Raw genomic sequence first — 115,343 nt, forward strand, 5'->3', positions numbered from 1 at the left:
ACATTTCCGGCACCGTCCATGGTCACAGCACCGTCGACTGAAGGCGCGACTGCAGTCCGGCGATGAGGATTTCCAAACCAAAATCAAAAGCAGCTTCGCCGCGCTCGGCAGACGGTCCGGCGTGAGCCAGGGCGCTGGTGAGGGTGGGATATCCTTGCGCCGGCGGAGCCCAGACGACGTCGGGCGCCGCCAGGTCCAAGGCGAATCCCAAGGCGAAACTGTCAATGGTGGAGATTGCCGACACCACATCCCTGCCCTGGAAGCCCGCTGCGCGGAGCGCGACCGCCAGGTTCTCGTAAAGGGCAAGGACCTGGTCATCCTGAACTGTTTGCAGGACCAGCAGAGGCGCCAGCCGGGGGTGCCGGGCAAATGCGTCCCTGTAGCTGCGGACAATTGCCCGGAGCGCGGCTTCCCAATCCTGCTGGTCTTCAAGGACGTACGGAGATTCCGCGATGATCCGGCCACGCATGAGCTCAAGGATTTCCTCGCGCCCGCTGACGTGGTTGTAGATGGAAGACTGGCTGACCCCGATCCGCTTGGCCAGTTTGGGCAGGCTGAAGTCCCCGGCCTCATCCACCAGCTCAAGGGCGGCGGTGACGAGTGCGTCGATGGATATCAGGGGGACCAGCGGGCGTGCCATACGGATGTCTCCATTCGGGGTTGTTGTTACGACTCTAGCCAGAACTTTGCGTCGAAGTATTGTGCCGCCAGTCACAACCCCCTACGATAAACGAAAGCCTTTCGCTTTACGATCCACACCCCACCACATACTTCCCTCCCCCATCACCACAGAGGACCCCCATGTCTGACCTCGAAACCCGACCTCCAGCAGCGGATGCTGGAAATGGGCTCAAACGGAATGCCATTGGCACCGGCGGCATAGCCTTCCTGGTAATTTCCGCCGCAGCCCCTTTGACCGTCATGGCCGGCGTGGCTCCTGTAGCCATAGGCATCGGGGGCATCGGCGCCCCCGTGGGCTACGTCATTGCCGGTGCCGTCCTGCTGGTCTTCGCAATCTCCTTCATGGCCATGACCAAACACGTCAAGGCGGCAGGCGGTTTCTACACCTACATCACCCTGGCCATGGGCAAAACGGCGGGACTGGCCTCAGCCATCCTGGCGATCGTGTCCTACAACTGCCTCCAAATCGGTGTCTATGGACTCTTTGCTGTCCAGACCCAGGCGATGCTCCGCACCCTGTTCGGCCTGGACGTTCCATGGCCTGCTGTCGCCCTGGCGGCCATTGCCGCTGTGTGGTTCCTCGGTTACCGCGGGATCGACGTGGGCGCGAAGGTCCTTGGGGTCCTGCTGATCGCAGAGACAGCGATCCTGGCCATCATGGGCGCCGGAATTCTGGTGCACGGCGGAGCCGAAGGCATCAGTTTGGCGTCCTTCTCCCCCGAGCATGCCTTCACGCCGGGCGTCCTGGCGATCCTGGCCATCTGCTTTGCGGCGTTCATGGGTTTTGAATCAACCGTGCTGTACCGGCGCGAAGCCCGCAATCCGGACAAGTCAGTCCCCCGCGCCACCTACATCGCCGTAGGTTTCATGTCCGTGTTCTACGCCTTCATCGTCTGGACGGTCATCCAGGCCTATGGCGACGGGAACGTGATGGCTGCTGCCGGCGAACTCGCCGACGGGATGTTCTTCGCCACCATCAACCAGTACGTGGGGCCCTGGGCCGAGGTTGTCATGTACGTCCTCATCGTCACCAGTGTCTACGCATCCCAGTTGGCGTTCCACAACGCCATCAACCGCTACGTCTACATGCTCGCCAAGGACGGCGTCCTCCCCGCGTTCCTCGGCAAAACCCACCCCAAATACAAGTCGCCGCATCGTGCGGGGCAGATTCAAACCGTCTTGGCCGCCGTAGCCATCATCATCTGCGCCATCGCCGGTGCCGATCCGTACAAGCAGCTGCTGATCTGGGTCAACACGCCAGGAATCTTTGGAATTGTTGCCCTGCAGGGATTGGTCTCCGTGGCAGCGTTCCTTTATCTGCGCCGCAACCCGGCCGCGGTCACCAACCGCTGGCTCATCCCCCTCAGCGTGGCCTCGGCCATCCTGCTGTTCGGGGTGGTGGCGTTGATCGCGATCAACATCGAACTGCTCACTTTCGCCGATGCCCTCACCAACACCATCCTGCTCCTGGTGGCGCCCATCGTTTTCCTGGCAGGCCTGCTGATTGCCCGCAGCCTGCGTACCACCCGCCCTGACGTCTTCGCCCGGATTGGAAGCTTCGAAACCCATGACTCCTGACCTCATCATTCTGTCCGACACCATTCACACCATGGACCCCCGCACTCCCGGTCCTGTTCAAGCCGTAGCCGTCAGCGGCGGGGTGATTGCCGCCGTCGGGAGCCGCGAGGACGCCCAAACGTGGCGCCAGCCCGGCACGCGCGTGGTGGACCTCGGCAGCGCCACCCTGACACCGGGGCTGGTGGACTGCCATATTCATCCCGTGTTCGGCCTGGACCTCACCATCGGCGTCGATCTGTCCGGCGCCACCTCGCTGGAGGACGTCCGCTCTCTGCTGCGGGCTGAAGCCACGCACGACGACGGCTGGTTGCGTGGCTGGGGGCTGAATCCCAACGCCTTCGGTACAGTGCCGTTGCACCGCAGCGTGCTGGACGACGTCAGCAACGGCAAGCCGGCCCTGATCCGATTGTTCGACGGGCATTCAGCGTTGGCCAACAGCCGGGCCCTGGAAGTGGCCGGTATCCATGGCCGGCACGAATTCGAGCAAACCGCTGAGGTGGTGTGTGATGCCAGCGGCGTTCCCACCGGCTTCCTGGTGGAAGCTGCGGCCATGGAATTGGTGCAGCGCCACGTCCCGCAGGAGTCTTTTGCAGAACGCAAAACGCGGCTAGCAGAACTCCTCCGGGACTTCGCCCGCTCGGGGCTGACCGGCGGCCACGTGATGGACCACAGCGACGAATCCACGGCGCTGCTTCAGGCATTGGAGGCCGACGGCGACCTCCCGCTGAGGCTACGGACAGCCCCATGGTGCATGCCCGGCAGCGGCGAAGCAGAGTGGAAGGAACTGGCCCGCAGCATTGGCAAAGGTGGCCGCCGATGGTCCATTGAAGCCATCAAGCTCTTCGTTGACGGGACCGTTGACAACGGTACCGCGTGGCTGTTCGAACCTGACGTTCACGGCCAATCAACGGCTCCGTTCTGGCCACGACCCGAAGAGTATTCCGCCGCCGTCCGTTACTTCGCTTCCCGTGGAATCCCGACCGCGACGCACGCCATTGGCGATGCAGGAGTGGAACACGTGTTGGACGCTGTCGAGTCATTCCGCGATGCTGTGCCTGCGGACATCCTGCGGCGGACCGTCCACAGGATAGAGCACATTGAAACTGTTCCGGACCAACTCGTCGCCCGGTTGAAGGCGGCTGACGTGGTGGCCAGCATGCAGCCAACCCACTGCACCCACTACTCCCTCGCAGACCACAGCGACAACTGGTCCACGCGTCTTGGGGACGAGCGTGCAGACCGCGCCTGGCGGTGCCGGGACCTGCGGGAGGCCGGGGTGACTCTTGGCATCGGATCCGACTGGCCCATTGCCCCCTACGAACCCCTGCCGATTATGGCCGATGCCCGGTTGCGCCGGCGCTCCGGCCACCCGGACCAGGAACCCATCGCCCCAGCCCAGGCACTCACCGCACTCCAGGCGCTGGAAGGGTATACCTCGCACGCAGCGAAAGCTGCCGGGCTGTGGGAAGTTTCGGGCTCCATCACCGTTGGTAAGCGGGCAGACTTCACGGTATTCGAACTGGATCCCTTGACCACCACCCCGGACGAGTTCGCCGCCAGCGAGGTGCTGGGGACCTTCGTGGACGGCGAGGTCCAGTTCATGCTGGAGCGGCTGGCGTAGCTGGGCTGGCCTACATCCGGTTCTTGGTCTTGGCAGTGGCGGGCGCAGTCCATGGGTCCTCGGGCCAGGGATGCCTGGGGTAGCGCCCACGCATCTCTGCCCGGACCTGCGCGTAAGGGCCGGACCAGAACGAGGTGAGATCGTCCGTGACAGCCAGCGGCCTTCCGGCAGGAGAGAGCAGGTGGAACAACACTGGCACCCTGCCGTCCACCAGGCGCGGTGTACGGTCCCAGCCAAAGCATTCCTGGAGCTTGACCGCCACCACCGGCCTGCCGCCGTCGTTATCCTTGCTCCCTTCGGAAACCTCCGGATAGTCAATCCGTACCCGCGAACCGCTGGGTACCTCCAAGCGCTCAGGAACCAGACTCTCCATACGCGAAGCTTCCGGCCAGGGAAACAGTCGCCGCAGAGGCTCTGTGAGGTTGATCGAACTTACTGGAGTTCCGCTGGCGATGGCTTCGAGTTCAGGGGCAAGCCACTCATCCAGCCGGGCCAGCAGGCTTGAGTCGCGGACATCGGGCCACGGCCCGCCAAGCTCGCGATGCAGCAGGGCCAGACGTCTGCGGAGAGTATCCGCGGAGGTCGACCAGCCAATCAGGGAGAAGCCGGCCTTGTGCAGCGCTTCTGCCACAGCTACCCGTCCTGACTCGGCCGAAGGCCGGACAGGTGTGGAGGACAAGACGATGGCGCCGAGTCGTCGCTCCAGCCTGCCTGTCACCCGCCCTTGGCCAAACTTTGCCTTCGTCTCTTCGATGAGGAGCCCGGGTGCGGCTGCTTCTGCCAGCTCCGCGGACAACGGTGCAGCCGCGCGGATGACGGCACCTGTTCCGGCGGCGTCGCGACCCTGGGCACGGGACACTTCGGACACTGCAAGCCAGTCGTGCCCGGACAGTGGACTTCCGGCGGGGAGTCCGGCGCGTGTTCCTGAGGACAGCAGATAGGTGGTTGACCCTTCGCCCGGAACGCGTTTGGCTATCCGGTCCGGGAAGGCCAACGCCACCACAAACCCCGGCGCTTCCCTCGCCGTTACCTCCGTGGCGGAGGCCCTACGCACGACGACGGCCGCCTCCTGCCGCGCGATGGACTCCATCCTTTTGACGTCCTCTGCGAAGCGCCTGCTGTTCGGATCTGATCCTGAGCGGAGCGCGACGAGCAGCCTGGTGATGTCAGCCCCGGGTGCGCGCTGGTCGCCGGCCACCAAGGCAACCGTTTCGGCAGCTGCGCGCGCGCCCACCACCGCTGAACCATCGAGCAAAGCGCGGGCCAGACGGGGATCGGCCGGGACCCGGGCCAGTGTCTTCCCCAAAGCGGTGACACCTCCGGCCCCGGTGACCGCACCCAACTCCCGGAGCACCTCCATCGCATCCGCCATGGCGCCTGGCGGCGGCGCGTCCGGCAGCAACAGGCCTTGGCCGCCGGGCGCACCCCAGCAGGCAAGAATCAGTGCCGGTCCCGTCAGGTCTGCAACGGCAATTTCGGGGGTTTGGTGTGCCGGAGCTGCGGCGAAAGCCTGTTGGTCATAGCAGCGAATCACCGTACCGGGCCCTTGCCGTGCAGCGCGGCCGGCCCGCTGGTCCGCCGATGCCCTGGAGCAGGACACCGTGACCAGGCCGGACATAGCCCGGCCGGCGTCCCGGCGCGGCTCCCGGGACAGACCGGAGTCGATGACCAACCGAACGCCCGGAACCGTAAGGGACGATTCCGCCAATGATGTGGAGACGATGATCCGGGGAGGGCCGCCGGGCTCACGCCCTGAGACCGCCCGATCCTGTGCATCCGGTCCTGTCTGGCCGTGCAATTCCAGCACCTCAATCCCTGGGGACAGCTGTACGCGAAGACGGGTGGCGACGTCGGACACTTCCCTCGCTCCCGGAAGGAACACCAAGGCGTCCACCTCCGGGTTGGTTGCCAGGCCAGCCAGATACGAGGCCGCGGCGATGCCGGCCACGTGATCCAGGAAGCTGCGGGCCACACCCCGCTGGTCCAGGCGGTGCTCCTTGGCCGGCGTCCATTCGACCTTCAAAGCGTGCAGTGCGGACGGGCAATCAACCACGGGTGCCGGCGCGGCGCCGTCGGGCCCTGCCTGCCCAAGCAGCCCGGCGAAACGGGCAGCGTCGAGGGTTGCCGACATCGCGACCAACGTCAGGTCGCCGCGGAGCTCCCTCACTTCCGCGAGCATGCCGAGCAAGAGGTCCGTTTCCAGGCCACGCTCGTGGACTTCGTCAAGGACTACCGCGTGTACGTTCTCAAGGCCGGGGTCCGAGAGTAGCCGTCGGAGCAGAATTCCGGGGGTGACGAACTCTACGACGGTGTCCCGGCTGACCTTGCTTTCCCCGCGGACCGTGTAGCCAACCTTGCCTCCCAGGCGCGTGCCGTCCAACGACGCCAGGCGGCGGGCGGCGGACCTGGCGGCGACGCGCCGGGGTTGGGTGACCACCACGCGGGGTTGGTCCGGGTACCGTTCAGACACAAGATTGGCCAGCAGTGGCGGTACCAGAGTGGTCTTGCCCGTACCGGGCGGGGCCTGCACCACCGCCGTACCGCCGTCGCCTTGGTTTTTCAGGACGGCGGCCAGGTTCTCGAGGGAACCAGCAAAGACCAGCCCGTTGCCAATGGTTTCCAGTCTGAAAGTCACCAGTCCATTGTCCCTGCCGGGGGGACAAGACAAAGGCCACGCCCCCTTGGACGGGAGCGTGGCCGTATCGGTGGTGCCCTGGCCTAGCTGATGGTGGACGCGTCGATGACGAAGCGGTACCGGACGTCAGAGGCGAGAACGCGCTCATAAGCGTCGTTGATCTTGCTGGCCGGAATAACTTCGATTTCGGCGCCCAGGCCGTGCTCGGCGCAGAAATTCAGCATTTCCTGGGTTTCGCGGATCCCACCAATCGCCGAGCCCGCAAAACGGCGGCGGCCCGTGATGAGCGAGAACACATTGACGGGCAGGGGCTCAGCCGGCGCTCCAACGTTGACCAGCGTGCCGTCGAGTGTCAGCAACTGCAGGTAGGCGCTGATGTCGATGGAGGCACTGACGGTGTTGACGATGAGGTCAAAGGTGCCCGCGAGTTGTTCGAAGGTGGACGGATCGCTGGTGGCGAAGTAGTGGTCGGCCCCGAGCTTGAGGCCGTCTTCCATCTTCTTCAGCGACTGCGAAAGGACGGTCACCTCGGCACCCATGGCGTGGGCTATCTTCACGGCCATGTGGCCCAGTCCGCCGAGACCGACGACAGCAACCTTCTTGCCCGGACCGGCACCCCAGTGGTGCAGCGGAGAGTAGGTGGTGATGCCGGCGCACAGGAGCGGGGCAGCGACGTCGAGGTCCAAACCCTCCGGAATGGTGACCACGAAGTCTTCGTTCACCACAACGTTGCTGGAGTAACCGCCCTGGGTGATGGTCCCATCGCGGTCAACTGAACCGTAGGTACCAACGTTGCCCTTAAGGCAGTACTGTTCTTCTCCCGCCAGGCAGTTCCTGCACTCTTTACAGGAGTTGACCATGCAGCCCACTCCGACGCGGTCGCCCACCTTGTGCTTGGTGACATCAGCGCCAATGGCGGTGACAATGCCGGCGATCTCGTGTCCCGGGGCCAGGGGGTACTGCTGCGGGCCCCAGTCGCCGCGAACCGTGTGGATGTCCGAGTGGCAGATGCCCGCAAACTTGATGTCGATCTGGACATCGTTGGGGCCAACTTCGCGGCGTTCGATGGTGGTCAGGGTCAGCTCGCCCGTGGCCGAGGGGGCAGCGTAAGCGTTAGCGGTAGGCATGTTTCTCCTGCGTTCATAACCGGTTGGGATGTTTCCATCTAACCCTGTTTCACACCGTGGGAGGGAGTCACTGCTGTGAGGGGTACTGGCAGGGACTCCCTTGGCAACCGAAAAGCCCTACGGTTGGAACCATGGACAACCGGACCGAGACGCGCGATTTCCTCTCCACGCGAAGGGCGAAAATCACGCCTGAGCAAGCGGGGTTGGCGGCGTACGGCGGCAACCGCCGTGTGCCGGGCCTCCGACGCGGCGAAGTAGCCATGCTTGCGGGAATGAGTGTGGAGTATTACACCCGCCTTGAGCGGGGAAACCTCTCCGGCGCCTCCGAAAGCGTGTTGGAGTCCCTGGCCAACGCCCTGCAACTCGACGACGCCGAACGGGCCCACTTGTATGACCTTGCCCGCGCTGCAAGCGAAGGTGGCAGGCCTCGGCGGCGCCCGGCACGGAAGCAAACCATCCGCCCTGGCGTACAACTCACCCTGGACGCCATCACCAATTCACCAGCGATCGTGCGCAATGGTCGTTTGGACATCCTTGCGAGCAATGCCTTGGGCCGGGCACTCTACTCCGACATTTACTCAACCCGCGGGACTAATTCTTCGGAGCCTCCCAACCTTGCCCGCTACCTCTTCTTCGACGAACGCAGCCATGCCTTCTACCCGGACTGGGAACGCGCTGCGAATGACACCGTGGCCATTATGCGCACCGAAGCCGGCAAGGATCCGTACGACCGTGGTTTGACCGATCTGGTAGGCGAACTGTCCACTCGGAGCGAGGAATTCCGGGTGAGGTGGGCGGCCCACAACGTCCGCCAGCATTACACGGGGCAGAAGTACTTCAGACACCCAATTGTTGGTGATCTGCACATGCTCTATGAGGCAATGGAGTTCTCGGCCGATTCCGGCCTCACGTTGACTGTCTACAACGGGGAACCCAACACCCCAACAGCGGATGCTTTCCGCTTGCTGGCCAGTTGGGCGGCGACGATGCCGGATCCGGATCACGTGGCCGGTGAAGCACAGCCCATCATTCACAAGCATGAGTCCAGCACGTAGTCTCGCCTGAACGAACCTGATCGTTTCGCGCTGCTCCATTGACGGGGTGTTAGCTGCGCAGGAATACTGGGGGAAGCGCTTTCCAGCCTCTTATCGACGCGGAGACAACGACGTGAATTCCCAGCACGACCTCAGCTATGACTTCTCACCGTGGACATTTTGGGGCGCCGCGCCCGAATCCGACCGTGAAGCCCAGCACGAGTACCAAAAACGTTTGGCTGAGCGGGATGGGGTCAGCGTGGGCGAACGGGCTTTCCTCTCCCCTTTGGCCTGTATCTCACCAGACACGCTCTCGATAGGCGCGGATTCCTTCATTGCCGCGCATGCCTACGTCACGGGCACCATCGACATCGGGGACGACTGCACTGTCAATGCCTTCAGCGTGGTCCGTGGCACCGTCACCATGGGCGACGGGGTACGGATTGGAGCCCACACCTCCATCCTGGGCTTCAACCACTCGATGGACCCGGCGGAACCCGTGTTCAAGCAGCCACTCACCAGCAAAGGCATCACAGTTGGCGACGACGTCTGGATAGGTTCCAACGTAGTTGTCCTTGATGGCGTCACTGTAGGCTCGCACGCCGTCCTGGCGGCCGGCGCTGTGGTCACCAAGGATGTTCCGGACTGGTCCGTTGTTGGCGGCAATCCTGCGCGCCGGATCCGGGACAGGCGGGATGGGTCCGCCGCAGCGGCGGCGGGCCACAAAACCGGGCCCGACGGCGGGTTGCGGGCTGCGCTGGCGACCTTCGCCGATGCAGCCCGCGCCGACGCTCCGGGGATCCTCGCACGGAGTTGGATGCCCGGCGACGGTGGCCGCTACGTAGATCGGCCCGGCGTAAAACCGACAGTCAGGGCGCACTGCGATGCGATTGAAGTGTCAGACCTCCTCCTGGGCTCTGTTCCTCCCCAGCTGTCCTCCGACCAGCACAGGCTGCGGCTGGAAGCCCTTCAAGATCCAGCAACGGGATTGGTGCCGGAGTTGGACGGTCCCGGCGCACTGGCCGGGCTCAGGTTCGGGGTTGGCGCGGCCACCTATCACGTACTCTCTGTTGGCTATGCCCTCGATCTCCTGGGCAGCCGATTCCAGCATCCGATCCACGCCGTGGCCACGATGGGCCCGGCAGGGGTGGTGGACTCGCTAAAGTCCCTCCCTTGGCGAAAGGAACCGTGGGAATCCGGCGCCTGGGTTGACGCCTGGGGTACGGCTGCGTACTGGAACCTTGCACGGGAGCACACCGGCTCCCCCGGTTCCCTGGAGGCGTTGTTCGGATGGCTGCTGACACAGGTGAATCCCGCAGCGGGTACCTGGGGAGCGCCGAACGATGACACCCGCCTCAAGGTAGTCAACGGGTACTACCGGCTCACTCGCGGCACGTTTGCGCAGTTCGGTTTGCCGCTGCCACACGTTGAACGGTTGGTAGACACGGTGTTGGAGCACTCTGCCGATGCGCGCTACTTCGGTCCGGACAGGCAGAACGCTTGCAACGTATTGGACGTAGTGCACCCCCTGTGGCTTGCGTCCAAGCAAACCGTCCACCGCAGGCACGATATGAACGCGTGGGCCTTGACGCAGCTCACGCAGGCACTTGGCCGATGGCGCGCCGGCGAAGGCATGGGCTTCAGCGCAGCACCGGAGAGTGGGTCGCAGCACGTCCCCTCGCTGCAGGGTACGGAGATGTGGTTGGCCATCATCTGGTACCTCGCGGACCTCCTTGGCTGCGCTGAGGCCTTGGGTTACCGCCCGCGCGGCGTGCATCGGCCCGAACCCGCGTTCCAGCTGCCGACGCTATAGCTCGCGGCCCGGGGAGCGCCGCGAAAGACTGCCCCGGCCTGGCGACTACTGGCCCGGCAACTCAGAGATCTTCCGCTCCAGCGCAGTGCGTTCGGCGGCATTGGAGCACAGGCGGAGTGCCTCAAGGAGCGCGCCCTTCGCCTCCCTGACCCGGCCAAGCCTGGTGAGCAACTCGCCGCGCACAGTGGGAAGCAGGTGCGAGCCGTTGAGCACTCCGCTGTCCGCCAAGGAATCCACCATGGCCAGCCCGGCGGAGGGTCCCGAAGCCATGGCCACCGCAACTGCACGGTTGAGTTCAACAACCGGCGAAGGTGTCAATTGGCCGAGCGCTTCGTAGAGGATGACTATTCGCTGCCAATCCGTCTCCGCTGCGGAGCGTGCCATGGCATGGCATTCAGCAATGGATGCCTGCAGTCCATAGGCGCCGAGGCCACGGCCCGCACCAACCGCCGTCTTCAGCGCCGCCCTGCCCCGCCGAACGGCGGACTGGTCCCACCGGCGTCGATCCTGGTCTTCAAGGAGGACAGGGTTACCTGCAGGGTCGAGTCTTGCGGGGAAGCGGGCTGCCGTTAGTTCCATCAGGGCGAGCAGTCCAAAGACTTCGGGTTCCGGTGCCAACCGGGCCAGAACCCTTGCAAGCCGGCGCGCTTCGCTGGCCAACTCCGTCCGCATCCACGAGTCGCCTCCGGACGCAAAGGCGCCTTCCGAGAAGATGAGGTAGACCACCTGAAGTACGGACCCCAATCGCTCCGGGATGTCAGGCAATTCAGGTGCGACAAAAGGAATGTGGGCCGCAGCGAGCGTCTTTTTGGCACGTGTGATGCGGGCTTGAATGGTGGGGACAGGCACCAGGAACGCCCTGGCGATCTCTTCAGTGCCCATGCCGCCCACCACCCGCAGCGTCAGGGCCACCCGCGCCTCCCGGGATAGCACCGGATGGCAGGCTATGAACATCAACGTGAGGACGTCGTCGTCGATCGCTTCCGGGTTGAACAGTGCATCCACGCCTGGTTCCTCCCCGGAGAGCCCGCTGGCCAGCAGCGCGTATTTCTCCTCTTGGGCAGCACGGCGCCGGAACATGTCGATCGCCCGTCGCTGGCCCGCAGTCAGGAGCCATCCCACCGGCTCGGCCGGCAACCCGTTGACAGACCACGCCACCAGAGCCTCAGCGACGGCTTCCTGCGCCAGGTCCTCGGCCAAGGTGAAATCCCCTGTATAGCGGGCCAGGGCGCCGACGATCCGGGCAGACTCACTGCGCCACACGGCGTCGACGGCGGCCCTGGCCGCACTGCTGCTCATGTCAGTTGCAACTCACGTGGTAGCCCGGTCCTCCTACAGTTGGCCTGTCTGCTCCCGCCAAGCGCGTTCCTTCTGGATCCATTCGTTGTCCTGCGGGAACTCGTCGATGCTGGTAACGCGGCGGATTTCGGTCTTGGTCCCGGCAGTCATAGGCGCCCGACGCGCCCACTCCACAGCTTCCTGTTTGGAAGCAACGTCCAGGATGTAAAAGCCTCCGAAAAGCTCCTTCGTTTCCCCGTAGGGGCCGTCGGTGACGACGGGTGTTTCGCCGGTGAAGTCAACCACCACGGTTTCCTTGGGATCCTCCAGGCCTTCGGCGGCCAGCAACACCCCCGCACGAATCAGTTCATCGTTGAATTTCCCCATGGCTTCGAGGATGTCGTTGAAGTCGATGTTTTGGAACTTCGCATAGGAATCATCATCTGCCCGCATGATCAACATGTACTTGGCCATTTCACTCAATCTCCTGTGTCGTGGAAAGCCCCTTTCGACTTTCTCATCCATAGGTCGAACGGGTCGAGGAAAAATCGACAGCCTGCCCGGATCAATTTCCGGTGGGGCTTTGTGCGCGGCGGGGGCGTAGTCTGAAGAGACGGTGGAAAACGATGTGTTAAGTCCGCCGGTCAGTGGCTCGAGGCATCATGGCACCAGAACGTTCGTCCCAGAAATTTGGTCCGGAGCGAGATGCCACCGCCCGGGCGGTCAACTCTTACTCCACGCTCCTGAAGTCCGTGCGCGACGCCGGCCTGCTCAAGCGTCGCCGTGGATTCTATATCTCCATCTTCGTCATCCTGATGATCGCCTGGGCCGGAACGTGGAGCGGGTTCCTCCTGCTCCGCGACACCTGGTTCCAGCTCCTGATCGCGGCCGTCATGGGCGTGGTTCTGACACAGTTCGCTTTCCTTGCCCACGAGGCCGCGCACCGGCAGGTCTTCAAATCCAAGGGAATGAATGAGTGGTCCGCGCGGCTCATCGGCACAGGCTTGGTGGGGATCAGTTACTCCATGTGGGCACAGAAGCACACTCGGCATCACAATTTCCCCAACGTCATTGACAAGGACCCGGACATTCACACCGGCGCCATCGCGTTCCACCCCGAAGCCGCCAGTGGTAGACGGGGTGTCATGGTGCATGTGACGCACAAGCAAGGCTGGTTGTTGTTCCCCCTGCTGTTTTTCCTCGGGGTGAGCCTTCACCTTGATTCCTTGAAGTACCTGCTGCACCAACGGAAAGTGGAACACCGGTGGGTGGAGATCCCCGTCATCATGCTGCGCTTGCTGATTGTGCCGGTCCTGGTGTTCTCGCTGCTGCCGCTGGGGATGGCTTTCGCATTCCTGGGGGTACAGCTGGGTGTCTTCGGCTTCTACATGGGCGCGTCCTTTGCGCCGAACCATAAAGGCATGCCCATCCTGCCGACATCCACCAGAACCGATTTTCTGAACCGCCAGGTCCTCACTGCCAGGAACATCACCGGCGGCCGTTTCATGGACGCCCTGATGGGAGGACTGAACCGCCAGATAGAACACCACCTCTTCCCGGACATGCCGCGGCCCTATCTCCACCGCGCTTCCGGAATCGTCAAGGCCTGCTGCGACGAGCTGGGAATTCCGTATACCCAAACCAGCTTGATGTCCTCCTACGCAATCGTGGTCAAGTACTTGGACGACGTGGGCCTGTTCGCCGGCGAGCCTTTTGAATGCCCCGTCGTGGACCAGTTCAGGCCTCACTGACGCCTGGAAGACGCCCGCAAACCCACGGCACCAAGAGAAATCCCCCGGGACTGATGCCCGGGGGATTTTCTGTCAGACGGCTCTCGGCCTCAACGGATCAGCTCAGCGACCGCCTCCTCCGATGACCCCTGCTTCAACAGCCTTGGTGACAGCGTCAGCCTCGGCCTGGGTGAGCTTGCCGTCGGTGACCGCCTTATCCAGCCTGGTCTTCAACGCAGCCGCACGTTCCGCTTGGCCCGCGGCGCGGATCTCCTCCAGGGCGGTGGTGACCTTGGCTTCATCAACGCCCAACGCGGCAGCCAGGGACTTCGCCAGGGCGGCGTCCTGTGCCGTACGGTCGGGCTTGGTTCCTTCCGTACCCTCGGCCGGTGGCGTGGTGGGCTTGTTGGCGTCACGGAAGGCCTTGAGTGCTTCGGTTACCTTGGCCTCGTCAACGCCAAGTTTGGTGGCCAGCTCAGCGGCAATCTGGCCGCCATCGCGACCATGTCCATGGCCGCCGGGCTTACCCCCGCGGTCGGTCGGTGCGGTGGACGCGTCTGCGGATGACGTGGCACTCGGCGTCGGGGTTGTGGCTGCTGTCGCGATGCTCGTCACGCCCATCCCTGCGCCCAATGCCAGCGCCCCGGCAGTGACGCCCAGCGTAATTCTTTTGGTTTTCGACATGTACCTCTCCTCAATGAGCCGTAGGTAGTACGGCTGGTGTCTGAGGGACGGTGAGTAGTGCCGTCCTCTTAACACCATGAGAGGGGAACCCCAGTTCAGGCTGTTCCCAACCTGTCATTCTTCTGTGAATCCAGGTGACAGGCTGTGCGCACTGTGCTTTCAGCCAAGCTTGTCCAAGGCGTCCAGCAGCCGCTTGACCGATCCGCCGAGGTTCCACTCACCGGCCAACTGCTCCAGCTCCGCCCGTGCCTCGCCAGTGACAGGCCGCAGTTCGGCACCCGCCTTTTCCAGGGTGGGCACCTTCAGGTCGCGCACCACATTGACGACGGCGGGTGCCACCTTCAGGTAGTCCGCCGCGGCCGACAGTTTGGCCCGGATGCCGGCGGACAGGCCGCCGTCGGGCGCTTCCGCTGCTGCCAGCAGCCCCTCCAGCGAGCCGTGGGCGCCAAGCAAGGACGCGGCTGTCTTTTCGCCGATCCCGGCAACACCCGGCAGTCCGTCGGAAGCGTCTCCGCGAAGGGTGGCGAAATCGGCGTATTGCTGGGGCAGCACACGGTATTTGCCCACCACAACAACGTCCGTAAGTATCTCCAGGTTCTTCATCCCGCGGGCGGTGTAAATGACCCGGACCCCGCGGTTGTCATCAACCAACTGGAAAAGGTCACGGTCGCCGGTGACTACGTCCGTGGGGAACTCTGCCTGGCTGGCATAGGTTCCGATGACATCGTCAGCCTCATGCTCGTCCACACCCACCACTGCTATACCCGCGAGACCCAGCACGCGGCGGATCATGGGAATTTGCGCTTCCAGCGGGTCCGGGACCACCTCGACGTCGGGCCCATCGGCAATAATCTCGGCAACCCTGTGGGATTTGTAGCTTGGGATCAGGTCCACACGCCACTGTGGGCGCCAATCATTGTCCCAGCAGGCCACCAGATGTGTCGCCTCATAGTCAGTAGTGAGCCGGGCAATCATGTCCATCAGTCCGCGGACAGCATTGACGGGCGTTCCGTCATCGCGTCGGATCGAATCCGGTACGCCGTAGAAGGCACGGAAGTACAACGAGGCAGTGTCCAAAAGCATCAATCGCGGCATACCTGATCCTGACATGCTGCAGCCCATTCAGGGAGAACCGACGCCGAATCCACCAAGGGAAGCCCAAATGCTTGAACAGTACTGTGAGCCGCATTACGATTGTGTGAGCGATAATAGAACAAGGTGTTCTATTATCGAACAACCTACAGATGCCCACAAAGAAGTGAGGAAAGCCCGTGCAGTTCCACCACCACGGTTACGTATCCGGTGACCCCAGAGTTGAGCCGGCGTCCGGCGTCGGAATCAATCGACCAGCCGGGCTTCCCGATGAAGTTGATGTCCTCATCGTGGGCAGTGGCCCCGCTGGCATGCTGACCGCAGCGCAGCTCTCACAGTTCCCCGACGTCACAACGCGCATCGTGGAGCGCCGCGCCGGCAGGCTGGCCATTGGCCAGGCCGATGGCATCCAGGCCCGGAGCGTGGAAACCTTCCAGGCCTTTGGCTTTGCCGAACGCATCATCGCCGAGGCGTACCGCATTACCGAGATGGCATTCTGGAAGCCGGATCCAGCCGACCACTCGCGCATCGTGCGTGCTGCCCGCGCAGTGGACGACCCCGCCGGCATCAGCGAATTCCCGCACCTGATCGTGAATCAGGCACGCGTCCTGGACTACTTTGCCGAGTTCATGGCCAACTCCCCCGCACGGATGACGCCGGACTACGGCTATGAATTCCACGGCCTTGAGGTCACGGGTGAGGGCGACTACCCGGTGTCCGTCACGCTGGGTTACACCTCCGGCCCCAACGAGGGCCAAGAGCGCATCATCCGGGCCAAGTACGTGGTTGGCGCCGACGGCGCGCGCAGCAAGGTCCGTGAGTCGATTGGCTGCCACCTGGCCGGCGATCAGGCCAATCACGCCTGGGGCGTCATGGACGTCCTCGCCGTGACCGACTTCCCCGATATCCGCACCAAGTGCGCCATCCAATCCGGCGCCGGCGGAAGCATCCTGCTGATCCCCCGCGAAGGCGGCCACCTCTTCCGCATGTACGTGGACCTGGGCGAAGTTGCCGCCGATGATCGCGGGGCCGTCAGGAAGACCACCATTGAGCAGATCATCCAGAAGGCCAACGACATTCTCCACCCCTATACCCTGGACGTCCGCAATGTCGCGTGGCACAGCGTTTATGAGGTAGGCCACCGCCTCACAGACAGGTTCGACGACGTCCTGCCGGAGGAGCGCGGCACACGGACCCCACGGGTCTTCATCACCGGGGATGCCTGCCACACCCACAGCGCCAAAGCTGGCCAGGGGATGAACGTCTCCATGCAGGACGGTTTCAACATCGGCTGGAAACTGGGGCACGTCCTGGAGGGCCGAAGCCCGGAAAGCCTGCTGGACACCTACTCGGCAGAGCGCCAGGTGGTGGCGAAGAACCTGATCGACTTCGACAAGCAGTGGTCAACCCTGATGGCCAAGAAGCCCGAAGAGTTCGAAGACCCTGCGGAGCTGGAAACGTTCTACACCAGCACCGCCGAATTTCCCGCAGGCTTCATGACGCAGTACGCGCCGTCCCTGCTGGTTGCCGAACCCCGGCACCAGGAGCTTGCCACGGGCTTCCCCCTGGGGAAGCGCTTCAAGTCCGCGCCCGTGCTGAGGGTCTGCGACACCAATCCGATGCACCTGGGCCATCACGCCAAGGCCGACGGCCGCTGGCGGATCTACGTGTTCGCCGACGCCGCACGGGCAGGCGCCCCGGGCCCGGTAGCGGACTTTGCCGAGTGGATCGCGAACTCGCCCGATTCGCCGCTGGCCGCCACGCCGTCGCACTCTGACAGGGACGCCTGGTTCGATGTGAAGGTGATCTACCAGCAGGACCATACGGCGATCGACATCAACGCCGTCCCGGGGGCATTCAAGCCGACCGTTGGGCCCTTCGAGCTCACATATCTTGAGAAGGTGTTCGGCACTGATCCAGCGTCGGACATCTTTGAACTGCGCGGACTCAGCCGCGATGGCGTGGTGGTGGTGGTTCGCCCCGACCAATACGTGGCGAACGTCCTGCCGTTGACGGCCACAGCCGAGCTCGGCGCCTTCTTCGGGGCTGTGCACTCGGGAGCGGCTGTGCACTCGGGTGTGGCTGTGCACTCGGACGGAACGGCAGAGTCCACGCCAGCAGCAGACAAGAACGCAGCCGCGGGCCTGGTGAGCAACCAAGCTTAAGGAACCTGGGCAACCAGGACCAAGTAATGGCAGAGGTGCCGGGGACCCTCAAGGTCCCCGGCACTTGGCGTTTAAAGACTTTGGGGAAAGGCAGAGTGCTGTACGGGCTGATGGAAGGTTTACATGCCTGTAACGCAAACCACTAGTCGCAAACCAAATTGCAGAGTATGTTAAATGCAATGCAGTTTGCAGAGTGATGTGCGTTACAAGGAGTAGAGACCGTGACAACCAGGCAAGACGAGGCCGGAGCCGCCCCTGCGGGACGGGAGTCCGTGGATCATGCGTGGCTGGGTGACGCACTGCCGGAGGTGGCGCTGTCCAAGTCGCAGGCCCGGGTAGTGGAGGTCATCGCCCGCAACCCACAGCTTTCGTCGTACGCGGACATTGCAGAGATCGCCCAACGCTCGGACGTCAACAACTCCACGGTGGTCCGCACGGCCCAGCGCCTGGGATACCGTGGCTGGCCGGACCTCCAGCGCGAGCTGCGCTCCCGGTACCTGGTGATGATCTCCACCGAAGACACACTGCTTGAACACGGCGAACACCGCAGCCCCCTCCATGACGCACTGAACCACGACATTGAGAATTTGAGGCTGACCCTCGACTCGAACACTGCCGAAGACGTCGAAGCGGCCATCGCCGCCCTGGCGTCGGCGAAATCCATCACGGCCATCGGCATCGGATCCTTCGCCGGTCCGGCCAGCGTCATGGCACACCTCGGTTCCACCATGGGATACCCCATCTCCCTAGAAAACAGGGGCGGCGTCCACCTCGCCTCGGCAGCCAACAGCCTGGGACCCGGGGACGTGCTGGTAGTGGTCAACATGTGGCGTTCCGTCCAGCAAATCATCATCACAGCCGAAGCGGCCAAACAGGCAGGTGCCACTGTGATCGCCATCAGCGATATGCGGCGGGGACGCCTCGCCGCGGCCGCCGATCACTTGTTGATTGTGGCTTCGGAAGGGATCTCCTTCTTCCAATCCGTGACTGCAGCAAATTCCATGATCTATGGACTTCTGGCGGGTATGGAAGCGGCCCACCCAGAACGTAGCCGCACTGCCATCCGGCGCACCCAGCAACTGTGGAAAGACCTGGATATCTACCTGGACTGACACATGGTTCTGCCGCCGAATCTTCTTTCCCATCCAGACCCCCACTGAGGAGTACTTTATGAGCAACAATCGCCGCGTCGCCGTCATCGGCCTTGGATCCATGGGAGGCGCGATGGCCTCCACCCTGCACAACGCGGGCTGGAATGTCATTGGCTTTGATCCCTCGGAGGCCGCGCGTACTGCAGCTGCGGGGATTGGAGTGTCCACCACGGCCGAACTCCAGGATCTTGCCGGCACGCCCTACGCAGTGCTGTCGCTGCCGTCAGCCACCATTGTGGAGGCCACGGTTCCGGTGCTGCTCTCGGCACCCGGGACCATCGCAATCATTGACACCACCACGTCCGAACCGGGCACCAGTACAGCGATGAGCACTCTGGCGGAATCCAGCGGAGCTGCGTTTGTGGATGCCCCCGTTTCCGGCGGGCGTGAAGGAGCCGCAACCGGCAGCCTGAGTGCCTTTGTGGGTGCAACGGATCCTGCCCTGAAGGCCGCGCAGCCCATCCTTGAAGCACTCACCGGTGGCAAGTACGCCCACATTGGCGGACCTGGAAGCGGAAACGTGGTCAAGCTGCTGAACAACGTCCTTGCCGCAGCCAACCTCGTTGCTGTTGGCGAAGCCCTCGGCGTAGCGAAGGCCTACGGCATTGACCCGGCAGTGGCGGCCCGGAGCATCAGCGACGCATCCGGTGGAAGTAAAGTCTCGGCGGCCATGTACCCCAACTGGGTGTTGTCCGGCACCCACGATTCCGGCTTCTCCCTCGGCCTGATGGCTCGGGACGCCGCACTGGCCATTGAGGTGGCCCGGCAGATCGGCGAGCGACCAGAGCTTCTTGCGGCGGCGGCCGGCCAGTGGCAGGAAGCTCTGGCAGCCCTTGGCCCGGCGGCCGATTTCACCGAGATCGCCAGAACCGTAGCGCCCGCAGTAACTCCCGCCGGCGCCCCCAACACCACCCACGCAGCGTAGCCAGCCGCCCCAGCACTTGAAGGACACTACTTTGAGCATCACCATTGCCCCCGCAGCTACTTCCACGGCCACGGCCCGCGACGTCCTGGACGCTGCCTTCCCGGCAGGACTGGGCGCTTACCTGGACGGCGCGGTTGTCCCGGGATCGGGCCACTCCATCACCCTTACCTCGGCAGCCACTGGCGAAGCCTTCGCTACGTATGCCGATCCGGGCGCCGACGGTGCCAATGCCATCCTGGAGAGTTCCGTCCGTGGCGCTGCAACATGGGGCGCCTTGAACGGATTCGAACGCGCTGCCATCCTCCGCAACATCAGCACGGTGGTGGAAGCCCACAGTGAAGAACTGGCGATCCTTGAATCCGCCACCACCGGAAAGCCCATTCGTGACGCCCGCGTTGAAGCATCCAAAGTGGCCGAAATGTTCGGGTATTACGCCGGATGGGCAGACAAGCTGACCGGTCAGACCATCCCCGTGCCGGGACCGTGGCACACCTACACCGAGCGCGTGCCGTGGGGCGTCGTGGTGGCCATAACGCCGTGGAACGCCCCGCTCTTCACTGCGGGCTGGAACTCCGCCGCACCGCTGGCAGCCGGCAACGCCGTCATCATCAAGCCCAGCGAATTCACTCCCGCCACTACGGTCCGGCTGGCGCAGCTGGCACACCAGGCCGGCCTCCCGGACGGCGTCTTCAACGTGGCCACCGGCTTGGGACAGACCGTTGGTGCCAAGCTCACCTCGGATCGACGGGTTGGGAAGATCAGCTTCATCGGGTCCGTCCCTACCGGTCGCCGAGTGGCCGTGGCTGCTGCTGAATCGGGCATCCCGGCGCTGCTGGAACTTGGCGGCAAGAGCGCCAACATTGTCTTCGCCGACGCCGATTTGGAACGCGCGGCCGACGGCGCCGTATCGGCGATCTTCTCCGGTGCGGGCCAGTCCTGCGTGGCCGGTTCGCGCCTCCTCGTGGAGCGCAGCGTACATGCCCGGTTCGTGGAAATGGTGGCTGAACGTGCTGCCCGCCTCCGGGTCGGAGATCCGTTGGACGCGGCAACAGAGGTGGGCCCGATCATTACGGCCCCTCAATTCGCTACGGTCACCTCGCTGATTGAAGCAGGAATGCACGACGGCGGCCGCCGTCTCACGGGGGCGATGTTGCCCGAGTCGTTGGCCGGCTCCCCTTTGGCCGGCGGCCACTGGGTCATGCCGACGCTCTTGGATGGCGTGACCCCCGCAAACCGCTTGGAGACCACCGAAGTCTTTGGTCCTGTGGTGGGTGCCGACGCCTTTGACACCGAAGCTGAGGCCATCGCCCGGGCCAACAACACCACCTTCGGCTTGGCCGGCGCAGTGTGGACGTCAGATATTTCCCGCGCGCACCACATCGCCCGTGAGGTGAAGGCCGGGACGTTCTGGATCAACTCCTACAAGACCATCCACGTTGCTGTTCCTTTCGGCGGTTTCGGCGATTCCGGGCATGGCCGTTCGTCCGGGCCGGGAGTGCTTGACGAGTACACACAGACGAAGGCTGTCTGGGTGCCCACGCGAGCGGCCGGCTCCCCCTTCCCGTCACTGTCCTACTAACAGGAGGAACCCATGGAAATCGTCACATCAACCTCCTCGGGTGAAGGTCTTCGCCAAGCGCTGGCCGGTGGAGTCGCCACGTGGAAACCTCGCGTGCAGGCGTTGTCGGAGGATCTGCATGCAAACCCGGAAATCTCCTTCGAGGAAGTACGTGCGGCTGAGGCCATTACCTCGCTGTTGTCAGAAGGTGGATTCCATGTCACGCAGGGAACAGCAGATTTGCCCACTGCGTTTACGGCGAGCGCCGGAACAGGTGATCTGGTTGTTGCCTTGTGCGTGGAATATGATGCCCTGCCCTCGGTGGGCCATGCCTGCGGACACAACCTCATCGCGGGCGCTTCCGTGGCGGCGGCCTTGGCGCTCCTTCCCCATGTGGACGAGCTCGGTATTACGTTGAAGGCGATCGGCACCCCGGCGGAGGAGCATGGCGGGGGCAAGGTGCTGATGCTTGAGCGGGGCGCCTTTGACGGCGTCGGGCTGGCTTTGATGGTCCATCCCGTCCAGGACGGCGTGACCTACAACCCGGCGGGGACCACGGCGCAAGCTGTGGGCCGCTATGAGGCGGTGTTTACCGGTAAGGCCGCCCATGCTGCCGCTGCCCCGCATTTGGGTGTCAATGCCGGGGACGCTGCCGTGCTCAGCCAAGTGGCCATTGGTTTGCTCCGTCAGCAAATTCCCGGAGATCACCGGGTGGCCTGCTACGTGGCGGAGGCTGGCCACGTCACCAATATCATTCCGGATCACGCGGTGGTTCCGTTTGAGTGCCGCGCGTTCACGCTCCCGGAATACGAGGCCTTGCTTGAGCGGGTGAGGCGGTGTTTTGAAGGAGCTGCCCTGGCCACCGGAACCACACTGGACATCACCGCTGCGGAGCCGCTCTATGAGCCGTTGGTCCAGGACGGAGAACTTGCCGCCCACTGGACTGAAGCCATGGATGCGTTCGGCAAAGACACGTCTCCGGCAGCGGGCATGGGTGGCGGTTCCACGGATATGGGGAACATCTCCCAGGTGATCCCGTCGCTGCATCCGTGGCTCAGCATCCCGGGTGCAAACGTACCCATCCACTCGCATGGCTTTGCGGCCCTTGCGAACACCCCTGAGGCATACGCCGTGATGTTCGAGGCAGCCACTGCGCTGGCCTGGACAGTGGCGGGTGCTGCAATAAATCCCCAACAGAGAGAACGCTTCGTCAAGGCGGCTTACCGCCGCGAAGCCCTGATTCAGGAAGCATCATCATGAGCACCAGCACCGAAACCGCGCGGACGGATAAGGCCGGCACACGGCTGACACTTCCCATTGCCGCGCTGGCGTTTGCCATTGCCCTTGCGGTCCAGTTCATCGGCCAGGCCAAGATTGATCTTGGCATTGGTGCGATCATCATCTTCCCCATGGTGTGGGGGCTAATTCTGGGCTTGTTGGTCTCAATCCAGAAATTCAAGCCGCTTGGCCTGGATCTGCAGCGGGTGGCGGCTGCCCTTGTTGGCGTCGCCGTTCTGCTCCTGGTGGCCAGGCTCGCCTTCAACATTGGGCCGAGCCTGCCGAGCCTCATCAAAGCCGGCCCGGCTCTTCTCCTGCAGGAAGTGGGCCACCTGCTGGGAACCATTGTGCTGGCGCTACCGCTCGCTGTGCTCCTGCGCATGGGCAAGGCGACGGTGGGCGCAACGTTCTCCCTTGACCGCGAACCGTCGTTCGCCATGGTCTCCGAGAAGTACGGTCCGGATTCCGACCAGTACCGGGGCGTTCTGGCCATGTACGTTTTTGGCACCCTGTTTGGCGCCATCTTCATTACGTTGCTGACTTCCCTGGTTGCCAACTGGAAGATCTTCGATCCACTGGCCCTCGCGATGGGAGCCGGCGTTGGCTCGGGCTCCATGATGGCTGCCTCAGCGGCGAGCATCATTGCTGCCTACCCGGGAGATCAGGAAGCCATTCTGGGCATGGCTGCCGTCTCCAACCTGATCACCACCATCCTGGGCGTCTACGTGGGCATTTACATCGCACTGCCTGTGGCTGACAAGTTCTACAAGGTGCTCACCCGCAACAAGGACTCGCAGAACGTCGCTGCCGGTACGGCTCCCCAGGCCCGCACAGCCGTTGAACTGGAGCAGGAAGAGGTCCAGGCCGAAGAGAACCGCCGCTTCCGTGAAGAGGTGGCAAAGTCCTCTGCGGCTATGAAGCTGCCGCTCTGGCTTTCCTTGTCCGTTCTGACGGTGCTGGGTGTTGGCACGGCGGCGGTGGCTGCAAAGGGCTTGAGCCTGTCCATCCTTGCCGGGTACGGCATCATGTTGGTGCTGGTTCTGGTCAGTCTGTTGCTCGCCAAGATCACCCGGAAGATCTCCGCCATTGTTTTCATCACCACCATCGGTGCGTATGTTTCGAGCCCGTGGTTCTTCGGATCCGGGGTACTGAATGAGGCCGTCAAGACGGTGGACTTCCTTTCCATTGCCACTGTGATGCTGACCCTGGCCGGGCTCTCGCTGGGCAAGGACATCCCGCTGCTGCGGAACATCGGGTGGAAAATCATTCCCGTGGGACTCGTGGCAATCACTGCGTCCTTCCTGCTCTCCACCGTCATCGCGGAGTTCGCTCTGGGCCTCTGGCACTAGCTGGATCCCCGCCAGGTTTCCTGGCGGCTTGTTGCAGGAAGGCCGACTGGCCCGGATGCCCGCTGCCTGTGGGGATCCGGGCCTTTTTGCTCCTGTTCGGCATCCGGGGTTGCTAGATTGGTGGAATGTTCAGGCGAAGCGCTGGGGGCGCAGTCATCGTTTCTGTTGGCTTGGCTGTGGCCGGTTGCGGTGCACCGCAACCGGCAGCCGCTCCGGAGTGCCGGCTCGTCACCGATCTGGCGCCGGAAAGCGGCATTCTCGCGGGGGTAAACCTCGATTGGGAACGCGAGACGCTCGCAGAGTATGCGTCGAGCCTGGGTCGGCGACCCGCCGTCGTCGTCAGTTTTTCGCCATTTCCGATGTCGGATAAGGACAAAATCAACGTCGATGCCGCTTTTGAACAGGTCAAGGGAAATGGCGGTACCCTGCTTCTGACTCTGGAGCCCCACAATGGACTCGCCGATGTAACCAAGGAGCGGGCTGAGGCTCTGGCCGGGCAGCTGGCGGGCTACAACAAGGCGGGCGTCCCCGTCATAGTGAGGTTCGCTCACGAGATGAACGGCTCTTGGTATGAGTGGGGCCAAAAGCCAGCCGAGTACATTGCCGCTTACAGGAGAGTTGCCGACGCCGTCCATCAGCAGGCACCGGGCAGCGACATGATGTGGGCGCCAAACTACGGCGGCGGCTATCCCTTCAGCGGTGGCCAGCACCAGGCTGCCGCAGGGTCGGTGGACGCCGCAGCGCTGGATACCGACGGCGATGGTTCAGTGAGCGCGGCCGATGACCCCTACCAGCCGTACTATCCGGGCGACGACGCAGTGGACTGGGTGGGCATGTCCCTCTACCACTGGGGCAGTAGCTACCCCTGGGGTGCGAATGTGCTGCCCGAAGAGGGGAAGTTCCTGCAGCAGCTCACCGGTACCTACAACGGGGCCGGCGGCAACGACCTCACGGTGCCGGACTTCTACAAGGACTACGGCGAAGCCAGGAACAAACCGGTGGCCATCCCGGAGACAGCCGCACTCAGTATCCCGTCGCGCGAAGGCGCCAGCCCCTTGGCCATCAAGCAGGCATGGTGGCAGCAGTTGTTCGACCCCGCAATCCCCCGTGACTACCCTGAACTGAAAATGATCAATTGGTTCGAGTGGGACAAGCTGGAGGTTGAGGTCAAGGACAACGTCGACTGGACGGTTGCGCAGGACCCCACGGTCCGTGACGCGTATATTGCGGATCTGCCATCGTGGTTTGTCAGTGCCGGGGAACCAAAGGAGTGCACCCCGCAGGCGTCATAGCAACCGCACGGCTGGGCCGTCACTCCCGGAAGCCGCTACCCATGGAATACCCAGCCAAACAGGACGACAATGAACTGTGGTCCATCCTCGCAGCGGCGGGGGCGGCGACACCCTCAACGACGCCGCCCGAAAAATACAACGCGTCTACCTCACCCTGACGCTGGGCAATACCATTGCGGCATCCTTCATCTGGGGCATCAATACGCTCTTCCTGCTGGACGCAGGGCTGAGCAACCTCGAGGCCTTCGCGGCCAACGCCTTCTTTACGGCCGGCATGGTTCTTTTCGAGGTACCCACCGGCGTGATCGCCGATGGCTGGGGCCGGCGGGTGTCGTTCCTGCTCGGCACCGTGACGTTGGCGGCGTCAACCTACCTGTATTTCGTGCTGTGGCAGATCTCCGCGCCCTTCTGGATGTGGGCTGTGGTCTCAGTACTGCTTGGCCTCGGCTTCACCTTCTTCTCCGGTGCAGTGGAGGCATGGCTGGTGGATGCTTTGCGCTACTCCGGATATGAGGGCGGCCTGGAGGTTGTTCTCGGGCGGGGGCAGATGGTGCAGGGCGTCGCGATGCTGTTGGGGTCCGTTGCCGGTGGCGTCATTGCCCAAGCCACCAACCTGGGCGTGCCGTTCCTCCTGCGAGTCGCGGTGCTGGTGGCCATGTTTGCGGTCGCCTTTGGATTAATGCACGACGTCGGCTTCTCACCGGAGCGTTCAACGCACCCCCTGAGGGCCACCCGGGCCGTCCTCACGGCGTCAATCGACAACGGTTTGAAAAACCCGCCCGTCCGGTACGTCATGCTCGCCGCCCCCTTCAGTGCCGGCGTCGGGATCTATGTCTTTTATGCCCTGCAGCCGTACCTGCTGGATCTCTTCGGCGACCCCAAGGCCTACTCCGTGGCAGGCTTGGCTGCGGCGATTGTGGCAGGTTCACAGGTCCTGGGCGGCTGGCTGGCACCCCATGCACGGGAGCTGTTCCACAAACGTACGTCAGTGCTGATTCTAAGTGGCGTGGTGGGAGCCTTGATTCTCCTGGTTCTCGGCTTTACCCGGATCTTTTGGGTGGCCCTGGTGTTGCTGGCCCTCTGGGCTGTGGTGGGCTCAGCGGCTACTCCCATCCGGCAGGCCTACGTCAACGACATGATTCCGTCCAAGCAGCGGGCAACGGTCCTCAGCTTCGATTCCCTCATGGGCTCCAGCGGTGGTGTGGTGGTCCAGCCGCTCCTGGGCCGGAGCGCAGACCTCTACGGGTATCCAACGTCGCTGGCCTTGGCAGGTGTGATCGAACTCATCGCCGTGCCATTCCTGCTGGCCAGCCGGAAGCAGCACCCCACTGCGGACCGGTCCAGCACGTCACCGTCGCCCGCCTAGCCGCGTGACTGCCCGACGACGGCTCACCCACCCGCCTGGGGTGGGGCTGACAAGAGGGCGTCCTGGAGTTCCGGACTCACCCCCGGCGGAACGTCGAGCTCAACCGCCAACGCCAGCAGCGCCCTGCTGAAGTAGTTCCTGGCAGCGGCAGCCAGGGTGATGTCCGCTATCTCCCGGTCACTGAACCCAGCTTCACGCAACTGCCGGGAGTCGTCGTCGTTCATGGAGGCCGCATCGGTACTCAGCTTCACCGCGTAGTCCATCATGGCCACTTCCTCCGGCGGGAGACCGGCGTGATGAAAGTCGCGGGCAATCGCGATGAGTTGTTCCTCATCGATGATGGTGAGTGTCTTCTTCCCATGGGCCAGTCTGCAGTGGGATGACCCGATTGCTTGGGCAGCCGCGAGGGTCACCAACTCGTAGCGGCGCAGGCCCAGCGATGAACTGATGGCCTGTGTCAGGGCTTCCCACACCACATGCGCCTCTGGATTCAGGCTCATTGCCTTGGTGTGGCTGGGAACGTACCCCATGGATTTGACGTCTGCGGCGTAGATTTCAGCGGTCAGGCCGGTAGCTTCGCCTTCGGAGGGCGCTGTGAGGATGGACATGCCGGCTATTTTGGCCCTGCCTTCGACTTTTGTAAATGAGCAGGCCCTAGAAGGAGGGAACCGTGAACCCGAGCCCCAACAGGCCCCTGCCTGACTGCTCAATAATCGGATCGATGCTCAGCGTTGGATGATTCAGCAGAACGTTCACATCCCGCTGGATGCGCTGCAGGGGGTGGGACAACCTGTGGGCACTGCCACCCGATGCCGAAGCGATGAGGCGGACCGCTTCCTCCGATGCTTGACCGCTGAGGGCCAAGGACAAGCGGTAACTGGCTCGTTCGTGGTCGGTAGGCTCCCCACCGGGCCGATCCTGTGCAGACACAAGGATCTGAACGGCTTCCTGCCAGTGCAGGCGTGCCGTGGTGACCACGCCGAATGCTTGGGAGAAACGAGCTTGGGCAAGCACGGAATCTGCCTGACGCGATTCGGTAGTGTTTTTCACCTTCAGGACCATGAGCTGATCCCGGAAGAGCTCGATCGCATACTCAGCGCTCCCCAACGCCGTGGAGGGTGCCACCATGTTCAGCAATGCCGCCATGGGCGTGCGCAGTAAGGGGTCCGGATGGATCAGGCTGCCAGGGTTGCTGGCCGCGCTTAACAACTGCCAGTCCACCACCCGATGCTCCGGGACAAACAGTCCGTCGGCCCGGAGGTCGTTACTGCCGGTCCCCCGCAGCCCGGCCGTATGCCAGGCGTCCAGCAACTCCAGCGCGCCGACCGGCACCAGGGCCTGCAGGCGCACACCGTCGCATTGAACTGCCAGCAGCGCCCATTCCGAATGCATCACCCCGGACGCAAAGCTCCAATGTCCCGAGATGGAGAAGCCGCCCGGAACTCTCGTTGCCTCGCCGACGGGAGCTCCGGTGGCAGCCGCCAGGGGCACAGCACCCTGGCCGAAGACTTCATTTTGCACCCGACGTGGCCAGCGCGCCAGCATCCAGACGTGCTCCATCAGGTGTCCGGTTGTCCATGCAGTGGATGCGCATCCACGGGCCAAGCGCCGAATCACCTCAACGTACGTCTCCACGCCCATGCCGTAGCCACCGTGTGCTTGAGGGGCCAGGACGCGAAAGACCCCTGCCGACGTCAACTCTTCCACCGTGGACTCCGGCAAACGGCGAAGATGCTCCGTCTCCTCAGCGCGTTGGCGTAGGCGCGGGATCAACGTATCCACGAGGTTGATCACGTGATCGTGGCCTGGACCAGCACTGTGAGTCTCTGCAGGAAACTCCACGGTGTGTCCGGTTCGGCCTCCATCATGTTCCCTGCCATACGTGAGGCCATGTAAGGTCATGGCCTCCGCCGTTGCGGTGAACCCCTCCGCACATCGCTGCGGTGTTGACACATTGCTCCGGACGATAGCCTTGGGCGCGGAGCCGGGCTGCTGTGGGATCTCAAGGCAGGCGGTCATCAGGGGGTCCTCGACATTCGACGAAAAAGGCATTGGTTGAAGCTTCAAGTTACGCTACATCGCATTGCTTGAGCCTGCAACTAAATGACACCGAAAGTAGTCACATGGGCCAGACTGAACACACCCCCAAAGAAAGCGCGGACTCGCCATGATCCCCCTGCAGCAGGACCCCCAAGGATTTATCCGCATGAACAGGCATTTCCCGGCAACCGCCGCAGTGGCCGTCAACTTTGCCGACGGTACCCAGGAAGTCTTCACAGGGCGCCGACTCAACGAAATCTACGACGAAGCGCTTGCGGCCTACCGCGCGGGCAACAACCTGGACGCGAAAGGATTCTCCCGTGGCCCGCAGAAGAAGGTCCAGCAGGGCATAGAGTTCGTTCCCGTGTCTCCAGGAATGGCCAGCTGAATCAAGCCCTGCCGGCCGCGTGGGCCACGCAGAAGGGCGTCCATGGCCGGGCTTCAAGCCGCCCTTCCGGGATGGCACGGCCACAGACGGCACAGTAACCGTACCTTCCGTCTGCAATGCGGCCCAGCGCCTCCTCAATCTGCCCCAGGCCTGCTTTGCTTTGGGACAGAAGCGCCGAGGCCTGCGACAACTCAAAGGCGATGGTGCTGCCTTCCGGATCATGCTCATCATCCACATTGGAGTCCACCCGGGCGGCAGCCACCGAGCTGATGTCGCTCCTCAAAGCCGCAAGCAGGGCGAGTTTCCGCTCGCGCTCCGCCTCCAGGAGTTCCCGGAAACGGGCTACGTCAACCATCGGCGCTCGACGCTAAATGCAATTCACAGTTCCACCGTGCCACTTTCACCGACGCTCATCCGGGAGTCGGTGACCTTGGACTTGACCCACTGAATCACTGTTGCCATGGTGCCTCCCGGGCTGGTCCAATACTCCGCAGACTCGGAGTCGACCCGGATCAGGCAAACCTCGGGTGATTCAGGGCCGTCCGGGTACCAGGCCTCTACTACCTGATTCCACATCCCGCGGATCTTGGCACGGTCTGTCACCACGTGGGCAGTTCCGGCAACGGAAACCCATTCCGTGCTTTTGCCGAAGGATACATTGACCCTGGAATCGGCACGCAGCTGCGCCACCTGGGATGTGCCGAGCCCGGTGAAGAACCACAGATCGCCGTCCTCCTGGACTTCCTGGACAGCGAGGGGCCGGCTGACAAGTGCGCCTTCCGCATTAATGGTGGTCAGCATGCCAATCCTGGAATTATTGATGATATCCGTGACTTTCTTGATGCCCTGCTCTTCAGCCATTCCGGGCCCCTTTCGTCCGCAGCGGGGTCGATCCCCGCTCGTCAGCCTATTAGTAAGTCTCCTTATTTACTAGTTTTCCTTCCAACCGTCCCCGTCGCGCACCGAGGATGCAAGGCGTTGCATGGACGGGGAAACCTGCGGCTCATTGGGAATCATGGCGGCTCCCCGCCCGTTTCTTTCAGCAGAAGACCCGCCTCCTGCGGGCACCTGAAACGACAGGAAGTTTGGGGACTGACCATGACGTTGAACGAGACGATAGCCCGCCTCCGCGCCGGACACCTGATGGTCCGCGACGCCGGAGAGTGGGACGCGCTGTCCACGGAACTCGGCGCCGCCTACATCACCAACGACGACGAACTGGTGGAACAGCTGCGTCCACCGTTCCTCCAGTCCTGGAGGACCGTCACAAGGTACGTCCTCCGTGACATGTTCGAGTCTGCGGAAATTGACGTCACCGAACCCGGCCATCCCTGGGGAATCGCAACGCTCACCGGAAACGGAACCACGGCGGAACCGCTTCTCTGCTTTCCAGGCTCAACACACGGCGGCTCAGTTGAGGCTGCCGGGGTCCACGGTATCCGCCTCATGACCTTTGAAGAGACCATGGCCCACTACACCAACTGCCTGGAACACCTCCTTGCCCGTGAGAACGCGCAGGCTGAACTGCCCCGCTAATCCCGGCTCAGGGGTGAATCGATAACGCGGGGAACGTACTCCAGCAACTGGAGACGCCCGTCAAACGTCCGGCTCTGGATCATGTCCAGGGCTACATCCGGGTACCCGTCGTAGATCCGTTCGCGGCCCGTCTTCCCCGTGATCACGGGAAAGACAACCAGACGGTACCTGTCCACGAGGCCTGCCTTGAGCAGCGAACGGCAAAGGCTCAGGCTGCCGAGTGTACTGAACGTGCCCGCCCGGCTCCGCTTCAATTCCCTTACGGCCTCCACGGCGTCCCCTGAAATCAGCTCGGAGTTGGGCCACACCAGGGGTTCGGTGAGTGTGGAGGAGAAAATGATCTTGGGCATGGCCGCCAAGCCCGTCAAACTCGCACCCTCTTCCTCCGAAAACCCGGAGCTGTCTTCCGAGGCTTCCTGGGACATGCCGGCCATCACCCGATAGGTATTGGCGCCCATGAGGGTGGTGAAATCCTGCTTTCCTTCTTCCTCGAGCCAGGCCAGGTACTCCGGCCCCTCCAGTCCCCACCAGCCGGGCCAACCTTCGGCTGAGGCGTAGCCGTCAAGGGAAATGATCAGGTCCACCATCAGGGTTGCGGTCGTCTCACTCATAGCAGTCTCCTCAATTGAGCAATGCGCGTTGACCGTGCGCGGAAATGCTAGCCCCGGAGGGATCGGGCGTTCAAGAGGTCCACGCTAGAGGAGGAGAAGGACGAAGCCGCCCAGGGTACTCACGATCCCGACGCCAGTGAGTATCCAGCCCAGAATCAGAATGGTGTGGTCGTGGCGTGGCGGCTGGAGGGAACATCGCGAGGGGTGGCAAACGTCATAATGGACCAGCACAGCAGACGAAGCGATACTGCCGTCCTTGGCCGCAACGTCCAACAGGACCTTTTGTTCCTCGTTGGCTTGGTCCACCCATTGCAGGCCCAGGAAGCCCCCGGCGGCAAACTGCTCCCCTTGGGCGGTGACCCATTGGCACCGGCGTCTGGCGATAACCCACGCGATGATCAAGAGGGGCACGCCGGGGACGAACCCCACCCACGTCATCATTTCCAGGATGGGGCCAAGGACATCCAGGGAACCGGCCATGAGTTGATCCTAAGCGCAACTGATGAACCGGCTGCATCCGGTCCATTAAGAGTGGTCAGACGGTCCTGTCCGCCCTGGAACGCCACAGCAGGTAGACGAAGTACGGTGCACCCACCAGCGCCGTCATGATGCCCGCGGGGATCTGCGCCGGGGCGATGACCGTTCTGCCGATCACGTCCGCGAACAACACCGTGCAGGCGCCAATAAGCGCTGCAACCGGGAGGACCCGTGCGTGCCGGGCGCCCACCAGTGTCCGGGCCGCATGGGGTGCCACAAGCCCAACGAAGGCAATAACGCCTACCGAAGAGACGGCGCCGGCAGTCAAAAGAACCGCCACGGAAAGGAGGAGCAACCGGGACCCGGACAAACCGATTCCCAGCACGCGGGGAGAGTCGTCATCAACCGCTATCAGGTCCAGATCACGGCGCATGCCCGCGAGAACGGGCAGGGCAAGCACCAGGGCCAGCAGCGGGGGCAGAACTGAGGCAAAGTTACGGCCGTAGGTAGAACCAGACAGCCATGTCAGTGCCTTCGTCTGGTTGAACGGGTCAGTGGTCACCAGGAGAACAGTGATGGCGGCTGCCAGCCCTGCGGAAATGCCAATGCCGATCAAGACCAGCTTGTTTTGTTGAAGCCCGCCCCGGAAAGCCAGCCCGAAGACCAGCATCGCGGACAGTGCCGCTCCCCCGAGCGCGGAGCCGGTAATCACCCAGGCACCTGCAGTGGGGACAGTGGTGATGACGATGATTGCTGCGAGGCCGCCACCGCCGGAGACGCCAAGAATTCCGGGCTCGGCCAGGGAATTGCGGGACACCGCTTGAATCAAGGCGCCGGCCAGAGCCAGCGCAGCTCCGGCGAGTACAGCGGCAAGGACACGCGGCATCCGGGTTCCCAGTACAGCGCTGACGCGGTTTCCTGACTGACCGGTGAGCCAATTGACCAGGTCCCCCAGGAGTAGCTTCGCGTCGCCCAGCAGTGCGCCGGCCACCAGCAAACCGGTGAGCAAAACCAAGAGCCCGATCAACACGCCAAGGAAGAACCTGCGGGATCGAAGCTTTGCCAAGGCGTCACCGGCAACACTCAACCCGGCGTCGGACATCCGCATGGCCAGGATGGCAAGGAATACGGCACCGAAGACTGTTGTAACGGCGCCGGTGGGCACTTCAACACCTGCCTGAGCGCCGAAGAGTCCACGAACCAGGACGTCCGCTCCGATGACAACCACCGCACCGGCCAAGCCGGAGATGGGCAGCAGCGCCCTGTGTCGTCCCAGTCCTCCAAGACGCGAGGCCAGCAACCGCACGATGGCAGGCGCGCACAGGCCCACAAAACCGATCGGACCGGCGATGGTCACAGCAGCAGCGGACAGAACTACTGCAAGCACAACGGCGCCGACCCGGGCCAGGCGTGGATCCGCACCGGCCAGCCTTGAGGCATCATCGCCCAGACCCAAAAGATCCATCCGTCGGGCGAGGAGGAACAGGCCGGTTATGGCCAGAAGGACCACTGGCGTGAACTGGATCAGCTCATCGGTGCGTGACTGCGCAAGGCTGCCTTGGCCCCAGGCGTAAAGGCCAGTGGTCTCCTGGCTGAACAAAAGAAGGAATGCGCTGGTGGCCGAATGCAAGCCCAGGGCAAGTGCCGTACCGGCCAGCACCAAACGGATCGGGCCGCCATTTCCGTTCGCACCACCGCCGGACAAGGCAAGTACCAGCACTGCCGCGGCGAGGCCGCCGATGAAAGCGATGCCACCGGACAAGAGGGCCGGAAGAGTCAGGCCGAACGCGGCCACAGCAACAATCGCGAAGTGTGCGCCGGCGTTGACAGCGAGCGTATCAGGGGAAGCAAGGACGTTGCGGGTGGCCGACTGCAAAGCTGCGCCGGCCACCCCCAACGCGATACCGACCAACAGGCCGGCGAAAAGGCGCGGCACCCGCGAAGCAAGCAACACTGCGGTTTCCTGGTCTGTTCCGTCTCCGGTGAGAAGCCCCAACAACTGGAAAGGGCCGACGTCGGCCGTTCCTTGAGTCAGGTGAATCATGGAAAACAGGGCCAGAATAACTACTCCAACGCCAGCCACCAGGGCTGGACCGGAACGAAAGCGGCCGTCTCGTCCGGATGGCGCGGCTGGTACGGGAGCACCCGCCACGGCCGTGGGTACGGTCATGGCGGGCCTCTTCACAGTGTCGGTCATGCGGGTGGGACTACTTGGTCAGCGTCGCGACGATTGCGTCGACGTACTGCGTCATCGAAGCAGGTCCACCGAACATCCAGATGCCGTCGGCGAGGCGGTGAACCTTGCCCGAGGCGACGAACGGAAGCGACTTCCACACGGCGTTGTCAGTCAGCTGCTCGGTGAAATCGCCATCGGCACTGTTGGTGATGTAGACGAAGTGGTCAGCGTTGATTGCGGTGAGGCCTTCGACGTCGGTGGAACCCAGGCCATACGCGGGGTCACCTTCAACCGTCCAAGGGTTGACGAGCCCCAGCTCGGTGTTGATATCCGCCAGCAGGGAACCCTTGGTGAACGGACGGACGGAAACCTTGCCATCCGCCACCCAGCCGTCGGCGAACGCTACGCGGGATCCACCCAGGCCGGCTTTCTCGAGATCTGCCTTGCCCTTGGCGACAGCGGCATCAAAGGCCGCGATGGCTTCGTCGGCTTTCTTCTCTGTACCGGTTGCCTTGGCGACCAGCTTGAGGTTGTCCTCGGCCTGCGCGATCTGGCGGCTGCCGTCTGCGGACTTCACCACAACCACCGGAGCCAATTCTTCGAGCTGCTTGATGACGGGTTCGGCGAGGTCGGTGGTGGCGACGATGAGGTCAGGATCCAGCGACGCGATGGTGTCGAAGCTGGGCTCGTTGCGGGTTCCGATGTCCGTTGGGGTGCTGTCCAGCTTGCCGGCCGTAACCCAGGCGTTGTAGCCCTTGACGTCCGCGACGCCCACCGGCATGACGCCCAGTGTGGTCAGGTTTTCCACCACGTTCCATTCGGTGCCGATCACGCGTTTGGCGGGCGCGTCGAGTTTGACTTCGGTGCCGCGGGCATCAGTCACCGTGACGGGTTCTCCGGCAGCGGCAGTATTCGATGCCGAGCTTGCCGGGCCTTCGGTGGTGCCGCAACCGGTGAGCAGGATTGCCAGGGCGGCAGTTGCAGCCAGGGCCTTGTGGATCTTCATGGACACAGGGGTCCCTTTCATATGTGAGGGTTGACTCGTTGGGGTGATGCTGTGGTTACTGGTTATTGCTGTGCCGTCCGACGGCGCGGGTGCGCAGCCTGCCGGTCAGGGGGTCGGTGTGGGTGACGATGGGGATTGAGTAAACCTCAGTCAGGAGCTCAGCATCGAGGGCCTCGTGCGCTGGCCCTGCGGCAGCGATACGGCCTGCGGACAGGACCACCACGTGATCGGCCAGAGCGGCTGCCTCATCGAGGTCGTGCAGTACAACGCCGATGGCCACACCGTGAACACGCGCGAGATCGTGCACAAGATCGAAGATCTCCACCTTGTAGCGCAGATCCAGGTGGTTGGTTGGCTCATCGAGCAGGAGCACCGAAGTGTCTTGGGCGAGGCAGCTTGCCAACCACACGCGTTGCAGTTGGCCGCCCGACAGTTCGTGAACGCCGCGGCTTCCCAACTCAGCAACGCCCGTCAGCTGCATGGCGCGATCGACGGCGGCAGGACCCTCGGGATCGGCAGCCCGCCACCGTCCACGGTAAGGATGGCGGCCGAACTCGACCACGTCACGAACGCTCAGGCCATGAGGTACTGGCCGGCTCTGCGAGAGCAAAGTCACGTGACGCGCAAAGTCGCTTCGCTTCATCATGAGGGCATCGCTTGCTTCGCCGTCTGCAGGGCGGACGGTCACGGTACCGGAGGTTGCCTCGTGCAGCCGGGCCAGAGCCCGCAACAGTGTGGACTTGCCGCTGCCGTTCGGACCCACCAGGGCTACGATGCGGCCCGGTTCGAGGCGAAGCCCGGCACCGTGCACCACGTCCTTGTCCCCATAACGGAGGACGAGGTCGGTGGCTTCAAGCCCGGAGAGTTCGTTCAGTTCAATCACAAAATGAAAGATTAGCTTAGCCTTACCTAATTCATAAAAACGTGTCTGAGAATGTCGGCGCCGGGGTGCTCCACCGTGGGTCAGGCACGTGCAAGGCTTGTTCCATGGACCTTGAAATCCCGCCTTCGCTGACGATTCCTGCGTCGGAACTTGGCTGGCGGTTTTCGCGCTCGTCGGGTCCGGGCGGACAGCACGTCAACACCACGGACAGCCGCGCAGAGTTGTTGTGGAATGTCGCCGGTTCTTCCGCAGTGACGGAGGAACAGCGGTTGCTGCTGCTGAGGCGCCTGGGACCAAAACTCGTGGCCGGAGTCATCACAGTCACAGCCTCGGAGGAGAGGTCCCAACTACGTAATCGGGAGCTTGCCTTGGCCAAGCTGGCCAAGCTCATCACCCATGCACTGGTCCCGGAAAGTGTCCGCCGCCCGTCCAAGCCGACCCGGGGCTCCGCCCGGCGCCACCGGGTGGCGAAGGAACACAGATCGGTAACCAAACAACAACGACGCCGGCCCTCGGCCGAGTAGCCGGCTCCCCTGTTGGCAGCGGCAGGTCAGTGGGACCATACAGTCATGGCACCCATACAGCGCATCCGCCCGAAAGGGCTGGTTTCCAGCCCTGCTTTCAGTCATGTCGCCGTTGTCCCGCCCGGCGCCACTACCATCTACGTTGGCGGCCAAAACGCTGTCGATGCCAGCGGGGTACTGGTGGGCGAGGGCGACGCGGCCGCCCAATCTGCCCGGGCACTCGACAACGCGAAGACCGCGCTGGAAGCCGCAGGTGCCGCATTAGGCGATGTGGTCCAGTGGAATGTGCTCTTCGTCCAGGGCGCCGACCTCGCTGCCGGATACGGGGCGATTGCCTCCAAGCTGGCATCAGAGGAGCCACCCCTGGTGACCGCCGCCTTCGTGGCAGGGCTGGGGGTGCCGGGCGCGCTGGTGGAAATCAGCGCGATAGCCGCAGTCGAACGGGACTAGCTGCCGCTGATCTCCACCCACTCGGCGCGCCACTCCGGAGCTTGGAAGGATTCGCTCCAGTACGCCGTCTCCTTGGCAATCCTGCCGTCCCGGAACTCGAAGATGAAGACCGTCTGGTACTGAGGGCCGTCGTAGTCCAGCAGCGCCTCTGCCACCACAAGATCCCCGCCGCTGAGCAGTCGGTGCGGCGTGATGGTGGGCAACTGCGGAAAAGCGTTGTAAATACCCCGGCGATTCCCAGCGCCGCGCACAACTTCCCCGGACTGCGGCCAGTGCATCACCGCGTCATCATGGAACAGCTCATCCATGACGTCAATACGGCGCTCGTTGATGCAGTCGATCAGCCGCTTGACCACGTTTTCATTGCCAATTTGATCTGCCATGAACCGCATTGTCCTCCTGGGTAGAGGCCTGCGCTACGGAAGGTGGACCCGCTGTCAGGGGTTTTTTATCAGATCCATGAAGCCTTGGAGATGTTCGGCCATGTCCACCGATTCGTCATAGAGCCAGCTCAATTGGATTCCATCCACCAGCGCGGTGATCTGGCGGGCTACAACGCGTGGCGAGAGGCCTTCGCGCAGCCGGCCCGCCGCAAGTTCACGTTCGAGTTCGGCCTCCACTGAGGCCACGAAGTCCTGGTTCCGCCGGAGCTGGAAGGCATGGGCGGGGTGATCGGGGCTGATGGCTTCCGCGCGCAGCGTTGCGTCGAGGTGGATCACGCCACGGATCCCGGCATTGTGCCGCATGACTGCGGGCACGGTTTCCAGGAGGCCACGTTCGCTGATGAGTTCGGTGCGCCATGGCCCTTCCCGCTCTTCGCGCAAGACCAACACGGCCTCGAGCAGCGCTTCCTTGCTCCCGAAGTGATGGAGGAGAGCGGTGTGACTGGTTCCTACGGCTTCGGCAATCTGCCGGATGGACAGGCCGAGGTACCCCTTTTCGGCGAACACCTGAAAAGCAGCTTCCACCAGCTCAGCCCGCTTTTTTGCCCCGTTCGCGTAGGGAGCACGCTTGCCCGTCCGGCCCGGTGTGCGACTGGGCTGAGTGCTGGTTTCCTGATCCATGTGAGACCTCCTTCGGACGAGGCTATCAAGTTTCTTTTCCACTCCGGTAAAGAAATCTTTGTGAAAGTGTTCCAATGTGGTCAAAGTTTGGATACCTTTGCAGGAGACATCAAGGGCCGGGACTTCACCACGGCCCGCATCACCTGTCATTAAGAGCCAACGGTGGCTCTGGTCCAAAGGAGGATTCCCATGGGTGACCCAACAACGCAGGCACAGGTCCTGGAACCTGCCGGGCGAGCAACACTGGACGCCGGCGCCGGCACGGAAGCCGCCACACCGCCGTCGAGCGCAGTGCCTTCAGGTGCGGCACCGCAGCAGCCGTCCACCAAAAAGACCATGGCCCTGGTACTCATCGCCGCTTTGGGCATGTACATCATGAGCCTGACTCTGGGTACGGCTATCTCGCTGCGCCTGGCCGCAGTTGATCCGGCCGCCAAGGAGACGAGCTACGGCATGGCGGTCTCCATCAGTTCACTGCTCTTGCTCGTCACCATCCCGCTGACTGGCGCCCTGTCCGACCGTACGGCAGGCCGCTTCGGCCGGCGTCGCCCGTGGATCATCGGCGGGCTGGTCCCTGCACTGCTTGCCGCTGCCGTCATTGGCACAGTGCCCTCCACACCCGTGATTGTCGCGGCGTACGTGGTTGCACTGGTGTCTGCCCAGGCTGCGTTCAACGCTTACGCGGTCATTCCCATCGAGGCGCTGCCGGACAACAAGAGGGCGCGTGTCATGGGAGCCATGGGCATGGCCGGTGCACTGGCAATGTCCGCTGGTTCGTACATCGCCGCGTGGCTGGTGGCCGCCCCGCTGCTCATGATGTGCGTCCCGGTCCTGCTGGCACTCATCTGCAGCATCCCGCTCCTGGTGATGTACAAGGACCCCGCAAAGACACGCGCCGAACTCCCGCCCCTGGACCTCAAGGGCTTGGCGAAAACGTTCCTGGTTGACCCCCGAAAACACCCCAACTTCGCCTGGGCATGGGCCTCACGATTCCTGGCAGGCATTGCCATGACGGCCCTGTTCGCCTACTTCATCTTCTTCCTCATGGACGGGCTGGGTATGCCGATTGCCGAGGCCGGGAAGAGCGCGGGTCTGCTGACCCTCATCTCGGCACCTGTCAGCATCCTCTTCTTCACCGTATCGGGTTGGCTTTCTGACAAGATCGGCCGCCGCAAACCGTTCGTCATCGCCGCCGCGTTGCTGATGGCCAGTGCCCTGGTCATCGGCGCAACGGCAACCTCGTTCGAACAGTTCGTGGTGGCGTGGATCGTGTTCGCCATGGGCCAGGCCATGTACCTCACCGTGGATCTTGCCTTGTGCGCCGCGGTCCTCCCTGACGCCAAGGACACCGGTAAGGACATGGCGGTCTTCAGCCTCGCCCTCAGCATCCCCAACATCATCGTTCCCGCAGCCGCCCCCGCGATCCTCGCCATCGGCAGCGGCCACAACTATGGCTTCCTCTGGTTCGCAGCCGCCGCGCTGTGCGCCCTGGGAAGCGTCACCGTCACATTCATCAAGGGTGTCCGCTAGCAAGCGGGCATGGAAAAGGAAACAACAATGACCACCTCCCAGTCCTTCCCCGACGACTTCCTCTGGGGAGTCGCAACCGCCGCACACCAAGTGGAAGGGAACAACGTCAACAGCGACACCTGGCTGCTGGAGCAGCTGCCCGGCACCATCTTCGCCGAACCCTCCGGTGACGCCATTGACCACTATCACCGGTATCGCGAGGACATCGCGCTCATCGCCAGCCTGGGGTTTACCACGTACCGCTTCTCCTTGGAGTGGGCACGGATTGAGCCGGTTGAAGGTCAGTTCTCGACGGCAGCACTCAACCATTACCGCCGCGTCCTGGAAACTTGCCACGAGCACGGATTAACACCGGTGGTCACCTTCCACCACTTCACCTCCCCGCTGTGGCTGCTGGCCGCCGGTGGCTGGGAAGATTCAGCGACCCCTGAACGTTTCGCCCGTTTCTGCGATCACGCCACTGAACACCTTGGCGACCTCATCGGCGTCGCGTGCACGCTCAATGAGCCCAACCTTCCGTGGCTGCTCAAGGAAATCGGCATCGGCGGCGGACCTGCCGAAAGCCGCGGCGAGGTGCCCATCTGGGCGGCGGCCGCAGAGCGCCTCAACATTGAGGCGGCCCGGGTGGCCCCGTTCCAGTTCACCGTCTCCAAGGCGGGCTTCGATGTGAAGCTCGCAGCGCACCAGGCCGGGCGCGATGCCATCAAGGCCCGCTATCCGGACCTGATGGTCGGCTGGACCCTGGCCAACACGGACATTCATGCCGCCTCCGGCGGAGAAGCCAACGCAGACCGCATTCGCCGCGAGGTTAACGAGCGCTTCCTTGAAGCCTCCCGGGGAGACGACTTTGTGGGAATCCAGACGTACGGCCGGACGGTGTTCGGCGCAGATGGACTTGTCCACGCTGAAGATGGCGTTCCCACCAACCAAATGGGAGAGGAAATCTACCCTGAGGGACTGGAAGCGACCATCCGCGAGGCTGCCCGTATTGCGCAGATCCCGGTCATCGTCACCGAGAATGGCCTCGCCACCGAGGATGACACCCAGCGCCTGGACTACCTTCGCACCGCAGTGACCGGCGTGGCTTCCTGCCTGGCTGACGGAATTGACGTCCGCGGCTATATCGCCTGGACAGCCTTCGACAACTTTGAGTGGGTGTTCGGCTACGTCCCCAAGTTCGGACTGATCGCCGTGGACCGTCAGACCCAGGAACGCACTCCCAAACCCAGCGCATACTGGCTGGGAGGCGTAGCGCAGGTCAACGGCGCGGCACTGGACCTCGTCAACCAACCTGCCTGACCCGGACTCCCCCACTACCGATACTGGAGATCACACATGACCACTTGGCACGCCCGCATGATCGCTTCGGACAAGGACTTCGACGACGCACCACTGCTCCGCGGCGAGTTCCAGCTGGACGAAGGCCACGGCGACGTGGAGTCCGCCACCCTCTTCCTGTCCGCGCTGGGGGTGGTGGAGGCTTGGGTCAACGGTCAGCGGACGTCCGAGGACCTCCTTACTCCGGGCTGGTCCAGCTATGAATGGCGTGTCCGGTACAGCGAACTCGACGTCACCGAACTGGTCAGTACGACGACGGTGGTTGGGCTTGCGCTCGGAAACGGCTGGTACCGGGGGCGGCTGGCGTGGTCGGGGGGTTCCAAGTACTACGGTGAGGAACTCGGCGGGTTCGCTGAACTCCGGATCCGTTTCGCGGATGGTCATGAGCAAGTCGTCGGAACGGATGCCTCGTGGACGGCCGGCCCGTCGGCCACCACCGCCAATGATCTCTATGATGGCCAGTCCATTGATGCCCGGCGTTTCGACGACGCGTGGCTGTCCCCCGGCTTCGCCTCCTCCGAATGGTCTGCCGCCAGAGTGCTCGACGACGACCTCAGCCGCCTTGAGCCTTACATCGGACCTCCCGTCCGCCGCCAGATGGAACTGCAACCAGTGAAGGTATGGACGTCGCCGGCAGGAAAGGTTTTGGTGGACTTCGGCCAGAACCTGGTGGGCTGGGTACGGGCCACGCTGACCGGGACATCCGGTCAGGTAGTAACGGTCCGCCACGCCGAAGTGCTGGAAGAGAACGAGCTGGGTACCCGCCCGCTGCGCTCGGCAGAAGCGACAGACCGGTTCACCCTCTCCGGAGGAAGCGACACCTTCGAGCCGACACTCACATTCCACGGCTTCCGCTACGCCGAAGTTGACGGGTGGCCCGGCGGCCCCGATGCCCTTCGCGAGCATGGCGGCCTGACCGCCGTCGCGATCAGTTCGGACATGAAGCGGATCGGAACCTTCCAGACGTCAAACCCGTTGCTGAACCGCCTGCACGAAAACGCAGTGTGGGGTATGCGCGGCAACTTCGTGGACGTCCCTACGGACTGCCCTCAGCGGGACGAACGCCTCGGCTGGACCGGTGACCTTTCGGCGTTCGCGCCCAGTGCCGCGTTCCTGTTCGACAGCCGGGACTTCCTCCGCGACTGGCTGCGTGACCTTGCCCTGGAGCAGAACCATAATGACGAGCTGGTGCCGTTTGTGGTGCCCAACGTCCTCAAGTACATCGAGCAGCCAGCCGAGTTCGGCGCTCCGGACACTGCGGCGGTATGGAGCGACGCAGCGGTCTGGGTTCCCTGGGCTTTGTGGCGGGCCTACGGTGATCGGCGGGTGCTCGAAGAGCAATTCGAATCAATGACCGGCCACGCCCGGCGCCTTCGCAGCAAGCTTTCACCCAACGGCCTGTGGGATACGGGGTTCCAGTTTGGGGACTGGCTCGACCCCGACGCCGCGCCGGACCAGCCATGGGCGGCCAAGGCCGACAAGCATGTGGTGGCGACACTGTGTGCGTTCCGTACAGCGTCCTTGGTGGCGGCTGCCGCTGACGTCCTGGGAGATGCGGGGGCATCGGCCGAGTTCGGAACCATGGCACACGAGCTGCAGGCAGCGTTCACCGAACACTACGTTTCCGAAAGCGTGATTACCAGCGACTGCACTACCGTCTACGCCTTGGCGATCGTCTTCGGAATCCTCAAAGAGGCCGACCGCGAGTTTGCCGGTCACCGGCTGGCCGAACTGGTGGAAAAATCGGGTTACCGCATCTCCACCGGCTTTGCCGGCACACCGTTCGTCACGGATGCACTCACGGAGACAGGACACCTGGACGCGGCGTACCGCTTGCTGCTCCAAACCGAAAACCCATCCTGGCTGTATTCCGTGTCAATGGGAGCCACCACCATCTGGGAACGTTGGGATTCCATGCTTCCGGACGGCACCATCAACCCTGGTGAAATGACCAGCTTCAACCACTACGCGCTGGGCGCCGTGGTGGACTGGATGCACCGGACCATTGGCGGACTGGCCCCACTGGATCCCGGTTACAGCCGCATCCTGATGGCACCGCAGCCCGGTGGCGGACTCGACTGGGCAGAAACCACACTGGAAACACCGCTGGGATTGGCTTCGGTGCGCTGGGACATGGTTGAGGGCCGGGTGGAGGTCACAGCCACAGTGCCTGACGGCAGCGAAGCCGTCCTCCGGATTCCCGGATCGGACGACGAAGTGGTGGGCCCAGGTCACTACATCAGAAAAAGCTCGCCCGCAGAGCTCAGCTTTCATTGAGTGAAATCACCCGCCACGGCCCTCAGCCGATGAGCAAAGCTTGTACAAGGTACTTATGCCGACGAAGGAAAGAAGGAAGCACATGTCCCTCAGCGTCGAGGAAATTAACAAAACACTCCCCCTGGCCAACACGTTGCCGGGCGAAGCCGTCCCCTACTACATGGCCTCCGGCGAAGGTGCCCGGTATGAGCTCAATGGACAGCTGATCACCGTCATCGCCCGGGCTGCCGACACGGGCGGAATTTTCAGCGCCGCCTACATCTCAGGAGGCATGGGAGCTGAATCTCCCTTCGTAACCCACGCGATCGAACACAAAACGCTGTACGTTTTTGACGGCATCCTCCATGTCTGGTTGCCCGGAGAAAGCCGCATCCTGACCCCGGGCGACTCTGTTGTCATTCCTCCGGGGACCCCGCACGCATACCGCATGGCCAGCCACTACACCCGCTTCCTGAATTGGATGACTCCCGGCGGGGCGAAGGCTTACTACGAGCGCGTTGGCACACCCATCGACTCCCACGTTCCTCCGGTGCGTCCGGGCCATCAGCCCAGTGCCCGGGAGCTCGCGGAGGTGGGCGCAGAATTCGGCATCACGTTCCCTGACGTGGAGCGTGTGGCCCCGAAGTTGCAGCAAAACGCAGGATTGCCGGCGTCGCTTAGTCCCTACTTCCTCAGTGCCGGGGAAGGCGAACGACTGGTCAGCTACCAGACCATGTTTTCCTACCTCTCACGGCCGCAGAATACGGGTGAGAACTACTTCGCGGTGCACACCAAGGGCGCCAAGTCACCGTACATTCCGCTGCACTTCCACTCGGAGCACACAGAGAACTTCCTCTGCACGGAGGGGCGCATGTGGCTGTACGCCAACGGGCGCGAAATGCTGCTGACCAAGGGCGACTTTGTCCACGCCCCGGCCGGCACCGTCCACTCGTTTGCGTTCGATGCCCACAACACCCAAATGGTGGGGTTCCTGACACCGTCGGTGTTCAACGGCTTCTTCGAGTACTTCAACAAGCCCACTGAGGACTACATCTATACCGAGGGTGGCGAGCCCTACATGGACATGGAAGGCTTTGGCCGCGCCCAGGCGGAAATGGACCTGACCGTGGTTGGTCCTCCTCCGCAGCGTCGTATTGCGCTTGATATCTAAGTTCGACCGCTGAAAGGCCCGGATCCCCTGCAGGGATCCGGGCCTTCTTCAGTGTGGCCGACCGCGTTACATAGCCGGGCCTGAAATCAATCCACGCGGGATGCGGCCTGCCGGACCAGCGCCCGGCCGTAGTCGTTGCCGTTGGGGGTACGGACCACGGTGTGCATGTGGAACGGTGCGGGGTGATGGTTGTCGAGGAAGACACCGGTGTGGTGGTCCAGTTCCAGGATCACCACGGGGCTCTGGACGCGGAAGTAGAACGCCTCGTCACCTTCCCAGCCCCCGATCCATGAGAAGAACGTCTCAGAATACAGTTCCCGGATTTCCCTGAGGCGTGCCGCACGTGGGCCGGCCGGGAGGTAGGCAATGGAGTCTTCCACCATCCGGTCCAGCAGGGCTGTGGCCGCGGCGGGCATCGACGTCACCGGGATGCCCTCGTAGGGAATGACGCGGTTGTCCTGGAAACAGCCCGCAAGGTGCCGTTCGTCTCCTGGGTGCAGCCGGCCCTCAGGCATGGCGGGGTCCTGCATCTGTTCAAAGACCACGGCATCGGCGCGCAGGTCCACCGGCAGCGCGGCCATGAGCTCACGGGCCCACTGGATGCGCTCCTTGAAGACCTTGACGCCCCGGTGCGGGCCGTCGTCGATCACGTCCGGCTCCGCCCCCAGGAAGACCGGTGAGATGACCAGCTGACTTCCAGCCACCAGGCAGTTCAAGGCGACGTGATGGCCGAACAGCTGCCAGCCCCACGGCTCCGTCTCTGAGGGGGTGCCAAAGAGCGCCACGTTGTAGCTGAACTCGTTCATAAGCAGCGGCAACTCCACCAGTTCACCCAGGAAGCCGTTGATCCGCATGAGGCTTCGCGCCAACGCATACCCCTCGGGACTGAGGCTGGCCTCCACAACGGCCAGCATGGCGTCCCGCACGGCGGGATCCACCTCGTCCAGGCGCAGCCCGGTGTCGTGCTGCATGAATTCGGGATTGGCCCAGCTTTGCCATTGGATGGCGTCCACGGCGTAGCTGAGGCGTTCGCGCTGATCAGTGGTCAGCAGGGCCAGCAACTTTTCAGCTGCGGTGACCATGTCCGACGTCGGCGCTTCCTCGCCCGGCGAAGCGTGGCTCAGCGGATACAGGCCTTCACGGATGGTTCCGTCACTGGTGACACCCACAAAAGGCTTCGGGTAGAGCTTTTTCCACCCCTCGATCATGGGTCCGGCAAAAGAGTCGTCCTTGGCTGCTTCCGCGTAGGAGCGCGCGTCCAGGCCACGTAGTTTTGCTACGCGCGGGTCTTCCGGGGCAAAGAGGTAGTCACGAAATGACGGCGTCGGCATGTGCAATCTCCTTGGTGTTGTGCGAATCGTTGTGATGGACCCACCCTGCGGCCACGCTGAGGGCGCCGGCTGCGGCTTCAGCGGAGGAACCCCGCCATGCCACGTGCTGATCGGGGCGGACCAGGACGGCGTCGGCGGCCCAGTGTTCTGCCATCGGGATTCCCCGACGGTCTGGACCGACGGCGGTCACGGTCACCGGAACGCCCCGGTCGTCCGCTGCGGCCAGCACGGGTGCGTAAACATCTTCGACGGCGGATCCCACCACGGATAGCGCGTCGACGAGCAGCGTGAAACCTTGCCCCAGGACGTCGTAGAGCGAGGTGGAGTCGTCCAGCCACGCGTGCGGAAGGACGGCGCCAGGGCTGGCTGATGGAGTGTAACGAATGGGATCCTCCACCGGTATTGGAGATCCATCCGGGACAACCAACGGCGTCCCGGCGTAGCTGTAGCCGAGCACCAAGCCCAATGAGTCGAATTCGCTCTGCTTCACTCCGAGGGCTTCCTTGGCACTGGCCCTGGCGGCGTCGCCGTCGGACCCTTGGGCTTCCAGTGCTGGCTCGGCAAAGTGGTAGGCGAGTGCCTTGCCGTTGGCTGCGGCATCGTTGATGGTTCGTTCGGCGACGGGGCGCCGCTCAAGGCCATAGCTCGCCAAGAGTTCCGGGCCGGCCCACCCCTCAAGGGCAGCTGCGATCTTCCACGCCAGATTCGCGGCGTCGCCGATGCACGTATTGAAGCCGTGCCCACCCCAGGGCGGATTCTGATGGGCAGCGTCGCCCACCAGGAACACCCCGTCTTCACCATAGGAAGGCGCAAGGAGCATGCGGGCCGTCCATGGATCTGTTGCGATCACGTCAACGTCAATGTCCGCACCTACTAAAGACCGAACCATGGCCACCGGGTCCAGACCTTCAGCGTTGGCGTCAACACCTTGAACGATGGCCCACCAGGTCTGATCCAGGTTCATCCGCCCCACCATGCCGGCCGTTCCGGGGCCAAGGACCCAGTACTGAACAGCAGGATCCAAAGTGATGGTGCTGGCGAGCTCGGTGGACCGGAACAGGATGCTGATGTTGGATAACGCTGCAGATCCACCCTCCAGCCGGATACCCAGGCCACGGCGGACGGTAGACGAACCGCCGTCGGCCCCCGCCAGGAAGCTGCTGCGAACGGTGCGGGACTGGCCGGCGGCGTCAACCACGGTGACCTGCTGGCCGCCCGCTACGTTCGAAGAGGACTTCACCCGCAGCCCCGTCATCAACGTGGCGTGCGTGGATGCCTCCACCGCGTCCCTGAGCACGGACTCCAGCACAGGCTGCGGTACCTGCTGCCCGCACTCGGGCTGGGGCTGGTACCTGCCGGTTTCCAGTTGAAAGGCGTTGGGGAATCGCCTGATCTCGCGGCCCGTCAGGGAAGAGCAGAAAATGACGTCCTGTGCGAAGTCCACTGGGAGCGGCGCTGCACTCCGCAGTGCGGACGCCAGGCCAATCCGGCGCAGATGGGTCATGGTGCGGGCATTGGTGGTCTTGGCGCGGGGACGGTCCACGTCTATGGAAATACGCGGCTCGATCACCAGGCTCCGTATCCCCCGTTGGGCGAGGTCGAGCGCCAGGAACAGGCCGCTGGGTCCACCACCGGAGATCAGTACAGGAACCTCGCCCGGCAGGTCATCGAGTCCGGCCGTGTGAAGCGTACCCATCACGCCCTCGCTCGAAGAATCGGTTCACCAACAGGAGTGACCAGGGTGCCAAGTTTGTCGATCTCGACCTCCACCGTGTCACCTGACTGCAGGAGCCATGGGGGCGTCCGGGCATATCCCACACCCTCGGGCGTGCCGGAGGCGATCACGTCTCCGGGGTGGAGGGTGAACGTCTGGCTGATCAGGGAGATGATGGACGGTACTGAGAAAATCATGTCCCGCGTATTCCCATTCTGAACCTCGGTGCCGTTCACGCGGGTGCGGACCTGAAGCCCATCGCGGAGATCGCCCACCTCGTCACGGCTGACCAGCGGGCCGAGCGGTCCGCTGAAATCACCGTTCTTGCCCAGCGTCCACTGGGACGTGAGCTTCTGGGCGCGGCGGGCAGTGAGGTCGTTGAACGTGGAATAGCCGAACACGGCATTCTCCGCGCTCGCCTCGTCAGCAGACTCCACGCGTTTGCCGATGTAGGCCGCCACCTCGCCTTCCCAGTCCAGCCCGGCTTCGCCACCGGGCACGGGCACAGGCACGTTGCCAACGGACAGCGACGCCGTCCAACGACCAAACAAGGTGGGGTACGGCGGCAACTCCTGGTCCTTGTAACTTCCTTCAGCTGCGTGCGCTTTGTAGTTGAGGCCCACGCAGATCACCCGGGCCGACGCTGGAACCAACGGGACCTCAGTGACTTCTGTCCGCTCCTTGCCGGCTGCACCGTCAGCAATGATGGCCGGGGCCTTCTCCTGCCAACGGGCTGCATCGGCCCAGAAGTCCGTGACGGACGCCAGCGGGAAAACTTTGGTTCCGCCGAGGGCCGCCACCCAAGTGTCGTCGTCGTGGTTAATGCCTATGTACTGCATGATGGGCCTTTCAGCTTCGCCCGAAGGCGGTAATCGATAGGAGGGCGCGGCAAGGAAACCCCTGGTTGGTCTTGCCGAAATCTGGAAAAGGTTATGCGAGCGCGGCTTGCGTGCGGAAGAACGAGACAGTGGCAGCGAGGGCCTTCTCAGCAGCTGCCGAACCACCGTCCGCGGTGGACCACATGTGGTCAGCGCCGTCGATGAGGAGAAGTTCGACGTCGGCACCCGCCTTGGCCAGTTCACTCGCCAACGATTCTGACTGGGCCGCCGGAACAAAGCGATCGGCCGTTCCGTGGATCAGCAGGAAGGGCGGGGCGTCCGGGCCAACGTAACTGATGGGGCTTGCAGCGGCGGCAAGGTCCGGGTTGTCCGCCAGTACTGCACCCACCAACAACTCCTCGCGGGATCCGGGATCGCTGGCACGGGCCACCGCATGGGGCAGCGCCTGCTCCCCCATGTGGAGCAAGTCCGTTGGCGGGTACCAGGCTACGACGCCTGCTACAGCTTCTCCGTCCACGGCCGTGAGTCCAACCAGGCTGGCCAGGTGCCCGCCGGCAGAGTCACCCCATACGTAGATGCGCGCCGGGTCTATTCCGTACTCCCCGGCATTGTTGCGCAGCCACTGCACTGCAGCCTGGGCGTCGTGAAGTTGTGCCGGGTAATGCGCCTCGGAGCTGAGCCTGTAGTCGGCAGAAGCCACCACGAATCCGGCTTCTGCGAGTACGTCAAACGGATCTAGGCCGAATTTGTCGCAGACCGGGCCCAAAGAGGAACGCTCACCCACGCGCCAACCGCCACCATGAAAATGAACGACGGCGGGAAGGCGTTGGTCACTGGCGTGGTCCCACCCGCCCGGCAGGTAGAGATCCAATAACAGGGGGCGCGAACCTTCATGGCCACTGCGGGCGAATTCAATGCCTTTCAACGCTTCGCCATCTGTCATCGTCGACTCCCTCTGGTGCTTAGGTCTGTTGCTTGGGCCGGGGTCCACAATGTCCCCGCCTCTTCATCCAAGAATGTCGGACGTGACCCCGGAGCTGAACTGGCGATTCCAATCATTGAAACCGCTTGGCTGACTCAAGCTCCTCTGCCAGGAAGGACAGCCCACGCTGCACCACTGCCATCCCCGCTGAGTGGTTGAGGTACCCGTGCGTTGCCCCGGCCTCGATGTGGAAGTTCACGGGGACTCCGGCTTCCCGAAGGCACAACACATAGCGCTCCGCGGATGCACGCAGGTCATCATATTCGGCGGCAAGGACGGACGTAGGTGGCATGCCGCGGGGGTCGGCGTCCCCGGGCACAGCGTAGGAGGACGCCGTGCCCACAGGACCGCCGATGTAGTTCTCCACCATTGCCCTGCAATCGTCGGCGGTGAAGCGCAGTAGTCGCGGCAGGGCATGTAAGGCCGCATCCGAAAAGTTCAGGGCAGGCAGCCCGGAGTGGAGGAACGGATATGCCAGGAGCATCCTGGCCGGCAGAGGCTCGCCGATATCGTTCAAATACATGGCAGCCCCCACTGCCAGGTTTGCCCCGGCGCTTGCTCCCCCAAGGCACAGCATTGCGGGATCTACGCCGTAGTGCCCTGCGTTGTCGGTGGCCCACAGCCAGGCGGCCAAGACGTCGTGATGTGGCACCGGGAAGTGAACACCCTTACGCGCCAAACGGTAGTCCACGGAGAAAACCATCCCGCCCGTGCGGTGGACCAGCTCGCGGGCCAGTTGATCGGCCTCCCGCATGTCCAGGCTGCCCCCTGCAAATCCGCCGCCGTGCAGCCACACAAGGCCCGGAACTCCGGGACCCGAATAAACCGACCCCGCCTTGGCCCCGCCACCGTAAACACGCACACCCACTGGACCGTTTGGCCCGGGTGCTTTGACGTTGTGGACGGGCACGTTGGGAGGCGAGTAGGCAAGCCGGCCACTGCCGAAGGCTTCCAAGCGGAGGAGTCCGGATGGATCAGAGAGGAGATCGGCGAAGGACTTAGCCCCGGCCACATGCTCCATGACCCCTGCCAGTTCCGGATCCAGGCTCATGTGTGGAGGGAATCAGGAGCCCCCGGGGCGTGGCCCGATGTGGCGGGTACGCCCAGGCCAAATTCGCTCCGGAAGTATTCGATGGAGAGCGCCAGGATGCGGTCCAGCTGGTCCTCGGCAAAAAAGAAGCAGTGGTCCGCGCCTGCAATGGTGACCAGCTCGTGCTTGACGTCCGACTCCCTGAGCAAGTCCGCCAGGAGTTCGCTCTGCGCCAAAGGCACCAAACCGTCGGAGTCACCGTGGACCAGCAGGAAACTGGCTGCATCCGGTGTCACGTAGTTGGACGGGCTGGCTGCGTCCAGGACAAGAGGGTCCGTGGAGCCACCTACCAGCATGGTTTCCGGGTGCACCGACACCCCCTCTGGCACGGCAGCCAGCAGTGCCGGGCCCATGAAGTCGTTGGCGGCCGTCATCGGCGGCATGTCGTTCAGGGAGGACACCCCGTAGAAGTCAACCACTGCGCCCACGGAACTGGGCTGCCCCTGCACGCCAAGGCCACCTTCAAGGTCTTCGCGCTCTCCGGTGAGTCCCAGCAGCGCCGCCAGGTGTCCGCCCGCCGATTCGCCCCAGGCTCCGATTCTGGCAGGGTCGATGCCCAGGACCTCTGCATGATGCCGGAGGTACCGGACGGCTGCCTTGATGTCGTGCAGCTGGGCAGGGAACGGCGCCTCCAGGGAATGCCGGTAGTCCACGGTTGCGCACGCAATGCCCGCTTGGTTCAGGAGGTAGAACACTGAGTCCGGCGCGAACGTCGGCGGAAGCTCGCGGCGATCCCCCAATTGGAAAGCACCGCCGTGGATCCACACCACCACCGGAACAGGGATATCGGCCGCCCTGCGGGGAAGCCAAATGTCCATGGAGAGCCGACGGAACCCAACGGCAATCGCATAACTGAGCTCCCGATGCACCATCGAGTCTTCGGACACCACCTCGGCTTGCCCGGGCGCGTGAAAGGCCGGGAACGGCGGCGGGGTGGGAGCCCGGTGTTCAGCGGTCTCGAGTGTCATGTATTTCCTCCTGGAAGCGATATTGGTCAGGAAAGCCGATGGATTGGTTCAGGCGTAATGGCAGGCGACGTCCGCCTCGCCCACCCGACGCACAGCAGGGCGTTCGGTAGAGCAGAGCTCCGTGGCCAGCGGGCAGCGTTGGCGGAAGGGACACCCGCCCGCCGTGGCTGCCGCGGCAGAGGCCGTACGGACTCCCAAAGACTCACGGACCGCACGGCGCTGGGCCTGTTCAGCGGGCCTGGGAACGGGGGATGCCGCCACCAGGGCCTGGGTGAACGGGTGCTTCGGGGACTCAGTGACCGCTGCTGCCGGCCCCGATTCCATGACCTGGCCTCGATAGAGCACCACCACGCGCTGCGCCAGGAACTGGACAACTGAGATGTCGTGCGCAATGAACAGGTAGCTCAAGCCACGCTCGTCCCGCAGGTCCGCGAGCAGGTTGAGTACTTGCGCCTGCGTGGAAAGGTCCAAAGCACTGACTGCTTCGTCACACACCACCAGTTGTGGTTCACAGATGAGTGCACGGGCAACCGAAATGCGTTGCCGCTGTCCTCCGGAGAACTGGCTGGGGTAACGGTCCACGGCTTCCCTTGGCAGACCAACGCGTTCCAGCATGTCCTCTGCCTTGGCCCGCGCAACGCCACTGGAAACACCGCGGATGCGCAGCGGTTCTGCCAGTGAGGCGCCGATTGTCTTGCGGGGGTTGAGGGACGAGTTGGGATCCTGGAAGACGGCCCTGAGCTCACTGCCGATGGCACGGCGTTTGCCGGACTTGGCGTGTGTGATGTCCTCGCCTTGAAAAGCCACGGAACCCCCGGAGACCCTCTGGAGACCCAGGATCGCCTTCCCGATGGTGGACTTTCCGGACCCTGACTCCCCTACCAGCCCCACCGTTTCACCGGGTTGGATGGCGAAACTGACGCCGTCAACGGCCGGAGGTGCGCTGGCTGCTTTCCTTCCGTGGCCGTAGCGAACCACCAGGTCCTTCACCTCAAGCATCGGCATGCGGTGGACGGTGGAAGCACTTTCTGGCCGCAGGGGGGTGTCGATACTCATGCCATGTCCTTTTCTGTGATGTCGAGTCGATGCCGGGCCGGAACTTCTGCGGGGACATGCTGGTGGACAGCGGAATCGGTGGCCACCCAGGCCATTCCTTCCACGGCAAGTTCGTCGGCCTTGACGCAGCGCACCAGTCCCGTCTCCGTTCCGGAAGGAAGGAGCGGCACGGGTACCACACACGCAGATCCAGCGAACTGGCAGCGCGCTGCAAACCGGCAACCTGCGGGCCAGTCCTTGGGCTGCGGAACCTGGCCTTTGATGGTGGCGAGGCGGTGGGGCATATCGTGGGCGGAATTGGCGTGTGGATCCGCCGCGAGGAGGGCAAGGGTGTAAGGATGGCGCGGCTGGTCCAGAATGCTGCCGGTGCGGCCATTTTCCACTACCTGGCCGGCGTACATGACGGCAACCTGATCGCAGATATCTGCCACAACGCCGAGGTCGTGGGTCACCATGACAACTGACATTCCGGTGTCCTTCACCAGCGATCTCAGCAGGGACAGGATCTCGGCCTGGACCGTCACGTCCAGGGCGGTAGTTGGTTCGTCAGCCACCAGCAGGCGTGGCTTTCCGGACAGGGCCAGTGCAATGGCAACACGTTGGGCCATGCCACCGGAAATCTGGTGCGGGTAGCTCTTCAGGATGCGCCTGGCATCCACGATCCCCACCTTCTCCAGCAAGCCAAGTGCCTCGGCTCCCGCCTCCGCCCGGCCCATGGACTGCAGTCGCCGGATCGCGGAGGTCAACTGGTAGCCCACGGTGAACATGGGATCAAGGGCCCTCATGGGTTCCTGGGAAATCAGGGCGATCTCACGTCCGCGGATGCCTTCCATGTCCCTGTCCGTGGCCGCGGCAAGGTTCTTGCCGTTCCACAGGATCTGCCCGTCCGTCACGGCCACTCCGGACGGCAGCAGCCCCATCAAGGACAAAGCCGTCATCGTCTTGCCGCAGCCAGACTCGCCTACCAGCCCCAGGACCGTGCCGGGCTCGACGTCGAAGGAGACGTCCGTGACCAGTGGAGTTCCGCCGTCGACCCCTACCGAAAGTCCGCGGACGCTGAGCTTGCCTGCCGCGGGAGGATTCCGGACGGCTGGAGTTGCTGCCGCCGCCGCGGCCGCCTGGCCGGCCCTCTTCCTGCGGATGGCTGCTGAAGGAAGGTGCGAAGCCCCAGCGTTCGGGGCCTTGCCCAGGGCGTTGCCGATGGCATTGGCGGACAGTACGGTCAGAGCCAGGACCACCCCCGTGGGAACCATCAGCCAGGGAGCGTCATAGACGTGCTGCGAAGCGCTCTGGATCATGCCGCCCCAGCTGGGCTGCGGGAGGGGTGGTCCAAAGCCGATGAACGCCAGGCCGGCCTGGATGAGGAGGCCTACGGCGAAGATCAAGGCGGACTGCACCACGATGGTGGTGGCCAGGCCCGGCAGCACGTGGCGGACGCTGATGGCAAGGGGACTGAGTCCGTCAACGGTGGCAGCATCCACATACAGCTGGTTCTGCAGGGACTTGGCCTGGCCGAGCATCACGCGGTAGATTCCCGCGGAGATCAGCACGCCAAGGATGGCCATGATCAACGGGATGTTGGTCCCCACTGCACCGATGACGGCAAGGATGATCACCGTGCCCGGCAACGACATCATGATTTCGGTGACGCGGCTGATGACGCCCTCGGCGCGCTGGCTGTTCGCTGCCGCAAGGGCCAGCAAGGTTCCCAGCCCGACGCCGACAATCACCGTGATGAACGACGTCCCCAGGGTTTCGGCTGCTGAAGCGAAGATGCGGCTAAGGATGTCACGGCCCAGTTCGTCCGTGCCCAACCAGTGGGCTGCTGTAGGGCCGGACAGGACGGCAGTAAAGTCCTGGTCTTCGGTCTTGAAGGGCAACCACCAGGGTGCTGTCAGTGATGCCGTGACCATGACCGCCAACCACAAGGTACCGGCGAGGCCGGTCGGGGACGCGAGGAGGCGATGCCCGGAGAGTTTGGTCAGGGCAGTTTTGCGCGGGGTGGCTGGAAGTGTGGGGATCATGAGGCACGCAACTTCGGGTCAAGGAATTTGGTAGCGAGTTCGAGCACGAGGTTCACGGCAACCACCACCACGGTGGCGATCACTACGACGCCTTGGACGGCAGGGGCGTCGTGGGTGCTGACGGACGTCTGGACGGCCTGGCCGAGGCCCGGCATGGCGAACAATTGCTCGGCGATGACAGAGCCTCCGAACAGGCCGATGAACTGCAGGGCAATGCCGGCCACAATCGGCAGGCTCGCATAGCGCAGGGCGTGGACGTAGAGAATCTTCCAGGTGGGTGTGGCTGTGGCCCGGAGCGTCCGGATGTGTTCTTGTTGGAGCGCCTCAAGCATCGAAGCCCTTGTCTGCCGGGCTATGAAGGCTGCGCCGCCAACGGCCAGCGTGATCACCGGGAGGGCCAGTGACATGGCCCAATCCTGCGGGGAAACGTCAAAGGGAACGTATCCGGTGGCAGGAAAAACCGATGACTGGACGGCGAACAGGTAGACAAAGATGACGCCGATCCAGAAGGCAGGGAGAGCCACCAGCAGTCCCACGAATCCGCCGATCAACTGATCGAGGAACCCCCCGCGGACAGCTGCGGTAACGCCCAGGATGATGCCGAAGATGGCGCTCAGGATGGTGGCTCCGGCTGCCAGGGATGCCGTGACCGGAAGCCTCGTGGCGAGGTCTGCGCTCACGGAACGGCCGTCTATGAGCGAGCTCCCAAGGTTGCCTTGGATGGCGTCGCCAAGCCAGCGGAAGAACTGGACCACCAACGGGTCATTCCACCCCAGGCTTTGGTTCAGCTGATCGATGGCGTCCTGCGAAGCGCCGGCGCCCAAAGAGACGGCACCCGGACTGCCGGGCATGGCGTGGACCAGCAGGAATGCCAGCACCGCCACCACCAGCACTGTGGCAAGCGCCATCAGCAGGCGTTTGGTGACAAACATTGCCATGGTGACCTCCATTGGTCGGGCCGGACGCCAACGCCCTGCGGGCGTGGCGTCCGGCCTGTCGGTTGGATCAGTTGGTGGGTGCGTAGGACGAGAGCAGCGGGTAAACGTTGCTGCCGGCGAACTTCACTTGCTGGACCTTCTTGGTGTTGTAGCCCTGGTTGGTGAGGGACTCATACAGCGGGATCATCCAGCCGGACTCCACCAGACGTGTGTTGAGTTTGGTCAACGCGGCCTTCTTGGCGGCATCGTCCTTGGCTGCTGCGGCTTCTGCGGTTGCGGCATTCAGCTGCTCATCTGTGGCTTTCTGGACGTTGGTGAAGCCGCTCAGGACCGCTCCGTACATCAATCCCACCGGGTTGTCCCAGCCCAACGGGGCGTACCCGAGTGGAGTGGTGGCCACTGCGGCGAATGCTTCATCGGTGGAGGCCGCCAGCTTGACGTTCATGGTGATGCCGACCGCGGCCAGATCCTTCTGGACTGCCTGCAGGTCCGTTTGGGTCTGGGTGCTTGCGATGATGGTGAATTCAAAGCCGTCGGCGTATCCAGCCTCGGCCAGCAGGCTCTTTGCCTTGGCGGGGTCGTAAGCGTAGGTGGAGTTCAGTTCTTCAGTAAAGCCTGCCGAATCCTTGGGCAAGGCGTTCCATGCCGGGATGTCGCCCTTGTGGAGGGCATCCACCAGTGCCTGACGGTTGATGGCGTACTGGAATGCCTGACGGACCTTCTCACTGGCAAACGCCGGCGCTGTTTTGCCGATCTTGTCGAACGAGATCATCGTCTGGACGGTGCCACCGATTTGGGAGACGCCAACGCCTTTGGATTTGGCGAAGTCAACGGTGGGCGAGGTCAGCGAGGCAACGTCAGCCTGGCCGGAGACCAGCGCGTTGGCACGGGCCTGCGGGTCCATGATGACGCTGAACGTGATCTTGCTGTACGGGTACTTGGAAGCGTCCGCGTTCTTGTCGTTCTTGGTGAGGACGTACTTGTTGCCTTTGACCGTGGTTGCGCTGTCCAGGGTGTAAGGCCCCGAGCCGTCCGGGGTGGTGGCAAGGCTGGCGCTGTCCGTCACTGCGTTCTTGCCAACGATCATCCCCAAGGTGGAGGTGAGGTTCTTCTCGAAGCCCGGCTGGGCTTTGGCGAAAGTGATTGATACCTGGGTGGGACTCACGACGTCAACCGAGGCAATTTCCTGCGCTCCGCCCTTTGCGATGGCGGAGTACGCGCTGAGTGCAGAGTCGCTGCGACGATCAAGGTTTGCTTTGACCAGCGCGGCATCCAGCGTGGAGCCGTCAGTGAAGGTGACACCTTCTTTGAGGGTCAGCGTCAGCACGGTGTTATCTGCGTTGTAGCTGAATTCCTTGGCAAGGCCCGGGCCCACGCTGCCATCTGGCTGGAGGGTCATCAGGTTTTCATACAGGCCTTCGAAGAACTGCCGTTGGGCGTCCGAGACACGCAAGGGGTCATAGCCGAAGGACGCGCTGTCGCTATCCGTCGCAATGGTCAGCGTGCTCTTGTCCACGGTGGAGGTGGCGGATGACCCACCGCCGCATGCTGTCAGGGATCCCAGAAGGAGCGCGCCGGCCAGGACGGCCGCGCTCCGACGTGCAGGTGAGGTGAGGAGATTCATGTGCTGCGCCTTCGCATTCGTGATGGAATCGTGAGTCGGGATGTGGCACCGGAGGCCTGAACGTGGTCGGCAATGACCTGTTCCGGCCGATCCGTCGGCGCCCTCTCGTCAGATGGCTTCCGGTAACCGGCTTCTTCAAGAGTCGTAGGCGGGGGCCATGGAGCCCCATGTGAATTTCATTGGTTGAAACAGTATTGTGGTGAAGATCACTCACTGGGTTGAAAGGATTCAGATACATGCCGGCAGAAGACGGGACGGCCGCCGATAAACCGCAGCGCGGCAAGCGACCCAAGCAGGGCGAACCCGTCATTGACCGCGCCCTAAGCCTGCTTGCCGTCTTCAGCGACCGCCGTCGGGCGTTGACCCTGTCCGAAATGGCGCGGCTGGCGGACATACCCGCCCCCACAGCCCTGCGGCTGATTGCCCGGCTGGTGGCCTGGGGTGCCCTTGAACGCCTGGAGGATGGCCGTTATGTGGTGGGCGTCAGGCTATGGGAGGTGGCCTCGCTATCGCCGCGCGGCCATGGAGTCCGCGAAATCGCGCTGCCCTACCTTGAGGATCTTTTTGCCGTGACCCGCCATCACGTCCTGTTGGCAGTGCGCGACAAGAATGAGGCGGTGTTGATCGAACGGTTGTCGTCAAAGGAAGCAACCGAGGTGGCCTACCGCGTGGGTGGACGCGCGCCCCTGAGGTCGACGGCGGTGGGCCTGGTTCTGCTGTCCGGCGCAGATGCCGCCTTCCAGGAGTCCGTCATCAACCAACCGCCCGACGTCGAAGTCGGCGTGGATTCCATGCCGGAAGGTCAGCTAAGGCGCACCTTGTCCGATGTGCGCCGTACGGGCCTGGCCATGATCCGGCGATCGGCGCCGTCGCGGACGGTCTCCGTTGCATCGCCCATCTTCGGCGCGGAGGGGACAGTGGTGGCCGCCTTGTCCATCGTGGTTCCCGACGGCGCAACACCGCCCAATGTGCTGGCCCCTGCCGTGCAGGCAACCGCCAGGGCTGTCTCGCGCAACCTGGGTTACAACCCGGGGCCCAGCGAAAGTGTCCGGATGCGCTAAAGGGAGTCGGCCGCGCTGGCGTACCCGGGCGTCAGGAGTGAGCGCGCCAGCCGGCGGGAGTAGTCGCGGATGGCTTCCACGAGGTCCAGCTTCCCGTCTGAGAGCACCCACTGCAGTTGCAGCCCGTCGCTGACGGCAATGATCTCGCGGGCACAGCCGCCCACGTTTGTGTCGGGTTGAAGGTAACCGCGTTCGACGGCGTCGCGGAGTCGCTGGGCGGTCTCGTCCACTGCCCGCTGGTACCACGAGGCATACAACTGGTGCGCAGGCGTGGTGGCATCCGCAGCTTCAGCCGATATCAGCACGAACAGCTCAATAAGCCCCGGCTCCCTGGCCAACTCACGCGTGGAGTCCACCATGGTCCGGAATACTTCCATGGGGTCCTCGGTGTTTTGTGTGGGCCGCGATCCCCACCACGTGGCCGTCTGCTCCAGTCGGCGCTCCGCTACCGCCAGCAGCAGATGCTTCTTGGAGCGGAAGTGGTGCAGCAGGCCACTTTCGCTAAGCCCCACGTCCGCTGCCACCTGCGCGAGCGGCACTTTGTGGTATCCGGACATGCCGAAGAGCCGTGTTGCCGCATCCAGAATTTCTGCGCGCTTGGCACGCCCTACTTCATAGCTTCCAGTTTTCCGCCGCGTACGCACCTTCTCAGGGTAGTCATCCACATCCAAATTAAAAACAGTGCAAGCACGGTTTTTATGGTCTAGCATGGGCAAAGGCCACCAAGCTGCCTGATTTCCCCGGAGGAGTTCCCTTGACAGACCATCATTCCCAGCCTTCTTTGAAAGCGGCCCTGCGTGATGCTTCCTGGATCTCACCCGTTGAAACGCAGCCTTCCGAACCCGGCAGGCGGCCCGCCTATTGGCTCCGCAGCACATTCGAGTGGGTGCCGGGCCGCGGCAGGGCGACCATCCACGCCACGGCTCATGGACTCTACGAACTGTTCATCAACGGCAGCCGTGTGGGCGATGAGGAACTGACGCCCGGATTTACCGCCTACCGCAAGCGCCTGCAGGTCCACGCATGGGACATCACTGGGCTGCTGTTGGACGGCGCGAACGTCATCTCGGTGCTTCTCTCCGACGGCTGGTTCCGCGGCCGCCACGGCTTCGAGCGCAGGGCCGACGGCTTCGGGCGCGAAACTGCCTTCATCGCTTCCATCACCTCGCCGTCGGGAACCCTCGCAGTCACGGATAAGCTCTGGACCTCACGGGAAAGCCACATCACCCACGCTGACCTGATGGATGGTCAAACAATCGACTTCCGCCGGTGTTCCGAGCCGGAGGACGGCACGACGACGGATGGTTGGCTTCCGGTGGCCACCCGGCACGGCGGGCTTTACGGCAACAGCGAACGATACGTCCGGCCGGTTGCCCCGGCGGTGCGACGCATCGAGGAGCTCCAGCCCGTGAGCATCACCCATTCCGCGCCCGGAGTGACGGTGGTGGACTTCGGACAGAACATCAATGGCTGGGTCCGCCTGACGGAACTCGGCCCCGAGGGCACCCGAACCACGCTGCGACACGGGGAGGTACTTGATCCGGCCGGGCTGGTGTCCACCGAAAACATCCGCGCTTTCGATTTCGCCACCAAGACTCCCCTTCCCGCAGGGCAGGTGGACGAAGTGATCTCCGCCGGACACCCTGGCGATGTCTTTGAGCCGCGGCACACCACCCACGGCTTCAGGTACGTGCAGATCGAAGGCCTCACCAGCCAACTGTCCGCGCAGGACATCACCGCGGTGGTGGTCCATACCGACCTGACGCGCACAGGAACGTTCCGTTGCAGCGATCCACGCATCAACGCCCTGCACGATGCTGTGCTGTGGAGCTTCCGTGGGAACGCCTGCGATGTCCCCACGGACTGCCCCCAGCGCGAGAGGTCCGGGTTCACTGGTGACTGGCAGGTCTTTGTAGACACGGCTGCCCTGATGTTCGATGTGTCAGGTTTCAGCACCAAGTGGCTGAAGGATCTTGCCGCCGACCAATGGACTGACGGCAGGGTGCCCACGGTGGTTCCCAATCCTGCCGGCGCCGGGCCCTCCGGCAACTTCTTTGAAGATCTCGCCACTGGCTCGGCCGGATGGGGTGACGCCGCAGTATTCGTACCATGGTCCCTCTGGCGTGCCTACGGGGATAAAGAAGCCTTGGCGGAAGCCTTCCCCTCCATGCGTTCATGGGTGGACTTTGCTGCCGGAGCCGCGGCCGCCGGCCGGCACCCTTTACGCGCGGCGGCACGGCTCGCTCCCCTGCCCCACGAGACGTTTCTGTGGGACACCGGATTCCACTTTGGCGAATGGCTGGAGCCGGACACTCCGCCGAATCCTGACCCCTCCCGCGACCACGGCATAGTGGCCACGGGGTACCTGTACCGCTCCGCCGAGCTCCTGGCCAGAACTGCCGGAGTGCTCGGCGAGATCACAGCCGCAGCCCACTACGCCTCATTGGCGGCCGCGGTCCTCGACGCCTGGCAAGCCGAGTACCTGGACCAGGACGGCCGGTTGGGCGAAGAGTCCCAAGGACACTACGTCCGCGCCCTGGCTTTCGGGTTGGTCCCGGAGAAACTCGCCCCGCTGACGGCGTCCCGGCTGGTTGAACTCGTCCGCCTCAACGGAAACCGACTGGGCACGGGCTTTCTTTCCACCGGCCTCCTGCTTCCGGTACTGGCTGATCATGGCTACCTCGACGTCGCCTACCAACTGCTGCTCTCCACCGGCACACCATCCTGGCTCGGCATGCTGGACGCCGGTGCCACCACCATGTGGGAATGGTGGGACGGCGTGACCGCCACCGGAGCGAGGGGATCCCTCAACCACTACAGCAAAGGCGCCGCGGGTTCATTCCTCTACACCCATGTGGCCGGAATTCGCTTGCCGGAGAACCCGGACAGCGGGCAAACCGCTTACCGTACCGTGACCATCGCCCCGCAGCCCGGAGGCGGCCTCACCTCGGCACGTGCAACCGTCGAGACCGTCCACGGCCGAATCACCAGCGCTTGGACCGTGGAACACGGGGCGTTCGCCCTGCGCATCGAGATCCCGGAAGGAGTCACAGCAGTCGTCAGCATGCCGGATGGAACCAGTCACAACGCCCCGGCAGGCGAACACGAATTCCACACTGTGTGAAACCTCCGCACAGGCCTCCTCAATGCGCGCCGGCCCCGGACGCCGATAGAGTCGTAGCAATGGACAGTAAACTGAGAAATTCCCAACGGCCCGCTCCGCACCGGCCCACGCCGCAGTTTGCCGATCCCGAAGATGGCTTTGTCAGAGTCCGCGGAGCACGCGAGAACAACCTGCGCACCGTGGACGTAGACGTCCCCCGGGACGCGATCGTCGCCTTCACGGGCGTTTCCGGCTCGGGAAAATCCTCGCTGGCCTTCGGAACCATCTTCGCCGAAGCCCAACGACGCTACTTCGAATCCGTCGCTCCCTACGCCCGCCGCCTCATCCAACAGGGCCACAACCCCAAAGTAGAGACCATCACCGGACTGCCCCCCGCCGTCGCGCTTCAACAACGCCGCGGCACAGCGACAGCCCGCTCCAGCGTCGGAACAGTAACAACGCTCTCCAACTCCCTGCGAATGCTCTTCTCCCGTGCCGGCAGCTATCCGGCCGGCGCCAGCCAACTGGACTCTGACGCGTTCTCCCCCAACACAGCAGCCGGCGCCTGCCCGGAGTGCCACGGTTTGGGTGTTGCGCACACGGTCAGCGAAGCATCCCTGGTACCGGACCCCTCCCTGAGCATTCGGGACGGCGCTATTGCCGCATGGCCCGGCGCATGGCAAGGCAAGAACCTCCGTGACATCCTCACCCACCTGGGCTACGACGTAGACACGCCCTGGAAGAAGCTGCCCAAGAAGGATCGCGACTGGATCCTTTTCACCGAAGAGCAACCTGTAGTGGAAGTAACACCACAACGCGACCGCGTCGCCAAGCCATACAAGGGCCGCTTCTGGAGTGCCAAAAGCTACGTCCTCCACACCCTTGCGGACTCCAAGAGCACCACCATGCGGGACCGGGTGCTGCGCTTCATGGAGACCGGACGATGCCCGCAATGCAACGGCAGCGGCCTCAGGCCCGACGCGCTCGCCGTAACATTCGCCGGCAAGACCATCGCTGAACTCAACGCCCTGCCCCTGACCGAACTGGCCGCGGTGATCCGGCCAACAACTGAGGTGAAGGGAGCCGGGACTGCGTCCCGCAAGCAGGCCTCCGGAGAAGGGAACGAGGTAGCAGTCGCCATCACCCGGGACCTGCTCAACAGGGTTACCGTGCTGCTGGAATTGGGTTTGGGATACTTGGCATTGGGGCGCGCTACGCCCACGCTGTCCCCTGGCGAGATGCAGCGGCTCCGGATCGCCACCCAGCTGCGTTCCGGCCTTTTCGGAGTCATCTATGTACTCGATGAACCCTCCGCCGGGCTTCATCCCGCCGACGCCGAGCCCCTGCTTGATGTGCTGAATCAGCTGAAGACGTCCGGCAACTCGGTGTTCGTGGTGGAGCACAACATGGACTTTGTCCGGGCCGCCGACTGGCTGGTGGATGTGGGACCACACGCCGGCGAAGGCGGCGGAAAAATCCTCTACAGCGGCCCCGTGGACGGTCTGGAACATGTGAAGGATTCCGTGACCCGACCCTTCCTGTTCCCGGACGGCCGCAGCACGTCCGGCGGGACTAACAGGCAGCACAACGCCGGTCCGGTCGCCGCCGGGTTGGCTCCCAGCGCGCCACGCACCACGGAAGAGTGGCTGGAACTTCGCGGGATCACCAGGCACAACCTCCGCAATCTGGGGGTTGCGTTTCCGCTGGGAGTGTTGACCGCCGTCACCGGCGTATCAGGCTCCGGCAAGTCCACCTTGGTGAGCCACGTCCTGGCCGACATGGTGGGAGCCCGGCTGCACCCGGAGACCGCAGACAACGATGCTCCGCCCAGGGTCCATGCCGCCGGGTCCGTGTCCGGGCTGCACCAGCTGGACCGACTGGTGAAAGTCGACCAGAAACCCATCGGGCGCACACCGCGTTCCAACCTGGCAACGTATACGGGCCTTTTCGACGGTGTGCGGAAGGAGTTCGCGGCCACCGATAGTGCCCGTGAGCGTGGCTTCGGAGCCGGCAGGTTTTCCTTCAACGTGGCGGGAGGCCGCTGCGAAACGTGCCAGGGAGAGGGATTCGTGGCGGTGGAATTGCTGTTCCTGCCAGGAAGCTACGGCCCATGCCCCGAGTGCAACGGTTCCCGGTTCAACCCGGAGACACTGGAGGTCACCTACCGTGGCCGCAACATTGCCGAAGTACTGGGCATGACGGTCAACACGGCGTCTGAATTCCTCGCCGATCTCCCCTCCGTCTCACGCAGCCTCCAAACCTTGCAGGAGGTGGGCCTGGGCTACCTCAGGCTGGGGCAGCCGGCCACAGAACTTTCCGGCGGCGAAGCCCAACGCATCAAACTCGCCACGGAATTGCAGCGGGTCCAGCGCGGCCACACCCTCTACCTGCTGGACGAACCCACCACCGGATTGCACCCCGCAGACGTTCAGCTCCTGATGAAGCAACTCCACAGGCTCGTCGATGCCGGCAACACCGTGATCGTGGTTGAACACGAGATGGATGTGGTGGCGGGTGCGGACTGGGTGATCGACCTGGGACCCGGCGGTGGCGACGCCGGCGGCGAGGTGATCGCCGCAGGGCCGCCCGCCGTCGTCGCGCGCTCCAAGGAGAGCCGCACTGCGCCGTACCTCGCCGCCGTGCTGGGCCGGTGACCTAGCGGCGGGGGATATTGCGCAGGTTGCTGCGTGCCATGCTGACAGCTTCGCCGGCCCCCCGGTTCAGGACCACTTTTGACATGGCAGTGGCAAAACCGATCACCTGCGACCCGGAGATTTTTGGCGGAATGGACAGTGCATTGGGGTCCGTTATGAGTTCCACCAACGACGGACCGGGGTGTGCAAATGCTTCCCTGTACGCGGCCTCAATGTCCGCAGGATCGGTGACCCGCACGGCATGGAAGCCAAGCGCCTTGGCCACCGCGGCATAGTTGGCATCCGGCACGTCAACTCCGAAGTCCGGGAGCCCGTCCACCAACATTTCGAGCTTGACCATGCCCAGCGTGGAGTTGTTGAACACCACCACATTCACCGGCAGCTTATGTGCGGCGACTGTGACGAGCTCACCGAGCAGCATGGACAGGCCACCGTCCCCGGAAACGGACACCACTTGGCGCCCCGGGTAGGCCACCTGCGCGCCGATCGCGTGGGGCAAGGCGTTGGCCATGGAGCCGTGCAGGAAGGATCCGATCAGCCGACGGGTGCCCAGCGGGTTGATGTAGCGTGCGGTCCAGACGTTGCACATGCCGGTGTCCGCGGTGAAGATGGCATCCTCGGCCGCCACTTGGTCCAGCAGCGAGGCAGCATACTCCGGGTGGATCGGCTGCTTCTTCTCCACCTTGCGCGTATAGGCACCTACGGCTTTGTTCATCAAGCGATCATGCTTTTTGAGCATTTGATCCAGGAACCGGCGGCTTTTCTTTGCTTGCACCAGGGGCAGGAGAGCCTTCAGGGTAGGCAGGACGTCCCCATGAACGGCAATGTCGACGTCGGTGCGGCGCCCCAGCCGCTGGGCAGCCCGGTCCACCTGGGCCGTCCGGGTGTCCGGGAGGAACTGGTCATACGGGAAATCGGTGCCCAGCAGAATCAGCAAATCCGCGTCTTCGATGCCTTCGGCCGCAGCGCCATAGCCGAGCAGCCCCGTCATGCCGATGTCGAAGGGATTGTTGTACTGGACGAAGTCCTTGCCGCGCAGGGAGTGACCAATGGGGGCGTTGACCAGTTCGGCCAGCGCCATCAGTTCAGCGTGCGCGCCCTCAACTCCGGCGCCAGCAAAGATGGCAACCTTGCCGGCGTCGTTAATCGCTCCGGCAAGTTCCTGGACGCTGACCGGGTCCGGTACCAGGCTCGCGGGCCGGAATGTGGCGGGGAGGGGCGTGGGCGCCGTGGCCTCGAGGCCTGCGATATCGCCGGGCAGGGTCACCACTGCTACTCCCCGCAGGCCCACAGCGTTCTGAATGGCACTGTGCATCACGCGGGGCGCTTGCTCGGCGGTGCTGACCAGCTCCGAGTAAACGGAGCATTCATTGAACAGCCGGTCCGGATGCGTCTCCTGAAAGAAGCCACTCCCAATCTGCTTGCTGGGGATGTGCGAGGCGATGGCAAGCACCGGGGCGCCAGTACGGTTGGCGTCGTACAGCCCGTTGATCAGGTGCAGGTTGCCGGGGCCGCACGACCCGGCGCAGACCGCCAGCCTGCCGGTCAATTGCGCCTCCGCAGCCGCAGCAAAAGCTGCCGCTTCCTCATGGCGGACGTGGATCCAGTCGATGCCGCCCTTGCTGGAACCTCCTGTTTGACGGACGGCGTCCACGATTGGGTTAAGGCTGTCGCCTACGATTCCGTAAATCCGCTGCACGCCGGCAGCCTGGAGTTGTTCAATGAGCTGGGTGGCAAGTTCTTTGGCCATAGTGTGCAGACTCCCTCAGTTGTGGCGGTGGGCTGACATGGCCAAATATAGTCCGCCCGGCTTTGCTCCAGCTGGGTGGCCTGAGAGCTGTGGCGAATCAACACCTTGCTTGCTAGCGTGGCCCGCATGAGCCCCTCCAAGACCCCGGCGGAGATTCTGGACATCGGCGGTGCCGAAGTTCGCATTTCCAATCCTGACAAGGTGGTATTCCCCGAGCCCGGGCTGACAAAGCTCGATGTTGTTCGCTATTACCTGGCAGTCGCCGACGGCGCCCTACGCGGGGCAGGCGGCCGGCCCATGGTGCTCAAACGCTTTCCCAAAGGCATCGACGCGGAGCCGTTCTTTCAAAAACGCGTGCCGGAAAACCATCCGGAGTTCATCGATACGGCAACATTGCACTACTCCTCCGGGACCTCCGCAGAAGAGACAGTCATCCGCGATGCTGCGGGCTTGGCGTGGGTAGTGAATCTTGGTTGCCTGGACCTGAATCCGCATCCTGTTCGCGCCGAAGACCTCGACCATCCGGACGAACTCCGGGTGGACCTGGACCCCATGCCCGGTGTCGACTGGTCGCAAATCGTCGATACGGCGTACGTGGCACAAGAAGTACTGGACGACGTCGGCCTGGTGGGGTGGGCCAAAACCTCGGGCTCGCGGGGCCTCCATATCCTGGTGCGAATTGCGCCACGATGGTCCTACCGCGACGTCCGGCTTGCCGCTGAAACCCTGGCCCGCGAAGTTGAGAACCGGGCCCCGGGCCTCGCCACCGCCCGGTGGTGGAAGGAGGAGCGGGGCGAAAGCGTCTTTGTCGATTTCAACCAGAACGCCAAGGACCGTACCGTGGCCTCGGCCTACTCCGTTCGGTCCAGGCCCGACGCCAGGGTCTCAACCCCGCTCACGTGGGACGAAGTGCGCTCCGCCCGACCGGAGCAGTTCACGGTACTCAGCGTGCCCCAAAGGTTCGCAGAGAAGGGCGATCCCCACGCAGGCATCGACGACACAGCGGGTTCCCTCGAGGGCTTGCTCGCCTTGGCTGCCCAGCTGGGACCCGCAGAGAAGGCTCCGCGGTCAGGGGACGGATCCGGACGACGTGTGTCCACGATGCCGTTGATCGAGGTGGCCCGGACCAAGACCAAACCCGAAGCCCTCGCAGCCTTTGATGAATGGAAGGCGCAGCACGCGGAGCTGGTGTCAGCCTTGCACCCGGCCGACGTACTGGTTGACGGCATGCGCGGGTCCAGTTCGCTCTGGTACAGGGTTCGGGTGAACCTCCAGCATATTCCCGACGATCAGCGCCCGCCGCAAGAAGACCTCATTGCCAACTACGACCCCTGGGCGGGCAAGGAATGGCCGGGACGGCCCAGCGCCTGAGAACGCACCTCCACCGGCAGGTTTTGCACGTGGGGCCTCATCTGGCGCACTGCAAGGCGTGGCGGTAGCTTGGGATTACTTTTCCACAAGCAGCCGAGGTTCCGGAGGCACTGCCGATGCAAGGCTTGTCCACGTCACTGGTACTGATCGCAGCCTTGGCCGTTGTGGCACCCATCATCACCCGGCTCCTTGACCCCTTGGTCAAAGTGCCGATAGTGGTCTTCGAGATTGTCCTGGGGATCCTGCTCGGCCCCAGCCTGTTGGGGTGGATCCAATCCACCCCGTTCACGGATACCCTGGCCGACTTCGGCTTGGCCATGCTGTTCTTCGTAGCAGGCAACGAGATCGACTTTGCCGCAATCCGGGGCCGTCCCATTAGCCGCGCCTCTGCCGGCTGGATTATCTCGCTGGCAGCGGGCATCGGCGCTGGCTTCGTCCTGGCGCCTGCACCTGAGGCCGCAGTGATCATCGGCGTCGCCTTGTGCTCCACCGCACTGGGCACATTGCTCCCCATCATCCGCGACGCCGGCGAGATAAAGTCACCCATCGGCATCACGGTGGCGGCCTTGGGGGCGGTGGGCGAGTTCGGGCCGCTCATCGCCATCTCACTCTTCCTCAGCGGCAAGCAATTGGGGGTGGCGTCGGCAGTGCTCCTGGGATTCGTCCTGTTGACCGGAGTTGCCATCTTCCTGGCCTCACGCTCCCGGCACACCCTGTTTCATGCGCAGGTCACCAGGACGCTCCACACCAGCAGCCAATTCGCCATGCGGTCCATCATGTTGATCCTGAGCACACTGGTTGTCCTGAGCATGGTGCTGGGGTTGGACATGCTTCTGGGCGCTTTCGCGGCCGGTGTGCTGTGGAAAGTCACCATCGCCCGCGCGCCCCAGGAAGATCGGAGGGTCATTGAGACCAAGATCGACGCCGTCGCTTTCGGTTTCTTGGTGCCGGTGTTCTTCATCGATACCGGCATCGACTTCCATTTGGGCGCCCTCACGTCCAACCCGGCAACCCTCGCCTTGCTCCCCCTGTTCCTTGTGATGCTGCTGGTCATCCGCGGCCTGCCGTCGCTGTTGGCGGCCCCTTCCGGCTCCACCCGGTCCGATAAGCGCGCCCTGTTGCTCTTCGGCGCGACCGGGCTGCCAATCATCGTCGCGGTGACGGCCATTGGCCAGGACCACGGCTTCATCACCAGCGGCATCGCCTCCGCCTTGGTTGGGGCCGGAATGCTCTCGGTGCTGCTGTTTCCGCTGCTGGCGCTTCGCCAATTGCAGCGCAACGGGAGGCCCGCAACAAGCAATGACTTCCCCGCGGGCAGCAGTCCACACCGAACGGAACAAGCGTCCGACGGCGGCCTCCCGCCGTCGGACCCTTCTCCCACCGGTGCGTAGCGCCAGGTTGGTCCCGCTTTGCAGACGGGTCACCGCATGCTTAGGGTGGAAACCATAAGCTTCCTTAGCTTTTATGGCCACACCTCGACACCAGGAGGACCACCATGACCGATCAGTACACGTTCAGAAACCCCGTCACCGCCTACGAGCAGATCTCGCCTCCGAAGCAACACCAACCCGAGCCCGGGCTCGACGCGGATCTGACACCCACGGCAGACCTCGGCGAAGACAGCTACCGCGGTACCGGGCGCCTCGAAGGACGAAAGGCGATCGTCACCGGAGCGGACTCGGGAATCGGCGCAGCCACGGCAATCGCCTTCGCCCGCGAAGGGGCGGACGTGGTCCTTTCCTACCTTCCGGAAGAGGAAGAGGACGCAGACCGCATAGCCGGCATCATCGAAGCCGCAGGCCGCAAAGCCGTCAGGGTCCCGGGCGACCTTAAAGACTCCGCCATGTGCCGGAAAGTGGTGGACACCGCCGTCGAAATCCTGGGCGGTGTGGACATTCTGGTCAACAACGCCGGGAAGCAGGTGGCGCAGGAAAACCTTGCCGACATCACCGACGAACAGTTCGACCACACGCAGAAGACCAACGTGTATGCGATGTTCTGGCTGACCAAGGCCGCCCTCCCCCATCTGCCGGCCGGATCCACCATCATCAACACCACGTCCATTCAGGCTTACAACCCATCACCAACACTGGTGGATTACGCCACCACCAAGGCCAGCATCAACAACTTCACCAAAGGTTTGGCCCAGCAGTTGGCGCCCCAGGGCATCAGGGTGAACGCAGTCGCGCCCGGGCCGATCTGGACCCCACTGCAGGTCAGCAGCGGGCAGCCCAAGGAGGCGTTGCCGGAGTTCGGGCACTCCACTCCCCTTGGCCGGGCCGGTCAGCCTGCCGAGTTGGCGCCGGCATATGTATTCCTTGCCTCGCCGGAATCCAGCTATGTGGTGGGAGAAACCTTGAACGTGAACGGCGGCAGCCCCACGCCGTAGCCAGCGCGGTTTGCCTGGGCGCCAGTGGCACAGCGGACCACTGGCGCCCAGGGCTCTGCGGCTAGGACCAGCCCCTGCCGGCTAGGCCCGGCCGCGGAGGATCATGCGCCAATAAACCTGCGGGAACATCCACCGGTCCACCCACCAGGAAAGCCGGCTTTCCTTCCACGTCTGCACCTTGGGAACGGTTGGCATGAGCCTGTATGTGTCGTCGAACTCAGCAAAAACCACGGTGTTGCGCGAAACAGTGAAGGGGCACACAGAGTAACCGTCATACGCCTGCGTGAGCTGCCCACCCTTGCGGGCCGCCACCAGGTTTTTGGCGAGGACCTTGGTCTGCTTGCGCAGCGCCCCGCCGGACTTGGAGTTGTTGGTGCCCGCAGCGTCACCAAGGGACCAGACATTGGGAAGCCGGACGTGCCGGAGTGTCTGCGAGTCAACCTCCACGAAACCGCCATCATCTCCGACGGCAGCCAGATCCGTGTCTTTGAGCCAGTCCGGCGCACTCTGGGGCGGGACGGCATTGAGAACGTCGTAGCCAAGGTTCTCTGTGGTGTTCGCCGCGTGGTCACGGATGGTCGCCACACGGTTGACGGGATCGACTCCCACCAGTTCGCTGTTGGTTCGAAGCTCGATGCCATACTCCGCAATCTTGCGTTCAAGCTCCCGATCAATCACGGGAATGCCGAACACGGTGGGATATGGCTGGACCATCACCACCCTGATCCGGTCAAGAACTCCCTGTTCTTTCCAGTAGTCGCACGCCAAGTACATCGGCTTCTGGGCGGCACCCCCGCACTTGATGGGCCCGGCAGGCATCGTAAAGATCACCGTTCCGGACTGCAGACTGCTCAGGAGGGTCCAGGCTTTCGGGGCAAGCTCAAACTCGTAGTGCGAGGCGCCGTAGGGCGAATGCACCGCCTCAGCCAGCCCGGGTATGGCATCCCAGTTGTATTGCAGCCCCGGACACAGCACCAGATGGTCATAGGACACGGTGGCGCCGGAGCTGAGGCTGACGGTGTTGGCGCTTGCCTTCACGCCATCCACCGCATCCTTGATCAGGGCAACGCCCTTGGGCATGACCGACCGCTGGCTGCGGACGGCTTCTTTGACCTCAGCCCGGCCGCCTGCAATATGGGAAAACAACGGCTGGTAGAGATGGTACTCCTTGGGTTCAATGACGGCGATGCCTTTAACCCCGTAACGTGTCAAACGCGCCGCCAGCGACACTCCTGCATTGCCGCCGCCGACGATCACAACCTCAAAGTACCCGGCCACGGCGTTATTTCTTCTCAGTCAGCGCAGAGCCCTTGTGCGCCGCCTTGGCACCTGTTTTCTCCGATTCCACAACATATTGCGGCTCGGCCTCGCTGGCTCGATGCAGGGCGCCATCCAACTCGAAGTCGCTGGTCTTCCTCTCCACAATCTTTCCGTGGGTCTTGCCCTGGGAGGTATTCCACTCCACCCGTGTTCCCTTGCTCAGTGCCATGCCCGCTCCTGGTGTGGTGTGGTGTAGGCGCCCGTCGTTGGCGTCCTCGACAATAGTAAGCATCATGATCATTTTCGCGGTACCCCTCGCAATCGATGCCAGGAGCCCCTTCCTGCGAGTGTTCCACGTGCCATAGTCTGGGCGGGCCAGGACCGAGGTACGTGGAAGGGACCACCCCATGCTGATCTGTGCAACCTGCGCTGTTGAGCGGGAGGAACCAGTCCCCAGGCTCTGCCCCATCTGCACTGACGAGCGGCAATACGTACCCGACGACGGCCAGAAATGGCTGACCTTGGACGAACTCCAGCAGGCCGGCCAGCAGCTCGCGTTCAAGGAGAACGAGCCGGGACTTTTCGGGATAAGAAGCGAGCCGAAGGTCGGAATTGGCCAGACAACCCAGTTGGTGGTGACACCACAAGGATCCTTGCTGTGGGATCCGCTGGGCTACGTCGATGACCAGGCTGTGAAGACGGTACTCGGGCATGGTCCGGTCCTGGCGATCGCAGCGAGCCATCCCCATATGTTTGGAGTACAGGTGGAGTGGTCACATCGGCTCGGAGGCATCCCCGTATTTGTTGCGGGTGCAGACCGCGTGTGGCTGGGCCGCGATGACACGCACATCACCTACTGGTCCCACAAGGTGGCCCTCACCGAAGGCCTAACACTGCATCAGACCGGCGGCCACTTCCCCGGCAGCGCGGTGGTGCATTGGTCTGCCGGCGCCGAAGGCAAAGGCGTGCTGCTGACCGGTGACACCGTATTTCCCAATCCTGACCGCCGCTCCGTCGCCTTCATGCGCAGCTATCCGAATCACCTCCCGTTGTCCGGGGCGGTGGCTTTGCGGGTGGCGGCCCACCTGGGAGATCTCCAGTTTGACCGGATCTACGGCAACTTCAACAATGTCATCTACTCCGACGCCAAGACTGTCCTGAACGATTCCGCCCAGAGGCACGCCGCGTGGGCACGCGGGGACTTCGACCACTTGACCTGAGCGAAAACGGGAACCCGGCCACTCGGGACCTCAATTGCGTACCGACCTCATCCTTTTCAGGTGCAACCCCCGGCACGGGATGGCGGCAGCAACAAGATCTTTGCTGTGCTGATGTTGTGGATCGGCAAAGAACGCAGCGGTGCCGGTAAGTTCCACCAGGCGGCCCTGGAAGAGAACGGCAACCCGCTGGCACATGTGCCGTACCACGTCCATATCGTGGGTGATGATCATCAGCGTCAGTCCCCTGTCCCGGTGCAGTCGCTGAAGGAGCTCCAGAACGGTGCGTTGCGTCAGGGCATCCAGGGCTGACGTTGCCTCGTCACAGATGAGCACCGTGGGTTCAAGAAGCAATGCCCGCGCGATGGTGACGCGCTGCAGTTGTCCGCCTGAGCACTGATTCGGAAGCCGGTCCAAAAGTGCGGGATCCAGCTCCACTTCTTCCATTGCCTCGTTGAGCCGGCTGGACCGCTGGGCAACGGTGAGTCCCCGGAGCGGCGCTTCGAGGCTGGCGCGGAGCGTCATGCGCGGATCGAAGGAATCGTGGGGTTCCTGAAAGACCAACTGAACAGCGGTTGGGGAGCTGGGTCGCCCCGGAGTCGGCGTCCTGGTGATACTCCCGTCGCTGATCCCTTCCAGTCCAACGATTGCTCTGGCCAGCGTGCTCTTTCCGGAGCCGGATTGGCCCAGGACGCCAAGAATCTCGCCCTGCTTCAGATCCAAGCAGACGGAATCCAACGCTGTCCGACGACGGCTTCCGGCCCCAAAGTGCTTGGTCACGTTGCTCAAGGCCAGGGCGGTTCGGCCTTCCGTCCGGCTTTCCGATATGCCTGACGGCGCCAGGTTGGACGCTTCCAGCAGCATCCTCGTGTAGGGGTGCTGCGGGTTGCCCAGAACGGCGTCGGTGGTGCCGGACTCCACAATTTGCCCTGCGTCCATCACCAGGACACGGTCCGCGAAGGCCGCTACGGAGGCCAGGTTGTGGGTGATGTAGAGAATACCCAAGCCACGTTGGCTTCTTTCACGGTCCAGCAACTCGAGGATTTGCTGTTCCAGCACTTTATCCAAAGCGGAAGTCGGCTCGTCGGCCAAAAGAATACCGGGCTTCCCGGCCAAAGCCATGGCCGTCATGGCACGCTGCGCCATGCCGCCGGAGAGTTGGTGCGGGTAGGCCCGGGCACCCCATACCGGATCCGCGAAGCCCACCTCGGCCAACAACCCGTGGACCTTGGATCGGGCCTCTCCACCCCGTAGACCAGCGTGCAGTTTCAGCGGTTCGCGGAGGTGCTTGCCAATGGTCCTGTTCGGGTTGAACATCTTTTTGGGTTGTTGGAACAACATCCCCAATCGACCGCCACGTACGCGGTTCAACTCTGTTTCCGGAGCGCCGATGAGCTCCAAGGAATCCAGGCTGATGGAGCCGGCCCCAACCTCCAGCTGCTGGGGCAACAGTTGCAGAATGGCCTTGGCCGTCATGGTCTTGCCGGAGCCCGAACCGCCCACCAGTGCCACAAACTCTCCGGACCGGACAGAAAGACTTACTCCGGACAGGATCGGACGCTGGGTGGTGGTGTTGCGCACCGTCAAGCCATCGATGATCAACTCAGGCATGTTGCCCCTCCACCACCAGGACGTCCACCGGTTCCGCTGCCCTGCGGGTGGCCTGCTGGCCGATGAGCGTCATGCAGAGGGCTATAAGGAAAATTGCGAGGCCGGGAGCGATGATCCCCCACGGTGCCCTTTCTGCGTATGGTTGGGCTGCAGCAAGCATGGATCCCCAGTCAGATTGCGGCGGTTGCACGCCCAGCCCCAGATACGACAATGCGCCAACGCTGATCAGAAGCTGTCCGAATCGGAGCGTTGCCTGGCCCATGATGGGCGCAGCGAGATGGGGCAGGATGTGGCGGAAAACGATGAACGACGGCGAGCAACCCACCACCCGCGCAGCCTCGACAAAACCGCGGGCAGAGACATCGTAGGCCAAGGTTCGGGCCAGCCTGGCAAACGGCGTCCATCCCGTCACAGTGAGTGCCACCAACAAAGATGTGAAGCCAGTGCCCATCGCCGCCACGATGAAGAGTGCCACCACCATCTCCGGGAGTGCGAGCAGGACGTCGTTGGTGCGGGTGAAGAACTCATCCAGCCAGCCTTTGCGACGGGCACTGAGCACACCGATCGCCACCCCGATGACTCCGGTGAGCACGGTGGCAAGTGCGGCAACCGCTAAAGAGAACCGGCCGCCGTCGAGCAGCCGGCTGAGCGTGTCCCGGCCCAAATGATCTGTTCCCAGCCAGTGCGCAGCGCCAGGGGCTTCAAGGCGGTCGGCGAGGCTCTGCTGGTCAGGTGGATAGGGTGCCAGCCAAGGCGCGGCCGCTATGGCGGCCACCGTCAGGACCAGAATCACGACGGCGGCATGGTGGATTGTTGGCCTGCTATGCAAGAGTGCCACTCACCTTAGGGCTGAGAATCCGATGGAGGAAGTCCGCCAGCGTAGTGATAGCAACCGCGAGGGCCACCACCACCACAACCCCGCCCTGCGCCAGGGGGATGTCGCTGTTGATCACGGCGTCGTACAGGAGCCGGCCCATGCCCGGAATGGCAAAAATAACTTCCACAATCACAGAACCTCCCAGGAGTCCGGCGAACCACACGGCAAAAAGGGTGGACAAGGGAACCAGCCCATTGGGAATGACGTGCCGCCAGACCGTCTGCGCACGGCTGAGTCCGCGAGCCCTGGCGGCGGGGATGTGCTCTGCTTCGAGGGCGTCGATCATGCCCGCACGGACGGCCGAGGTGAAGAAGCTGATGGGCCTCAACGCCAGAGTGGCCGCCGGCAGGACAATAGACGAGGCTGTGTTCCACCCGGCAGATGGAAGCAAAGACAGCCTGAGCGCGAAGACCAGGACCAACAGTGGGGCCAGCCAATACTCCGGCATCGCAATGAAGGACTGGGTGACGGTGGTGATGAGCTTGTCCGCTTTCCCGCCTTGCTTCAGCGCTGCCACTGTCCCCAATGGCAGCGAGACCACCACGGCAATACCCAAGGCAACCACCACCAAGCTGAGGGTGATGCCCAGGGCCGGCAGCACCTGGTCCACCACAGGTGTTCGGCTGATGTGAGAGAGCCCCATGTCACCGGTGAAAAAGTCCCCCAGCCACCGCAGATACTGAACGGGAAGAGGATCGCCCAGCCCCAGGCTGTCACTCAAGGCCCGGACTGTGGAGTCGTCCACGACGTCCCCGGCAACACGGGACCTGATGATCTTCCGGACAGGATCGCCCGGCGTCACGTAGGGAATGAGGAAAACGGCGAAGGACGACAGCAGGACGGCGGCCACCAGGGTCGCCGTCCGCTTGGCAAGGAACGTGATCATGCGCTGCTGTTCGAGGGTGTCAGATCGTTGCTACGAACCGGACTTTGCTGTTTGCGCCGTCAGCACGTACCGGGACAAAGGGTCCTGGACGTAGGAAAGAACATTGCTGCGGATGGCATCCGTTGCCTGTTCGTTGACCAGCCAGAGGTTTACTGCCTGGTTGTCCAGGATCCCGCCCGCACGGGCATACAGTTTGTACCGTTCCTCGGTGTTGGACGTCTGGGCTGCTTGGGCGATGATCTTGTCAAACTCTTCGTTGCAGAAGTGGCTGAGGTTATAGGTGCCCTTGCAGGTGTAATCGGCGGTGAGGAATCCAATGGGATCGGCAATGTCGATCAGCCTGTTTCGCTGGCTCAGGATCATGTCGTACTTGCCGGCGAGCACGTCCGGCTCAGCCGCAGCATATTCCTTGGCCTGGATGGTCACAGGGACACCGATGCTCTTCAGGTTGTCCTGGATGACGGTGGCCACATCAGCGAATTCAGCGCGCTCCACAATGGCGATGATTTCCAATGGCCTGTCCGCTGCGTATCCCGCAGCATTGAGGAGCTTCTTGGCCTCGTCAAGATTCTGCTGGGGAGCGCTTTGGCTTGGTGATGCCCATGGCTCGGAGAGCGCGAAGGGTCCTGCTGCAGGCAGCGCAGCACCCTCATAAACACTGGCCGCCAGTGATTCGAGGTCCAGGGAGGACCTCAGGGCTTTTCGGAAGTCCACGTTGTTGAAGGGCGCCTTCGCGTTGTTCATATACAACGTCGCCGTTCGCGGCGAGTCTGCCTTGAGCACTGAGACCCCGGGAGCGCTTTGCAAGGAAGCCAGTGCAGAGGCAGGAATAGAGAGCGAGATGTCCGCTTCACCCGTTTGCACCTGTGCGGCGCGGGTGGCGCCATTGGTGATGAAGCGAACCTCAGCTCCGGCAAGTTTCACCTCGCCGCCCCAGTAGTTCGGGTTGCGGTCCAGCGTCAACGATTGCTTGGCCTTCTCTGAGACCGGCACGAACGGGCCCGTGCAGTGGCCGAAGGGGTCCACTGTTTCGCCCTGATAGGCAGCCGGCGCAAGGATACCGGTGTTGACGCTGGCAAGGCGGAAAGGAACCAACGGACTCTCCACGGGAGTGGTCACTCGGACTGTCCGGGCATCCTTGGCCTGGACACCACTCACCATGCCCGGGTTGAACGCCCTGGCCGGCACTCTGGCTTTGAGCACGGAGTTCAGGGACGCCGCAACCGATTCGGCGGTGAGATCGGTTCCGTCCTGGAACTTGACGCCTTCCCGGATGGTGAAGTCCCACTCAAGCGGAGACACCTGCTTCCACTCCGTGGCCAGGAACGGGACCACCTTGCCCTGCGCGGAATCGTACTTGGTCAACGTCTCAAGGCAGCCGGACAACGACAGGATGTACGCGGCGTCGGACTCCAACGCCCAGTTGGCCACAGGCGCACGGAAGTTGTCCACCACGATGCGCTGGTTGGGGTCGGCCACTTTATCGGTGACATTGGTAGACCCTCCGCTGAGGCCGCAACCGGTCAGCGTGAGGAGGGCAGCAAGCCCGATGACTGGGAATCGGGTGAATTTGCGCAATGGAACCGCCTGCCAGGAATGCCCGAACGGGAGGGCATGGGGAAATAAAGACGATTTAGGTTAGCCTTACCTTTTCCATTCCAGGAAACTGTCCATGGCGGGGCGGCGTAACAATGTGCTCTCCGCCACCACAAAGCAGCGCCACAGCCGCATGAGAAAGAGCCGCGGAGAGGTCCGGCAGTTGGACCCGGCACTGCGGTTAGACCTGATCCTTGAGCGCCGCGGTCCTCTCCTGGATAAAAGTTCTGAGCGTCGCGGCCTGCCCGGCGAGCACTGACGCCGTCAGGTTGTCGCTGGCAGGCACCGTAGCCGTGATGTCCTGCAGGAGGGCCTCTGCGGTTCCGCTGCCATACAGCTGCTGGTAGAGCTCAGCGTAGGCCTTGGTATACAAGGGCTTGAAGGTGGCCGAGGCCAGGAATCTCTCCTTAAGGGCGTTTCCTCCCTTGCCACCAGCAGCCTTCGTGCCCGTTCCGGCTCCAGGATCGGTTGCCGCATCGGCGCCCGGAGGATCTGCCATGGCGGGACCTCCACCATCGCCGTCCGCGGCTGGAGCCTGCATACCGCCGCGCCCGGCGCCGCCTCCACCTCCACCGATGGACACCTGCTCGTCCGGGGACGCCGTGGCGTTGCCCGTCATGGCCAAATTCAGGTCCCACGAAATAATGGAGATCTTTTTGGTCTCCAGGTCATACCAGAGGTAGTAATTCTGGCCGGGCCCCGCCATGTCGTCGCCATTAACCAGAAGGTTCATCGTGGCGGCATACCGTGCGAACGAGTCCACATCCACCCAGTTGGCCAGCTCGGCGTCGAACTGCTCATCACTCGCCTCGGACAACCACTTAAGGAAATCAACGATCGGCTGAACGTCTGCGGTGTCCTTCTTGTTGAGTTGCTTGAATTGCTCCTCATACGTTGCCAAATCATCGCCCTGATAGGTGAAGCTGGACCCGGCGTCAGACTTGTAAAGCACACCCGCAGAGTCAAAGAGCGAGTCCGCGTATCCTTCATCAGGGTTTTCAACCAGCAACCGGGTCTGCGTAGGACCGCCGTTCACGGAGTACGTGGTGTAGGCATATCGCTGCGTAGCCTGGCCGCTCGCTTCGGTCAGGGCCAAAGCCAAAGCTTCATTCAGGACCGGCGAACCCGGACGCAAGGACAACTGCGTCAGACCCTCATACGTCTGGCCATCAACGTATTTGTCGAAGTCGATGAGCAAGGGAAGCGACTCGGGCACGTCCGAGGAAATCCCGGCCGAAGTTCCTCCGGCGCCACCTGGTCCCCCGGCATCGCCCCCGCTCAGGCTCCGCAACGTCGAGTTGCCCTTGAGCCGCACGCCAATGTCGGCTATCAACGTCCCGTCAATGGTGATGTCGGCCTTGATCCATTCCTTGGAACCGTCCTTTTCGTAAGCGGCAATCATGTCTGCGTAAGCAGTCTCGTCCCAATCGATGCCAACCACATGGGTGGCGCCGTCAGCGAAAAAGGCGTTGGCCGCCGTCGTGCTTTGATCGTCCGCCGCCGCTGCCTCCGAAACGTGGGCAGCACTGCTGCTGGTGCCATCCGGGCCGGCCGCCGGAGTCACTGCACAGCCGCTGAGGCCAAGGGTGATGGCGAGGAACGACGAGGAAAGGATGGTGGACGCGGAGCGCTGCATGAACCTGCTGCTTTCAAGCTCGGGGATGATTCATTCAACGATTCCCGCGGGAGCTGTGCAGTTGCTGTGCCTCATCCATGTTGTGCGTGTGCAGTTCCTTGACTTATGGCTTCTTGGTGCCCGGGGATGCCTCCGATCTACCGGCCCCACCTTGGGAAAGGAGAGCACCAGCCAAAATGTCCTCTGCCGAACCCGGTTCCCATCCACGTGGCGCGCAGCTCCGAATAGCTGATGGCGCGTCACCCGTGGCGCGCGGACAACGTCAGCTATGTACTGGAGAAGATCCCGTGAACAAGTCCACCAAGAACACCGCACGTTTCGCAGTCGGAACCGTCCTTGCAGCCTCCGCCTTCACCCTTGCCTCCTTCCCCGCACAAGCAGCGGCAACAACTTCCGACACACCTGCAGCCACTACCGCTGCTCCCACCAGCACCAGCGCGCTCAACGGCGGGGTCCTCAACGGCCTCCTGGGCGACGGCGTACTCAGCGGCGGCATCCTGAACGGCGGCCTCATCAACGGACCGCTCATCAACGGACCCCTGATTGATGGAGATGTACTGGGCCCCCTCCAGCTCGGCCAGTTCCAGTAACCCCACCTTCATGACGCGGCAGTCCTGATTCCCAGGGCTGCCGCTGCTTTTCCACGCCTCCCACTGCAGAGAAGGATTATGAACTCCCCTATCCCCGCCTCCCCTGACCAGCCCGGCATCCCGGCGAACCAGGCACCAGCCCGGATGGGTTTATCTGCCGCACAACGGGGAATTTGGTACGCGCAGAAGTTGGCGCACAGCAGCCCCATGTACCAGATCGGGCAGTTCATCGAAATTTCCGGCCCCTTGGATGTTTCCCGGCTGGAAGCGGCCGTGGCCCGAGCAGTCTCAGAGACTCCGGCACTGAACCTGGCGTTCGGTGAGGACGACGAAGGTCCGTTTCAGTACGCCAAGGCCATGGAAGCCGCGGTGCAGTTCACCGATCTCAGTGGTTGCGGCGGCGAAGCAACGCGAGAAGAGACCGCACGCGGGCTGATGGACACGGACATGGCGCAGGCACGCAGCGCGGAAGACGGCGGACTGCTCCACACAGAGGTCATCAGGCTCTCCGAGAACCGGCATTTCTTTTACCAGCGCGTCCATCATCTGCTTCTGGACGGCTACTCCGCGGTGCTGGTATTGCGCCGCGTCGCCGCGGTCTACGAGGCTCTGGGCACCGCCAAGGAAGCCGGCGAAAACACAACCCCGGATTTTGCTGCTCTGGATGAACTGATTGAGGACGATCACGACTATCAGGACTCGGCAGCGGCTTCAGCCGACGCAGCCTATTGGGCTGCAGAACTGGACGGACAACCAACCCCGGCCGGGCTGGCGGGCCGCCCCACGGGAACGGCAGAGGCTTTGCTGCGATCAACCCGGACGCTGCCCCCGTCCGCGGTGGACGCACTCCAGACGGCACCCGGAAGTGCGCCGGCGTTAATCCTTACGGCAGTGTCCTTGTATCTGCACCGGATGACCGGTGAACAGCACGTGTCGCTGGCGCTCCCCGTGACAGCACGTCGCGGGAAGCTGGCCAAGACCACACCGTCCATGCTGTCCAACATTGTCCCCATCCGGCTGGACATCAGTCCCGGAGCCACCGTCCAGGACATGGTGGCCGCTACGGGCGGCAAGCTGCGCGGAGCCCTGATCCACCAGCGGACCCGCTACGAAACCATGACCGGACAGGGCAGCTACCTGGGTCCATCGGTGAATATCCTTCCGGTTCTGGACGACATCGCTTTCGGCGAAGCCACCGGCACCATGCACATCCTCTCCACGGGCCCCATTGATGACCTGTCCGTCATTGTCCATGGGCTCGGGAACAACGCCTCCGACGGCGTAACAGTGCAGTTCGCCGCCAATGCCGGCCTCTACACCCAAGCCGGCTTGGATAAGCACCTGACGCGCTTTGTCCGGCTTCTTGGTGAGCTTCTGTCCAACCCGGAAGATCCGACGGCGGCACTGTCAGTAACGTCGACGTCGGAGGAGCAGTCCCTGCTCGCTGAGGGAGACGCCGCATCAATGGACCTCCCTGGCCACACCGTTGTTGAGGAGCTCCAAACCGCAGCCTCAGCCGCACCTGAAAGAACTGCCGTTGTGGCCGCCGACGGTCGCCTGAGCTTTGCCGAGCTGGAAAAGCGCTCCAACCAACTCTCACGTTTCCTCCGCGAGCGCGGCGCCAAGCCTGGGGCCACTATTGCCGTCCGGCTGGACCGGAGCGTTCTGCTGCCGGTTGCTATCCTGGCCATCCTGAAAGCAGGTGCAGCTTATGTTCCCCTGGATCCGGACTATCCGGCGGGGCGCGTGGAAGGCATGCTGGAAGACGCAGCACCGGTCCTTCTTCTGACAGAGACAGCCTTGAATGAGGACAGTGACCAAGGACGGCCGCGGACCAGTGTGCCTGTGACGGTACTGGATTCCAGTGTGGTCGCGGCTGAGTTGGACAGCAAGGACCCGGCCCCGCCGGCACCCGTGGCCGGCCAGCATGATCTTGCGTACGTGATTTTCACGTCCGGCTCCACCGGCCGCCCCAAAGGCGTGGGTGTGGAACACCTGGCCCTCTTGAACCTGCTGACCTCGCATCGGGACAGGATTTTTGATCCTGCCGCGTCACGGCTGGGCCGCCGCCTCCGGGTAGCCCACACCGCGGGACTGTCATTCGACGCCTCCTGGGATCCCATCCTGTGGCTCCTCGCTGGACATGAATTGCACATGGTGGACAACCAAACGCGGCGCGATCCCGAAGCACTGAGCTCATTCCTGGCCAGGGAACGCATCGATTCGATCGAAACCACGCCGTCGTTTGCCAAGGCCCTGCTGGCCGGCGGTCTCTTCGACCAGGACGCCCACCCCTCCGTGGTGGCTCTGGGAGGAGAAGCCGTGGACCCTGCAACGTGGCGCGAGTTGGCCACGCATGAGGGCGTAGTGGCCTACAACTTCTACGGTCCCACCGAAACCACCGTGGACTCACTGACCGCTGTGATGGAACCCGGCACGGATGTCACTCTGGGAGGATCCGTGGCCAACAGCCGGCACTACATCCTTGACTCGGGGCTTAATCCGGTCCCCAACAATGCCATCGGGGAGCTGTACGTGGCGGGGCCCAACCTCGCGCGCGGGTACCTCGACCAGCCCGGGCTCAGCGCCGGTAAGTTCGTGGCCGATCCCTTTGCGCTGGACGGCTCGCGCATGTACCGCACGGGAGATGTGGTGCGTCGCTTGGACGACGGGACCCTGCAATTCCTTGGCCGGATGGACCAGCAAGTGAAGATCCGGGGATTCCGGATTGAGCTGGCTGAGATCGAAGAGGTCCTCCGCGGTATGGAAGGGGTAGCCCAGGCAGCCGTGACCGTGAGCAAGAACAAGGCCGGCTATGACCAGCTGCTCGCCTACGTCACCCCTTCGCATCCTGGGCAAGGATTCGACGGCGGCGCCTTGGACTCCGCCGCTATCCGCAAAGAGGCCCGACGGACCCTGCCTGACTACATGGTGCCCGCCGCAGTCATTGCCATCGATTCCATACCCCTGACAGCAAACGGCAAGCTGGACACCCGCGCCCTGCCCACGCCGGAACCGGAGGCTGAGACCACGGCACCGCGCACACCGGCCGAACGCGTGGTGGCTGACGCTTTCCGCGAGATTCTGGGCCTGGAAGCCGTTGGCCTGGAGGACGACTTCTTTGAGCTGGGCGGCCACTCGCTGCTGGCCACACGGCTCGCGGCGCACCTTAGGGACGCCACGGGTTCAGCCCCCGCCCTCCGAACCATCTTCGAAGAGCCCACTGTAGCGGGGCTCGCGGCGGCATTGGAAAGCGACGGAGCAGCTACTCCTGTACTGGGTCCCAGGGTGCGCCCAGCCAACATCCCGCTGTCCTTCGCCCAGCGCCGGCTTTGGTTCCTGAACCGTCTGGACCACCAGTCGGGTGCCTACAACATCCCCATCGTGCTGACATTGAAGGGCCCCTTGGAAGTGGGTGCCCTGGAAGGTGCGCTCGCGGACATCGTGGACCGGCACGAAGCGCTGCGCACCGTTCTCCCCTTGTCCGACGGTGAACCGCGCCAGGAAATCCTGCCGCCGGGGATCATGCCCGCCAAACTCCTGGCTGTACAGTGCGAGGCGGGGAACCTGGACCGGGCCGTGCAGGCAGAGACCCAGCGCGGCTTCGACATCACCCGGGAGCTCCCGCTGCGGACGGTTTTGTTCCAACTGGCGCCGGACCACCACGTCCTCGCCATCACGTTGCACCATGTGGCCGCCGATGGCTGGTCCCTGGCACCGTTGGCCCGTGACCTCTCCGAGGCCTACACGGCGCGGCTGAACGGAACGGCAGCCCCTTCCAACGGGCTGCCCGTCCAATACGCCGATTACACCCTGTGGCAGCGTGAAGCCCTGGGACAGGAAGAGGACCCTTCCAGTCCCATTTCACGGCAACTGGAATTCTGGTCCCGCGAGCTAAAGGGATCCCCGGAGGAGCTCCAACTGCCCTACGACTTCCCGCGCGGAACCCGCGAAGGCGAGCTCCCGGCGTCGTCGATTCCTCTGAATCTGGACGCACGCACCACTGCGGGCCTGCACTCTCTGGCGAGGAAGCAGAATGCGAGCCTTTTCATGGTGCTGCAGGCGGCGCTTGCCGCGCTGCTGACTAAGTCGGGCGCCGGAGAAGACATCCCGCTGGGCACACCGGTGGCGGGCCGGACCGACACACAGCTCAACGAACTGGTGGGCTTCTTCGTCAACACCCTGGTGCTGCGGACCAACACGTCCGGCAACCCCACCGCATCCGAGCTGGTGGAAAGCGTCCGGTACACCAACCTGCACGCTTACGGGAACCAGGACGCCCCTTTCGAGCGCGTTGTGGAAGAACTCAACCCGACACGTTCGCGCCACCGCCATCCCCTGTTCCAGGTGGTACTGACGCTGCAAAATACCACCGACCCCTCGCTGTCCATGGAAGGCCTGGAAGCCACTGCGGACATGGGGAGGGAACCGGGCGGGGCAAAGTTCGACCTCCTCCTGGATCTTGCCGAAACAGCCAACGCCGGCATTTCCGGCTCACTCGCCTATGACCCGGCACTGTTTAGCCGGAATACCGTGGAGCGGCTGGCTGAAGGGTTCGCACTGGTTGCCGGGCAGTTTGCCGACCACCCGGGCGTGACGCTGGACCGGTTGCGCATTCAGAACCCACGCCAGCATGCAGAAGTCCTGGCACACAGCGCCGCCACATTACTCGACGTTCCGTGGCCCACCATTCTGGACGCCTTCGCGCAGACTGCAGCTAAACATGCATCCCGCACTGCAGTGGTGGCTGAAGGAACGTCCTGGAGCTTCGATCAGCTCCGGGGCCGGGTTGAAATGATCGCCAAGGGGCTCGCGGCCTGCGGTGTACGCACGGGTGACCGCGTGGCCGTGGCCATCCCACGATCAGCGGACGTAGTCGCCGCTGCCCTCGGCGTGCTTGCTGCCGGTGCCGTGTACATACCGATCGATCTCGCCTACCCCTCGGAACGGATCAGGATGATCCTGGAGGACAGCAGCCCGGCGGTAGTGATCGTTCATGGCCAGGCGGGTACCGGCGTCGAACCTTCCAAGGCGGTGACTCTTGCCAGCCTGCTGGCGGCCGGCGCAACTGGCCCCGGGACCGGTTCGGCGGAGTGCGCCCCCGGCGACCTCGCCTACGTGCTGTACACCTCGGGTTCCACCGGACGGCCCAAGGGCGTTGCCGTGACTCACGGAGCCCTGGCCAATCTTTACGCACACCATCACCGCGCCCTGTTTGCTCCGCGCTTCGCAGCGGACCAGGAGAAACCTGTTGCCGTGGCACACATCGCCGGGTTGGGTTTCGATGCGGCTTGGGATCCCATGCTCTGGATGGTGGCGGGCGGCGAGCTGCACATGGTGTCCGATGCGGAGCGCGGCGACGCCGAAGACCTCAGCCGCTACTGCCTCCAGCACGGCATAGGCGTCTTGGAAACAACCCCCTCGTTTGCAGCGCACTTGCTGCAGTTCGGCCTCCTTGCCCAGCACCGCGATCAGCCTTTGATCCTTGCCCTGGGCGGCGAGCCCGTATCCGGTGCCCTCTGGGAACGCCTGGCTTCCGATCCTTCCGTGCAAGCGTTGAACTTCTACGGCCCCACCGAGTTCACTGTTGATTCGGTGATGGCGGACATCGTCGGAGCCAAGCCAGTGATTGGCAGACCCGCCGGAAACACGTCTGCGTGGGTGCTGGATGCTTACCTGCAACCGGTTCCCGCAGGGGTTCCCGGAGAGCTGTACCTGGCAGGCGACGGGATGGCGCAGGGATACGACCAGCGTCCTGACGAGACAGCTTCGCGTTTTGTGGCCAATCCCTTCACTGAGGATGGAAGCCGCATGTACCGCACTGGCGATCTGGTGAGGCGTGACGCCACAGGTGTGCTGGAATTCCTTTCCCGGACCGACGACCAGGTCAAGGTCCGCGGATTCCGGATCGAACTGGGTGAGGTGGAGTCTGCCCTGTCCAGCCATCCGGATGTGCAGCACGTTGTTGCTGTCACCGATGGCGATCCGGCCCAGAGAATCGTCGCCTATGTGGTGGGTGATGTGGACCCCGCTGAACTACGGACGCACGCGGCCAACAAGCTGCCCGGCTACATGGTGCCCGCCCTGATCATGCCCATTCCGGTTATTCCGTTGACCTCCCACGGAAAGCTGGACCGCAAAGCGCTTCCGACGCCCGCGGCATTGGGTGCAGGTGAAGGAACGGCCCCGTCCACTCCCGAAGAGCACGTCATGGCCGGCATATTCGGTGAGGTTCTCGGGCTGGCGACGGTCGCCATGGATGATGACTTCTTCCTGCTGGGGGGACACTCTCTCTTGGCGATCACCATCATGGGAAAGATCCGGGAAGCCTTTGGCGCTGCCCTTCCGCTGCGTACACTCTTCGATCGACCAACTCCCGGGGCGCTGTTGGGAGCGATCTCCTCCGGACGGTCGGCAGGTTTTACGCCCGACGACGGCCGGGCGGCTCCCGCTGGCCCCGGCCAGGTAACCGGCCCCACCCTCGTGGAGTGGCTGGCAACCGGCACGGCAAGCCGCCATGAGAGCCCTGCCCTGTCCTTCGCCCAGCAACGCATGTGGTTCCTCAACCAGCTGGATCCAGGCTCCGCCGACTACAACATCTCACTGGCCGCCCAGCTGGAAGGCGAAGTGGATGAGCAGGCCCTGTCCACCGCCGTCGACGCTCTGGTGGCCAGGCACGAGGTCCTGCGGACCAGCTACCCGGCAACTGCCGGCACCCCCCACCAACTGGTCCACCCTGCGGGGGAAGCGCGGGGACTGCTGCGGATCATCCCGGTGGGCAGCGAGGAAATGCAAGCCTCCATCCTGGCCGGGGAAGCCCGCAAGGGCTTCGACGTCACCACCGATCTTCCCCTGCGCGCGATGCTGCTGCGCCGCGGTGACGGCCACCAGCCTGTATGGATCCTTCAGCTGGTGATCCACCACATTGCCAGCGACGGCGCGTCCCTCGCTCCCCTTGCCCGGGACTTGTCCGAGGCTTATTCGGCAGCTGTGACCGGCAGCGGGGGCAGCCTTGCTCCGCTCAGCCTTCAGTACGCAGACTTCAGCTCGTGGCAGCAGGAAGTTCTGGGGGCCGCCGGGGTTGCAGACAGCAAGGTCCGGTTCTGGGAGGAATCCTTGGCAGGCATTCCCACTGAGCTCACACTTCCAGCCGATCAGCGCCGTCCACGCGAGGCCCGTCAACCCGGCAAACAGCGTGCCTTCGAGCTCAGCGGGGAAACTTTGGAGTCCTTGAACTCCTTGGCAGCCACCTCCAACGCAAGCCTGTTCATGACGTTCCACGGCGTCCTGGCCGGATTCCTGAACCGCCTGGGGGCCGGCGATGACATAGTCATCGGCTCACCCACGGCAGGGCGCACGGACCCGGCCTTGAAGGACCTGGTGGGATTCTTCGTCAACACCCTGCCGCTGCGGATCAGTGCCGCTGGTTCTCCCTCTGTGCGTACCATGGTTGACCGCGCCCGAACCAGCGTGCTGGCGGCTTTCGATCATGACGACGTCCCTTTTGAACGGCTGGTGGAGGTACTGAACCCCGAGCGGGAGCTGGGACGGCACCCGCTGTTCCAAACCATGCTGACGGTGGACAGCTCCCCCGCATCCCTTCCGGACTTACCCGGTGCTACCGTCACTGCGCTGCCGGAAAACGGCTCGGGCGAGGCGAAGTTTGATCTCTCCTTCACGTTCCGTCCCGGCGCCTCCGGTCTTTCAGCCACGCTGGAGTACAACGCGGCAATGTTCCAGGACGCCACCATCGAACGCCTCGTGAGGACCCTGATACGTTTCGTGGAGCGGGCTGCCGCTGATCCGGAGACTCCTGTTGCGGAGGTGCCGCTGCTTGAATCTGAGGAAGCCGCCGCGTTGACGGGGCTGACAGCGGGACGGCGATCCGCCGTCGGGAATCATCCGGAAGAGCCCGACGGCGTCCTGGCCGTCTTCGCTGCCAGCGTCCAGTCCGCCCCGGACTCCGTAGCGCTGGTCAGTGGTGACAGCAAGGTCACTTTTGCTGAGCTGGCCGACTCTGTGCGCCGTGTGGCGGCAGGACTCCAGACGCAGGGAGCGGCCACGGGCGATGTTGTCTCCGTGTTCCTTCCCAGGTCCACCGGAACCATCCAGGTTTTGCTGGGCGTCGTTGCGGCCAGTGCGGTGTACAACCCGATCGATACGGAATACCCGGACGACCGGGTGGTAGCCATCCTGGAGGACGCCGTGCCCTCGGTGGTGGTCAGCATCGGGCGGGAAGCAGACCGCATGGCTGCGCTGCTGTCCACGGTGGCTGCCCGGAACCCGGATCGTGCGGTTCCGCGCCTGGTTTTGCTGCCCGAACTCCTTGGGACAGCTGCGGGCAACGGGCCTGGCTCCGTCCCGGAACTCAGCGAGCGCCAGCCTGCAGGACGCGATCTGGCCTACGTCATGTTTACCTCTGGCTCCACGGGGAGGCCCAAGGGGGTGGAGGTAAGCCATGGCGCCCTGGCAGCCCTGCTGGAATCGCATAGTGAGACCCTCTTCGCGGGACTGGAGCCCCACACCACGGGAGTCCAGCAAAGGGTGGCCCACACCACCGGAGTCGGATTTGATGCATCCTGGGATCCCATCCTGTGGATGGTTGCCGGGCATCAGCTTCACATGGTGGGCGAGGATATGCGGCGGGACCCTGCCGCACTGGCAGGCTACTTCGAAGAACACCGGATCAGCGTCTGGGAAACTACGCCCGGGTACGCGAGGCATTTGTTGAGCGAGCCGGCGTTCACCCGGGTGCTGGACGGAAGCGGCCCGGATTCCACCTTCAGCCTTGCTCTGGGTGGCGAAGCCTTCGATCCCGCCCTGTGGGACGCACTTTCCGCCAAGGACAACATCACTGCCTGGAACCTTTACGGTCCTACGGAAGCCGCGGTGGACACAGTGATGGCACGGGTTAAGGATTACACCGCCCCGGTGCTGGGAGCTGCCACCTCCCGGACCGCACTGTATGTTCTTGACCCCTTGCTGCAGCCAGCGTTGCCAGGTGTTTCCGGCGAGCTCTACATCGCAGGCGGGCAGCTGGCCAACGGCTACAGGGGCCAGCCGGGGCTGACGGCTGAACGCTTTGTGGCCGACCCCTTCAGCGCCGACGGCGGGCGCATGTACCGCACCGGTGACGTGGTGGTGCGGCACGCGGACGGGAGCATCGTCTTCTCCGGACGCAACGACGATCAACTTAAGATCCGTGGCTTCCGCGTGGAACCCGGTGAAGTGGAACAGGCAGCCATTTCAGCTGCGGACGTCCAAGCGGCCGTGGTGCGGGCAGTGCCGTCCGGAGACACAGTGCGGCTGGTGGCGTGGGTGGTTCCCAAGGGTCGCGCAGGCATCGGAGGTTCTGATGCCATGGCGGCACTTACCGAAGGCGTCCGCGCTCATCTGCGGATGCTGCTGCCCGATTACATGGTGCCCGCAGTTGTGGTGGCGGTCGAGGAGATCCCCCTGACGCACCACGGCAAGGTGGACTTTGCTGCCTTGCCGGAACCGGACAGCGCGCCGCGCACGTCCGGCAAGGTTCCACGGACTCCCCGGGAGCAGACGGCGGCCGCAATCTTCGCGGACGTGTTGTCCCTGGACAAGGCGGGGGTGGATGAGTCGTTCTTCGAACTGGGCGGGCATTCATTCCTGGCGCAACCGTTGATTGCCCGAATCAATGCAGCGTTGGGTGTATCGCTGCAGGTGCAGGCCTTGTTCCGCGCTCCCACAGTGGAGGGGCTTCTGGCTGAGGCCGATCGTGGCGTGGAGGACGGCGCAGCGGAAAGCCTGCGCCAGGTTCTTCCCCTGCGCACCAGCGGCACCAAAGCGCCGCTGTTCGCTGTCCATCCGGCGTCGGGTATCGCGTGGGGCTACGCCTCAATGCTGGGTTTGCTGGATCCGGAGCGGCCCCTGATCGGCCTGCAGATGCCAGGCATGGAGCCGGGCGCCACCCACGCAGTCACTGCGCTGGACCTTACGGAACTCGCGGACAGTTACATTGACCGCATCAAGTCCGTTCAACCGGCCGGCCCCTATCATCTTCTTGGCTGGTCCTTTGGCGGGCATTTGGTCCACCGCCTGGCTACCCGGCTCCAGGACCTCGGCGATGAGGTTGCGTCACTGGCCATCCTCGACGCGTTCCCCGGAAACCAGGAGAACAATGATGACGTAGGTGCGGGAGCCGGAATTTGGGCTGCCTACCTCGAGGCGCAGGGCTATGACCTGGACGAGTCCGATCACGAGTATCTTGACGGCGCCAAGGCCCAGGAGATCCTCCGCAGGAACCACAACCCGCTGGGCACCGTTCCGCTGGACGCTGTGCAAGCCATGGTGGAGAACTTCCCCGTGCTGGCGCGGCTGATCAGGGAACAGGAACCGGCAGTTTTCGACGGCGACCTGCTGCTTTTCCGCGCCACTGCTGACGTTCCTGAGGGGACACCGGGAGCCGAGGCCTGGGCGCCCTACGTCACCGGGAGCATTACAGACATTGAGGTGCCGGACAGGCATTCCCGGATATTAAGTGACGCAGCTCTCCCCGTAATCATGCCTGCCTTGGCCATCCAGCTTGGGGGCTGAGTCCGAATGACTTACAACGCTCCGGAACCCGGGGCACTGTTAGCGCCGGAACAACCCGAAAGGTCAATCCTCGTGACAAACCCGTTCGATGACACTTCAGCAACCTTCTCCGTCCTGGTCAACGAATTCCAACAACACTCCCTGTGGCCTTCATTCGCGGCCACCCCCAAAGGATGGGTAGCCATGTTCGGCCCTGACAGCCGCGAGGCCTGCCTGGAATACGTGTCCCAAACGTGGACAGACATGGCTCCGCGCAAGGTTGCCGAGCTTGCCGCCAGCCAGTGATCCGGGTAGAAGATGTGCGCAAGTCCTACGGCGCCTTCACAGCGCTCGATGGCCTGACGCTCAACGCGGCAGAAGGCACAGTGTTGGGTTTACTGGGACCCAACGGCTCCGGCAAAACCACCACTGTGAAGCTTCTCACCACCTTGTTGACACCGGATTCCGGGGATGCCTGGGTGGCCGGCCACTCCGTCCGCAAAGACCCTGAAAGCGTACGACGCAACCTGGGCCTCTCAGGGCAATATGCGGCCGTGGATGAAAAGCTCACTGCTTTTGAGAACCTCCACATGGTGGGTCGCCTCTACGGAATGAACCGCAGGAATGCCACCGCCCGTGCCCACGAGTTATTGGCGGACTTCCGGCTCACAGAGGTTGCGGGCAAGCGGGCCGGGGCTTTCTCGGGCGGTATGAGACGCCGCCTGGACCTTGCGGGTGCCGTGGTGGCACGGCCCAAGGTGGTGGTGCTGGACGAACCCACCACCGGCTTGGACCCGCGCGGCCGGTTGGATACGTGGGACGTGGTGGCCGGCTTGGTGTCTGGGGGAACAACCGTCCTCCTGACCACCCAATACCTTGAAGAAGCTGACAGGTTGGCGGACCACATTGCCGTCATCAACCATGGCAGTGTCATCGCTGAAGGCACTCCCACAGCGCTCAAGAACCGCGCCGGTTCAGGGCGTGTGGACGTTACCGTGCGGGATGCGGCAGATCTGCAAGGGGCCACTTCCGTGCTGACGGAGGCCACCGGCGGGTTGGCAATCCCCGAGGTGGACCACGCCGCGTTAAGGGTTTCCGTAGCAGCACCCGGCGGCCACAGCGTGCTGGTTCGCGTCTTGGCCGAATTGGATGCCAGGTCCCTCGCAGTCACCGAAGCCTCCCTTCGCCGGCCCACCCTGGACGACGTTTTCCTCCAGCTCACAGGAGGAAACACGCAGCCCGAAAACCACATCAGCAAGGAAGGGGTACCCGCTTGAGCGTCATCTCTGCCGCTGTCAGGGACAGCTCCGTCATTGCCCACCGCAACCTGCTCAACGTTCTCCGCACCCCGGGAGCGCTGGTCACCGGCGTCGTGCAGCCCGTGATGTTCGTCTTGCTTTTGGGCTTCGTCTTCGGCGGTTCCCTGGGTGGCGACCAGTACCGCAGCTTCCTCATTGGCGGCATCCTGGCCCAGACCCTGACGTTCAACGCATCCTTTACGGCCGTCTATCTGGCCAAGGATCTTCAACTCGGATTGATTGACCGCTTTCGTTCCTTGCCCATGTCCCGCGTCGCGGTGATTCTGGGACGCACCACCTCTGACCTTTACACCAGCGTCATATCCATCGCAGTGACCCTCCTCTGCGGGGTTGCAGTCGGTTGGCGTATGAACACCGGCGCCCTGGAGATGCTCGCAGCGCTGGGCGTGTTGTTGCTCTTCGCGTTCGCGGTGTCCTGGATTGGTGCGCTGATAGCCCTCACGGCGCGCAGCGTCGAAGTAGCGCAAAGCCTTGGCCTGGTGTGGCTCTTCCCTGTCACCTTCGTGTCGGGCGCCTTTGTGTCGACGGCTTCGCTTCCGGGCCCCCTTCGCGCCATCGCCGAATGGAACCCCGTCACCTCCGTGGCCACGGCCGTGCGTGAGCTCTTCGGAAACACCGCACCCTCGGGGTTCATCGCTCCAGGTGGCTGGCCCGCGGATAACGCGTTGTTGTATGCCGTCGCATGCAGCATTGCCATCATCGCGGTGTTCGCACCCTTGGCGATCGCCAAGTACCGCCGCATCAGCAAGCTGTGACCGCCCAAGCCGGGACTCCCGGCGTCGGATATCTCATTCTGCCGTCCGCCAGCGTCGAGGCGGCGTGTTCCAGCGTCGGCGGCCTGGACCGGTTCCTGGGCCCTGACGAAAGGATCGCAGGACGTCGGTTCCGCACCGTTGAGGACAGCCGCGACTACGCGGCATCGCATGTACTGCTGCGCCTGCTCGCCGCGCATCGCCTGGGGCTGGATGCTCTCGCAGCCCCAGGCTTGAACATCACACGATACTGCCCTGGGTGCGGCAGTTCAGGCCACGGACGGACGGTCCTGCCGGGAATGTCATTGAGCCTTTCCCGGAGTCATGGACTGGTGATGGCAGTAGCTGGACCGGCTGCCGCCAGCGTCGGCGCCGATGTGGAACGCGTCCCGTCGGCGCTCTTTGAGGGGTTTGACGAGTATGTTCTTAGTCCCGCGGCGGCCTCGGTGATCGCCAAGACCGGGGTAAGGGAAAGAATGCGTCAGTGGGTTGCCAAAGAAGCTGTGCTCAAGGCCGCCGGAGTGGGGCTCAGCGTCCCGCCATCCGCCGTCTCGCTGGTTTCCGATGGTAATGGTGCCGAGGCTCTTCGGGCCGATTGTCCGGAACAGCCGCTGGTGCACGGATTTGACGTTTATCCGGTCCCGGCCATCTCAACCCACGTGGCGGCCGTCTCAGCCATTGCCTGCGGCCCACCGGCGCCAAGGGACGCCAATAAGGTACTTCCCCAGGCGAGGCGTGGCAGCCTCAGGGCACCTTCCAAAGGCCTGAATTTGAGTGGGGCGTAGTGTGGAAGATGGACGAAAGGAGCACTTCATGAAGAAAATCCTCATGGTACTGACCAGCGTTTCCGAGATCGGCGATACCGGAGAGAAGACCGGCTACAACGTGGCCGAGGCCGCACACCCTTGGAAGGTCTTCAAAGATTCCGGACATTTCGTCGACTTCGCGTCCATCAAGGGCGGCCAGCCTCCACGTGACGAGGTGGACTCGGATGATCCCATTCAGGTTGCCTTCACCCAGGATGAGACCACACGTGCCGGGCTCTACAACACAGCCCGGGTGGATGTGGTTGATCCCGGGCAATATGACGCCGTCTACCTGGTAGGAGGCCATGGCACCATGTGGGACTTCCCGGACAGCGAAGGCCTGCAGAACCTTGTGGCCAGCGTTTATGACGCCGGCGGTTTGGTAGGCGCGGTATGCCATGGACCAGCAGGCCTGTTGAACGTTGAATTGGATAACGGCTTCCGCCTTGTCCAGGGCCGCGATGTGGCCGCCTTTACCAATGACGAGGAAGTAGCCGCCGGCAAGGACAAGGTCATCCCGTTTTTCCTGGCAGACCGCTTGGAGGAACAGGGCGCCCGCCACGTGTCCGCAGGAGTCTTCGAAGAGAAGGTAGTGGTGGACGAACGGCTGGTAACCGGGCAGAACCCGGCCTCAGCTGCTGGCGTGGCCAAGGAAATGGAAAAGCTGTTTGCGGAGGTCATTCATCAGGAAAAGGCTGAGGAGCAGCACGAGGCAGAGGCTTTGCGCGCCGAAAAGGACGCCGAGAAAACTGCCAGGAAGCAGGCCTCGGCAGACGCCGAACATTAGTCCGCACGGCATGTTGGCTGATGGCCGCCCTGAGTTGGGCGGCCATCAGCTGCGGGCATCAGCTGCGGGCCGAAAGGAGCAGGAAAAATGTCCACCATCACTGCTTTTGAGCACATCACGCTCGACGGTGTTATGCAGGGACCTGGCCGGGCCGATGAAGATACCAGGGCCGGCTTCACCCATGGAGGCTGGGCCAACGGCTACCAGGACGACATTTCGATGAAGTACGCCGGTGAGGGCATGCGGGCCACAAGGGGTCTCCTGTTCGGTCGCCGCAGTTACGAGGATGTGCTCGGTTACTGGACCTCCAGCGGCCCCAATCCTTTTGTTGATGCTCTGGTGGGCTCTGACAAGTTCGTCGTCTCACGTGGCGCAGACACACCGCTGGCCTATGCGAACAGTGAACTCCTGGCCGGTGAGGCGGTGACCACCGTGGCCGCTCTCAAGGACCAGTACCCCCACGATCTCCTGATCATGGGCAGCGGCGAACTGGTCCGCAGCTTGCACGCCGCAGGACTCATCGACCGTTACACGTTGTTGATTCACCCCCTGGTGCTGGGCTCCGGAACCCGGCTCTTTGCAAACGGAGACCGCGTGGACCTGAAACTGGAACGCAGCCTCACCACCTCTACCGGTGTTGTTATCGCCGAATTCGTTGCCGCCCTTTGATCGTTGCGGCCCGTTCAAGGTGGCCTCTTTAAAAGGCACTGATTCCCATGGCCATCAGCCTCAAGACCACCTCCGGCAAAATCCTTGCCTCCGGATCAGGCGTCGCTGGGTCCGGTTCATGGAGAATGCTTGAACTGGACGTCGGCGGCGTAGCGGAGCTCCGTGATGCCGCGGGTGGCGAGGTACGCGTCGTCCTCTGCTTTGCCGGCCAACACCACCGTGGGGCGTTGACCGGACATGGCGAGCGACATCCAGGACTCGAAGAATGCACCCCCTGGCGCGCATTGTTGACGATTCGAACCTGTAGTCCCGCCCGGATCGAGCACCAATGCAGTGGTGCGCTGTCCGGCCAATGACGGGTTCTCCCGATATTTACGGCCAACCTCTGACACTGCTGTCCCTTGCGGCTTGACGGCCTGGTGGGTGGTCAACAGGCCAAGCGAATATTCGAGCTCCGGGAAGTCCATCAAGGTTCTGTCCACATCATGGGAGCACCACCATGTGACGCCCCAGAGGTTCTCGCAGTCCAAGGCGTACTCAAGAGTGCGCCGGGCGAACTCGGCGGCATCGGAAGATGCAACATGCGGGCTGGGGGCTCCCACTTCCTGAAGCCAAAGGGGGGCAAAGGGATCCGGTGACCAGCCGCGGGCAAGTTCAATCAGGTATTCGGCCAGCCGGAGGCTCTGCTCACTCATGCCGCCATACATCTGGGCTGTGTTGTTAAAGACCCACGAGTGGACTGTTGGCATGGAGCCGAATGGCACCCCCGTACTGGGAGTAAAGGGGTGCCGGCCATCGAAGAATGCGGCGTCATACTCTGAGTGGTGATGCCAGGCGTTCGGAGCTCCGGCAGCGCACGCCGCCAGCATGGTGGCTACCCAGTGCCGGGCTTCCTCGGGCGTGGCTTGGCTTTGCTGCGGGTGGGCAGCGGACCCGAATTGGCTGAATTCGTTGCCGATGCTCATGCCAAGGAAATTTGGGCAGTCCGCCACAGCACGGGCCAACGCCGTCAGGTATGCGGATTGGCCTTCCAGGACCTCCGGGTCAGTGAACAGATTTTTCTGGCGCCATGTCTGGGTCCACGCAGGGAGAAAATCGAAGCTGGACAAGTGCCCCTGCAATCCGTCCACGGAGACTTGCAGTCCACGTTCCCCGGCCGCGTCCACCATGGCCCTCAAATCTTCCAGCGAACGTTCCCGGATCAGCGATCGATTCGGCTGAAAGTGCGGCCACAAGGCAAACACCCGGACGTGGTCCAGCCCCAAACCGGCGATCGAGTCAAGGTCACGTCTGACATCGTCCACATCGAAATCCAGCCAGTGATGGAACCATCCGCGCGATGGCGTGTAATTGGCACCGAACCTTGTCCGTAGCTGTGTCATTCGTCCTGCTCCGTTGGCTGAGTCGACTGGATGGTGATCAACAGGGAGTCTATGCCCCAGGTCCCGCCCAGGGGCGGGATCAGGCCTCAAGCGTGGCGGTGGTGGCGCCAGGACGCCGTGCTTCCTGGAGTTCCAGCAGCTCGGCGCGCAGCCCGGTGTCCAGAGCGGCGTCAAGAATGGTCCAGGCCAGGACTGTGGCGCCATCAAGGACCGCCTGGTCCGCCTCAGGGGTGATGGCGTCTGCGGTGAAGTCCGGGTGGTGAGGGACAGCCGTACTGTTGCGGACCACCACCATCCCGTGCACGGAAGGTACTACTTGCGAGACGTTGCCCATGTCCGAGGAACCGCCGCCGAAAATGGGCGTCGTGTCCACTGGCCTCCCAACCGCTTCCATGTTCTGATCCCAGACTTTGCCCAACCCGGCGTGGGTGTCGATAGGCGCATAAGGGTGTTCGGTCTGCCGGTGCGTCCACGTGCAGCCGGTCGCGATAGCCGCGCCTTCAAAGCATGCCAGTACCCTGCGCTTGAGGTTTCGCCACACTTCGACATCCCCGGCACGCACTTCCACCTGGACAGTAGAGTCGCCGGCGATGACGTTGGTGGCGCCGCCACCATGGGAAATGAACGCGTTGGTGTTGGCATTTTCCGGCAGGTGCTGCCTCAGGACCGCCATGTTCATCAGGGCCAAACTTGCCGCAGCTCCAGCGTTGATGGCTTTGTCCGGTGCGCCGGCGGCGTGGGCTTCACTGCCCTTGAACTGAACTTCGAAGCGCTCCACCGCGGCCATGCTGAAGGCAGTTGCGCTGCGTTCGGTTCCGGTCATTCCGTGGACCATGAGGGAGAAAGCGGCGTCCTCCCACGCCCCCGCCTGCAGCAGCGAAACCTTACCGCCACCGTGTTCCTCGGCCGGCGTTCCGAGGAGTTTGATGCGAAGCCCGGCAGCGTCGGCAACATCTTTGAGTGCCAAAGCGGCACCAACCCCGGCGGCAGCGATCATGTTGTGCCCACACGCGTGGCCCACCTCGGGGAGTGCATCGTATTCGGCGCAGAGGACCACAGTCAGCTCGCCGCGGCCATAGACGGCTTCGATCGCCGTCGGGACTCCATAGGCGTTTTCGGTGACGTCGAAGCCGCCCTCACGCAGCACTGCGGCCACAGCCGCAGCCGATTGGCGCTCCTCCCAGGAAATTTCTGCCAGCGCATGGACCGTGTGGCTGAGTTCCAGGATGGAAGGCCCGACGGCGGTCACGGACTCGCGTACAGCCTCGCGCAGGATGTCCTTGGACGTGATGTCGATGGAAACAGTCATTGTTATTCCTTCGTGTAGTGGTGGTGTCAGTTGACGGGTTCGAGAGCGTCGGGGGCACCGTGGGTTGCCTCCGGGGCGGGAGCAGTTGGGTCGGTGAGTACGGTTGGCTTGGCTGGCCGAATGAAGAGAACTGCAACGGCAAACAGCACGGACAGGCCAGCGCAGATCCACCAGACGGCATGGAAGGACAGCTCCGTGGCCGCCGGGGTTCCTGCAGCAGTGGGAGTGGTGAGCGCCGCCATCAGCAGAGCAAAGAGCGCGCCCGCCACTCCACCGGCAGCGGTGCGTGCTGTGTTGTAGAGACCGGAAGCAATGCCCACCGAATCGGCCGCTGCACGCTGGACCACCAGCGTGGGAAGGGTGCCGCTGACCAATCCGGAGCCCAGACCGGCTACGACGAGCCACACTGAGAAGGTGACCAAACTGCCGGGTGCCAGGATCATGAAAACGTAGGCAACGGCGCTTAGCCCACCGCCCACGGCAACGCTCCGGGGGCCACCTATAACACGGGATACGCGGTCGCTGAAGGATGCCCCCAGGAATGCTGCCAACGCCATGATGCTGAGCATGGTTCCGGCCGCTGAGGCTGCCGCCCCGAAGCCGAAGCCCACAGTGGCCGGATCCGAGCGCAGGTAGACCGAGATGGGCGCCTGCGCACCGAAGAGTTGGGCGCCGTAGAGGAACGCCACAATGATGGGTAGGCCAATCCCACCACGCAGGAGCATGGTGAGGTCCACCAACGGGTGTTCGGTCCGGCGGGCGGACAGCACCCAGGCGACCAGGAGTGCCACCCCAGCCAGCATGGCGATGGCCGTGGTCATCGGGGGCCACGTTGAGAGGTTTGAGGCACCGCCAAGAAGTGCGGCCAACCCACCACCCAGCAGGGCAGCACCCAGATAATCCACCCGGCCTTTGCTGCGCAACGGTGTCTCCTTGACGAAGAATGCGATCCCGGGAAGGCACAGTGCCATGAAGATCGCAGGCATAAGCAGCGTGATGGACAGGCTGCCGACGGCGTCCAGAACGATTCCGGAGAGCAGTCCGCCAATGGTGGCGCCCAGGGTCAGGGCCGCAACCAGCCGGCCGATACTGCGACCTGAGCGCTCCGAATCGCGTTGGTGCACTATAGCGAATTCCAAGGGAAGGAACACGGCCAGAGGTGCCTGGATGGCCCTGCCCAGCAGGAACAACCCGTAGTTGGGTGCGAAGGCCACCAGGACCGATGCGGCGGCCACGATGGCCGTGGCGATCATCAGGATCCGTTTGTGGCCGTGGATATCGCCGAGCTTGGAAAGGAGGGGAACAACCAGGACTGTAGCCAGGAGATACGCGGCACTGATCCAGTTCAGGGATGCAGCCGGGACTCCATAGTGTTCACCAATGGAAGAGAACAAAGGATTCAGCCACCCCTGAAGGATGCCGCTGCCAAGCTCCATGACCACCAGGAATCCGACGGCTCCTGCCGCGGTGGTGGATTTCTGCGCAGTTGTACGCATGTGCGCTCCGATGTGATGAGAAGTGAACGGGATCACAACATCATGGAAGTGCCGTGTTTCCGATTGATGAAATTGCAGCTTTCCGTGGTTATTCTTCTTCCCATGCCGAAAAACATGCTTGATCCCCTGGAAGAGCGCATCATCCATGCCCTTCAGATAGAAGGCCGGGCACCGTGGAGTGAACTGGCACCTGTGATCGGCGTCGATGCCGTCACACTGGCCCGGCGCTGGGAATCGTTGCGCGAACGCGGACTCGCCTGGGTCACCGGAATCTTCCCCAGCGGAGCGTCCGCCCTGATCGACATCACGTGCAAACCCCAGCAAATCAGCGAGGTGGCGCGCCACCTCGCACAAATCCCGGAAGTACTGACCCTGGACCACACCTCCGGAGGGCGCGATCTGTTGGCCACCATGCTTGCCGATACCCCGCTGTCCATCTGGGACATCGTCACCAACCGCATTGGTGCCCTGGAAGGAGTCAAAAATACCCAAACCCACCTCGTTACAGAAGTAGTCATGGAGGCATCCGACTGGAGGCTGCGCGCACTGGCTCCCACAGAAGCCAGCAAAATCCCCCGCCCCCGACCGCCCCGGGCCAGGGCACCCCGGACGGTGCACCCGGATGTCGAAGCGGCCCTCCGCCACTGCCTGGTTGAAGATGGCCGGCGCCCCGTCAGCAGGATTGCCGCCGAGCACGGGTTGAGCGAGCAACGCGTCGCCGACGGGCTTGCGCGAATGCGCGCCGAAGGCATGCTCCGGATCCGAACCGACGTGGCGCGGACTGTCACCGGGTGGCCCGTTTACGCCTGGTACTTCATGCGCACGGCCGCCAAACACATCCAGCAGATGCACGGGCTCATGGCGCAGATACCCGAAGCCAGAACCGCACTCGCTGTCGCCAGCCAATACAACTTGGTGGTGGCCGTGTGGCTGCGGGAAATGTCGGACGTGATGCGCTTCGAGGCTGCCTTGGAAGCTGCCGTGCCCAGTGCCAGGATCGTTGATCGCAGCGTGGTGTTCAGGATGAGCAAACATCTGGGCCGACTCATCGACGGACAAGGTGCCGCGACGCTGGGATTCATCCACCCGTCGTCGGAAAGTAGCTGGAGTCGCGATACTGAGGTTAAGTAGACCTAAACTGTAGGAGGCCCCGTGCTCGATATCCGCCGATTGCACATCCTCAAGACCCTGGAGCTTGAGGGAACCATGACGGCCGCAGCAGCCACGCTGCATATGACAACCTCGGCGGTCAGCCAGCAATTGGCCGTGCTCGAACGGGAAGCCGGCCTTGCCCTCCTGGTCCGCGCCGGCCGGAAGGTGCGGCTGACGGAAGCCGGCGTCATGCTGGTGGAGCACTTCGGCAGGATCGCCTCCGAGGTTGAGGCGGCCGAGGCGAGCCTCAAGAAGCTCCAAACAGACGTCCGCGGGCGCCTGGCCATCAGCGCTTTCCCGAGCTTTTGCAGCACGGTACTGCCAGCTGCCGTCATGTCCCTGCGCGCCAGCTACCCGCGCCTGGACGTCACGGTTTCAGACCTGGAGCCGTTTGAAAGCGTTGCCAGGTTGAAGTCAGGGCACATCGACGTGGCTGTGGTGGACGATCTGCATGAAATCCAGGATGACGGGCTGGTGAAGACCGTCCTGGCCCGCGATGAGATCATCCTCTGCCTCCCCCAGGACCGGCAGGTCGCCGCGACTGCCACGCTCGCCGACTACGCCCACGAACGCTGGATCCTGGACCAGGAAGGCAGCGTCTTTGAGCAGTTCGTTCGCCAAACCTGCCGTGAGGCTGGATTCGAGCCGAGCGTCATTGCAAACTGCCGGAATCTGATGGCCACGCTGGGGTTGGTCCGTGCCGGCCTGGGCGTGGCACTGATGAGCGAGTTGAACCTCGGGCGGGAAACGGAGGACCTGGTGGTGCGTCGCGTCGAACCGGATTGCGGCCGCAACATCATCGTCCTGAACCGCGCCGCGAGCAGGGAGTCACCGGCGATTGCCGCCGTCGTCGATGAATTGCGGAAGGCCACCGACGCACGCCCCAAGGCTTAACGAGGAGGCTCCCATGAGCCAATCGTTAAGTCTTGCTTAAAGTTTTGTTCAAAAGATCCCGATGGACGCCGCTGCCATACACCTCCAAGCTGGTGAGAGAACCCACCCCACCAGTCCTCCCGGAGGTATGCCATGGCTTTAAGCGCACTCGACCTGTTCTCGATCGGAATCGGCCCGTCGTCGTCCCACACTGTGGGACCGATGCGCGCCGCCCGCACCTTCATTGAATCCCTTGAAACGGAAGGAAAGTTCGACGCCGTTGATCGCCTTTACGCGGGGCTGTTCGGTTCGTTGGGGGCTACGGGCCGAGGGCACGGCTCGGATAAGGCGGTCATTCTGGGTTTCATGGGCGAGGCGCCTGAAACCGTGGATACGCTCACAGCGGACCGTGTTGTGGACGATGCCACCGCGTCGAAGAAGATCCTCGTGGGCGGCCGTCGAGTCATCCCGTTTAACCGGGCCAGGGATGTGGTGCTCCATTTGCGCCAGTCACTGCCCGCCCACCCCAATGGCATGCGGTTCCAGGCGTTTGATGTTGAGGGAAACGTGCTGAGCGAACGCGTCTTCTATTCAGTGGGCGGAGGCTTTGTGGTGGACGAGGATGCCGTGGGCAGGGACCAGCCGGACGCAGTAACGGTCCGCTACCCATTTTCCAGTGCCGAGGAATTGTTGGCCCACTGTGACCGTGAAGGCCTGTCCATCAGTGATCTCATGCTGGCCAACGAAGGCGCATGGCGCAGCGAACAGGAAACCCGCGCGGAACTGCTGCGTATCTGGCAAACCATGAAGGAATGCGTTTCACGCGGCTGCAGCCGCACGGAAGAACACCTGCCCGGGAACCTGATGGTTCGCCGTCGGGCGCCCCGACTACTGGCGGACCTGCAAGCGACAGATGACACCAGCGATCCTTTGCGCGCCGTTGACTGGGTGAACCTTTTTGCTTTGGCAGTCAATGAGGAAAACGCCACAGGCGGCCGCGTGGTTACAGCACCCACCAATGGGGCGGCCGGGATCATTCCTGCCGTGCTGCACTATTACATGATGTTCACGCCAGGGGCCAACGACGAGTCCGTGGTCCGCTTCCTCCTCACGGCAGCAGCAATTGGCGTGCTGTTCAAGGAGAACGCCTCAATTTCCGGTGCCGAAGTTGGGTGCCAGGGGGAAGTCGGCTCGGCCTGTTCCATGGCCGCGGGCGCGCTGTGCGAAATTCTGGGTGGCACACCCCGGCAAGTGGAGAACGCGGCCGAGATCGGGATCGAGCACAACCTTGGCTTGACCTGCGATCCCGTTGGCGGCCTGGTCCAGATCCCCTGCATCGAACGCAACGCGATGGCCAGCAACAAAGCCATCAACGCCGCGCGGATCAGTCTTCGCGGGGACGGCATCCACCACGTCCCACTGGACACCGCCATCAAGACCATGCGGGAGACCGGCGCGGACATGAAGAGCAAATACAAAGAGACCTCCCGAGGAGGCCTCGCCGTTAACGTCATTGCCTGCTGACTTCCCTCGCATTACCGGCTCCACTGCTGCTCCGGCCGCGCCACGACACGGACGGCGGGTCCGGATGTCGCAGAGATTCTGTGGCTAGGTTTGGACCTATGGGCCCGTTACGGGTCTGCTGCCGCCACCGGATTGTGGGCCAACCCAGGGATGAGGCTATCTGATGTCTTTGTTGTTTCGCTCAATTGCTCGTGGCCCCCTGCGTGGAACATCGCCACAACGACTCTGGGCAACGGCTGTACTGCTGGTGGCTGGATTGGTGGGATCCGGGGCGGCCCCCGCGTCTGCAACCACAGCAGGGGCCCAGCCCCTGCACCACATTGACATGGACGGGATCGTGTCCATGATCGGCATGCCGTACGTCGGGTCAGAGTTGCGCATGGGAGCTCCAGCAGAATTTTCGGGCTGCGACAAGACCCAGGCCGCCCCTGATGGGTACACGATCGAATGGCTCAGCAACGGCACGCCTCTTCCTCCTGAACGGCAGGTGGAACCGCTCAAGATTCTGCCCTCGGACCGGGGAAATCGACTTTCGTTCAACGTTTACGCCACGACTCCGGAGAAGAAGCAGTGCGGCGACTCCCTACGGGGTGACCAGAACACGCTGCTGCACAGCGAGGAGACAGCGCCCATTGCGGCGTCGAACCGCGCCATGGGCTGGACCGGGCGCGGAAACTTCGAGCTGATGGGCCGCACGGACGACGGCCGGCTGGTCCTGTATCCGCGGACGTACACTTACGGCCTTGGCTCTTGCGACCAAGGATTGTGCCCCAGCTACGAGTCGGCGAAGTGGGATGAACCCCGGCTGGTGGGCACCGGATGGGACGTTTTCAACATCGTGTTCTCCCCCGGTGACTTTGACGGCGACGGAAACAACGACGTCCTCGCCCGGGATGCTGAGGGAGACCTCTACCTGTACCCAGGCGACGGCCACGGGGGCTGGAGGGACAGGTCAATCGTGGGTACAGGCTGGAATGTTTTCGACTCGATCGTGGGCCCGGGCGATTTCGATGGGGATACCGTCAACGACGTTCTTGGCCGCGACGCCGAGGGCGATCTTCACCTGTACCCGGGTGACGGTGACGGCGGCTGGAAAGAACCAGAGGTGGTGGGCACCGGCTGGCAGGTCTTTGACAAGATCATCGCCTCCGGCGACCTCAGCGGCGACGGAAATGTGGACATCCTTGGGCGTGATCACGCCGGCTACATGCACCATTACCGCTCCGATGGACAAGGCGGCTGGGAAGGTGCGGGTACCTGGGGGCCCGGCTGGGGAGTCATGATTGATGTCATCGGCGCCGGCAGCTATTCCCACAACCTGGGTGAGGCGATCCATTGGGGTCACACTGTGACCCGCAACGACAATATCGCCATCAACCCTCATGGAGACTTGCTCAAGTACTCAGGATTCGTCCCCACAGACCAAACCATTGGCACAGGCTGGGACATCTTCCGCTCGCTTATCTAGCCGGCTGAAAGGCTTACCACCCAGCAGTGCCCGGACCCCCCTTAAACGGACCGACGATCTTCCGGGTGATCCAGCCGCCGTAGAAGTTGCCTTCTTGGAAGGTCACCTGCTCGCCGTTGACCTGGCAGGCATCCATACCCTCCGGATACAGTGCCACCCGGTCCTTGAGGGCCTCGAAACCCGGGCCGGGTTCCGGGTACCTCCACCCCGCGCGCGTGACCCTGATTCCGCCTGCCACCACGTCGAAGTAGTGGGCCCTTCCCTTGAACTCGCAAAAACTGAAGCCCTCGGCCCCTACAAGTGCACCCGACGGAAACGCATCCATGGGCAGGTAGTAGACGGGCGGATGGCTGGTTTCCAGTACTCGCACGGCATCCGTGGTGTCCACAATGACCTGTCCGGCAAGCCGCACAACGATCCGATCAGTCCGAACCTCCACCCGCGGGGGCCGCGGATAGTCCCAGACAGACTCCTGACCGGGACGGGGCTTGATGGGGTGCGGACGCTTAATGCCGCCGAAAAAGCCGTGAGCTTGAGCCATGAGTCCATGGTGCCACCAGGGCGGCCGGTTGAGCACGGCGATTATTACCGTCGTCGGGTCCCAGGCGTGAAGAAGACCTTTTGGTCGATTCCAGCGTGACGGCCTTTGTGCCGAATAAGAACCGCCACGTTCCGCCCGCTGCGAAGGAAGGCTGCCGGCGGCGTGGCGAACCACGGGCATAATGGCGTCATGGGGGACCCACTCAACGCAGACCGGAGACGTACCGAGCAGCTACCCAGCGCAGCCTGGAACCAGGACGACGTGTCCAGACCCCAAGGACCAGCGGTGACGTTGGGCGATATCCCAGCGGTTCGCTACGGAGCCACAGGCTTGGCAAAGCCCAGCCAACTGGCATTGGCTTTCGCGCTCCTGGTGCCCTCCTGGATCGTGTTCACCATGGCGGCAACATCGCGGGAATATGACGGCGTGGGGAGCTTCATCGGCTGGATACTCGGAGGAATTATTGCTCCCCCGTTCGCCATCCTGATCGCTGTGGTGCTCGGACTGCCGCTGCGCCTGGTGCCGTGGATCAATCGCTGGTGGGCCGGCAACGGGCGGATCTACCTGCTCACTGCCGCAGCAGGACTCGCGCTGATCGTGGCCGGTTACGTCAAGCCGGTTCAGGAATCCGTGACGGCCGGCGGCACGACCAGCACCGCGGAAATCCCCGACGGCGGCCTCCTCTTTGCCGGCTGGTTCGTGATCGCGGTGCTGCTCGTCAACGCCTCACTCCCCCTCCGGTGGGTTTTGGGGGAACACCGGCGCTGAGACGGTCCGGTGTTACGGCACCGCTTTCGGCTGCCTTGCTCACGGGACGGACGAGCGGAGGGGGTCAGTGACTCACGCGTCGATCGCCATGGTGGAGGAGAGTTCGCGATGCGCGTCGACCTGGGCGAGGAGCAGGCTGGCTTTTTGCTCGACGCCGGCAACGACGTCCGCGCCGGCGACGAACCGCAGCGGAGGGGTTTCCAGGTCGGCGATGGTGACCAACGCCGCGCCGAGTTTGGCGGGGTCTCCGCCCTGCAGACCGTTCATGCTCTTCCACACTGCGATGGTCTGGGTGGTGCGCTCGGCGTAGTCATCGATGGAGAGCTCGGGCCAGATCGAGGAGGCGCCTTCGACGAGGAGTTCTGTGCGGAAGAAGCCGGGCTCGACAATGGTGGTGTGAATGCCGAAGGGTTGGACGTCGTAGTGGAGGGACTCCATCCAGCCTTCGAGGGCGAACTTCGATGCGGCGTAGGCGGCGCAGAACTCCTGGCCGATGATGCCGGCGGCGGACGTGATGGTGATGACGTGGCCACGTCGCTGCTTGCGCATGACCGGGAGGGCAGCCCTTGTGACGTTCAGAGGGCCGAAGAAGTTTGTCTCCATCTGCGCTCGGAACTGTGCATCGCTGATTTCCTCGAAGTACCCGGCGTAAAAGTTGCCCGCGTTGTTGACCAGGACGTCGACGCTTCCAAAGCGTCCAACTGCAGCTTTGATGGCCGCCGTGGCCGCATCGGCGTCGGTCACATCCAAGGACAAAGCCAGAAGGTTTTCGTGTTCGCCGAGGGCGGCGGTTACCTTGGCAGCGTCCCGCGCCGTGCCAACCACCCGGTGGCCGGCATTCAGCGCTGCCTCGGCCAGATCTACGCCCATGCCGCGGGCGGCTCCAGTGATGAACCATACGTTAGTCAAGATGATGCCTTTTCTGTCTTCGTTGTCCGTTGCGGTTTCGCAGCGGCCCATGAACACAAGTCAACGGGCTGGCGCGAAGGCTAGCGAGACCCTACCTATGGGTTCCCCAACAGGGCCCCTATAGGTCGCCCCGAGTGGAGTACCCTCGATTCCATGAGCACCCAGGACGATCTCACCCAGTTCCTCATGTCGCGCCGAGCCAAGCTCGACCTCGAGCAAACGGGATTACCGGACTTTGGTGGACGCAGGCGGGTACCTGGCCTGAGGCGTGAAGAAGTGGCTTTGCTGGCGGGAATGAGCGTCGAGTACTACAAGCGACTGGAACGCGGTAACGCCAAAGGAGTCTCGGAGGCTGTCGTTGACGGGGTCAGCAGGGCCCTCCAACTCGACGATGCCGAGCACACACATCTCAACGAACTCATCCGATCAGCCAATACCGGAACACGTCCGTATCGCAGGCGCCCCGCCCGGTCCTTGAGGACCAACCCGGTCCTGCAGCAAACCCTTGACGCGATGTCCACCGTGCCCGTCTTCGTGCAAAACGGCAGGCTCGACGCCGTCGCCGCTAATCGGCTCGGCAAAGCCCTGTTTCTCGAGATGTTCAGTGACTCCCCGCAACCGGTGAACGCGGCGCGCTTCGTGTTTCTTGATCCCAAAGCCCAGCTGTTCTATCAGGACTGGGAATCCAATGCGCGCCAGATCGTCGCCCTCCTTCGGGTCGAAGCGGGCCGCTCCCCCTACGACCGCAGGCTCAGCGACCTTGTAGGCGAACTCTCCACCCGCAGCGACTTCTTCCGGAGGCTCTGGGGAGCGCACGATGTCCGCGAACACCGAACCGGAGTCAAGAGCATCCATCATCCGATCGTCGGGGACCTTGACCTCAACTACATCGGCCTCGAACTGGCCACCGACAAGAGCCTTCACATGCTCGTATTTTCAGCCCAACCAGGGAGCCCGTCCCACGACGGGCTCCAACTACTGGCGAACTGGGCAAACACCCACACCGTCGAACCCGCCACAGTCTCCCCATCGGCGTCAGACATCGATACCAGGAAGTGACATTTCACCAGTTGACGGCGCCAGAGCCTCCACCGCCCGGTCGATCGTGGCGACACAAACAACCAGCGGGTGGATAGGCTGGGCGGATGGCAACTCTCATTCTCGTGCGGCACGGCCGCACTACAGCCAATGCCAGTGGACTGCTGGCTGGTCGGGCCGACGGCGTCAGCTTGGACCAGGTCGGGCGGAACCAAGCGGCCCTGACCGGAGAGCGGCTCGCAAGCGTTCCGGTCGTCGGGGTGGTGTCGAGCCCGCTTGAGCGTTGCCGGCAGACCGCACAGCTCATCATCGATCGCCAGGCCGGCGCCCCCTCTGCGCCTGTCGACCTCGACCTCGACCTCACCGAATGCGATTACGGCCAGTGGCAGGGACGCAAGCTCAGCGATCTGGCAACCGAGGATTTGTGGCCCCTGGTGCAGTCGCAACCATCCGCCGTCGTCTTCCCAGGGGGTGAGTCCATGGCAGCGATGCAGTACCGTTCGGTGGCAGCGATCAGACGCCACGATGCAGCCTTCGAAGCTGAGCATGGTCCAGGGGCCGTATGGGTGGCGGTAAGCCACGGCGATGTCATCAAGTCAATCCTCGCCGACGCGCTCGGCATGCACCTTGACCTGTTCCAGCGGATAAACGTCAGCCCTGCCTCCGTATCAATCGTCAACTTCAGCGCTGGCCGGCCGAGCGTCTACGCCACCAACACCGAGGCCGGCGATCTGTCGTGGCTGTCGAACGGCATCCGTTCTGGCGACGCACCGGTGGGCGGCGGCTCAGGGCAGAAGACGCCATAAACCTCATGTGCCTAAGATACTGACATGCCTACACGCGTTCACGAGTTTGCCTGGCCTGATCGGGTTGTCATTGGCACCATTGGCCTTCCAGGAGCACGCACGTTTTACCTGCAGGTGCGCACAGGGGCACAAATGGTGAGCATCGCCCTCGAGAAGGAACAGTCGGCTGTTCTCGCGGAAAAGATCGACGAAGTCCTCGATCAGCTCATCACCATCGACGGCAACCCCTTCAGCGTTCCCACAAGTACGCCCATTGAACTCGTGGACAATGAACCGCTTGAGACCCCTCACGAACAGTTTCGCACCGGTGCCATGACTCTGGACTGGGATCCAACCACGGCTCAGATCGTCCTTGAGGCCTACTCCCTCGCCGATGTCCAGGCTGATGACATTGACGAGCCACTCACGGAGAACAGCACTGACGAAAGCGAAATGATGCTGGTCCGCATGCCGGTGGGCACTGCCCGAGCCTTCGCCAAGCGCACCCGCGAGGTCGTAGGCGCAGGGCGTCCGGCATGCCCGCTCTGCGGTTACCCCATGGACGCCGACGGGCACGAGTGCACTCTGCCCGAAGTCTAATGCCGTCGCTGGACCTGGTGACCGCCGAGCTAACCCTTACCGGCCGTATCACCACCGCCTCAAACGCGACATTTCTGGGCAGCATCGGCAAGGTGCCTGTGGTCTATAAACCGATAGCTGGCGAAAGTCCGCTCTGGGATTTTCCCGATGGCACGCTCGCCCACCGTGAGGTGGCCGCATATCTGGTCTCGCAAGTCCTCGGCTGGGACATCGTGCCGCGCACGTGGCTGCGTGAAGGTCCCTTGGGTGAAGGTATGGTCCAGCTCTGGCAGGAGCAGGACCCAGACCAGAGCGCCGTGAACCTGGTGGCTGCTGAGGATATGCCGGAGACGGGCTGGAAACAGGTTCTTGAGGGACAGGATGAGAACGGAAATATTGTGGCCCTCGTTCACGAAGACTCGCCTGCCCTCAGGCGCATGGCGGTGTTTGACGTAGTGGTCAACAACGCCGACCGCAAAGGCAACCACATTCTTGCCATGACTGATGGACCCAGGCACGGCGTGGACCACGGGCTTACCTTTCACACTGACCACAAGCTGCGCACCGTGCTCTGGGGATGGCTGGGCGACGATCTTGATGCCGAGGAACTCGTAGGCCTCGATCGGGTGTCCGAGGCACTGAACGCTGGGCTGGGCCGTGACTTGGCCGGGTTGATCAGCACCGAAGAAATCGCATCACTCGCTGCCCGCTGCTCCCGTCTGCGTTTGGACGGCCGTTTTCCGGCTCCGAGTGGTGGGATGCCCGCGGTGCCCTGGCCGCTGTTCTAGACGAGTGACCTCCGTCGCGCATCGGCCCAGGGCATCTGCGACCCACCAAAAGCGGGTCCGTGTCAGGCAGCCGCTTTCTCGACGAGTGCCCGGATCCTGGCCTCCGTCGCAGCATCCAGCGAGGTGAAGGTCCACGCAACCGGGTGCATGTGCTCCCCCTCCTGACGCGCAGGGTTCACCACTTCACCAAACCCAAACACAATGTATTCCTTGTCCGGCTTGATATAGCAAATGTCTTTGCCGTCCTTCACATAGAAAGGTAAACCCCATCGCACAATCGGCTCCAAGGACGGCGCACTCTCCCGGATAATGCTGTGGAGGCGCACCCCAATCTCCCCAAATGGGGCCGGCGCATCGCGGAGTTTGGCGAGAGCAGCATCGTCGCCCTTCTTCGTAAACATTGTTTTCGAGCCTCCTTCTAGTTCTCATCCAGTGATGCCCGGCCGTGCACGTCCGGATCATCGACGTCATGTGCCATGAGCGACGCGGCAAGCTTACGTCGCGTGCGTGAGGTAGTCGAGGCAGCGCCACTTCTGCCGAGCCCAGGTTCTGCCGCGAACCCACCTGGCGGAAGCGCCGCCCGCTTGCCCTCTCTGGCCGCAATCGACGGGGCAGATCTCCCCATGGCACGGCCTTGGGCCGACGCCTACGATGACAGAGGACCACTCGGTCCCTTCAGTCACTTTCGTGGGGAAAGGGACCTTTCCCATGCCGTTGCCACGGCCCAGACGTACAAATTGGTCGCCGCGGACAAGGGAATCGCCATCAAAGTACGTGTGACAGGGACCAAATCCGGATACACGACTATGGCCCGCTACTCCGTGGCCACCGCCCTGATCGGCTGATCTGCGCTTTTCTGTGTGATGGCGGCGGTCCGGTTCGGCTCGTGTTCAGTAGGGTTGAGGAGACCCCGGACTAAGGACTACCACTATGCACACTGGCGCCAGCGACATCCCCGTAGATAGGCACTACGACTTGGTCATCATCGGCTCCGGGTCCGGGAACTCCATTCCCGGACCCGGGTTCGATGACCGGTCCATCGCGATCATCGAGGAAGGTACGTTCGGCGGAACCTGCCTGAATGTCGGCTGCATCCCGTCGAAAATGTATGTTCACACCGCTGACACCGCGCTGGACATTCTTGAGGCCGGGCGGTTGGGCCTCCACGCAACAATCGATTCCGTGGATTGGCCGGACATCGTCACACGGATCTTCGAGGACCGTGTTGATCCGATCGCCGCCGCCGGTGAGGAGTATCGCCGTGGCCCCCGGACCCCGAACATTGATGTCTACGACCAGCATGCCGTCTTTATCGGAGAACGCACTCTGCGAACCGGCCAGGGCGATCAGCAGAAAACCATCTCCGGCGACCACGTGGTCATTGCCGCGGGCTCCAGGCCCATGATCCCCGAGGCCATCGCCACTTCGGGCGTGCGGTACCACACCAACGAAGACATCATGCGCCTGCCGGAACTGCCCAAATCCTTGGTGATCATTGGCGGAGGTTACATTGCCATGGAGTTCGCCCACGTCTTCGACGCCCTCGGAACCGACGTCACGATCATCCCCCGCTCGACGCTCCTGCGGAACCTCGACACCGACCTCCACGACCGATTCAACACCCTGGCCGCAGAACGCTTCGACATCCGGTTCGGCCGGACCCCCACCGGCGCCGAGCAAACGGACCGGGGCATCACCGTCAAGCTCGACGACGGCACCTCCGCCACCGGGGAGGTACTGCTGGTAGCCACCGGACGCGTCCCTAACGGAGACTTGCTGGACCTGCCCTCCGCCGGGATCGACATGACAGACGACGGTCGGATCAAGGTGGACGAATACGGCCGGTCGACGTCCGCCGCAGGTGTCTGGGCCTTGGGTGACGTCTCCTCGCCTTACATGCTCAAGCACGTCGCGAACGCCGAGATGCGCGCAGTGCGCCACAACCTGCTGAACCCGGGCAGCCTGCAGAAAATGCCGCACGATCACGTCCCCGCCGCCACGTTTACCCATCCCCAGATCGCCACCGTCGGCATGACCGAAGACCAAGCCCTCAACCACGGCCACAACGTGACCACCAAAATCCAGGACTACGGGGACGTTGCCTACGGCTGGGCCTTGGAAGACACCACGGGAATCTGCAAACTTATCGCAGACCAGGACACCGGCAAACTCCTGGGCGCCCACTACATGGGCCCGCACGCATCAACCCTGATCCAGCAAATGATCACCGTCCTCGCCTTCGATCTGGACGTCCGCGAATTCGCCGCCAAACAATACTGGATCCACCCCGCACTGCCCGAAGTCACCGAAAACGCGCTCCTCGGCCTCACCTTCAGCCAAAAAGACCAGGCCAATAAGTCCTGGGAACGCACCGCCGGCATAAGCCACGCATAACAAACTCTTCCGGTATGGCGAGACGCTCGCGGTCCGCCGCCATCGCTTCTGGGCACCCTCGCATCTCTGACGTAGGATGTGCACTGTTGCTGCTCTCCTACGCGTGAGGATGAAGCCATGTCCGGCGAGATTACGGTTCCCCTGCTGCCCTGCAGATCCATCGACGAGATCGCGGACTTCTACCAGATGCTTGGTTTTGAGCGCACCTACTGGCAAACCAAGCCCTACCCCTGCGTCGGCCTCCGCCGCGAAGACTTCCAGCTTCAGTTCTTCGGCCTGGACGGCTTTGACCCGGAGGCCTCGTACGGATCGTGCGTGGTCCTGGTGGAGGACACCATGGCGCTCTATGAAGCTTTCGCCGCTGGCATGCGTGCAGTGCACGGCAAGGTTCTGGTCTCCGGCATCCCGCGAATGACCAGGCCACGCAAGCGGAAAAACACCGGCAACGCGGCCGGCTTCTCGGTAGTAGACCCCGGCGGCAACTGGATCCGGATCTTTCACAACACCGGATCGGCGGACGACAACACCGAGGAACCCTCCAGCCAGCTCGCGAAGGCCCTTCAGAACGCGGTCGTACTGGGCGACTCCAAGGGCGACACACAGCAGGCAGCCCGGATCCTGGGCAGCGCGCTGAACCGGCACCGCGCGTCGGCCCCGGTCACCGACCTGGTCGAAGCGCTGGTCTACGGCGCCGAGCTCGCGATGCGGCTTGGTGACACGGCAGGGGCTGGCGTACTGCTGACTGAGGTCGCAGCCGTGGAGCTCACCAGCGAGCAGCGGGAGAAGTTGGGCGAAGCGCTGGCCAACGCGACGGATCTGGAGCAGGCACGCAGCGCCGGAGGCTGACCACGTCCGTCAGGCCAGCCATCGCCACCAGCGGGACCGTTCCGGTTCCGGGCTCGGTTCTGGCTCCGGCTCTTCGCCCAAAGCCAGAGCGGCTTTGACAAGGTCATCTGTGGTGAGAGTCATGACGGCTTCACGATCGAGCGCGTCGAGACTCTGTTCGTCGTCGAGCGACAGCCTCAACGCCTGGCGGTTGAGCGCCTGCTCGAACAGTGTCCTGGCGAACCGTGCGTTGCCGGAATCCTCGCCCGGATGGAGCCCGGCGAGGATGCGGCGCAGCATCTGTTCAGCACCGGGCTCCAGCGTGTACTCATGCTGGACCAGCATCCTATGGAAGATCGTCTGAAGCTCGTCCACCGAGTAGTCAGGAAACGTGATCTCGCGAGCAAACCGGGAGCGCAGCCCGGGATTGGAGAGCAAGAATGACTCCATCAGCCGCGGATACCCCGCCACGATCACCACCAAACGGTGCCGGTGGTCCTCCATCCGCTTGAGCAGAACCTCGATCGCCTCGGGTCCGAAGTCCATCCGTCCGTCCTCCGGGGCCAGCGCGTAGGCTTCGTCGATGAACAGGACACCGTCCAGTGCGCGCCGGATCACGCGGTCCGTCTTGATGGCGGTTGCCCCGACGTACTGCCCCACCAGGCCCGAACGGTCGACTTCCACCAGGTGACCTTTCTGCAACAGCCCGACTGCCCGGTACATTTCGGCCAGAAGCCGCGCCACAGTCGTTTTGCCCGTGCCCGGGTTTCCAAGGAACACCAAATGCTGTGACGTTGCCACCTCCGGCAGGCCATGACTTTTACGGCGGGCCTGGACCTGGAGTAATGCGACAAGGCCGCGCACCTGCTCCTTCACAGTCTCCAGCCCGATCAACTCATCGAGTTCGGCTTGCACCTCGGACAACGGCCGGCCCGGACCGGGCCTCGGACCAAGGACATCGCCCACCAGTTCGTCCACGCGCTCCGAACCGGGCAGCTTGAGCTGATTGGCCAAATGGCCGATGGTTTCGCGCAGGTCATCGAGCGGATTTCGGCTGGCAGCCATACACCCACTGTAGTCCTCGAACTCCGGCTGCAGTGGGTCCTCGATCCTCTTTGGTCCCCCAGTGATAGCCCACCTTCCCGCACCTGTGTTTGAGCGCTGCAAATGCCGTCCCGGACGCCATTGCCGCTACTCTGCCCTGCGCAGTCGATCTTCTGCGTTGATGATGGCGAGGCCATCGCGGTAAGAGGTGATCGCGAACTCCGGGAAGCGGGCGGTGAACTTCGTGGAGTCGAAGCGGTTGTGGTGTTCGTAGCGCGGCAGGAGTTCCCTTAGTTCCCGTACCTGCGCAGAGAATAGCCCGGCTGCGCTGAGGAGCCGTCTGGGAACAACCGTGTAGCCGGGCTCCTGGCCAAACACTTCGCTGGCCATGGTGGCGAATTCCCGGTAGCTCGGCCGTTCTTCAGCTACCGGAAGGTGCCACGTCTGCCCATAGGCGTCCGGTGTGTTGCCCAGGAGTGCAAGTGCACGGCTGGCGTCCGGGGTCCAGATGAGTGTGCGGAGCCGGTCATCCCGCACTGGGATGCGGGGCTTTCTACCGGCCTTGAGAGGATCGATGATCAGGGTGTTGGTGAAGCTCTGCGTCCTCCCCGGCCCGTAAAACTCGGGAGCGCGGGCGATGAGGACGGCAATGTCGCCGCGGGCCATCTCCTCAAGCACCATCGACGCCATTGCCGCGCGGACCGTGCCTTTTCTTCCGTTGGGAGCGAACGGCGTCTCTTCGGTCTGGACGCGATCGTCCTGGGGATACATGTACGTGTTGTCGAAGTAGACGAACTTCGCCCGGGCCTCACGCGTCGCATCCAGCGCGTTCCGGAGCATCGTAGGGAACTGCGCCTCCCATAGTTCAGTCTTCGCCGGCAGCCCCGCGGTGAAATACACGACGTCGCTGCCCTCAACAGCGGCAGCCGTCTGCCCGGCGTCGAGCAGGTCCGCACTTATCACGACATCGGACTCGCTCACCTTGCGTGGGTTGCGGCTCACCAGCCGCAAGTCGGGCGTGTAGGCGCGGGTTAGCTCGCGGGCTAGTTCCACGGCGATCTGGCCATTGGCACCCAGTATGGTCTGCATTTGAACCTCTGCTGATTCGGATGACATCGGATTCGCAATGCGATATGTTTGCACTGCTTACATCAGCGTAGGAGGCGAAGTTAGCAGTGTCAACATCGGTAAAGCCGTATCACCACGGTGATCTACGGGCAGCCCTGCTCGCTGCGGCGATTGAGAGCCTGGAAGCGGGCGAGCCATTCTCGTTGCGGGCCGTCGCTCGACGCGCAGGCGTGTCACCCACAGCGCCGTACCGGCACTTCGCGGACAGGGAAGCACTGGACAGTGCGGTTGCGATCGAGGGATTCAGAGACCTGCGAGCGGACCTCGAGGCTGCATTGGCGGGCCCGACGGAGCCCGCGGCGGCCGCGGCGCCCGAAGAGGTGATCACGGCACTCGGAGTGGCCTACGTTGCGTTCGCCTTGAGACGGCCGGCCGTATTCCGGTTGATGTTCGGCAACGAATGCGACCAGGAGGACAGCGAACGCGTGCACGCCTCGGAGCATCTTCACCAGATGTTGAACCAATCAATAGCGAGCCTTTTCCCTGGCGCCAACAACTCCAACTTGTCCATCGCATTGTGGAGCGTGGCGCACGGGCTGGCGTTCCTTCACCTCGACGGCAAGTTGCGGCCTCAAACCAGCGACGACGTTGCAGCCCGCGTGAAGTCGGCGGTTGGGGCGCTCTTCGCGCTGAACAACAACACCTCGGGCGGCTAGTCCCGATCCCGCCACCTCCCTCAGGAGAACGAGCATGACACAACGCATCCTTCACGTCGTCACCAATGTGAGCCACTATCAGGATCCTTCGCACCAGACCGGCCTCTGGCTGTCCGAGCTGGTTCACGCCTGGGAAGTGTTCCAGGAGCGCGGTTTCGAACAGGACATTGTCAGCCCACAAGGTGGGCGGGCCGCGTTGGAACCGCGCTCACTGAAGTTCCCCAGCTACGACAAAGCAGCTAAATCGTGGCACAACAACCCAGCACGGATGGCCCTCCTCGAAAACACCGCCGCCCCTGAGAACATCAACCCGGCCGACTACGATGCCATTTACTTCACCGGCGGTCATGCGGTGATGTACGACTTCCCTGACAGCGAAGGATTACAGAGGATCACCCGTGAAATCTGGGAACGGGGCGGCATCGTGTCCTCGGTCTGCCATGGGTACTGCGGTTTGCTCAACATCAGGCTTTCGGATGGCACCTTCCTGGTTCAGGGCCGCAAGGTGACCGGTTTCGCGTGGCAGGAAGAGGTACTCGCTCGTGTGGACAAGCTGGTGCCGTACAACGCGGAGCAGGAGATGAAGAACCGCGGAGCACTCTATGAGAAAGCCCTGCTCCCGTTCGTCTCCTATGCCATCGCGGACGGCAACCTCGTCACAGGCCAGAACCCGGGATCGGCCACAGCGACTGCTCAAAAGGTCGCCGCACTCCTCTAGAAATCTGCTGATAAGCAAGCAAAGGTGCTGGTCTTCCAGTGCGGCCTGGCGGTCCCAACTGATAAGCCTGGGACCGCCCTTGGAGGTTGGCCGTGGACAATGCCCTCTAGTTGGAAGGGAAGTTGTACGAGGCACCCGACGCGTGGTTGGTTTCCGGCCAGCGGGAGGTGATGACCTTGCCGCGGGTGTAGAAGGAGACGCCTTCGGGACCGTAGATGTGTTTGTCGCCGAAAAGCGATGCCTTCCATCCACCGAACGAGTAGTAAGCCACCGGCACAGGCAACGGTACGTTGATGCCGATCATTCCCACGTCCACGGAGCGTTGAAACTTCCGCGCAGCGGCACCGGAAGACGTGAAGATCGCGGTTCCGTTGCCGTACGGGTTGGAGTTGATCAGTCGGATGCCTTCCTCGAGGTCGTTCACGCGGACCACCACGAGCACAGGTCCGAAGATCTCCTCCTGGTAGGCGCTCATTTCGGTTTTCACGTGGTCGATCACCGTGGGACCTACCCAGAAGCCTTCCTCATGGCCGGGAACCACGAGGTCGCGTCCGTCCACCACCATTGCGGCACCAGCGGCCTCGGCTTCAGAGACTGTCTTGACGATGAAGTCCCGGGATTCGGGGCTGATTACGGGTCCCATGTCAGCATCGGCTTCTGTCCCGTTCTTGACCTTGACGTCGAGGGCGCGCTCTTGGACCTTCTTGACCAGCA

97 protein-coding genes (2 of these 97 running past the window's edge) are annotated in these 115,343 nt (G+C 63.3%); 50 read left to right on the plus strand and 47 right to left on the minus strand.

The genetic code is table 11. The features are described 5' to 3' along the window. Both BLW08_RS07925 and BLW08_RS07930 read right to left on the minus strand, forming a co-directional pair. Positions 1–20, minus strand: partial view of a M50 family metallopeptidase gene (locus BLW08_RS07925; protein ID WP_091324253.1) — the 5' end (the start) only. 727 nt of this gene lie to the left of the window's left edge; only the first 20 of its 747 coding nucleotides appear in the window; it begins with the start codon at positions 18–20; the stop codon falls past the left edge of the window. A gap of 2 nt (positions 21–22) precedes the next feature. Beyond that, the gene (locus tag BLW08_RS07930; RefSeq protein WP_091324255.1) at positions 23–640 is read right to left on the minus strand and encodes a TetR/AcrR family transcriptional regulator C-terminal domain-containing protein; all 618 of its coding nucleotides are present in this window, start codon (positions 638–640) and stop codon (positions 23–25) included. A gap of 161 nt (positions 641–801) precedes the next feature. Here BLW08_RS07930 and BLW08_RS07935 point away from each other — a divergent pair, with 161 nt between their 5' ends. After that, on the plus strand, positions 802–2,259 hold the full coding sequence (locus BLW08_RS07935) for an APC family permease (RefSeq protein WP_091324257.1): 1,458 nt from the start codon (positions 802–804) through the stop codon (positions 2,257–2,259). Continuing rightward, a complete protein-coding gene (locus tag BLW08_RS07940) occupies positions 2,249–3,880 on the plus strand; it encodes an amidohydrolase (RefSeq protein ID WP_091324259.1) in 1,632 nt (543 codons plus the stop codon). Before BLW08_RS07935 ends, BLW08_RS07940 begins: the two co-directional genes overlap by 11 nt. Before the next feature lie 10 nt (positions 3,881–3,890). Here BLW08_RS07940 and hrpB read toward each other — a convergent pair whose 3' ends face one another. Then, entirely contained in the window at positions 3,891–6,515 is a 2,625-nt protein-coding gene (gene hrpB, locus BLW08_RS07945; protein ID WP_091324261.1) for an ATP-dependent helicase HrpB, read from the minus strand. Positions 6,516–6,598: 83 nt separating this feature from the next. Next, positions 6,599–7,642 carry an NAD(P)-dependent alcohol dehydrogenase gene (locus tag BLW08_RS07950; protein ID WP_091324263.1) on the minus strand — a complete coding sequence of 348 codons (1,044 nt, stop codon included), beginning with the start codon at positions 7,640–7,642 and terminating at the stop codon, positions 6,599–6,601. A gap of 131 nt (positions 7,643–7,773) precedes the next feature. Between BLW08_RS07950 and BLW08_RS07955 the strand changes: the two genes are divergently transcribed. Together BLW08_RS07955 and BLW08_RS07960 are read left to right on the plus strand one after the other, a co-directional pair. Continuing rightward, positions 7,774–8,697, plus strand: a complete 924-nt coding sequence (locus BLW08_RS07955) for a helix-turn-helix transcriptional regulator (RefSeq protein ID WP_091324265.1) — start codon at positions 7,774–7,776, stop codon at positions 8,695–8,697. 112 nt (positions 8,698–8,809) lie between these two features. After that, positions 8,810–10,489, plus strand: a complete 1,680-nt coding sequence (locus tag BLW08_RS07960) for an acyltransferase (protein WP_091324267.1) — start codon at positions 8,810–8,812, stop codon at positions 10,487–10,489. A gap of 45 nt (positions 10,490–10,534) precedes the next feature. Here BLW08_RS07960 and BLW08_RS07965 read toward each other — a convergent pair whose 3' ends face one another. Further along, a complete protein-coding gene (locus BLW08_RS07965) occupies positions 10,535–11,788 on the minus strand; it encodes an RNA polymerase sigma factor (protein ID WP_091324269.1) in 1,254 nt (417 codons plus the stop codon). Positions 11,789–11,821: 33 nt separating this feature from the next. After that, positions 11,822–12,241, minus strand: a complete 420-nt coding sequence (locus BLW08_RS07970) for a YciI family protein (RefSeq protein WP_090821217.1) — start codon at positions 12,239–12,241, stop codon at positions 11,822–11,824. 188 nt (positions 12,242–12,429) lie between these two features. On the opposite strand from BLW08_RS07970, the gene BLW08_RS07975 reads away from it, so the two are divergent. Beyond that, positions 12,430–13,518, plus strand: a complete 1,089-nt coding sequence (locus tag BLW08_RS07975; RefSeq protein ID WP_091324271.1) for a fatty acid desaturase family protein — start codon at positions 12,430–12,432, stop codon at positions 13,516–13,518. Between the two features lie 102 nt (positions 13,519–13,620). On the opposite strand, the gene BLW08_RS07980 is transcribed toward BLW08_RS07975, so the two are convergent. Beyond that, positions 13,621–14,181 carry a Clp protease N-terminal domain-containing protein gene (locus BLW08_RS07980; protein WP_090821214.1) on the minus strand — a complete coding sequence of 187 codons (561 nt, stop codon included), beginning with the start codon at positions 14,179–14,181 and terminating at the stop codon, positions 13,621–13,623. 159 nt (positions 14,182–14,340) lie between these two features. Further along, a complete protein-coding gene (locus BLW08_RS07985) occupies positions 14,341–15,276 on the minus strand; it encodes a 5'-3' exonuclease (protein WP_254779767.1) in 936 nt (311 codons plus the stop codon). A 176-nt stretch (positions 15,277–15,452) separates the two neighbouring features. On the opposite strand from BLW08_RS07985, the gene BLW08_RS07990 reads away from it, so the two are divergent. The 8 genes from BLW08_RS07990 to BLW08_RS08025 all read left to right on the plus strand — a co-directional run bounded on the left by BLW08_RS07990 (position 15,453) and on the right by BLW08_RS08025 (position 26,357). Further along, positions 15,453–17,438 (plus strand): FAD-binding monooxygenase, encoded by a 1,986-nt coding sequence (locus tag BLW08_RS07990; protein ID WP_254779770.1) that lies wholly within the window; start codon positions 15,453–15,455, stop codon positions 17,436–17,438. A 221-nt stretch (positions 17,439–17,659) separates the two neighbouring features. Continuing rightward, positions 17,660–18,550, plus strand: a complete 891-nt coding sequence (locus tag BLW08_RS07995) for a MurR/RpiR family transcriptional regulator (RefSeq protein WP_091324274.1) — start codon at positions 17,660–17,662, stop codon at positions 18,548–18,550. A 58-nt stretch (positions 18,551–18,608) separates the two neighbouring features. Continuing rightward, positions 18,609–19,514, plus strand: a complete 906-nt coding sequence (locus tag BLW08_RS08000; RefSeq protein WP_091324276.1) for an NAD(P)-dependent oxidoreductase — start codon at positions 18,609–18,611, stop codon at positions 19,512–19,514. Between the two features lie 31 nt (positions 19,515–19,545). Continuing rightward, positions 19,546–21,093, plus strand: a complete 1,548-nt coding sequence (locus BLW08_RS08005) for an aldehyde dehydrogenase family protein (RefSeq protein WP_091324278.1) — start codon at positions 19,546–19,548, stop codon at positions 21,091–21,093. A 12-nt stretch (positions 21,094–21,105) separates the two neighbouring features. Then, entirely contained in the window at positions 21,106–22,332 is a 1,227-nt protein-coding gene (locus tag BLW08_RS08010; protein WP_091324279.1) for an amidohydrolase, read from the plus strand. Continuing rightward, positions 22,329–23,699, plus strand: a complete 1,371-nt coding sequence (locus BLW08_RS08015; protein ID WP_091324281.1) for a DUF3100 domain-containing protein — start codon at positions 22,329–22,331, stop codon at positions 23,697–23,699. The genes BLW08_RS08010 and BLW08_RS08015 overlap by 4 nt, the downstream gene beginning before the upstream one ends. A 125-nt stretch (positions 23,700–23,824) precedes the next feature. Further along, entirely contained in the window at positions 23,825–24,991 is a 1,167-nt protein-coding gene (locus BLW08_RS08020) for a glycoside hydrolase family 26 protein (protein ID WP_091324283.1), read from the plus strand. A gap of 76 nt (positions 24,992–25,067) precedes the next feature. After that, positions 25,068–26,357, plus strand: a complete 1,290-nt coding sequence (locus tag BLW08_RS08025) for an MFS transporter (protein WP_091324284.1) — start codon at positions 25,068–25,070, stop codon at positions 26,355–26,357. A 23-nt stretch (positions 26,358–26,380) separates the two neighbouring features. Here BLW08_RS08025 and BLW08_RS08030 read toward each other — a convergent pair whose 3' ends face one another. Together BLW08_RS08030 and BLW08_RS08035 are read right to left on the minus strand one after the other, a co-directional pair. After that, positions 26,381–26,965 (minus strand): carboxymuconolactone decarboxylase family protein, encoded by a 585-nt coding sequence (locus BLW08_RS08030; RefSeq protein ID WP_175538615.1) that lies wholly within the window; start codon positions 26,963–26,965, stop codon positions 26,381–26,383. 46 nt (positions 26,966–27,011) lie between these two features. Continuing rightward, positions 27,012–28,409: an acyl-CoA dehydrogenase family protein gene (locus BLW08_RS08035; protein ID WP_091324286.1), complete on the minus strand. Its 1,398-nt coding sequence runs from the start codon at positions 28,407–28,409 to the stop codon at positions 27,012–27,014. 115 nt (positions 28,410–28,524) lie between these two features. Here BLW08_RS08035 and BLW08_RS08040 point away from each other — a divergent pair, with 115 nt between their 5' ends. Beyond that, on the plus strand, positions 28,525–28,785 hold the full coding sequence (locus tag BLW08_RS08040) for a hypothetical protein (protein WP_091324288.1): 261 nt from the start codon (positions 28,525–28,527) through the stop codon (positions 28,783–28,785). Position 28,786: 1 nt separating this feature from the next. On the opposite strand, the gene BLW08_RS08045 is transcribed toward BLW08_RS08040, so the two are convergent. Both BLW08_RS08045 and BLW08_RS08050 read right to left on the minus strand, forming a co-directional pair. Beyond that, positions 28,787–29,140, minus strand: coding sequence for a TraR/DksA family transcriptional regulator (locus tag BLW08_RS08045; RefSeq protein ID WP_091324289.1), 354 nt, complete (start codon positions 29,138–29,140; stop codon positions 28,787–28,789). A gap of 23 nt (positions 29,141–29,163) precedes the next feature. After that, a complete protein-coding gene (locus BLW08_RS08050; protein WP_091324291.1) occupies positions 29,164–29,646 on the minus strand; it encodes a pyridoxamine 5'-phosphate oxidase family protein in 483 nt (160 codons plus the stop codon). 237 nt (positions 29,647–29,883) lie between these two features. Here BLW08_RS08050 and BLW08_RS08055 point away from each other — a divergent pair, with 237 nt between their 5' ends. Continuing rightward, a complete protein-coding gene (locus BLW08_RS08055) occupies positions 29,884–30,321 on the plus strand; it encodes a hypothetical protein (protein WP_175538616.1) in 438 nt (145 codons plus the stop codon). On the opposite strand, the gene BLW08_RS08060 is transcribed toward BLW08_RS08055, so the two are convergent. The 5 genes from BLW08_RS08060 to BLW08_RS08080 form a co-directional block, all read right to left on the minus strand. Then, on the minus strand, positions 30,318–30,932 hold the full coding sequence (locus BLW08_RS08060) for a dihydrofolate reductase family protein (protein WP_091324293.1): 615 nt from the start codon (positions 30,930–30,932) through the stop codon (positions 30,318–30,320). The two genes, BLW08_RS08055 and BLW08_RS08060, sit on opposite strands and share 4 nt — an antisense overlap. Before the next feature lie 84 nt (positions 30,933–31,016). Then, positions 31,017–31,412 carry a hypothetical protein gene (locus tag BLW08_RS08065; RefSeq protein ID WP_090821184.1) on the minus strand — a complete coding sequence of 132 codons (396 nt, stop codon included), beginning with the start codon at positions 31,410–31,412 and terminating at the stop codon, positions 31,017–31,019. A gap of 55 nt (positions 31,413–31,467) precedes the next feature. Further along, a complete protein-coding gene (locus tag BLW08_RS08070) occupies positions 31,468–33,606 on the minus strand; it encodes an iron ABC transporter permease (RefSeq protein WP_091324294.1) in 2,139 nt (712 codons plus the stop codon). Between the two features lie 10 nt (positions 33,607–33,616). Next, positions 33,617–34,597 (minus strand): ABC transporter substrate-binding protein, encoded by a 981-nt coding sequence (locus BLW08_RS08075; RefSeq protein ID WP_091324296.1) that lies wholly within the window; start codon positions 34,595–34,597, stop codon positions 33,617–33,619. 49 nt (positions 34,598–34,646) lie between these two features. Beyond that, entirely contained in the window at positions 34,647–35,474 is an 828-nt protein-coding gene (locus tag BLW08_RS08080; RefSeq protein ID WP_091324298.1) for an ABC transporter ATP-binding protein, read from the minus strand. 104 nt (positions 35,475–35,578) lie between these two features. Here BLW08_RS08080 and arfB point away from each other — a divergent pair, with 104 nt between their 5' ends. Both arfB and BLW08_RS08090 read left to right on the plus strand, forming a co-directional pair. Beyond that, positions 35,579–35,998 carry an alternative ribosome rescue aminoacyl-tRNA hydrolase ArfB gene (gene arfB, locus BLW08_RS08085; protein ID WP_091324299.1) on the plus strand — a complete coding sequence of 140 codons (420 nt, stop codon included), beginning with the start codon at positions 35,579–35,581 and terminating at the stop codon, positions 35,996–35,998. Positions 35,999–36,043: 45 nt separating this feature from the next. Then, entirely contained in the window at positions 36,044–36,448 is a 405-nt protein-coding gene (locus BLW08_RS08090; RefSeq protein WP_090821174.1) for a RidA family protein, read from the plus strand. Here BLW08_RS08090 and BLW08_RS08095 read toward each other — a convergent pair. Further along, positions 36,445–36,831, minus strand: coding sequence for a nuclear transport factor 2 family protein (locus BLW08_RS08095; protein ID WP_254779773.1), 387 nt, complete (start codon positions 36,829–36,831; stop codon positions 36,445–36,447). The genes BLW08_RS08090 and BLW08_RS08095 overlap by 4 nt on opposite strands. A 54-nt stretch (positions 36,832–36,885) precedes the next feature. After that, entirely contained in the window at positions 36,886–37,512 is a 627-nt protein-coding gene (locus BLW08_RS08100; RefSeq protein ID WP_091324301.1) for a TetR/AcrR family transcriptional regulator, read from the minus strand. A gap of 189 nt (positions 37,513–37,701) precedes the next feature. Here BLW08_RS08100 and BLW08_RS08105 point away from each other — a divergent pair, with 189 nt between their 5' ends. The 4 genes from BLW08_RS08105 (at position 37,702) to BLW08_RS08120 (ending at position 43,807) form a co-directional block, all read left to right on the plus strand. Next, positions 37,702–39,042 carry an MFS transporter gene (locus BLW08_RS08105; protein ID WP_091324303.1) on the plus strand — a complete coding sequence of 447 codons (1,341 nt, stop codon included), beginning with the start codon at positions 37,702–37,704 and terminating at the stop codon, positions 39,040–39,042. Positions 39,043–39,069: 27 nt separating this feature from the next. After that, on the plus strand, positions 39,070–40,341 hold the full coding sequence (locus BLW08_RS08110) for a glycoside hydrolase family 1 protein (protein WP_091324304.1): 1,272 nt from the start codon (positions 39,070–39,072) through the stop codon (positions 40,339–40,341). Between the two features lie 36 nt (positions 40,342–40,377). Continuing rightward, positions 40,378–42,657, plus strand: a complete 2,280-nt coding sequence (locus BLW08_RS08115; protein ID WP_091324306.1) for an alpha-L-rhamnosidase — start codon at positions 40,378–40,380, stop codon at positions 42,655–42,657. An 82-nt stretch (positions 42,658–42,739) separates the two neighbouring features. After that, positions 42,740–43,807, plus strand: a complete 1,068-nt coding sequence (locus BLW08_RS08120; RefSeq protein WP_091324308.1) for a quercetin 2,3-dioxygenase — start codon at positions 42,740–42,742, stop codon at positions 43,805–43,807. Between the two features lie 86 nt (positions 43,808–43,893). Here the strand turns inward: BLW08_RS08120 and BLW08_RS08125 are convergent, their stop codons facing one another. The 10 genes from BLW08_RS08125 to BLW08_RS08170 all read right to left on the minus strand — a co-directional run bounded on the left by BLW08_RS08125 (position 43,894) and on the right by BLW08_RS08170 (position 56,373). Further along, positions 43,894–45,138: a DUF3500 domain-containing protein gene (locus BLW08_RS08125; RefSeq protein ID WP_090821161.1), complete on the minus strand. Its 1,245-nt coding sequence runs from the start codon at positions 45,136–45,138 to the stop codon at positions 43,894–43,896. Continuing rightward, complete coding sequence (locus BLW08_RS08130) at positions 45,116–46,834, minus strand: FAD-dependent monooxygenase (protein WP_091324309.1); 1,719 nt, start codon at positions 46,832–46,834, stop codon at positions 45,116–45,118. The genes BLW08_RS08125 and BLW08_RS08130 overlap by 23 nt, the downstream gene beginning before the upstream one ends. Beyond that, on the minus strand, positions 46,834–47,691 hold the full coding sequence (locus tag BLW08_RS08135; RefSeq protein WP_091324311.1) for a fumarylacetoacetate hydrolase family protein: 858 nt from the start codon (positions 47,689–47,691) through the stop codon (positions 46,834–46,836). Before BLW08_RS08135 ends, BLW08_RS08130 begins: the two co-directional genes overlap by 1 nt. A 91-nt stretch (positions 47,692–47,782) precedes the next feature. Next, positions 47,783–48,634 (minus strand): alpha/beta hydrolase, encoded by an 852-nt coding sequence (locus BLW08_RS08140; RefSeq protein ID WP_091324313.1) that lies wholly within the window; start codon positions 48,632–48,634, stop codon positions 47,783–47,785. Between the two features lie 112 nt (positions 48,635–48,746). Continuing rightward, on the minus strand, positions 48,747–49,724 hold the full coding sequence (locus BLW08_RS08145) for an alpha/beta hydrolase fold domain-containing protein (protein WP_091324314.1): 978 nt from the start codon (positions 49,722–49,724) through the stop codon (positions 48,747–48,749). Then, positions 49,721–50,731: an alpha/beta hydrolase gene (locus BLW08_RS08150; RefSeq protein WP_091324316.1), complete on the minus strand. Its 1,011-nt coding sequence runs from the start codon at positions 50,729–50,731 to the stop codon at positions 49,721–49,723. The genes BLW08_RS08145 and BLW08_RS08150 overlap by 4 nt, the downstream gene beginning before the upstream one ends. Before the next feature lie 48 nt (positions 50,732–50,779). Continuing rightward, positions 50,780–51,787: an oligopeptide/dipeptide ABC transporter ATP-binding protein gene (locus tag BLW08_RS08155; RefSeq protein ID WP_090821149.1), complete on the minus strand. Its 1,008-nt coding sequence runs from the start codon at positions 51,785–51,787 to the stop codon at positions 50,780–50,782. Beyond that, the gene (locus tag BLW08_RS08160; RefSeq protein ID WP_090821147.1) at positions 51,784–53,811 is read right to left on the minus strand and encodes a dipeptide/oligopeptide/nickel ABC transporter permease/ATP-binding protein; all 2,028 of its coding nucleotides are present in this window, start codon (positions 53,809–53,811) and stop codon (positions 51,784–51,786) included. The genes BLW08_RS08155 and BLW08_RS08160 overlap by 4 nt, the downstream gene beginning before the upstream one ends. Further along, positions 53,808–54,761: an ABC transporter permease gene (locus tag BLW08_RS08165; protein WP_091324318.1), complete on the minus strand. Its 954-nt coding sequence runs from the start codon at positions 54,759–54,761 to the stop codon at positions 53,808–53,810. The genes BLW08_RS08160 and BLW08_RS08165 overlap by 4 nt, the downstream gene beginning before the upstream one ends. Before the next feature lie 55 nt (positions 54,762–54,816). Then, positions 54,817–56,373 (minus strand): ABC transporter substrate-binding protein, encoded by a 1,557-nt coding sequence (locus BLW08_RS08170; RefSeq protein ID WP_090821142.1) that lies wholly within the window; start codon positions 56,371–56,373, stop codon positions 54,817–54,819. Positions 56,374–56,609: 236 nt separating this feature from the next. Here BLW08_RS08170 and BLW08_RS08175 point away from each other — a divergent pair, with 236 nt between their 5' ends. Then, a complete protein-coding gene (locus BLW08_RS08175; RefSeq protein WP_090821140.1) occupies positions 56,610–57,434 on the plus strand; it encodes an IclR family transcriptional regulator in 825 nt (274 codons plus the stop codon). On the opposite strand, the gene BLW08_RS08180 is transcribed toward BLW08_RS08175, so the two are convergent. Then, complete coding sequence (locus BLW08_RS08180; RefSeq protein ID WP_091324319.1) at positions 57,431–58,099, minus strand: TetR/AcrR family transcriptional regulator; 669 nt, start codon at positions 58,097–58,099, stop codon at positions 57,431–57,433. The two genes, BLW08_RS08175 and BLW08_RS08180, sit on opposite strands and share 4 nt — an antisense overlap. Positions 58,100–58,188: 89 nt before the next feature. On the opposite strand from BLW08_RS08180, the gene BLW08_RS08185 reads away from it, so the two are divergent. Next, on the plus strand, positions 58,189–60,558 hold the full coding sequence (locus tag BLW08_RS08185; RefSeq protein WP_091324321.1) for an alpha-L-rhamnosidase: 2,370 nt from the start codon (positions 58,189–58,191) through the stop codon (positions 60,556–60,558). Positions 60,559–60,617: 59 nt separating this feature from the next. Continuing rightward, positions 60,618–63,191: an excinuclease ABC subunit UvrA gene (uvrA, locus tag BLW08_RS08190; protein WP_091324323.1), complete on the plus strand. Its 2,574-nt coding sequence runs from the start codon at positions 60,618–60,620 to the stop codon at positions 63,189–63,191. A 1-nt stretch (position 63,192) separates the two neighbouring features. On the opposite strand, the gene BLW08_RS08195 is transcribed toward uvrA, so the two are convergent. Continuing rightward, complete coding sequence (locus BLW08_RS08195; protein ID WP_091324325.1) at positions 63,193–64,941, minus strand: pyruvate dehydrogenase; 1,749 nt, start codon at positions 64,939–64,941, stop codon at positions 63,193–63,195. A gap of 126 nt (positions 64,942–65,067) precedes the next feature. Here BLW08_RS08195 and ligD point away from each other — a divergent pair, with 126 nt between their 5' ends. The 3 genes from ligD to BLW08_RS08210 all read left to right on the plus strand — a co-directional run bounded on the left by ligD (position 65,068) and on the right by BLW08_RS08210 (position 68,701). Then, on the plus strand, positions 65,068–66,312 hold the full coding sequence (gene ligD, locus BLW08_RS08200) for a non-homologous end-joining DNA ligase (protein ID WP_091324327.1): 1,245 nt from the start codon (positions 65,068–65,070) through the stop codon (positions 66,310–66,312). A 116-nt stretch (positions 66,313–66,428) separates the two neighbouring features. Then, positions 66,429–67,703 (plus strand): cation:proton antiporter, encoded by a 1,275-nt coding sequence (locus BLW08_RS08205; RefSeq protein ID WP_091324328.1) that lies wholly within the window; start codon positions 66,429–66,431, stop codon positions 67,701–67,703. 104 nt (positions 67,704–67,807) lie between these two features. Beyond that, entirely contained in the window at positions 67,808–68,701 is an 894-nt protein-coding gene (locus tag BLW08_RS08210; RefSeq protein ID WP_091324330.1) for a glucose 1-dehydrogenase, read from the plus strand. An 81-nt stretch (positions 68,702–68,782) separates the two neighbouring features. Here the strand turns inward: BLW08_RS08210 and BLW08_RS08215 are convergent, their stop codons facing one another. Beyond that, positions 68,783–69,979 carry an NAD(P)/FAD-dependent oxidoreductase gene (locus tag BLW08_RS08215; RefSeq protein WP_091324331.1) on the minus strand — a complete coding sequence of 399 codons (1,197 nt, stop codon included), beginning with the start codon at positions 69,977–69,979 and terminating at the stop codon, positions 68,783–68,785. Between the two features lie 4 nt (positions 69,980–69,983). Then, positions 69,984–70,190 (minus strand): hypervirulence associated TUDOR domain-containing protein, encoded by a 207-nt coding sequence (locus BLW08_RS08220; protein WP_091324333.1) that lies wholly within the window; start codon positions 70,188–70,190, stop codon positions 69,984–69,986. Positions 70,191–70,368: 178 nt separating this feature from the next. Here BLW08_RS08220 and BLW08_RS08225 point away from each other — a divergent pair, with 178 nt between their 5' ends. Then, positions 70,369–71,181: an MBL fold metallo-hydrolase gene (locus BLW08_RS08225; protein WP_091324334.1), complete on the plus strand. Its 813-nt coding sequence runs from the start codon at positions 70,369–70,371 to the stop codon at positions 71,179–71,181. Positions 71,182–71,211: 30 nt separating this feature from the next. Here BLW08_RS08225 and BLW08_RS08230 read toward each other — a convergent pair whose 3' ends face one another. The 5 genes from BLW08_RS08230 to BLW08_RS08250 form a co-directional block, all read right to left on the minus strand. Further along, on the minus strand, positions 71,212–72,789 hold the full coding sequence (locus BLW08_RS08230; protein WP_091324336.1) for an ATP-binding cassette domain-containing protein: 1,578 nt from the start codon (positions 72,787–72,789) through the stop codon (positions 71,212–71,214). Further along, on the minus strand, positions 72,782–73,627 hold the full coding sequence (locus BLW08_RS08235) for an ABC transporter permease (RefSeq protein ID WP_091324337.1): 846 nt from the start codon (positions 73,625–73,627) through the stop codon (positions 72,782–72,784). The genes BLW08_RS08230 and BLW08_RS08235 overlap by 8 nt, the downstream gene beginning before the upstream one ends. After that, a complete protein-coding gene (locus tag BLW08_RS08240) occupies positions 73,611–74,552 on the minus strand; it encodes an ABC transporter permease (protein ID WP_091324339.1) in 942 nt (313 codons plus the stop codon). Before BLW08_RS08240 ends, BLW08_RS08235 begins: the two co-directional genes overlap by 17 nt. A gap of 30 nt (positions 74,553–74,582) precedes the next feature. Then, on the minus strand, positions 74,583–76,130 hold the full coding sequence (locus tag BLW08_RS08245) for an ABC transporter substrate-binding protein (RefSeq protein WP_091324341.1): 1,548 nt from the start codon (positions 76,128–76,130) through the stop codon (positions 74,583–74,585). A gap of 199 nt (positions 76,131–76,329) precedes the next feature. Next, positions 76,330–77,784, minus strand: a complete 1,455-nt coding sequence (locus BLW08_RS08250; RefSeq protein WP_091324343.1) for a CotH kinase family protein — start codon at positions 77,782–77,784, stop codon at positions 76,330–76,332. Positions 77,785–78,071: 287 nt separating this feature from the next. On the opposite strand from BLW08_RS08250, the gene BLW08_RS08255 reads away from it, so the two are divergent. From BLW08_RS08255 to BLW08_RS08290, 8 genes are all read left to right on the plus strand, one after another. Then, complete coding sequence (locus tag BLW08_RS08255; RefSeq protein ID WP_090821122.1) at positions 78,072–78,374, plus strand: hypothetical protein; 303 nt, start codon at positions 78,072–78,074, stop codon at positions 78,372–78,374. A 78-nt stretch (positions 78,375–78,452) separates the two neighbouring features. Beyond that, a complete protein-coding gene (locus tag BLW08_RS08260) occupies positions 78,453–88,940 on the plus strand; it encodes a non-ribosomal peptide synthetase (RefSeq protein WP_091324345.1) in 10,488 nt (3,495 codons plus the stop codon). 72 nt (positions 88,941–89,012) lie between these two features. Beyond that, positions 89,013–89,225, plus strand: a complete 213-nt coding sequence (locus tag BLW08_RS08265; RefSeq protein ID WP_090821745.1) for an MbtH family protein — start codon at positions 89,013–89,015, stop codon at positions 89,223–89,225. 14 nt (positions 89,226–89,239) lie between these two features. Continuing rightward, entirely contained in the window at positions 89,240–90,196 is a 957-nt protein-coding gene (locus tag BLW08_RS08270; protein WP_368086875.1) for an ATP-binding cassette domain-containing protein, read from the plus strand. Beyond that, positions 90,193–90,993 (plus strand): ABC transporter permease, encoded by an 801-nt coding sequence (locus BLW08_RS08275; protein WP_090821116.1) that lies wholly within the window; start codon positions 90,193–90,195, stop codon positions 90,991–90,993. Before BLW08_RS08270 ends, BLW08_RS08275 begins: the two co-directional genes overlap by 4 nt. Then, the gene (locus tag BLW08_RS08280; protein ID WP_175538619.1) at positions 90,990–91,775 is read left to right on the plus strand and encodes a 4'-phosphopantetheinyl transferase family protein; all 786 of its coding nucleotides are present in this window, start codon (positions 90,990–90,992) and stop codon (positions 91,773–91,775) included. Before BLW08_RS08275 ends, BLW08_RS08280 begins: the two co-directional genes overlap by 4 nt. Positions 91,776–91,803: 28 nt before the next feature. After that, positions 91,804–92,583, plus strand: coding sequence for a type 1 glutamine amidotransferase domain-containing protein (locus BLW08_RS08285; protein ID WP_090821112.1), 780 nt, complete (start codon positions 91,804–91,806; stop codon positions 92,581–92,583). 87 nt (positions 92,584–92,670) lie between these two features. Continuing rightward, positions 92,671–93,252 carry a dihydrofolate reductase family protein gene (locus BLW08_RS08290; RefSeq protein ID WP_090821110.1) on the plus strand — a complete coding sequence of 194 codons (582 nt, stop codon included), beginning with the start codon at positions 92,671–92,673 and terminating at the stop codon, positions 93,250–93,252. Between the two features lie 116 nt (positions 93,253–93,368). On the opposite strand, the gene BLW08_RS08295 is transcribed toward BLW08_RS08290, so the two are convergent. From BLW08_RS08295 to BLW08_RS08305, 3 genes are all read right to left on the minus strand, one after another. Beyond that, complete coding sequence (locus BLW08_RS08295; protein WP_090821108.1) at positions 93,369–94,634, minus strand: glycoside hydrolase 5 family protein; 1,266 nt, start codon at positions 94,632–94,634, stop codon at positions 93,369–93,371. A 79-nt stretch (positions 94,635–94,713) separates the two neighbouring features. Continuing rightward, a complete protein-coding gene (locus BLW08_RS08300) occupies positions 94,714–95,943 on the minus strand; it encodes a M20 family metallopeptidase (RefSeq protein ID WP_090821106.1) in 1,230 nt (409 codons plus the stop codon). Between the two features lie 26 nt (positions 95,944–95,969). Then, the gene (locus BLW08_RS08305) at positions 95,970–97,439 is read right to left on the minus strand and encodes an MFS transporter (protein ID WP_254779778.1); all 1,470 of its coding nucleotides are present in this window, start codon (positions 97,437–97,439) and stop codon (positions 95,970–95,972) included. A 102-nt stretch (positions 97,440–97,541) separates the two neighbouring features. Here BLW08_RS08305 and BLW08_RS08310 point away from each other — a divergent pair, with 102 nt between their 5' ends. The 4 genes from BLW08_RS08310 (at position 97,542) to BLW08_RS08325 (ending at position 102,456) form a co-directional block, all read left to right on the plus strand. Further along, positions 97,542–98,570 carry an Lrp/AsnC family transcriptional regulator gene (locus tag BLW08_RS08310; RefSeq protein WP_254779779.1) on the plus strand — a complete coding sequence of 343 codons (1,029 nt, stop codon included), beginning with the start codon at positions 97,542–97,544 and terminating at the stop codon, positions 98,568–98,570. Between the two features lie 21 nt (positions 98,571–98,591). After that, positions 98,592–99,485 (plus strand): LysR family transcriptional regulator, encoded by an 894-nt coding sequence (locus BLW08_RS08315; protein ID WP_091324350.1) that lies wholly within the window; start codon positions 98,592–98,594, stop codon positions 99,483–99,485. A gap of 132 nt (positions 99,486–99,617) precedes the next feature. Continuing rightward, positions 99,618–100,988, plus strand: a complete 1,371-nt coding sequence (locus tag BLW08_RS08320; protein ID WP_091324352.1) for an L-serine ammonia-lyase — start codon at positions 99,618–99,620, stop codon at positions 100,986–100,988. A gap of 163 nt (positions 100,989–101,151) precedes the next feature. Further along, complete coding sequence (locus BLW08_RS08325) at positions 101,152–102,456, plus strand: FG-GAP repeat domain-containing protein (protein WP_139244860.1); 1,305 nt, start codon at positions 101,152–101,154, stop codon at positions 102,454–102,456. 13 nt (positions 102,457–102,469) lie between these two features. On the opposite strand, the gene BLW08_RS08330 is transcribed toward BLW08_RS08325, so the two are convergent. After that, positions 102,470–102,997, minus strand: coding sequence for a DUF427 domain-containing protein (locus BLW08_RS08330; protein WP_091324355.1), 528 nt, complete (start codon positions 102,995–102,997; stop codon positions 102,470–102,472). 189 nt (positions 102,998–103,186) lie between these two features. Between BLW08_RS08330 and BLW08_RS08335 the strand changes: the two genes are divergently transcribed. Further along, positions 103,187–103,765, plus strand: a complete 579-nt coding sequence (locus BLW08_RS08335; protein WP_139244861.1) for a hypothetical protein — start codon at positions 103,187–103,189, stop codon at positions 103,763–103,765. Between the two features lie 72 nt (positions 103,766–103,837). Here BLW08_RS08335 and BLW08_RS08340 read toward each other — a convergent pair whose 3' ends face one another. After that, complete coding sequence (locus BLW08_RS08340) at positions 103,838–104,674, minus strand: SDR family NAD(P)-dependent oxidoreductase (protein ID WP_254779780.1); 837 nt, start codon at positions 104,672–104,674, stop codon at positions 103,838–103,840. Positions 104,675–104,827: 153 nt separating this feature from the next. On the opposite strand from BLW08_RS08340, the gene BLW08_RS08345 reads away from it, so the two are divergent. The 4 genes from BLW08_RS08345 to BLW08_RS08360 all read left to right on the plus strand — a co-directional run bounded on the left by BLW08_RS08345 (position 104,828) and on the right by BLW08_RS08360 (position 107,864). Further along, positions 104,828–105,733: a helix-turn-helix transcriptional regulator gene (locus tag BLW08_RS08345; RefSeq protein ID WP_091324360.1), complete on the plus strand. Its 906-nt coding sequence runs from the start codon at positions 104,828–104,830 to the stop codon at positions 105,731–105,733. An 86-nt stretch (positions 105,734–105,819) separates the two neighbouring features. Further along, complete coding sequence (locus BLW08_RS08350) at positions 105,820–106,518, plus strand: histidine phosphatase family protein (protein WP_091324362.1); 699 nt, start codon at positions 105,820–105,822, stop codon at positions 106,516–106,518. 24 nt (positions 106,519–106,542) lie between these two features. Then, positions 106,543–107,097, plus strand: a complete 555-nt coding sequence (locus tag BLW08_RS08355) for a DUF3090 domain-containing protein (RefSeq protein WP_090821090.1) — start codon at positions 106,543–106,545, stop codon at positions 107,095–107,097. Further along, positions 107,097–107,864: an SCO1664 family protein gene (locus BLW08_RS08360; protein ID WP_091324363.1), complete on the plus strand. Its 768-nt coding sequence runs from the start codon at positions 107,097–107,099 to the stop codon at positions 107,862–107,864. Before BLW08_RS08355 ends, BLW08_RS08360 begins: the two co-directional genes overlap by 1 nt. Before the next feature lie 62 nt (positions 107,865–107,926). Here the strand turns inward: BLW08_RS08360 and BLW08_RS08365 are convergent, their stop codons facing one another. Then, positions 107,927–108,265 carry a DUF1801 domain-containing protein gene (locus BLW08_RS08365; RefSeq protein WP_091324365.1) on the minus strand — a complete coding sequence of 113 codons (339 nt, stop codon included), beginning with the start codon at positions 108,263–108,265 and terminating at the stop codon, positions 107,927–107,929. A gap of 102 nt (positions 108,266–108,367) precedes the next feature. Between BLW08_RS08365 and BLW08_RS23610 the strand changes: the two genes are divergently transcribed. From BLW08_RS23610 to BLW08_RS08380, 3 genes are all read left to right on the plus strand, one after another. Next, the gene (locus BLW08_RS23610; protein WP_139244862.1) at positions 108,368–108,709 is read left to right on the plus strand and encodes a hypothetical protein; all 342 of its coding nucleotides are present in this window, start codon (positions 108,368–108,370) and stop codon (positions 108,707–108,709) included. 85 nt (positions 108,710–108,794) lie between these two features. Then, the gene (gene mtr, locus BLW08_RS08375) at positions 108,795–110,258 is read left to right on the plus strand and encodes a mycothione reductase (RefSeq protein ID WP_091324369.1); all 1,464 of its coding nucleotides are present in this window, start codon (positions 108,795–108,797) and stop codon (positions 110,256–110,258) included. A gap of 117 nt (positions 110,259–110,375) precedes the next feature. Then, positions 110,376–111,104, plus strand: a complete 729-nt coding sequence (locus BLW08_RS08380; protein WP_091324371.1) for a VOC family protein — start codon at positions 110,376–110,378, stop codon at positions 111,102–111,104. Positions 111,105–111,113: 9 nt separating this feature from the next. Here BLW08_RS08380 and BLW08_RS08385 read toward each other — a convergent pair whose 3' ends face one another. Both BLW08_RS08385 and BLW08_RS08390 read right to left on the minus strand, forming a co-directional pair. Then, a complete protein-coding gene (locus tag BLW08_RS08385) occupies positions 111,114–112,148 on the minus strand; it encodes an AAA family ATPase (protein ID WP_091324373.1) in 1,035 nt (344 codons plus the stop codon). Positions 112,149–112,274: 126 nt separating this feature from the next. Beyond that, entirely contained in the window at positions 112,275–113,216 is a 942-nt protein-coding gene (locus BLW08_RS08390) for an NAD-dependent epimerase/dehydratase family protein (RefSeq protein WP_091324517.1), read from the minus strand. An 86-nt stretch (positions 113,217–113,302) separates the two neighbouring features. On the opposite strand from BLW08_RS08390, the gene BLW08_RS08395 reads away from it, so the two are divergent. Then, a complete protein-coding gene (locus BLW08_RS08395; RefSeq protein ID WP_091324374.1) occupies positions 113,303–113,911 on the plus strand; it encodes a TetR/AcrR family transcriptional regulator in 609 nt (202 codons plus the stop codon). A gap of 34 nt (positions 113,912–113,945) precedes the next feature. Further along, positions 113,946–114,629 (plus strand): type 1 glutamine amidotransferase domain-containing protein, encoded by a 684-nt coding sequence (locus tag BLW08_RS08400; protein WP_091324376.1) that lies wholly within the window; start codon positions 113,946–113,948, stop codon positions 114,627–114,629. A 106-nt stretch (positions 114,630–114,735) separates the two neighbouring features. On the opposite strand, the gene BLW08_RS08405 is transcribed toward BLW08_RS08400, so the two are convergent. After that, positions 114,736–115,343, minus strand: partial view of a CoA-acylating methylmalonate-semialdehyde dehydrogenase gene (locus BLW08_RS08405; protein WP_091324377.1) — the final stretch only. Its footprint extends 886 nt past the window's final position; only the last 608 of its 1,494 coding nucleotides appear in the window; the start codon falls outside the window, past its right edge; it ends in the stop codon at positions 114,736–114,738.

Origin of the sequence: Arthrobacter sp. cf158, assembly GCF_900106835.1 — a bacterium.
Taxonomy (GTDB): Bacteria; Actinomycetota; Actinomycetes; order Actinomycetales; family Micrococcaceae; genus Arthrobacter.

Excerpts from the sequence above, each read along its gene's own strand:
- BLW08_RS07930 (WP_091324255.1), bottom strand. The coding sequence starts at position 640 with ATGGCACGCCCGCTGGTCCCCCTGATATCCATCGACGCACTCGTCACC.
- BLW08_RS07935 (WP_091324257.1), top strand. The coding sequence starts at position 802 with ATGTCTGACCTCGAAACCCGACCTCCAGCAGCGGATGCTGGAAATGGG.
- BLW08_RS07940 (WP_091324259.1), top strand. The coding sequence starts at position 2,249 with ATGACTCCTGACCTCATCATTCTGTCCGACACCATTCACACCATGGAC.
- BLW08_RS07950 (WP_091324263.1), bottom strand. The coding sequence starts at position 7,642 with ATGCCTACCGCTAACGCTTACGCTGCCCCCTCGGCCACGGGCGAGCTG.
- BLW08_RS07955 (WP_091324265.1), top strand. The coding sequence starts at position 7,774 with ATGGACAACCGGACCGAGACGCGCGATTTCCTCTCCACGCGAAGGGCG.
- BLW08_RS07965 (WP_091324269.1), bottom strand. The coding sequence starts at position 11,788 with ATGAGCAGCAGTGCGGCCAGGGCCGCCGTCGACGCCGTGTGGCGCAGT.
- BLW08_RS07970 (WP_090821217.1), bottom strand. The coding sequence starts at position 12,241 with ATGGCCAAGTACATGTTGATCATGCGGGCAGATGATGATTCCTATGCG.
- BLW08_RS07975 (WP_091324271.1), top strand. The coding sequence starts at position 12,430 with ATGGCACCAGAACGTTCGTCCCAGAAATTTGGTCCGGAGCGAGATGCC.
- BLW08_RS07980 (WP_090821214.1), bottom strand. The coding sequence starts at position 14,181 with ATGTCGAAAACCAAAAGAATTACGCTGGGCGTCACTGCCGGGGCGCTG.
- BLW08_RS07985 (WP_254779767.1), bottom strand. The coding sequence starts at position 15,276 with ATGCCGCGATTGATGCTTTTGGACACTGCCTCGTTGTACTTCCGTGCC.
- BLW08_RS08000 (WP_091324276.1), top strand. The coding sequence starts at position 18,609 with ATGAGCAACAATCGCCGCGTCGCCGTCATCGGCCTTGGATCCATGGGA.
- BLW08_RS08010 (WP_091324279.1), top strand. The coding sequence starts at position 21,106 with ATGGAAATCGTCACATCAACCTCCTCGGGTGAAGGTCTTCGCCAAGCG.
- BLW08_RS08015 (WP_091324281.1), top strand. The coding sequence starts at position 22,329 with ATGAGCACCAGCACCGAAACCGCGCGGACGGATAAGGCCGGCACACGG.
- BLW08_RS08020 (WP_091324283.1), top strand. The coding sequence starts at position 23,825 with ATGTTCAGGCGAAGCGCTGGGGGCGCAGTCATCGTTTCTGTTGGCTTG.
- BLW08_RS08030 (WP_175538615.1), bottom strand. The coding sequence starts at position 26,965 with ATGTCCATCCTCACAGCGCCCTCCGAAGGCGAAGCTACCGGCCTGACC.
- BLW08_RS08035 (WP_091324286.1), bottom strand. The coding sequence starts at position 28,409 with ATGCCTTTTTCGTCGAATGTCGAGGACCCCCTGATGACCGCCTGCCTT.
- BLW08_RS08040 (WP_091324288.1), top strand. The coding sequence starts at position 28,525 with ATGATCCCCCTGCAGCAGGACCCCCAAGGATTTATCCGCATGAACAGG.
- BLW08_RS08045 (WP_091324289.1), bottom strand. The coding sequence starts at position 29,140 with ATGGTTGACGTAGCCCGTTTCCGGGAACTCCTGGAGGCGGAGCGCGAG.
- BLW08_RS08050 (WP_091324291.1), bottom strand. The coding sequence starts at position 29,646 with ATGGCTGAAGAGCAGGGCATCAAGAAAGTCACGGATATCATCAATAAT.
- BLW08_RS08055 (WP_175538616.1), top strand. The coding sequence starts at position 29,884 with ATGACGTTGAACGAGACGATAGCCCGCCTCCGCGCCGGACACCTGATG.
- BLW08_RS08060 (WP_091324293.1), bottom strand. The coding sequence starts at position 30,932 with ATGAGTGAGACGACCGCAACCCTGATGGTGGACCTGATCATTTCCCTT.
- BLW08_RS08065 (WP_090821184.1), bottom strand. The coding sequence starts at position 31,412 with ATGGCCGGTTCCCTGGATGTCCTTGGCCCCATCCTGGAAATGATGACG.
- BLW08_RS08070 (WP_091324294.1), bottom strand. The coding sequence starts at position 33,606 with ATGACCGACACTGTGAAGAGGCCCGCCATGACCGTACCCACGGCCGTG.
- arfB (WP_091324299.1), top strand. The coding sequence starts at position 35,579 with ATGGACCTTGAAATCCCGCCTTCGCTGACGATTCCTGCGTCGGAACTT.
- BLW08_RS08090 (WP_090821174.1), top strand. The coding sequence starts at position 36,044 with ATGGCACCCATACAGCGCATCCGCCCGAAAGGGCTGGTTTCCAGCCCT.
- BLW08_RS08095 (WP_254779773.1), bottom strand. The coding sequence starts at position 36,831 with ATGGCAGATCAAATTGGCAATGAAAACGTGGTCAAGCGGCTGATCGAC.
- BLW08_RS08100 (WP_091324301.1), bottom strand. The coding sequence starts at position 37,512 with ATGGATCAGGAAACCAGCACTCAGCCCAGTCGCACACCGGGCCGGACG.
- BLW08_RS08105 (WP_091324303.1), top strand. The coding sequence starts at position 37,702 with ATGGGTGACCCAACAACGCAGGCACAGGTCCTGGAACCTGCCGGGCGA.
- BLW08_RS08110 (WP_091324304.1), top strand. The coding sequence starts at position 39,070 with ATGACCACCTCCCAGTCCTTCCCCGACGACTTCCTCTGGGGAGTCGCA.
- BLW08_RS08115 (WP_091324306.1), top strand. The coding sequence starts at position 40,378 with ATGACCACTTGGCACGCCCGCATGATCGCTTCGGACAAGGACTTCGAC.
- BLW08_RS08120 (WP_091324308.1), top strand. The coding sequence starts at position 42,740 with ATGTCCCTCAGCGTCGAGGAAATTAACAAAACACTCCCCCTGGCCAAC.
- BLW08_RS08125 (WP_090821161.1), bottom strand. The coding sequence starts at position 45,138 with ATGCCGACGCCGTCATTTCGTGACTACCTCTTTGCCCCGGAAGACCCG.
- BLW08_RS08130 (WP_091324309.1), bottom strand. The coding sequence starts at position 46,834 with ATGGGTACGCTTCACACGGCCGGACTCGATGACCTGCCGGGCGAGGTT.
- BLW08_RS08135 (WP_091324311.1), bottom strand. The coding sequence starts at position 47,691 with ATGCAGTACATAGGCATTAACCACGACGACGACACTTGGGTGGCGGCC.
- BLW08_RS08140 (WP_091324313.1), bottom strand. The coding sequence starts at position 48,634 with ATGACAGATGGCGAAGCGTTGAAAGGCATTGAATTCGCCCGCAGTGGC.
- BLW08_RS08145 (WP_091324314.1), bottom strand. The coding sequence starts at position 49,724 with ATGAGCCTGGATCCGGAACTGGCAGGGGTCATGGAGCATGTGGCCGGG.
- BLW08_RS08150 (WP_091324316.1), bottom strand. The coding sequence starts at position 50,731 with ATGACACTCGAGACCGCTGAACACCGGGCTCCCACCCCGCCGCCGTTC.
- BLW08_RS08155 (WP_090821149.1), bottom strand. The coding sequence starts at position 51,787 with ATGAGTATCGACACCCCCCTGCGGCCAGAAAGTGCTTCCACCGTCCAC.
- BLW08_RS08160 (WP_090821147.1), bottom strand. The coding sequence starts at position 53,811 with ATGATCCCCACACTTCCAGCCACCCCGCGCAAAACTGCCCTGACCAAA.
- BLW08_RS08165 (WP_091324318.1), bottom strand. The coding sequence starts at position 54,761 with ATGGAGGTCACCATGGCAATGTTTGTCACCAAACGCCTGCTGATGGCG.
- BLW08_RS08170 (WP_090821142.1), bottom strand. The coding sequence starts at position 56,373 with ATGAATCTCCTCACCTCACCTGCACGTCGGAGCGCGGCCGTCCTGGCC.
- BLW08_RS08175 (WP_090821140.1), top strand. The coding sequence starts at position 56,610 with ATGCCGGCAGAAGACGGGACGGCCGCCGATAAACCGCAGCGCGGCAAG.
- uvrA (WP_091324323.1), top strand. The coding sequence starts at position 60,618 with ATGGACAGTAAACTGAGAAATTCCCAACGGCCCGCTCCGCACCGGCCC.
- BLW08_RS08195 (WP_091324325.1), bottom strand. The coding sequence starts at position 64,941 with ATGGCCAAAGAACTTGCCACCCAGCTCATTGAACAACTCCAGGCTGCC.
- ligD (WP_091324327.1), top strand. The coding sequence starts at position 65,068 with ATGAGCCCCTCCAAGACCCCGGCGGAGATTCTGGACATCGGCGGTGCC.
- BLW08_RS08205 (WP_091324328.1), top strand. The coding sequence starts at position 66,429 with ATGCAAGGCTTGTCCACGTCACTGGTACTGATCGCAGCCTTGGCCGTT.
- BLW08_RS08210 (WP_091324330.1), top strand. The coding sequence starts at position 67,808 with ATGACCGATCAGTACACGTTCAGAAACCCCGTCACCGCCTACGAGCAG.
- BLW08_RS08220 (WP_091324333.1), bottom strand. The coding sequence starts at position 70,190 with ATGGCACTGAGCAAGGGAACACGGGTGGAGTGGAATACCTCCCAGGGC.
- BLW08_RS08225 (WP_091324334.1), top strand. The coding sequence starts at position 70,369 with ATGCTGATCTGTGCAACCTGCGCTGTTGAGCGGGAGGAACCAGTCCCC.
- BLW08_RS08230 (WP_091324336.1), bottom strand. The coding sequence starts at position 72,789 with ATGCCTGAGTTGATCATCGATGGCTTGACGGTGCGCAACACCACCACC.
- BLW08_RS08240 (WP_091324339.1), bottom strand. The coding sequence starts at position 74,552 with ATGATCACGTTCCTTGCCAAGCGGACGGCGACCCTGGTGGCCGCCGTC.
- BLW08_RS08250 (WP_091324343.1), bottom strand. The coding sequence starts at position 77,784 with ATGCAGCGCTCCGCGTCCACCATCCTTTCCTCGTCGTTCCTCGCCATC.
- BLW08_RS08260 (WP_091324345.1), top strand. The coding sequence starts at position 78,453 with ATGAACTCCCCTATCCCCGCCTCCCCTGACCAGCCCGGCATCCCGGCG.
- BLW08_RS08285 (WP_090821112.1), top strand. The coding sequence starts at position 91,804 with ATGAAGAAAATCCTCATGGTACTGACCAGCGTTTCCGAGATCGGCGAT.
- BLW08_RS08290 (WP_090821110.1), top strand. The coding sequence starts at position 92,671 with ATGTCCACCATCACTGCTTTTGAGCACATCACGCTCGACGGTGTTATG.
- BLW08_RS08295 (WP_090821108.1), bottom strand. The coding sequence starts at position 94,634 with ATGACACAGCTACGGACAAGGTTCGGTGCCAATTACACGCCATCGCGC.
- BLW08_RS08300 (WP_090821106.1), bottom strand. The coding sequence starts at position 95,943 with ATGACTGTTTCCATCGACATCACGTCCAAGGACATCCTGCGCGAGGCT.
- BLW08_RS08305 (WP_254779778.1), bottom strand. The coding sequence starts at position 97,439 with ATGCGTACAACTGCGCAGAAATCCACCACCGCGGCAGGAGCCGTCGGA.
- BLW08_RS08310 (WP_254779779.1), top strand. The coding sequence starts at position 97,542 with ATGCCGAAAAACATGCTTGATCCCCTGGAAGAGCGCATCATCCATGCC.
- BLW08_RS08320 (WP_091324352.1), top strand. The coding sequence starts at position 99,618 with ATGGCTTTAAGCGCACTCGACCTGTTCTCGATCGGAATCGGCCCGTCG.
- BLW08_RS08325 (WP_139244860.1), top strand. The coding sequence starts at position 101,152 with ATGTCTTTGTTGTTTCGCTCAATTGCTCGTGGCCCCCTGCGTGGAACA.
- BLW08_RS08330 (WP_091324355.1), bottom strand. The coding sequence starts at position 102,997 with ATGGCTCAAGCTCACGGCTTTTTCGGCGGCATTAAGCGTCCGCACCCC.
- BLW08_RS08335 (WP_139244861.1), top strand. The coding sequence starts at position 103,187 with ATGGGGGACCCACTCAACGCAGACCGGAGACGTACCGAGCAGCTACCC.
- BLW08_RS08345 (WP_091324360.1), top strand. The coding sequence starts at position 104,828 with ATGAGCACCCAGGACGATCTCACCCAGTTCCTCATGTCGCGCCGAGCC.
- BLW08_RS08350 (WP_091324362.1), top strand. The coding sequence starts at position 105,820 with ATGGCAACTCTCATTCTCGTGCGGCACGGCCGCACTACAGCCAATGCC.
- BLW08_RS08355 (WP_090821090.1), top strand. The coding sequence starts at position 106,543 with ATGCCTACACGCGTTCACGAGTTTGCCTGGCCTGATCGGGTTGTCATT.
- BLW08_RS08360 (WP_091324363.1), top strand. The coding sequence starts at position 107,097 with ATGCCGTCGCTGGACCTGGTGACCGCCGAGCTAACCCTTACCGGCCGT.
- BLW08_RS08365 (WP_091324365.1), bottom strand. The coding sequence starts at position 108,265 with ATGTTTACGAAGAAGGGCGACGATGCTGCTCTCGCCAAACTCCGCGAT.
- mtr (WP_091324369.1), top strand. The coding sequence starts at position 108,795 with ATGCACACTGGCGCCAGCGACATCCCCGTAGATAGGCACTACGACTTG.
- BLW08_RS08380 (WP_091324371.1), top strand. The coding sequence starts at position 110,376 with ATGTCCGGCGAGATTACGGTTCCCCTGCTGCCCTGCAGATCCATCGAC.
- BLW08_RS08385 (WP_091324373.1), bottom strand. The coding sequence starts at position 112,148 with ATGGCTGCCAGCCGAAATCCGCTCGATGACCTGCGCGAAACCATCGGC.
- BLW08_RS08390 (WP_091324517.1), bottom strand. The coding sequence starts at position 113,216 with ATGCAGACCATACTGGGTGCCAATGGCCAGATCGCCGTGGAACTAGCC.
- BLW08_RS08400 (WP_091324376.1), top strand. The coding sequence starts at position 113,946 with ATGACACAACGCATCCTTCACGTCGTCACCAATGTGAGCCACTATCAG.